This window comes from Polyangium fumosum (assembly GCF_005144585.1).
Classification (GTDB): domain Bacteria; phylum Myxococcota_A; class Polyangia; order Polyangiales; family Polyangiaceae; genus Polyangium; species Polyangium fumosum.
This window is the reverse complement of record NZ_SSMQ01000033.1, coordinates 1-115,343: the sequence shown is the minus strand read 5'-3', so window position 1 is coordinate 115,343 and position 115,343 is coordinate 1. Positions and strand designations below refer to the sequence as shown.

At 69.3% G+C, this 115,343-nt stretch carries 95 protein-coding genes and 1 pseudogene (1 of these 96 running past the window's edge); 52 read left to right on the top strand and 44 right to left on the bottom strand.

Translation table 11 applies throughout. From position 1 onward, the window contains the following. A protein-coding gene (locus E8A74_RS28260; RefSeq protein ID WP_136932193.1) for a DUF2961 domain-containing protein crosses the window boundary here: on the bottom strand, window positions 1-135 show its 5' portion. It extends 1,545 nt beyond the left edge of the window; the window shows 135 of its 1,680 coding nt (coding positions 1-135); the start codon lies at window positions 133-135; its stop codon lies off the left edge, out of view. A 96-nt stretch (window positions 136-231) separates the two neighbouring features. On the opposite strand from E8A74_RS28260, the gene E8A74_RS28255 reads away from it, so the two are divergent. The 4 genes from E8A74_RS28255 to E8A74_RS28240 are packed head-to-tail and all read left to right on the top strand — an operon-like array spanning window position 232 to window position 4,853. Further along, window positions 232-2,157 (top strand): serine/threonine-protein kinase, encoded by a 1,926-nt coding sequence (locus E8A74_RS28255; RefSeq protein WP_136932192.1) that lies wholly within the window; start codon window positions 232-234, stop codon window positions 2,155-2,157. Window positions 2,158-2,178: 21 nt separating this feature from the next. Beyond that, window positions 2,179-3,009, top strand: coding sequence for a metallophosphoesterase family protein (locus E8A74_RS28250; protein ID WP_136932191.1), 831 nt, complete (start codon window positions 2,179-2,181; stop codon window positions 3,007-3,009). Further along, a complete protein-coding gene (locus E8A74_RS28245; protein WP_136932190.1) occupies window positions 3,006-3,764 on the top strand; it encodes a 4'-phosphopantetheinyl transferase family protein in 759 nt (252 codons plus the stop codon). The genes E8A74_RS28250 and E8A74_RS28245 overlap by 4 nt, the downstream gene beginning before the upstream one ends. 57 nt (window positions 3,765-3,821) lie before the next feature. Beyond that, window positions 3,822-4,853 (top strand): hypothetical protein, encoded by a 1,032-nt coding sequence (locus E8A74_RS28240; RefSeq protein WP_136932189.1) that lies wholly within the window; start codon window positions 3,822-3,824, stop codon window positions 4,851-4,853. On the opposite strand, the gene E8A74_RS28235 is transcribed toward E8A74_RS28240, so the two are convergent. The 3 genes from E8A74_RS28235 to E8A74_RS28225 are packed head-to-tail and all read right to left on the bottom strand — an operon-like array spanning window position 4,834 to window position 7,477. Further along, window positions 4,834-5,766, bottom strand: coding sequence for an alpha/beta fold hydrolase (locus E8A74_RS28235; protein WP_136932188.1), 933 nt, complete (start codon window positions 5,764-5,766; stop codon window positions 4,834-4,836). The genes E8A74_RS28240 and E8A74_RS28235 overlap by 20 nt on opposite strands. A gap of 1 nt (window position 5,767) precedes the next feature. Beyond that, a complete protein-coding gene (locus tag E8A74_RS28230) occupies window positions 5,768-6,157 on the bottom strand; it encodes a PH domain-containing protein (protein ID WP_136932187.1) in 390 nt (129 codons plus the stop codon). 54 nt (window positions 6,158-6,211) lie between these two features. Beyond that, window positions 6,212-7,477: a L,D-transpeptidase gene (locus tag E8A74_RS28225; protein WP_170229438.1), complete on the bottom strand. Its 1,266-nt coding sequence runs from the start codon at window positions 7,475-7,477 to the stop codon at window positions 6,212-6,214. Between the two features lie 442 nt (window positions 7,478-7,919). Here E8A74_RS28225 and E8A74_RS28215 point away from each other — a divergent pair, with 442 nt between their 5' ends. Further along, window positions 7,920-10,157 (top strand): ATP-binding protein, encoded by a 2,238-nt coding sequence (locus E8A74_RS28215; protein ID WP_136932185.1) that lies wholly within the window; start codon window positions 7,920-7,922, stop codon window positions 10,155-10,157. 1 nt (window position 10,158) lies between these two features. On the opposite strand, the gene E8A74_RS28210 is transcribed toward E8A74_RS28215, so the two are convergent. The 3 genes from E8A74_RS28210 to E8A74_RS28200 are packed head-to-tail and all read right to left on the bottom strand — an operon-like array spanning window position 10,159 to window position 14,093. Beyond that, the gene (locus tag E8A74_RS28210; protein ID WP_136932184.1) at window positions 10,159-11,424 is read right to left on the bottom strand and encodes an outer membrane protein assembly factor BamB family protein; all 1,266 of its coding nucleotides are present in this window, start codon (window positions 11,422-11,424) and stop codon (window positions 10,159-10,161) included. Continuing rightward, the gene (locus E8A74_RS28205) at window positions 11,421-13,289 is read right to left on the bottom strand and encodes a zinc ribbon domain-containing protein (RefSeq protein ID WP_136932183.1); all 1,869 of its coding nucleotides are present in this window, start codon (window positions 13,287-13,289) and stop codon (window positions 11,421-11,423) included. The genes E8A74_RS28210 and E8A74_RS28205 overlap by 4 nt, the downstream gene beginning before the upstream one ends. A 60-nt stretch (window positions 13,290-13,349) precedes the next feature. After that, window positions 13,350-14,093, bottom strand: a complete 744-nt coding sequence (locus E8A74_RS28200) for an ABC transporter substrate-binding protein (protein WP_136932182.1) — start codon at window positions 14,091-14,093, stop codon at window positions 13,350-13,352. A gap of 121 nt (window positions 14,094-14,214) precedes the next feature. Between E8A74_RS28200 and E8A74_RS28195 the strand changes: the two genes are divergently transcribed. From E8A74_RS28195 to E8A74_RS55010, 4 genes are all read left to right on the top strand, one after another. After that, window positions 14,215-14,604: a DUF4280 domain-containing protein gene (locus E8A74_RS28195; RefSeq protein ID WP_136932181.1), complete on the top strand. Its 390-nt coding sequence runs from the start codon at window positions 14,215-14,217 to the stop codon at window positions 14,602-14,604. Continuing rightward, window positions 14,601-19,628 carry an nSTAND1 domain-containing NTPase gene (locus tag E8A74_RS28190; RefSeq protein WP_136932180.1) on the top strand — a complete coding sequence of 1,676 codons (5,028 nt, stop codon included), beginning with the start codon at window positions 14,601-14,603 and terminating at the stop codon, window positions 19,626-19,628. Before E8A74_RS28195 ends, E8A74_RS28190 begins: the two co-directional genes overlap by 4 nt. An 8-nt stretch (window positions 19,629-19,636) precedes the next feature. Further along, entirely contained in the window at window positions 19,637-21,373 is a 1,737-nt protein-coding gene (locus E8A74_RS28185) for a hypothetical protein (RefSeq protein WP_170229437.1), read from the top strand. A 462-nt stretch (window positions 21,374-21,835) separates the two neighbouring features. Further along, window positions 21,836-22,708, top strand: a complete 873-nt coding sequence (locus E8A74_RS55010; protein WP_136932178.1) for a hypothetical protein — start codon at window positions 21,836-21,838, stop codon at window positions 22,706-22,708. On the opposite strand, the gene E8A74_RS28170 is transcribed toward E8A74_RS55010, so the two are convergent. The 15 genes from E8A74_RS28170 to E8A74_RS28100 form a co-directional block, all read right to left on the bottom strand. Beyond that, window positions 22,613-23,068, bottom strand: coding sequence for a type VI secretion lipoprotein TssJ (locus tag E8A74_RS28170; RefSeq protein ID WP_170229436.1), 456 nt, complete (start codon window positions 23,066-23,068; stop codon window positions 22,613-22,615). The genes E8A74_RS55010 and E8A74_RS28170 overlap by 96 nt on opposite strands. Window positions 23,069-23,078: 10 nt before the next feature. After that, complete coding sequence (locus E8A74_RS28165; RefSeq protein ID WP_136932176.1) at window positions 23,079-26,627, bottom strand: type VI secretion system membrane subunit TssM; 3,549 nt, start codon at window positions 26,625-26,627, stop codon at window positions 23,079-23,081. Window positions 26,628-26,648: 21 nt separating this feature from the next. Further along, entirely contained in the window at window positions 26,649-27,008 is a 360-nt protein-coding gene (locus E8A74_RS28160) for a hypothetical protein (protein ID WP_136932175.1), read from the bottom strand. Window positions 27,009-27,020: 12 nt separating this feature from the next. Then, window positions 27,021-27,647 (bottom strand): DotU family type IV/VI secretion system protein, encoded by a 627-nt coding sequence (locus E8A74_RS28155; RefSeq protein ID WP_136932174.1) that lies wholly within the window; start codon window positions 27,645-27,647, stop codon window positions 27,021-27,023. Continuing rightward, window positions 27,644-29,263 (bottom strand): type VI secretion system baseplate subunit TssF, encoded by a 1,620-nt coding sequence (locus tag E8A74_RS28150; RefSeq protein WP_136932173.1) that lies wholly within the window; start codon window positions 29,261-29,263, stop codon window positions 27,644-27,646. The genes E8A74_RS28155 and E8A74_RS28150 overlap by 4 nt, the downstream gene beginning before the upstream one ends. 9 nt (window positions 29,264-29,272) lie before the next feature. After that, window positions 29,273-29,854, bottom strand: a complete 582-nt coding sequence (locus E8A74_RS28145) for a hypothetical protein (protein WP_136932172.1) — start codon at window positions 29,852-29,854, stop codon at window positions 29,273-29,275. Window positions 29,855-29,860: 6 nt separating this feature from the next. Then, window positions 29,861-31,495 (bottom strand): hypothetical protein, encoded by a 1,635-nt coding sequence (locus E8A74_RS28140; RefSeq protein WP_136932171.1) that lies wholly within the window; start codon window positions 31,493-31,495, stop codon window positions 29,861-29,863. Window positions 31,496-31,517: 22 nt separating this feature from the next. Then, the gene (locus E8A74_RS28135; protein WP_136932170.1) at window positions 31,518-31,877 is read right to left on the bottom strand and encodes a GPW/gp25 family protein; all 360 of its coding nucleotides are present in this window, start codon (window positions 31,875-31,877) and stop codon (window positions 31,518-31,520) included. Window positions 31,878-31,904: 27 nt separating this feature from the next. Further along, complete coding sequence (tssK, locus tag E8A74_RS28130; protein ID WP_136932169.1) at window positions 31,905-33,179, bottom strand: type VI secretion system baseplate subunit TssK; 1,275 nt, start codon at window positions 33,177-33,179, stop codon at window positions 31,905-31,907. A gap of 12 nt (window positions 33,180-33,191) precedes the next feature. Then, window positions 33,192-33,761 carry a hypothetical protein gene (locus E8A74_RS28125; RefSeq protein ID WP_136932168.1) on the bottom strand — a complete coding sequence of 190 codons (570 nt, stop codon included), beginning with the start codon at window positions 33,759-33,761 and terminating at the stop codon, window positions 33,192-33,194. Between the two features lie 34 nt (window positions 33,762-33,795). Continuing rightward, entirely contained in the window at window positions 33,796-35,454 is a 1,659-nt protein-coding gene (gene tssC, locus E8A74_RS28120) for a type VI secretion system contractile sheath large subunit (protein WP_136932167.1), read from the bottom strand. 15 nt (window positions 35,455-35,469) lie between these two features. Further along, a complete protein-coding gene (locus E8A74_RS28115) occupies window positions 35,470-36,405 on the bottom strand; it encodes a type VI secretion system contractile sheath small subunit (protein WP_136932166.1) in 936 nt (311 codons plus the stop codon). Between the two features lie 184 nt (window positions 36,406-36,589). Beyond that, window positions 36,590-37,456 carry a type VI secretion system baseplate subunit TssG gene (locus tag E8A74_RS28110; RefSeq protein ID WP_170229435.1) on the bottom strand — a complete coding sequence of 289 codons (867 nt, stop codon included), beginning with the start codon at window positions 37,454-37,456 and terminating at the stop codon, window positions 36,590-36,592. 33 nt (window positions 37,457-37,489) lie between these two features. Beyond that, window positions 37,490-38,485: a type VI secretion system protein IglI family protein gene (locus E8A74_RS28105; protein ID WP_136932164.1), complete on the bottom strand. Its 996-nt coding sequence runs from the start codon at window positions 38,483-38,485 to the stop codon at window positions 37,490-37,492. A gap of 40 nt (window positions 38,486-38,525) precedes the next feature. Beyond that, the gene (locus E8A74_RS28100) at window positions 38,526-40,175 is read right to left on the bottom strand and encodes an AMP-binding protein (protein WP_170229434.1); all 1,650 of its coding nucleotides are present in this window, start codon (window positions 40,173-40,175) and stop codon (window positions 38,526-38,528) included. Between the two features lie 149 nt (window positions 40,176-40,324). Between E8A74_RS28100 and E8A74_RS28095 the strand changes: the two genes are divergently transcribed. From E8A74_RS28095 to E8A74_RS28075, 6 genes are read left to right on the top strand one after another with little or no spacing between them, the layout of a single operon-like run. Further along, the gene (locus E8A74_RS28095; RefSeq protein WP_136932162.1) at window positions 40,325-40,717 is read left to right on the top strand and encodes a hypothetical protein; all 393 of its coding nucleotides are present in this window, start codon (window positions 40,325-40,327) and stop codon (window positions 40,715-40,717) included. A 4-nt stretch (window positions 40,718-40,721) separates the two neighbouring features. Continuing rightward, window positions 40,722-41,663 (top strand): hypothetical protein, encoded by a 942-nt coding sequence (locus E8A74_RS52790; protein WP_170229433.1) that lies wholly within the window; start codon window positions 40,722-40,724, stop codon window positions 41,661-41,663. Then, window positions 41,660-42,250 (top strand): 4Fe-4S single cluster domain-containing protein, encoded by a 591-nt coding sequence (locus tag E8A74_RS52785; protein ID WP_170229432.1) that lies wholly within the window; start codon window positions 41,660-41,662, stop codon window positions 42,248-42,250. The genes E8A74_RS52790 and E8A74_RS52785 overlap by 4 nt, the downstream gene beginning before the upstream one ends. Next, window positions 42,247-43,428, top strand: a complete 1,182-nt coding sequence (locus E8A74_RS28085; protein WP_136932161.1) for a hypothetical protein — start codon at window positions 42,247-42,249, stop codon at window positions 43,426-43,428. The genes E8A74_RS52785 and E8A74_RS28085 overlap by 4 nt, the downstream gene beginning before the upstream one ends. Then, a complete protein-coding gene (locus E8A74_RS28080; protein WP_211365464.1) occupies window positions 43,425-44,633 on the top strand; it encodes an eCIS core domain-containing protein in 1,209 nt (402 codons plus the stop codon). The genes E8A74_RS28085 and E8A74_RS28080 overlap by 4 nt, the downstream gene beginning before the upstream one ends. Before the next feature lie 34 nt (window positions 44,634-44,667). Then, the gene (locus E8A74_RS28075) at window positions 44,668-45,411 is read left to right on the top strand and encodes a hypothetical protein (RefSeq protein WP_136932160.1); all 744 of its coding nucleotides are present in this window, start codon (window positions 44,668-44,670) and stop codon (window positions 45,409-45,411) included. A gap of 14 nt (window positions 45,412-45,425) precedes the next feature. Here the strand turns inward: E8A74_RS28075 and E8A74_RS28070 are convergent, their stop codons facing one another. Then, window positions 45,426-47,216: an FAD-binding protein gene (locus E8A74_RS28070; RefSeq protein WP_136932159.1), complete on the bottom strand. Its 1,791-nt coding sequence runs from the start codon at window positions 47,214-47,216 to the stop codon at window positions 45,426-45,428. After that, window positions 47,213-47,623: a hypothetical protein gene (locus E8A74_RS28065; protein WP_136932158.1), complete on the bottom strand. Its 411-nt coding sequence runs from the start codon at window positions 47,621-47,623 to the stop codon at window positions 47,213-47,215. Before E8A74_RS28065 ends, E8A74_RS28070 begins: the two co-directional genes overlap by 4 nt. A gap of 757 nt (window positions 47,624-48,380) precedes the next feature. Here E8A74_RS28065 and E8A74_RS28060 point away from each other — a divergent pair. Continuing rightward, a complete protein-coding gene (locus E8A74_RS28060) occupies window positions 48,381-49,100 on the top strand; it encodes a hypothetical protein (RefSeq protein WP_136932157.1) in 720 nt (239 codons plus the stop codon). A 58-nt stretch (window positions 49,101-49,158) separates the two neighbouring features. Here the strand turns inward: E8A74_RS28060 and E8A74_RS28055 are convergent, their stop codons facing one another. Then, window positions 49,159-51,438: a M4 family metallopeptidase gene (locus E8A74_RS28055; protein ID WP_232379777.1), complete on the bottom strand. Its 2,280-nt coding sequence runs from the start codon at window positions 51,436-51,438 to the stop codon at window positions 49,159-49,161. Between the two features lie 718 nt (window positions 51,439-52,156). Between E8A74_RS28055 and E8A74_RS28050 the strand changes: the two genes are divergently transcribed. The 4 genes from E8A74_RS28050 to E8A74_RS28035 all read left to right on the top strand — a co-directional run bounded on the left by E8A74_RS28050 (window position 52,157) and on the right by E8A74_RS28035 (window position 56,106). Beyond that, the gene (locus tag E8A74_RS28050; RefSeq protein WP_136932156.1) at window positions 52,157-52,450 is read left to right on the top strand and encodes a hypothetical protein; all 294 of its coding nucleotides are present in this window, start codon (window positions 52,157-52,159) and stop codon (window positions 52,448-52,450) included. Further along, window positions 52,405-53,949, top strand: coding sequence for an ATPase domain-containing protein (locus tag E8A74_RS28045; RefSeq protein ID WP_211365463.1), 1,545 nt, complete (start codon window positions 52,405-52,407; stop codon window positions 53,947-53,949). Before E8A74_RS28050 ends, E8A74_RS28045 begins: the two co-directional genes overlap by 46 nt. 92 nt (window positions 53,950-54,041) lie before the next feature. Continuing rightward, window positions 54,042-55,193, top strand: coding sequence for a sensor histidine kinase (locus E8A74_RS28040; RefSeq protein ID WP_136932155.1), 1,152 nt, complete (start codon window positions 54,042-54,044; stop codon window positions 55,191-55,193). A 127-nt stretch (window positions 55,194-55,320) separates the two neighbouring features. After that, the gene (locus tag E8A74_RS28035) at window positions 55,321-56,106 is read left to right on the top strand and encodes a hypothetical protein (protein ID WP_136932154.1); all 786 of its coding nucleotides are present in this window, start codon (window positions 55,321-55,323) and stop codon (window positions 56,104-56,106) included. A 315-nt stretch (window positions 56,107-56,421) separates the two neighbouring features. Here the strand turns inward: E8A74_RS28035 and E8A74_RS28030 are convergent, their stop codons facing one another. Next, window positions 56,422-57,177 carry a sensor histidine kinase gene (locus E8A74_RS28030; protein WP_136932153.1) on the bottom strand — a complete coding sequence of 252 codons (756 nt, stop codon included), beginning with the start codon at window positions 57,175-57,177 and terminating at the stop codon, window positions 56,422-56,424. A gap of 177 nt (window positions 57,178-57,354) precedes the next feature. On the opposite strand from E8A74_RS28030, the gene hisF reads away from it, so the two are divergent. After that, complete coding sequence (gene hisF, locus E8A74_RS28025; RefSeq protein WP_136932152.1) at window positions 57,355-58,149, top strand: imidazole glycerol phosphate synthase subunit HisF; 795 nt, start codon at window positions 57,355-57,357, stop codon at window positions 58,147-58,149. Further along, window positions 58,146-60,098, top strand: coding sequence for a hypothetical protein (locus E8A74_RS52780; protein ID WP_170229421.1), 1,953 nt, complete (start codon window positions 58,146-58,148; stop codon window positions 60,096-60,098). Before hisF ends, E8A74_RS52780 begins: the two co-directional genes overlap by 4 nt. A gap of 19 nt (window positions 60,099-60,117) precedes the next feature. Here the strand turns inward: E8A74_RS52780 and E8A74_RS28015 are convergent, their stop codons facing one another. Next, window positions 60,118-61,074 carry a patatin-like phospholipase family protein gene (locus E8A74_RS28015; RefSeq protein WP_170229430.1) on the bottom strand — a complete coding sequence of 319 codons (957 nt, stop codon included), beginning with the start codon at window positions 61,072-61,074 and terminating at the stop codon, window positions 60,118-60,120. Between the two features lie 182 nt (window positions 61,075-61,256). Between E8A74_RS28015 and E8A74_RS28010 the strand changes: the two genes are divergently transcribed. Together E8A74_RS28010 and E8A74_RS55900 are read left to right on the top strand one after the other, a co-directional pair. Then, window positions 61,257-62,426: an AAA family ATPase gene (locus E8A74_RS28010; protein ID WP_170229429.1), complete on the top strand. Its 1,170-nt coding sequence runs from the start codon at window positions 61,257-61,259 to the stop codon at window positions 62,424-62,426. 368 nt (window positions 62,427-62,794) lie between these two features. Then, window positions 62,795-63,070: a hypothetical protein gene (locus tag E8A74_RS55900; RefSeq protein WP_338089491.1), complete on the top strand. Its 276-nt coding sequence runs from the start codon at window positions 62,795-62,797 to the stop codon at window positions 63,068-63,070. Between the two features lie 69 nt (window positions 63,071-63,139). Here E8A74_RS55900 and E8A74_RS28000 read toward each other — a convergent pair whose 3' ends face one another. The 5 genes from E8A74_RS28000 to modB form a co-directional block, all read right to left on the bottom strand. Next, window positions 63,140-64,303, bottom strand: coding sequence for a thiolase family protein (locus E8A74_RS28000; RefSeq protein ID WP_136932148.1), 1,164 nt, complete (start codon window positions 64,301-64,303; stop codon window positions 63,140-63,142). 14 nt (window positions 64,304-64,317) lie between these two features. Beyond that, entirely contained in the window at window positions 64,318-66,687 is a 2,370-nt protein-coding gene (locus E8A74_RS27995; RefSeq protein ID WP_136932147.1) for a 3-hydroxyacyl-CoA dehydrogenase/enoyl-CoA hydratase family protein, read from the bottom strand. 133 nt (window positions 66,688-66,820) lie between these two features. After that, entirely contained in the window at window positions 66,821-67,210 is a 390-nt protein-coding gene (locus E8A74_RS27990) for a hypothetical protein (protein ID WP_170229428.1), read from the bottom strand. After that, window positions 67,207-67,932, bottom strand: coding sequence for an ATP-binding cassette domain-containing protein (locus E8A74_RS27985; protein ID WP_136932145.1), 726 nt, complete (start codon window positions 67,930-67,932; stop codon window positions 67,207-67,209). Before E8A74_RS27985 ends, E8A74_RS27990 begins: the two co-directional genes overlap by 4 nt. Then, complete coding sequence (gene modB / locus E8A74_RS27980) at window positions 67,929-68,606, bottom strand: molybdate ABC transporter permease subunit (protein ID WP_211365462.1); 678 nt, start codon at window positions 68,604-68,606, stop codon at window positions 67,929-67,931. Before modB ends, E8A74_RS27985 begins: the two co-directional genes overlap by 4 nt. 88 nt (window positions 68,607-68,694) lie before the next feature. Between modB and E8A74_RS27975 the strand changes: the two genes are divergently transcribed. After that, on the top strand, window positions 68,695-69,711 hold the full coding sequence (locus E8A74_RS27975) for a peptidase associated/transthyretin-like domain-containing protein (protein WP_136932143.1): 1,017 nt from the start codon (window positions 68,695-68,697) through the stop codon (window positions 69,709-69,711). A gap of 13 nt (window positions 69,712-69,724) precedes the next feature. Further along, window positions 69,725-71,128 (top strand): hypothetical protein, encoded by a 1,404-nt coding sequence (locus E8A74_RS27970; protein ID WP_136932142.1) that lies wholly within the window; start codon window positions 69,725-69,727, stop codon window positions 71,126-71,128. On the opposite strand, the gene E8A74_RS55005 is transcribed toward E8A74_RS27970, so the two are convergent. Continuing rightward, on the bottom strand, window positions 71,085-72,944 hold the full coding sequence (locus E8A74_RS55005) for a thrombospondin type 3 repeat-containing protein (RefSeq protein WP_136932141.1): 1,860 nt from the start codon (window positions 72,942-72,944) through the stop codon (window positions 71,085-71,087). The two genes, E8A74_RS27970 and E8A74_RS55005, sit on opposite strands and share 44 nt — an antisense overlap. 101 nt (window positions 72,945-73,045) lie before the next feature. Between E8A74_RS55005 and E8A74_RS27960 the strand changes: the two genes are divergently transcribed. Then, the gene (locus E8A74_RS27960) at window positions 73,046-74,503 is read left to right on the top strand and encodes a serine/threonine protein kinase (RefSeq protein ID WP_170229427.1); all 1,458 of its coding nucleotides are present in this window, start codon (window positions 73,046-73,048) and stop codon (window positions 74,501-74,503) included. 70 nt (window positions 74,504-74,573) lie between these two features. Further along, window positions 74,574-75,617: a ParB N-terminal domain-containing protein gene (locus tag E8A74_RS27955; RefSeq protein ID WP_136932139.1), complete on the top strand. Its 1,044-nt coding sequence runs from the start codon at window positions 74,574-74,576 to the stop codon at window positions 75,615-75,617. 21 nt (window positions 75,618-75,638) lie between these two features. On the opposite strand, the gene E8A74_RS27950 is transcribed toward E8A74_RS27955, so the two are convergent. Together E8A74_RS27950 and E8A74_RS27945 are read right to left on the bottom strand one after the other, a co-directional pair. Next, a complete protein-coding gene (locus tag E8A74_RS27950) occupies window positions 75,639-76,334 on the bottom strand; it encodes a hypothetical protein (protein WP_136932138.1) in 696 nt (231 codons plus the stop codon). 12 nt (window positions 76,335-76,346) lie between these two features. Further along, window positions 76,347-78,740 (bottom strand): eCIS core domain-containing protein, encoded by a 2,394-nt coding sequence (locus E8A74_RS27945; protein ID WP_136932137.1) that lies wholly within the window; start codon window positions 78,738-78,740, stop codon window positions 76,347-76,349. A 392-nt stretch (window positions 78,741-79,132) separates the two neighbouring features. Between E8A74_RS27945 and E8A74_RS27940 the strand changes: the two genes are divergently transcribed. After that, window positions 79,133-79,723 (top strand): PDZ domain-containing protein, encoded by a 591-nt coding sequence (locus E8A74_RS27940; protein ID WP_136932136.1) that lies wholly within the window; start codon window positions 79,133-79,135, stop codon window positions 79,721-79,723. 18 nt (window positions 79,724-79,741) lie between these two features. On the opposite strand, the gene E8A74_RS27935 is transcribed toward E8A74_RS27940, so the two are convergent. Next, window positions 79,742-80,164 carry a hypothetical protein gene (locus E8A74_RS27935; RefSeq protein ID WP_136932135.1) on the bottom strand — a complete coding sequence of 141 codons (423 nt, stop codon included), beginning with the start codon at window positions 80,162-80,164 and terminating at the stop codon, window positions 79,742-79,744. A 96-nt stretch (window positions 80,165-80,260) separates the two neighbouring features. Then, entirely contained in the window at window positions 80,261-80,902 is a 642-nt protein-coding gene (locus tag E8A74_RS52775) for a hypothetical protein (RefSeq protein WP_170229420.1), read from the bottom strand. Between the two features lie 532 nt (window positions 80,903-81,434). Here E8A74_RS52775 and E8A74_RS27930 point away from each other — a divergent pair. From E8A74_RS27930 to E8A74_RS27920, 3 genes are read left to right on the top strand one after another with little or no spacing between them, the layout of a single operon-like run. Next, window positions 81,435-82,400 carry a LolA family protein gene (locus E8A74_RS27930; RefSeq protein WP_170229426.1) on the top strand — a complete coding sequence of 322 codons (966 nt, stop codon included), beginning with the start codon at window positions 81,435-81,437 and terminating at the stop codon, window positions 82,398-82,400. Window positions 82,401-82,404: 4 nt separating this feature from the next. Continuing rightward, window positions 82,405-84,096, top strand: a complete 1,692-nt coding sequence (locus E8A74_RS27925) for an RluA/RlmK domain-containing protein (RefSeq protein WP_136932133.1) — start codon at window positions 82,405-82,407, stop codon at window positions 84,094-84,096. Beyond that, window positions 84,097-85,299, top strand: coding sequence for a Bcr/CflA family multidrug efflux MFS transporter (locus tag E8A74_RS27920; protein ID WP_136932132.1), 1,203 nt, complete (start codon window positions 84,097-84,099; stop codon window positions 85,297-85,299). 3 nt (window positions 85,300-85,302) lie between these two features. Here E8A74_RS27920 and E8A74_RS27915 read toward each other — a convergent pair whose 3' ends face one another. Further along, window positions 85,303-89,148 carry an NACHT domain-containing protein gene (locus E8A74_RS27915; RefSeq protein ID WP_170229425.1) on the bottom strand — a complete coding sequence of 1,282 codons (3,846 nt, stop codon included), beginning with the start codon at window positions 89,146-89,148 and terminating at the stop codon, window positions 85,303-85,305. A 355-nt stretch (window positions 89,149-89,503) separates the two neighbouring features. Between E8A74_RS27915 and E8A74_RS27910 the strand changes: the two genes are divergently transcribed. The 3 genes from E8A74_RS27910 to E8A74_RS27900 are packed head-to-tail and all read left to right on the top strand — an operon-like array spanning window position 89,504 to window position 91,572. Further along, window positions 89,504-89,764, top strand: a complete 261-nt coding sequence (locus tag E8A74_RS27910) for a hypothetical protein (RefSeq protein ID WP_136932130.1) — start codon at window positions 89,504-89,506, stop codon at window positions 89,762-89,764. 10 nt (window positions 89,765-89,774) lie between these two features. After that, entirely contained in the window at window positions 89,775-90,332 is a 558-nt protein-coding gene (locus E8A74_RS27905; RefSeq protein ID WP_136932129.1) for a hypothetical protein, read from the top strand. Window positions 90,333-90,342: 10 nt separating this feature from the next. Next, the gene (locus tag E8A74_RS27900; protein WP_136932128.1) at window positions 90,343-91,572 is read left to right on the top strand and encodes a hypothetical protein; all 1,230 of its coding nucleotides are present in this window, start codon (window positions 90,343-90,345) and stop codon (window positions 91,570-91,572) included. Window positions 91,573-91,575: 3 nt separating this feature from the next. On the opposite strand, the gene E8A74_RS52770 is transcribed toward E8A74_RS27900, so the two are convergent. Then, window positions 91,576-92,556: a hypothetical protein gene (locus E8A74_RS52770; protein ID WP_170229424.1), complete on the bottom strand. Its 981-nt coding sequence runs from the start codon at window positions 92,554-92,556 to the stop codon at window positions 91,576-91,578. Window positions 92,557-92,681: 125 nt separating this feature from the next. Here E8A74_RS52770 and E8A74_RS27885 point away from each other — a divergent pair, with 125 nt between their 5' ends. The 8 genes from E8A74_RS27885 (at window position 92,682) to E8A74_RS27850 (ending at window position 98,333) form a co-directional block, all read left to right on the top strand. Next, a complete protein-coding gene (locus tag E8A74_RS27885) occupies window positions 92,682-93,731 on the top strand; it encodes an RNA polymerase sigma factor (RefSeq protein ID WP_136932126.1) in 1,050 nt (349 codons plus the stop codon). 16 nt (window positions 93,732-93,747) lie between these two features. After that, window positions 93,748-94,176 (top strand): hypothetical protein, encoded by a 429-nt coding sequence (locus tag E8A74_RS27880; RefSeq protein WP_136932125.1) that lies wholly within the window; start codon window positions 93,748-93,750, stop codon window positions 94,174-94,176. A gap of 33 nt (window positions 94,177-94,209) precedes the next feature. Beyond that, on the top strand, window positions 94,210-94,896 hold the full coding sequence (locus tag E8A74_RS27875; protein WP_136932124.1) for a hypothetical protein: 687 nt from the start codon (window positions 94,210-94,212) through the stop codon (window positions 94,894-94,896). 554 nt (window positions 94,897-95,450) lie between these two features. Beyond that, window positions 95,451-95,831 carry a hypothetical protein gene (locus tag E8A74_RS27870; RefSeq protein WP_136932123.1) on the top strand — a complete coding sequence of 127 codons (381 nt, stop codon included), beginning with the start codon at window positions 95,451-95,453 and terminating at the stop codon, window positions 95,829-95,831. A 23-nt stretch (window positions 95,832-95,854) separates the two neighbouring features. Then, window positions 95,855-96,238, top strand: a complete 384-nt coding sequence (locus tag E8A74_RS27865; RefSeq protein ID WP_136932122.1) for a hypothetical protein — start codon at window positions 95,855-95,857, stop codon at window positions 96,236-96,238. 468 nt (window positions 96,239-96,706) lie between these two features. Continuing rightward, complete coding sequence (locus E8A74_RS27860) at window positions 96,707-97,093, top strand: hypothetical protein (RefSeq protein ID WP_136932121.1); 387 nt, start codon at window positions 96,707-96,709, stop codon at window positions 97,091-97,093. A gap of 23 nt (window positions 97,094-97,116) precedes the next feature. Further along, window positions 97,117-97,488 carry a hypothetical protein gene (locus tag E8A74_RS27855; RefSeq protein WP_136932120.1) on the top strand — a complete coding sequence of 124 codons (372 nt, stop codon included), beginning with the start codon at window positions 97,117-97,119 and terminating at the stop codon, window positions 97,486-97,488. 473 nt (window positions 97,489-97,961) lie between these two features. Continuing rightward, window positions 97,962-98,333, top strand: coding sequence for a hypothetical protein (locus E8A74_RS27850; protein ID WP_136932119.1), 372 nt, complete (start codon window positions 97,962-97,964; stop codon window positions 98,331-98,333). A gap of 4 nt (window positions 98,334-98,337) precedes the next feature. On the opposite strand, the gene E8A74_RS52765 is transcribed toward E8A74_RS27850, so the two are convergent. Continuing rightward, window positions 98,338-98,883 (bottom strand): hypothetical protein, encoded by a 546-nt coding sequence (locus E8A74_RS52765; protein ID WP_170229423.1) that lies wholly within the window; start codon window positions 98,881-98,883, stop codon window positions 98,338-98,340. 60 nt (window positions 98,884-98,943) lie between these two features. Between E8A74_RS52765 and prs the strand changes: the two genes are divergently transcribed. From prs to E8A74_RS27820, 5 genes are all read left to right on the top strand, one after another. After that, window positions 98,944-99,870: a ribose-phosphate diphosphokinase gene (gene prs / locus E8A74_RS27840; protein ID WP_136932118.1), complete on the top strand. Its 927-nt coding sequence runs from the start codon at window positions 98,944-98,946 to the stop codon at window positions 99,868-99,870. 56 nt (window positions 99,871-99,926) lie between these two features. Further along, a complete protein-coding gene (locus E8A74_RS27835) occupies window positions 99,927-101,639 on the top strand; it encodes an ArnT family glycosyltransferase (protein ID WP_136932117.1) in 1,713 nt (570 codons plus the stop codon). Beyond that, window positions 101,636-102,442, top strand: a complete 807-nt coding sequence (locus tag E8A74_RS27830; protein ID WP_136932116.1) for an ABC transporter ATP-binding protein — start codon at window positions 101,636-101,638, stop codon at window positions 102,440-102,442. The genes E8A74_RS27835 and E8A74_RS27830 overlap by 4 nt, the downstream gene beginning before the upstream one ends. After that, window positions 102,439-103,215, top strand: a complete 777-nt coding sequence (locus E8A74_RS27825) for an ABC transporter permease (RefSeq protein ID WP_136932115.1) — start codon at window positions 102,439-102,441, stop codon at window positions 103,213-103,215. The genes E8A74_RS27830 and E8A74_RS27825 overlap by 4 nt, the downstream gene beginning before the upstream one ends. Window positions 103,216-103,369: 154 nt before the next feature. Further along, entirely contained in the window at window positions 103,370-103,657 is a 288-nt protein-coding gene (locus tag E8A74_RS27820) for an antibiotic biosynthesis monooxygenase family protein (protein WP_136932114.1), read from the top strand. Window positions 103,658-104,034: 377 nt separating this feature from the next. On the opposite strand, the gene E8A74_RS27815 is transcribed toward E8A74_RS27820, so the two are convergent. Further along, window positions 104,035-105,627: a tetratricopeptide repeat protein gene (locus E8A74_RS27815; protein WP_136932113.1), complete on the bottom strand. Its 1,593-nt coding sequence runs from the start codon at window positions 105,625-105,627 to the stop codon at window positions 104,035-104,037. A 142-nt stretch (window positions 105,628-105,769) separates the two neighbouring features. Between E8A74_RS27815 and E8A74_RS27810 the strand changes: the two genes are divergently transcribed. From E8A74_RS27810 to E8A74_RS27795, 4 genes are all read left to right on the top strand, one after another. Continuing rightward, window positions 105,770-106,951 carry a tetratricopeptide repeat protein gene (locus tag E8A74_RS27810; RefSeq protein WP_136932112.1) on the top strand — a complete coding sequence of 394 codons (1,182 nt, stop codon included), beginning with the start codon at window positions 105,770-105,772 and terminating at the stop codon, window positions 106,949-106,951. Between the two features lie 37 nt (window positions 106,952-106,988). Next, window positions 106,989-107,822 (top strand): SDR family NAD(P)-dependent oxidoreductase, encoded by an 834-nt coding sequence (locus E8A74_RS27805; RefSeq protein ID WP_136932111.1) that lies wholly within the window; start codon window positions 106,989-106,991, stop codon window positions 107,820-107,822. 140 nt (window positions 107,823-107,962) lie between these two features. Continuing rightward, complete coding sequence (locus E8A74_RS27800; RefSeq protein ID WP_136932110.1) at window positions 107,963-109,012, top strand: glycosyltransferase family 4 protein; 1,050 nt, start codon at window positions 107,963-107,965, stop codon at window positions 109,010-109,012. Between the two features lie 67 nt (window positions 109,013-109,079). Further along, a complete protein-coding gene (locus E8A74_RS27795) occupies window positions 109,080-109,571 on the top strand; it encodes an AgmX/PglI C-terminal domain-containing protein (RefSeq protein ID WP_136932109.1) in 492 nt (163 codons plus the stop codon). Window positions 109,572-110,122: 551 nt separating this feature from the next. Here the strand turns inward: E8A74_RS27795 and E8A74_RS27790 are convergent. From E8A74_RS27790 to E8A74_RS55000, 3 genes and pseudogenes are all read right to left on the bottom strand, one after another. After that, entirely contained in the window at window positions 110,123-111,880 is a 1,758-nt protein-coding gene (locus tag E8A74_RS27790; protein ID WP_170229422.1) for a tetratricopeptide repeat protein, read from the bottom strand. Between the two features lie 312 nt (window positions 111,881-112,192). Further along, window positions 112,193-114,355, bottom strand: coding sequence for an RHS repeat domain-containing protein (locus E8A74_RS27785; protein WP_232379776.1), 2,163 nt, complete (start codon window positions 114,353-114,355; stop codon window positions 112,193-112,195). Further along, window positions 114,276-115,343, bottom strand: a pseudogene (locus tag E8A74_RS55000) (SpvB/TcaC N-terminal domain-containing protein); the annotation flags it as partial. The pseudogene E8A74_RS55000 and the gene E8A74_RS27785, both read right to left, overlap by 80 nt.

Genomic DNA, 115,343 nt, shown 5'->3' with positions numbered 1-115,343 from the left:
CGGCGGCGGGGCCGGCACCAAGGGGCGCGGATCGTCGCTGCAACCGGCGACGGAAGCGACGGCAAGAACGAAAAGGAGGGTGCGTGCGCGGTGGATCGTGCGGCCCATCGTCCGTGCAATGTGTTCCGATGCCACGCCGGAGGCGAGCCTCTTTTTCGTGCGCGACACAGGTAAAAAGTCGGAACCCGCACTTCTCCGGGCGGCAGGGATGGGGCATCCTTCGAGCGCGCAATGGAATGGACCATCTCCGACACGATCCGCGTGGAAGACCTCCCGGCGGACGCCCTCGGCGCCACGACCGTGGGCGCAGCGCCGCCGCGGAGCCGGCCCGGGGACGCCGAGCCCCCGGTGCTGCCGCGCCTGTCGCTCTCGACCGGGGCGATCGAGGGCAAGCCGCCCGTGCTCTCCTCGCCGGGCGTCGACCTCACCCTCGTGCGGCAACTCGGGCAAGGCGGCATGGGGGCCGTCTACCTCGCCCATCAGCGCTCGCTCGATCGCCATGTCGCCGTAAAAATCCCGCACGACGACGCCCCCCGGAGCGCGTCGCTGGCGATCATTCGCGAAGGCCAGGTCGCCGGCGCGCTCGAACACCCGAACATCGTGCCGGTCCACGCGCTCGGGCTCGACGAGACCGGGCGGCCGATTCTGGTCATCAAGCGGATCGAGGGCGTCTCGTGGAGTGATCTGATCGCGGATCCGAGCCACGTGTTCTGGGAGCGCGCGAGCTTCGGCGCCGGAGCGCGCCTCGTCGCGCACCTCGACATCCTGATGCAGGTCTGCAATGCATTGCACTTCGCCCATACCCGCGGGATCGTCCACCGGGACATGAAGCCCGACAACGTGATGGTCGGCGAATTCGGCGAGGTGTACCTGCTCGATTGGGGCGTGGCGCGGAGGATCGATCCGACGCCGGGCCGGGAGGCCGAGCCGCTCGTCGGGACACCGGCCTACATGGCCCCGGAGATGGCCTGCGGCGAGCCCCACGAAATCGACGCGCGGACCGACGTCTACCTGCTCGGCGCGACGCTCCACGAGATCCTCACGGGCAGCCCGCCGCACGCGCGGCCGAGCCTCTACGACGCGCTCCTCTCGGCGAGCGCGGCGGCGCCGCAAGACTACCCGCCCGAGGCCCCGGACGAGCTCGTCGCGCTCTGCAATGCCGCCATGTCGCGCGCTCGGGACGAGCGCCCCCCGAGCGCCGCGGCGTTTCGCGAGCGCGTGGCCGACTTTTTACGTCATCGCTCCTCGCTCGGCATCACGAACGCGGCGCGCGAGCGCCTCGCGGCGCTGGAGGAGGCCATCCACAAGGGCGGGCCCGAGCTCGTGGCCAGCGCGGAGATCCTGGGCGGGCTCAGCGAATGCCGCTTTGGCTTCTTGCAGGCCCTGCGCGAATGGCCCGAGAGCACGCTCGCCAGGGAGGGCCTCACGCGGAGCCTCGCGCTCCTCGTCGAGCGCGAAATCGTCCTGGAGAACCCCGCGAATGCCCGCGCCCTGCTCGAGCGAATGGAAGGGGAGCACGCCACGCTCGAAGCGCGCGTCGCCGCGCTGGAGGGGAACCTCGAAGAGCGCCGGCGGCTCGCACGGAAGGCCGCGGAGATGGTCAAGGAGATGGATTCCAGCGTGGGCCGGGGCCCGCGGACGCTCTTCGTCAGCGCCGTGGTCGTGACCGGCGCGGTCGCGATGGGCGCCCTCTCGATCCGCGAGGCGAGCACACGTCGCCCCTCGCCCTGGGCCGACGTCCTCGTCTTCGATGCCGTGATCCTCTCGCTTTTCCTCGCTGGCCTGTTTTTCGGTCGCAAGCGGCTGCTCACGAACCTCTTCAACCGCCGGCTGCTCTTCACGGTCACGGCCTCCTTCGCCCTGAATGCCTTGCATGACGTGCTCTCCTACGTTCGTGGCGAGCACGTCTGGACCTCGGGCGCGATGGGGCAGCTCATCATCGGCTCCTGCCTCGTGGTCACCGCGATCAACAGCACGCTCGTGCTCCTCTGGCCCGCGGCGATCCAGCTCGCGGGTGGCCTGCTCTCGCTCTACGTCCCCTGGGCGACGGGCGCGATCAGCACGATCGGCACCCTCGTCACGGCCGCGCTCGTCCTCGGGGCCTCGAAGCCGAGCGGCGCGGCGGAGACGGCTGGCGCGCGGCGCGACCCCGTGTAGAGTGCGCGCGCGTCTGATCTCATGAAGCTCCTCGCCATCAGCGATTTGCACGTCGGATTTCCCGACAATCGAGCCGCCGTCGCGTCCCTCGGCGCGCGGCCCGACGATTGGCTCATCCTCGGCGGAGATCTCGGCGAGACGTTCGAGCACGTACGATTCGTGCTGGATACACTCGCGCCGCGGTTCCGCAAGCTCGTGTGGGTGCCGGGCAACCACGAGCTCTACGTCGATCCCCACGCGCCGCCGAGCGAGCCACGCGGCGCGGCGCGGTATACGCGGTACGTCGAGCTCTGCCGCGAGCGGGGCGTGCTCACGCCGGAGGATCCGTATCCCGTGTGGGAGGGCGAAGGCGGGCCGCACCTCCTCGTGCCCATGTTCCTGCTCTACGATTACACGTTCCGCCCGGATCACGTGCCCGTGCACGAGGCCGTCGACTGGGCCGCGGAGCAGGGCATCGCCGCAGCGGACGAGTTCTTCCTCGATCCCGCGCCGTTTCCGAGCCGCCCCGCGTGGTGCCACGCGCGCGTGGCCGAGACCGAGGCGCGCCTGCGCGCCGCGCCCGCGATGCCGAAGGTGCTCATCAACCATTTCCCGCTGCGCCAGGATCTCGTGTTCTTGCCGCGCGTGCCGCGCTTCTCGCCTTGGTGCGGCACGCGAAAAACCACGGATTGGCACGTCCGCTTCGACGCACGTGTCGTCGTGCAGGGGCATTTGCACGTCCGGAGGACGGTGCACGTCGACGGCGTCCGCTTCGAGGAGGTCTCGTTCGGATACCCGCGCGAGCGCCGGAGCGACCGCTTGATCGACACCTACGTGAAGCAGATCCTCCCGACGCCGGAGCCCACGCTTTGAGCCTCCTTTCCTTGCCGCCGGGCGCCGCGCACCTCTGGTACGTCGATCCCGACGCGGTCGACGACTGGTACCTGCGCGCGGCCTACCATTCTGTCATGTCCCCCGAGGAGGCCCGGCAGCAGGCGCGTTTTCGGTTCCTCGAGGGCCGGCACGAATACCTCGTCACGCGCGCGCTCGTCCGCGCCGTGCTCAGCGCATATTCGCCCGTCCTCCCGCGCGACTGGGTCTTCGTGCGCAACGGCCACGGCCGCCCGGAGGTCGCGGGGCCGAAGGGCGCGCCGCGGCTCCGCTTCAACCTCTCGAACACGCGTGGCCTCGTCGCTTGCCTCGTCGCGCAGGGCCGCGAGGTCGGCCTCGACGTCGAGGACACCCACCGGCGCGGCGAGACCGTGAGCATCGCCGACCGCTTCTTCTCCCCGTTCGAGTCCGCCTCGTTACGCCGGCTGCCCGCGCATCGTCAACGGGATCGATTCTTCGATTACTGGACGCTCAAGGAGGCCTACATCAAGGCGCGCGGCATGGGCCTCGCCATCCCGCTCGATCATTTTTCGTATCACCTCGACGAGGGCGGCCCCATTCGAATCAGCTTCGAGCCCGAGCTCCGGGACGACCCGTCGCGCTGGCAGTTCTCGCTCACCTCGCTCGGCGGACGGCACCGCGTGGCGACCGCGATCGAGCGCAGGCCGGGCGAGGGAACAATCGCCGTCGAGATGTTTCGGTGTCTTCCGTTCGAGGACGTGCCGCCGAAGGCCTGACGTTCGGCCCAAGGACGGCCGGGCCTCGCGCGTCCCCCTCGGGACAAGGAGGCTCCGATGGCCGACGGATCCCGTTTTCCGCAGCTCGCTCCCCCGTTCGCGATCGCCGGCGCCGCCGCCGGCTGGCTCTCCGCGGGCCTGCTCGCGAACCCGCTCGTCGGCGTCACGTACGACGAGGTCAAACCCCTCGCGGCCCTCGGCACCACGCTCATCGGCGCCGCCACCGGCGTGCTCCTGAAGAAGCTTTGCCTCGGGTGGCGGTATGGGTACGAGATCGAAGCCCCCGACCCGGAGACGCGCTCGCGGACGGACCGGATCGGGTACCACGTCTTCCTCGTGCTCCTCGCGGGCGCCGCGGCCGGCGCGCTCGTCGCGGGCCTCGACGGCGCGCAGGGCGGCACGCTCGGCGGCGCCGTGAGCGGGGCCGTTTCCGCGGTCCTCTTCTTGCCCGTTTGCCTGCTCGTCCTCGCGTCCGCGCGCCGCGCGCAGCGGGCCCGCCTCGGCTCGATCGTCGCGGGCAGCGATCGCCGCGCCGTGTGGGGGATCCTCGCGGCCGCCCTCTCCGCGGCCACGTTGCTCGCGGCCCTCGATTGGCCCGCGGCGCGGATGGACGAGGTCGAACCACCCTTCCCGGCGCTCTTCATCCTGCTCGCGACAGCCCTCGTGACGCTCGTCGTCCTCGCCGCCGACCTTCGCGCTTTGAAGCGGGCGCAAGTGGCGCTCGCGCCGGGGCTCCAGGCCGACGAGGAGGGCATCGCGCCGCTCGTGGATCCCTCGGTTCCACGTGTCGATCTCGGCCTCGGCGACGACATCGCTTCACGCCTCGCGCGGAGCGCCGCTGCGTATCGAGGCCGCGATCGCGCCGTCGAGCTCGTGCAGGGCAATCCCGCGCAGGCCCTCGGCGCGCTGCGCCGCGCGGTTCGGCGTGGGGTGACGAGTTTGGCGCTGATGGGCGTGATCCTGGGCGCGCACGGCCTCGCCCATGCGCGCTTCGTGACAGAGCTTTACGTGCAATTCCGGTGCGACACGATGTGGCCGGCGTACACCTGCCAGAACGACGCGTTCCAGGCTATCCAGCAGGCTCGGTAGCGGTCGCCGCCGCCCCGCCTTCACCCAGCCACGAGAGCAGCAGCGTGTTGAAGTGATCCGCCTGGGCGAGCGTGACATCGTGCCCCGCGTTCGGCACGAGCTCCGTCTGGATGTGCGGCGCGACGCGCTTCACCCGCGCAATCGCGTCCTTCGCCGAATAAATCGTCTCGTTTTCCCCCACGATCAGATACGTCGGCCGGGGCAACGCCTGGAGCTCCTCGTCACCGAGCACCGTCGGCTGCGTCATGGGCTTCCACGCAAAGGATCGCGCCGCCAGGTAGGAGTCTCCGCTCACCTCCTCGACGAGCTTCCGGCCCACCTCGCCCTGCGCCGCCGTGTCCGCGAGCATCCATTGCATGAAGCTCCGCGTGAGCCACGGGATGGGCAGGGCGGTCAAGATGGCGCGCGCCATCCATTTCCCTAGGATGGGCAGCACGGTGTTCGCCGGCGCGACGAGCACGAGGCCTCGCACCCGCTGGGGATATCGCAGCCCATACTGGCTCGCGATCCACCCGCCGTACGAGAGCCCCGCGAGCGCGAAATCCGACCGGATCCCGAGCCCCGTCGCGACCTCGTCGACCCATTTCGCGTAGTCGGCTCCATCCTTCGCGGGCCTCGAATAGACGCTCCGGCCGCAATCGTGAATGCCGTCGACGGCGAAGACCTCGAACCGCTCGGCGAGCCTCGCGATGTTCGGCCCCCATTGGAGCGAGCTGCCCGAGACCCCATGCAGGAGCACGAGCGGCGGGGCGCCCGCGCGTCCGCTCACCCGGACGAACGTGCGCCCGAGCGACGTATCGACCTCGCGGCCTTCGCAGGGGACGGGCCAGCGCGCGGCGCGCTCGTCGTAGCGGGCGAGGAACCGCGCGCGGGCCTCGGCGGAGCGGAACGGGTGAAACGCGGGGAAGCTCATCTCAGGACACCCGCGAGGCGATCCGGCGCCGCACCTCGGCGACGAACGCGTCCGGATCCTCGACCGAGACATACAACGTCTCGGCCGGCACGCGCAGGAGCACGCGCATCGGCAAGGCCGGCGCGAGGCGGATGCGCACCACGTCGTCGTACGACCCGACGACCGCGACGGTATCGACGAAATTGGTGCGCCAACCGAGCCCGCCGAGCAGCGGCCAGCGCGCGCGCTCGACCGAGGTGACGCGCGAGAGCGGGATCCGCTCGTCGAAGAGCCAGCCGAAACGAACGTGAATCTCGTCGCCTTTGATGTCGACGTACGATCGCTCGGCCGTTCCGCCGAATACGGAGAGGAGGGGCTTGACCCAGGTGCTACGTCGGATCTCGGTTCGCATGGGGCCTCACGATGGCCATCGATTCCACGCGACGCAAGGCGGCATGTGACGATTCTACCTCGAAATGACCACGGCCGTCGTGGGCCCGTTCTCGGGGGCACCTGCGCCCGCGGCGCCCTGCCAGCCGGGGGGCACGGGCGGGTCGGTCCAATGAAACAGCGTTTCGGCGTCGATCGGCGAGAGGTTCACGCAGCCGGCGCTCGTCGGCTCGCCGAAGCGCTCGTGCCAGTAGGCCGCGTGGAGCGCGAAGGGCGGGTGGAAGTACTGCGTGTGGGGGACGTCGGCGATCCAGAACGAGCGGTCCTCGCCCTTTTCGGGCGACATCGTGGCCGCCTTGTCCTTGAACGTCACGTAAAACGTCCCGGTCGGCGTCGTGCTCGCCTTCACGTTGTCGATCCCCTTCACCGGCACGCCGCCCGATCCCGGCGAAATGAGCGTGGCAAACACGGGCTTGAGCCCCTCGTACGCGACGAGCGTGCCTTGCGTGATCCGCACGTGCACCCATTTCGTCCCTTCGCGCACGCCGAACGGCAGCTTCGGCCGCGGCTCGACCACGGTCGCATCGGATTGCTCCACCCACACGGGCTGCCCGCCCTCGCGCTCCTTCGTTTCGAGGTACGTGGCCCCCGCGTGCTGCGTGGACTGGCCGGTGAGCATCACATACGAGCGCGCCGGGAACGACGTCCCCGTGCGCTCCAAGGCGCCGTCCGGGAGCTTGCGCCATTTCGCGCGCGGCGATTTGCGGAACCAGGCGAGGGGCAAGGAGACGTCGTCGCCGAGGCGGACGCCGTGGAAGGTGCTCGGGCGGAACGGGCGCACGCGGTCGGCGGGCACGACCGTGAGGTCCACCGAGAGCAGGAACGTGCGTCCCTCGGCGGCGAACGCCTTCGTGTACGAGAGCATGGATCCATGCGGAATGTTCTGCCGCACGAGATCGAATCGACCCGGACGCACCATTTTGCCGCCTTCGAGGAACACGGGCAGCGGGTCGGCGGGCGTGATCGGCTGGGGCGCGGCGAGGTCCTCGTGGGCGGAGAGGAACTTGGAGAGCGGCTCGAACTCGCCGGCGGGGCCGAGGAGCCGCTCGATGCGCGCCTGCTCGCGCGGCGTGGGCACGCGGTTGTACATGGGCGCGCCATTGGAGATGGCGTATTTGTAGGGGAAGGGCCCGGCCACGGGCAACGTCGCGTCGAACGCGGGGCGGACCTCGGGCGGAGGCTCGCGCGAGACGAGGGGGTCGTTGCAGACGTACCCGCGCGGCTCGATCGCCCAGAACCCCCGCGCGCACCCCGCGCCGCGCACGGGCTCCGGCTTTTTCAAGGCGACCGATTCACCGACCCGGATGTACCCGAGGTAGCGCTCGCCCTTTTTCTCGGGCGTGGGGAAAATCCAGGGAATGCCCTCGACGGCATACAGGCGCGGGCCGGGAGGAGCCGCCGGCGCGGGGTGGGCAATGGGAGCGGGAGCGGAAGCGGAAGCGGAAGCGGAAGCGGCAGCGGAAGCGGAAGCGGAAGCGGCAGCGGGAGCGGGAGCGGGAGCGGAAGCGGAAACGGCAGCGGAAACGGCAGCGGGCGCGGTTGCGGCCACGGCGACCGGCGCCTCCCGCGGCGGCGCGAGCGCGGGCTCCGCCGGACCACATCCGACCGCGAGCACGAACGGTGCGAGAAGGTAGCCGCGCATCCTGCCCCCCAGCTATGCCCCGGATTCGCCCGCCGGCGCAACTCCGCCGCGCCGAAAAACCCGTAGCATCGCTCCACGCTCCATGGCTCCGCAGCGCCGCACCCTCCCCCCGCCCTCCACCATCCGCCCCCCGAAGGCCCCGAGCCACCTGCAGGCCGAGCTGCTCGCCGCCGCCTGGGAAGCCTTCTCCGCGCTCCTCTTCGTCTGGACCGTCGTCCCCGACGCCCTCTCCGCGGCCCTGCCTTTCGCCATCACCATCGGCGTCGTCTCCCTCTCCCTCTCCGCCCTCGCCGGCCCGGCCCTCGTCCGCCGCGGCCCCCGGGGCCTCTTCGTCGCCGCCCTCGTCCGCACGCTCTCCTGGCCCCTCGCGGTCAGCCCCCTCGTCCCGCACATCGGCTCCCGCGTCCTCTTCGCCGCCGCCGGCTTCGGCCTCATGGCCGGCGGCATCCGTCGCGCCTTCTATCGCCGCCTGATCCCCGAGGAGACGACGACCGCCGCGCTCGGCCAAACCGCCCCCGCCGAAACCTCCACCGACATCGGCAACCTCCGCGACAAACTCGCCGAGTCCGCCATGGTCGCCGGCATCGTCGGCGGCCACACCCTCATGCTCTTTTGCGTCGCCTTCCTCCGCACGCAGAGCCCCGTCCTCTTCAAGGCCTGGCTCGAATTCGTCCCGGCGCTCGCCCTCGTCGGCACCATCGGCTTCACGTTCGCCATCCGCCCCGCCACCCGCCGCGTCGCCCGCGCCCTCGCCGCCGGCCCGACCGGCGACCGCGCCCTTCACGAGCGCGCCCTCGCCCAGGCCGAGGCCTTGCCGAGCACCCTCTCCTACCTGAACTTCACCGTCTGGTCGGCCTTCATCACCATCGGCGTCTTTTATGCCCGACCCGGCCGCGCCGCCTGGTCCCTCGCCGACGGCCTCACGCAGATCTGCCTCGGCATTCTCTTCGCGTTTGGCGTCTCTTTTTATCAGCGCGCCTGGGACCGCGACACCGTCGCGCCCATCCTCGAACGGCTGCGGGCCTGGACCGGCTCCGGCGTGGCCATGCTCGCCGAGCCCCTCAACCTGCGCCGCCGCATGCTGCGCGATTTCGGCCTGCCGCTCCTCTTCACCACCACGCTCTCCCTCTTCGCCTCCGTCGGCCTCTACCGGGCCCTCTCCGTCGGCAGCGACCTGCGCCAGGACGTCGACGCCATCGCCGCCCTCATCGCCGCGTTCGGCACCATGATCGTCGCCGCGCTCGGCGTCGTGGCCCGCGCCGCGCGTGAGCTCAGCCGCCCCCTCGCCGTGCTCGCCGGGGCCGCCGATCGCGTGGCCGGCGGCGCGCTCGACGCGGCGGCGCCGCCCGTCACTGGGCCCGTGGAGGTCGTCGGGCTCGGCGAGAGCATCGAGCGCATGCGCGTCCGCCTCGCCGGCACCATCGCCGAGCTCGAACGCGAGCGCGCCGGCCTCGAAGAAAACGTCGCCGCTCGTACGGCCGAGCTCACGAAGACCCTCGACGAGCTCCGCCGCGCCCAGGCCGCCCTCGTCCAGGGCGAGCGCCTCGCCTCGATCGGCGAGCTCTTCGCCGGTGTCGCGCACGAAATCTACAACCCGCTCACGGCCATCGCGGGCGCCGCTGCGCCCCTCGAGCGCCTCTCCTCCGAACTCGGCCAGACCCTCGCCGCCTTCCGCGCGGCCTTGCCCGAGCTCTCTGCGGCGCGCAGGCACGAACTCGAATGCACCATGAAGGAGCTCGACGTCGACGCCGCCCTCGAAGACCTCGTCGGCATCTCGCACCTGCTCCGCCGCGCCAGCGACCGCGCGGTCCGCATCGTCGGCAACCTGAAGAGTTTCTCCCGGTCGCCCGGCGAGGTCGTGCCCACGGACCTCGTCGCCGGCATCGAGGAGACCCTCGTCCTGCTCGGCCGGCGCCTGCGCGACGCCGGCATCGAGGTCGAAAAGCGGTACGGCGACGTGCCCGAGGTCCTCTGCCGCTCGGGCGAGATGAGCCAGGTGTGCATGAACCTGCTCGTCAATGCCATTCAGGCCCTCGAGACCGACCAGCGCCCCAACAAACCGACGCCTCGGATCCTCATCGAGGCCCGCCGCGACGGCGGGGCGGCCCTCGTCGCCGTCAGCGACAATGGCCCGGGCGTCCCCGACGACCTCGCGAGCCGCATCTTCGAGCCCTTCTTCACGACGAAGCCCCGCGGCCAGGGTACCGGCCTCGGTTTGTCCATCTCGGGGGACATCGCCCGGCGGCACGGCGGCGCGCTCACCCTGGAGCGCGCAGACAACGGCGGCGCGCGATTCGTGTGTCGGATCCCGCTGGCCTGAATCAGATCCCCAGCATCCAGACGCTGCCATCCCGGCAAACCACCACCAGCTTGTCGTCCCCTGCCGGCTGCATCGCCACCGGCGCCGGGCAAAGCCGCTCGCTCGCGAGCGCCACATTCCCATCCGGCCGCGCCACCCCCACCCGCCCATTGTGCCGCGCGAACGCCACGCGCCCCTCGGCATCCACGAGCAGCGCCGGGCTCGACCTCGCATCCGCCGGCGCATTGAAAAACCCCGTCGCCGCCGCGGTCCCCGGCGCCGCCGCCGGATCCGGCCCCGTCGGCTGCGCTCCTTTGTCCAGCACCATCCGCAGCCGCTCGTTGCCTGCCGCGTCGATCCCGAAGAGCAACCCCGTCGACGTCGTCACCATCGCGAACCCGCGCGGATGGATCGCCACCGGCTCGTCGTACGTCCCGAGCCCCACGTCCCCGGCCCGCACGTGCGTGAGCCCCGTCTTCAGGTCGAGCCCCACGAGGCTCTTCCCACCCACCACCGCGAGAAGCGTCCGCCCGCCTTCGAGCGCGGCCCCGCGCCGCAGCGGCCCGCCGAACGTCCCGACCTTCTTCGGCGGGTTCGGCGGCCGGAACACGTACACCCCGCCCGCCTCGCCCGTCGCGATCGTCCCTTCCGGCCCCTCGATCAGCGCCCCCACCGCGCGCTCCGGCAAGCTCGCCCGCGCCCGCACCGCGCCGCTCGGATCGAGCTCCACCAGCGCTCGCCCCCCGATGACCACGCTTCCATCCGAACGCGAAAGCGGCGCCACGTCGAGGTCGCGGCCTCGTTGCCCGAGCGGCGTCGCGAAGCGCACCCGACCGTCGCGCCCGAGGCCCACCGCCGTGCCTGCGCTCGTCACGAGCAGGAGCGTCCCGTCGCTCGTCAGCACCGGCGGCGCGATGGCCGGCGCGCTGCCGAGCCGCGTCCGGAAGATCTCCTTGCCATCGGGCGCGTACGCGACCACCTCCGGCAGGGTCATGGCCACGTAGATCCGCCCCGACTCGTCCACGACCGGCGGCACCTCGATCGTGCCCCCGGCGTGCCTGCGCCACTTGTCGACCGGCGCCGACGGCAGCCGCGACTTGCTCTGCCCCGTGCGCCGCGCGTCCACCCGCTCGCTCGGCGCAAACCCGCGCGGCGGACCTACGACCACCGTGTACGGCCGCGTCGTATCGATCCCCTCCGCGCGCGCGCTCTCGTGCGCGGGCTGCGCCAAGAGCCCTGCCACCACGGCGAGCGCCGTCCCCAGGCGCGACGGTGTCTTCTTGCTCATCTCCGCTCTCCGGGCATCGTGAACGCCACCTGAATCTCGGGCACCACGCTGCTGCCCGGCGCGCTCCACGGCTTGCCGAGCTGACCATACGCCGTGATCACCTCGCCCGCCTTCGCCGGATTCGGAAACCCGTGCACGAGCCGCACGCGGCAAGGACTTTGCCCCTTCGGGCAGCCCTCCTTCACCGGCACGTCGAGCAAGAAGATCGTCTGGTGGTTCTGCGTCCGCGCGTCGACGATCTCGCCCGACACCACCGCGGGCTTGCCCACGTCGCTCGCCTGCGCCGCCGCGAACGCCGCGTAGCCGAGCGGTTTGTCTGCCATGAACTCGTGCGCCGCGGCTGCGAGCTTCTCCACGCGCCGCACCGCGATCGGCACGATCCGCGGCGCCATCCCCGGCGCCTTCGCGCGCACCTCGATGTTCGTCGATCCCACCGACGACACGCTCATCCGCTGCGCGAACGATCCATCCGCCGACACCTGGATCGGCTTGCCCGCGGCGAGCACCTCCGCGCCCTTCATCGTGCGCCCCGCGAGCACGAACGTCTCGCCCTCCACGATCACGCGCGCGCCCGGCGCGTCGATGTGCAGCGGCACGATCCCCACCGCGACGTCGACCGCGCCTTCTTCCCGCGCGCCGCCTTCCGTCTTCACGACGTACGGCACGCGCCGCTTCAAGGTCGCGGGTTCGTCGGCGGGGCCCGTGCAGTCCGAGGCCACGTCGATCACGTGCACCGCGGGCCCGTCCTTCACCGCCGCGGGCTTGCCGTCGATCGTGATCTCCGTCCCGCCCACGGCCTCCACCGCCACGTGCACGGACGGTTTTTCGTTGGCGAGCCCCGTGAGATCGGGCCGGAGCCGATAACTCACGTGCACCGTCACGCCCACCGACTCGTCGCGCCCGCTGCCGGGCCTGTCGAGCGACACCTTGAGCCGGTTCTCCCCGAGCGCGAGCGGCGCGGGCAGCGTCACGAGCGCCACGTGTTTCTTCACGTCCGCGCTCGCCGCGTGGATCTGCACCTTCGTGCCGTCGGGGCAACTCGGGCACTCGATCTCCACGGCCTCGCGCCCTTCGGGTGTCGCTTGGACGCGCGCCGTGAGCGGCGGCGGGCTCGTGTAGAGCACCGCGAAGACCCCGGCGAACACCACGAGCAAGCCCGCCGTGAGGATCACCGGCAGCGCGCGCCTTCGGTTCTTGCGCACGCGCTCACGTGGAATCTCGCCGCGTGGCTGCACGGGCGGCAGGACGAGGCGCTTGCGCGCGAGCTTGTCCCTGTCGCGGTCGCGGGCGGGCGGCCGCGCGTGGTTGGCGCCGCGGAGCCGCTCCATCACCTCGGGCACGATCGTCGCGCCGAGCTCGTGCGGCATCTCGCGCGCGCGTCCGGCCCGCGCGGGCTCGGCGCTCGGATCCGTCGCGCGGAGCGGCGCGATCCCCGGCCGCGCCACGCCGAGCAACGTGCCCTCCGCCGGCGGCGGCGCCTTGACCGCAGGCGAAGCGCCGGCCGCCGCGGCCTTCGGGGCGGCGACGCCGAGCAGCGTCTGCGCGGGGGCTTGCGCGGGCGTGGGCTTCGCGCCGGTCGACGGCGCGAGCGCGGGCATGCCGACGATCGTGCGGTTCTCGGGCGGCGGCGGGACGACGGGCTTCGCCGGGTTCTTCGCGCCGGGCATGACCCGCGTGGGCGCGTCGGGATCGACCTCCTGGGCCGCGTTCGGACCTTTGGCGAGGTCCGAGAGCGACACGCCCATCATCGTGCGCGCGACGGCGGCGCCTTTCTGCGCCGGCTCGAGCGTGGCCAGCGCGAAGCCGCACGCGCCACAGGTGGCGGCGCCGGGGCTTCTCTTGGTCCCGCACTCGGGGCAATGCATCACCGGCGGATACTACCGGTTAAGCTCGCCAGGGGAAGCCCCCTGCGGTGAATGCGCGGATCAAATCAGCGTCGGCGGCGCGACGACCGCCTCGTTCTGGCCGCTGCGCTCGAGCGCCCTCGCGACGAAGCCGGACGCCTTCATCTCCTCGACGAACGCGCGGAGGGCGCGCACGCCTGCGTCGCGGCCCTTCGGCATGCCCATCGCCTGCTCGATCGCCATGAAGCGGCCGGGGATCAGGCGCGTCTCGGGATGCGCCTCGGCGAACTTGGTCATCGGCTGCTTCACGCCGGCGGCGACCTCCAGCTTGTCGCGCAGGAACATCTCGCAGGCCTCGGAGCCGGTCGGCTGAGTGACGACCTTGGCGCGCTCGAGTGTCCGCGTCAGATAAAGTTCATACGCGCTGCCCTTGGCGGCGGCGACACGGATATCGTCGCGGTCCACCTCGTCGGTGGTCTTGATGGGCGAGTCCTTCGGCACGACGTAGGCGCCCTCGATCAACACATAAGGCCCCGTGAAGTCGATCTCGGCCGCGCGCACCGGATCGATCGCCAGGAAGGCGATGTCCCATTCGCCGCGCTTCAACGCCTCGAATACCTTGCCAGCGGCGTCGAAGGTGACGAACGTGATCGGGATGCCGAGTCGTTTGGCGAATTCGCGCGCGAGCTCGCTGGAGACCCCGCGCGGCTCGCCGGTGACGGGGTCCCTCTGCGCCAGGACGGTATTTCCGAAGTTGATCGCCGCGCGGAGCTGTCCGGTCGGCGCCAGGGCTTGAACGACGTGGGACGGAATCGCGTCTGCCATGATGGCCGGAGACTATCCAGGCGCGGCCATCGGCACAATCGGCTCCTCCCGCCAAAAACTAGCGCCCTCCCCGCGCCCCCGGCTACGCTCCCCGCGCCCCTTCCTGGGCACGGGTGACCCCATGGCCGTTCAAATCGCTACCGGCGCCACCGCGATGTGCAGCTTCGGCATGGCGCCCTCCTCGATCATGGTCCTGCCTGCGAACATGGTGAATGCCACCACGTCCGCCGCGAACATCGCCGACATGGTGGCCGTGACCAACGTCTTGCCTTTCGGCGCTTGCACGTCGTTGGCGAATCCCACGGTCGCCTCGGCCACGGCCGCCGCCTTGGGCGTCCTCACCCCCATGCCCTGCGTCCCCGTCCCCGCCGGCACCTGGATCCCCGGCAGCACCAAGGTCCTGCTGAAAAGCCTGCCCACGCTCCACAATTCCTGCAAGCTCATGTGCTCGTATGGCGGCGTGATCCAGATCCTGAGCCCGGGCCAATTCAAGGTCATGGCCGGCGGATGAGCCCCCCGTCCCCCGCGCCGCCGCCCGGGAACCTGCTCCTCGAATTCACCCGCACCGCGCAGGCCGACGAATCGTTTGTCTTGCCAGAGGGCGAGGTCACGTACGTCCTGCACACCGAAGGCGGCGGCGCCGAGACCGTCACGATCGACTGGACCCCCGCGCTCTTCGCCGACCTCGACGCCGTCCGCCGCCCCGGCTGCGATCCTGCCATCGTCCAGCGCCTCGGCCGCGCCCTCCGGCGATTCCTCGCGCCCGCGGGCTGGGCCCGAACGGAAGAGAGCATCCTCGACGCGTCCTCGCGCGGCGATCCGGTGCGGATCACGTTCCGCTCGAATGCCGCCGAGCTGTATGCCTTGCCCTGGGAGCTCCTGACGCTCAAATCGAGCGGCCAGCACCTCGGCGAGCTGCCCCATGTCCTCGTTCGTTATGCGTGGCCCGAGAGCGCCACGCGCCCCGAGGACCCCTCGCCCTTGCCCGAGGGCGGCCGCATCCTCTTCGGCTGGTCCGCCGCGGCCGGCGCCGTGCCCCTCGCCGAGCAATCCAATGCCCTCCGCGCCGCCGCCGACCGAGGACATCACCCCTTCGATCCCGCCCGCGACGTGCTCGCTCACCTCTCCCTCGGCCGCCTCTCCAGCGCCCTCGAAAAGGCCGCCGCGTCGGGAGAAAGCATCCATCTCCTCCACCTCCTCTGCCACGGCACCCAGGTCGGACAAACCCACGGCCTCGCCTGGGATGCGGACGACGGCAGCGGCGAGCGTGTCTTGCTCGACGCGGGCAAGCTCCGGCAGCTCCTCGCCCCCCACGCGGGCCGCATTCGTCTCGTCGTGCTCTCGGCCTGTGACAGCGGCAATCCCGGACAGATCGGCAATCACCTCGGCAGCGTCGCCCAGAACCTCCACCAGGCCGGCATCCAGGCCGTCGTCGCTTCCCGCTTCCCCCTCTCCGCCGCCGGCTCGATCACCTTCACCGAAGTCTTTTACGACAAACTCCTCGTCGAGCCCACCTCCGTCGAAGCCGCGCTCCTCGCCGCCCGGCAGCGCCTCCTCCGCGAAGGCGCAGGACGGCTCGACTGGGCGAGCCTCACCCTGCACGCCCGCCCCGAGGACGAGGGCGACACCCGCCCGATCGTGTTTCGCCCTTATCGGGGCCTCCTCGCCTTCCACGCCGCGCATCGCCGGTTCTTCTTCGGTCGCGAAGCCGAGATCGAGGAGGCGCTCGCCGACCTCGCGGCCCTCGCGGCCTCGGGAAAACCTCGCTTTCTCGTGGTCGCGGGCGCCTCGGGCACCGGCAAATCCTCCATGGTCCTCGCCGGCGTCGTCCCGCGCCTGCTCGATCGCGGCGCCACGCGCGCCGATGCGGCGGACAACGACGACGTCAAACACGCGATCGAGCGACTCGCGCAGCTCCTCGGGCGCAGAAGCCCGGGCGCCGCCGCGCAGCAGGCGCTCTCCGTGCTCCACCGCGAAATCACCACGCTCGCCTCGTCCGCGGGCGGCGCGTGGGAAGCCGTCGTCATGCGCCCCGGCGCGTCTCCGCGCAGCGCCCTCGAAGCGGCGCTCGCCGCGCGCCGCGACGAGAACCTTCCTTTCCTCCTCGTCGTTGATCAATTCGAGGAGATCTTCACCCACGTGCAGGATCCGGCCGAGCGGCAGGCGTTCGTCGCCGAACTCTGGAAGCGCTGCTCCGGCGAGGGCAACCTCCATTGCATCACCAGCATGCGCGTCGATTTCGTGGGCGAATGCGGACAGCTCGTGCTCGACGCGGACACGGGCCTCCGGCTCGATCGCGTCGCCTACGACGAGGCGCACCGCGTCTTCGTCGCGCAGATGGGCCCGGCGCAGCTCCGCACCGTGATCGAGGAGCCCGCGCGCAAGGTCGGCCTCTCCCTCTCGCCAGGGCTCGCGAACCGCATCATCGCCGAGGTCGGCGCCGAGCCCACGGCCTTGCCGCTCGTCGAATACGTCCTCGACCTCCTCTGGCAGAAGCGACAAGGAAAGATCCTCGACGCGGCCCGGTACGAGGAGCTCGGCGGCGTGTTCGGCGCGCTCGAGCGCATGGCGGACGCCGTCGTCTCCGAGCTCGACGAGCCTTCGGAGAAACTCGCCCGCCGCCTCTTCTCGCGCCTCACCCATTTCGGCGAGGGCGGCGCCTCGAACACGCGCCGCCGCGTCCCCCTCGCGCGCATCCTCCCCGCGGATCCGGAGCGACGCGCGCGCTTCGAGGTCTTGCTCGAACGATTCGTCGCCGCGCGCCTCGTCTCGCGGCAGGACGAAGGCGGCCGCATCGTCGTCGAGGTCGCGCACGAGGCCCTGCTCCGACGGTGGAACCGCCTCGCGACCTGGCTCGCCGAGGATCGGGCGCGCGTCGTCGAAATCGCCAAACTCGAGCGCTGGGCCGCCGATTACAAGGCCCACGGCGCCCTCCTCCGCGGCGCCCAGCTCGGGTATGCCAAGCAGATCCGGGCGCACGCCGAGGAGGAGCTCGACGACGACACGCGCGCGATGATCGAGGCGAGCGAGCACGCGGAGCAAGCCGAAGCCGAACAAGCGCGCGACAAGCAGCGCGGCGAGCGGCGCAAGCTCGTCGTCGGCACCGCGGGCGCGGTGATCGTGGCCGTCGCCATGACGCTCCTGGCGCTCCGCACGACCCGGGCGAAGGCCGAGGCCGACGCCTCGTGGAGACGGGCGGAGCAGGATCGCATCAAGGCCGAAGAAGCGCACAAGCAGGCCGACGCGGAGCGCGACATCGCTGAAAAGCAACTGCGCATCGCCGGCGCCTTGAACCTCGTCGCGCGCCAGCAGCACGCCGCCGCCGCGTCCATCTTGTCCGAACGAAGCGGCCCGTTCCCCGACCTCCTCACGGATTCCAGACACCTCTCGCTGGCGCAAAGACTCCTCGCTTTGCCCATTCCGAAGGTCACGCTCTCCGGGCATCACGAGAAGTTGTGGCACGCCGCCTGGTCGCCGGACGGCCGCCGCTTCGTCACGGCCTCGGAGGACCAAGTGGCCTACCTTTGGGACGGCAATGGCCGGGGCAAACCCATCGCCTTGCGGCACGACGGACCCCTCTCCTCGGCCGTCTTCGACGCCCAGGGACGCCGCGTGCTCACCTCCTCCCTCAATGGCGTCGCGAAGATCTGGGACGTCTCCGGCCCGGCGCCCCGCGTCCTCTCCGAGCTCCGCGGAAAAGCGCACGGCTTGTGGACGGCCGCCTTCTCCCCCGACGGGACACGCGTCGCCGCGGCCACGGTCGACGGCACGATCGAGATGTGGAACCTCTCCGCGGTCACCGGCCCCGTCCGTGAACCTAGTTTGACCGGACACACGCACGTGGTCTCGTGGCTCGAATTCGATCCCTCGGGCGAGAAGCTCGTGAGCTCCTCCTGGGACCGAACGGCGTGCATCTGGGACATCCGGAGAGGGACACGCGCCTGCCTCGAAGCGCACACGGGCCCCGTCACGTCGGCCGCGTTTTCCCCCGACGGCAAGGCCGTCGTCACCGCTTCTTCCGACGGCACCGCGCGCATCTGGGATGTCGCGACCCGCAAGGAGGTCGCGACCCTGCGGGGCCACATGGGTCCGCTCAACCAGGCGGTCTTTCATCCGAAGAGCAGCCGCGTCCTCGCCACGGCGAGCGACGACAACACGGTCCGATTCTGGACGAAAGAGGACGGGGAGCCGGGCGCGCGCCCCGCCGAGGTCGCCTCCTACACGGAGCTCGCCGCCCTGGATGGCCACGAGGCCGACGTCACCACCGTCGCCTATTCGCCGAACGGAGAGCGGCTCCTGACAGCCTCTTGGGACGAGACGGCGCGCATCTGGGACCTCGCACGCCTGCCGCGGCGCGTCCTGCCGCGGATCCGCGGGCATTACGTGACGGGCGCGAGCGAGAGCCCGACCCAGGACCACCTGCTCCAGATCACGCCCGAGGGCGAACTCGTCCTGTACCTCCTGCCTCCGAATCCCGAGATCTACGAGGGCGTCCACCGGCTCGGCCTCATCTCCCACGGAAAGAGGCGAATCCTCTCGGGTGCGTGGAGCCACGACGGGAGGCGCCTGGTCACCGGCGACGAAAGGGGCGGCGTGGCCCTCACGCCCATCGAGCCTCCCCCCGCCTCCGCCTCGCCCCCGTCCTCCCCCGCCCTGCACACGCGGATGCTCCCCACGCATCACCAGGCGCCCATCCTCGCGCTCGCCTGGAACGCGGACGGGGATCGATTCGTCAGTGTCGCCGACGAACACGCGCCGCTCGTCTGGGACGCGGACCACCCCGAACGCCCCCCCATCCCCGTCGCGACGTCGGCCGAGAAATGCGAGGACACCGGCGCCTCCACGGCGCGCACGCTCGTCCCTGCAGATGCGGGCGGTTTCACGTCCGTCGCGTGGAGCGGCAAAGCGGGCGCGCGCCATCTCGTCCTCGGTCGCCACGACGGCTGCGCCTGGTGGTTCGACCTCGATGGCCGGGAAAAACCCTTGGTGCTCGGCCGCCACCGCGCCACCATCACCGCCGTCGCCGTCTCGCCCGACGGGGAACGGGTCGCCACTGCCTCGCAGGACAGGACCGTTCGCGTCTGGAAGCGCGACGGGAGCTACGCCGAGCTCGCGCATCCGGCGCCCCTCCTCTCCGTCGCCTTCGATACGCGCGGCGAGCGCGTCATTACGCGGGCGCGGGACAATACCGTCAACGTGTGGAGGGTCGATGGCTCTGGCCCTGGCCAGGTATTCGCCCTCGTGAACACCGCGTCCACCTTCCCCATTGCGGCATTCGACGTGAAGGGCAATGGCATCCTCACCGTGGACGCGCGGGGCTTTCTCCAGCGCTGGGACGCGGAGCCCGACGCCATCGTCGCGAGCCTCGAGCGCGCCAACGACGACTGCGCCACCGCAGCGCTCCGCCAGCGCTACCTGGCCGAGGACGCGGCGGAGGCGGAAAAAGGCTGCCGCGCGTGCGCCGAAAAGCAAGGCCTCGACCCCGACACTTGCACGCGCGACCAGAAGACCGGGTCGCTGAGCCCCAAGAAATGATAGCGTCCGTGGGAATCGAGGACGCCATGCCCGCGAATGCCCTCCACCTCCTCCTCAGCCACGACGACGACGGCAGCGCCTACCTCGAAGGCGGCTTGCCCACGGACGCGGCCGCGGAGCACGAAGAGCGCCCCGAGGCGCGCCCCGGCCCGACGCACCTCTGGGACGAGGGCGACGACCCGGACGACCTCACGGCCCAGCGCTGGGGCGTGATCGTACCGGAAGGCAAAACGGGCGATCGATTGCTGGAGCTCGCGCGCCCTCTCCTCGAAGCGCGCCGCGCCGCCCAGGGAGGGCACGAGATCAAGGTCTTCCGCGCGCCTTCGCGCCTCGACATGGCGGGCGCCGCGCGCTGGCGCAAGGAGGTCTTCGATCGGGGCGCCGACCTCGCCATCGATTTGCCCCGTTATCAGCTCCTCCTCGGCGATCTCGATCAGGTCCCCTTCGCGCTCCAGCAGGTCCAGCAATCGGACGGGTTCGTCGGACGGCTCGCGTTTCCGGACGAACGTGGCTACGAGGCCTACATCCACAAGATCCTCGCCGCCGAGCGCGCGGCCGCGCGCGACGCGCCCCCCCACGCCACGTTTTATACCGTGCACGACGGCACGGCGGCCACGGCGGCCACGTACCGCGCGCTCGTGCGTCCGGGCCTCGATCTCGTGCGCCAGCGCCTCGACGCCGGGCACTTCCCCGCGAGCACCCTCGAAGAGCGCGGGCGCGTGGACGCGCCTTCCCCCGACGAGCTCGTCGAGGTCGCCTCCCGCCCCGATCCGGGCGTGCTCTTCAGCGTCAGCCACGGCGCAGGCGCCCCGCGCGAGGGCTGGAAGAGCTCCGCCGATCAACGCGCGCGCCAGGGGGCCATGCGATTCGGCCGCGAGGGCACGTTCGCCGCGAGCGACCTCGGCGAGCGCCCCTTCGTGCCGGACGGCATCTGGTTCATGGTCGCCTGTTATGGCGGCGGCACGCCGGATCGGAGCGCCTATCGCCACTGGCTCGAACGATTGCAGAAGCTCGGCCATTACGGCGGCGAGGCCGAAGAGGTGCTCAAGGCCCTCCCTCGCCATGCGCCCCCCTTCATCGCCTCGCTCCCCCGCGCCGCGCTGGCGAGCCCGAAGGGCCCCCTCGCCTTCCTCGGCCACATCGATCTCGCCTGGACCTACAGCTTCGAGGAGCGCGACGCGGGCACGCCGATCGCCCGCCCGGCCCGCTTCATGTCGGTCGTGCGTTCCCTCGTGCGCGGCGACCGCGTCGGCCTCGCGTTCCGCGAGCTCGTGCGATTCTTCGAGCAGGCGAACACCGAGCTCACGAGCCTTTACGATCAGGAGGCGAGCGGGGGCCGACGCGACGAGGTGCGGCTCGGGCATCTCTGGATGCTCCGGCAGGACCTCTCCGGCTACATCCTCCTCGGCGATCCCGCGGTGCGCCTCCATGTCAAACGGCCGTCGAAGGCTGCTCCGGCCGCGACGCCCGCCCCCACGGCGGCGAACGTCCTCGGGTTTGGCCCGGCCCCACAAGCGCCCGCGCCCGTCCCCGCACAAGCGCCCGCGCCCGCGCCGATGGCGCAGGTCGAGCCCGCGGCGCTCCCCATGGAGCTCGAGCGCCTCGAAGAGGCCTTCGGCCACATGCTCGTGGGCGAGCGCGGGCACAAGGAGATCGCCAAGGAATACGGCATCGAGCTCGGCGAGCTACGCAAGCTCTTCGACCGGTACAAGAAGGGCGGGCGCGGGTCGCTCGGGCATGGGTGACGCCGAGGAGGCGGCGCTGCTCGAACCCTACCGGGGATTGTCCTCTTGCGTGATCTCGTCTTCGACACGGGCCGGTCCGCGCGTGCCCAAGTCCGGTCCGCGCGTGCCCAAGTCCGGTCCGCGCGTCTCCAAGTCCGGTCCGCGCATCTCCAAGCCTGGTCCGCGCATCTCCAAGCCTGGTCCGCGCGTCTCCAAGCCCGGTCCGCGCGTCTCCAAGCCCGGTCCGCGCGTCTCCAAGCCCGGTCCGCGCGTCTCCAAGCCCGGTCCGCGCGTCTCCAAGCCCGGTCCGCGCATCTCCAAGCCCGGTCCGCGCATCTCCAAGCCCGGTCCGCGCGTCTCCAAGCCTGGTCCGCGCGTCTCCAAGCCCGGTCCGCGCATCTCCAAGCCCGGTCCGCGCGTCTCCAAGCCCGGTCCGCGCGTCTCCGGGTGAAACCGGCTGCGGTCGACGGGCGTACCCTTGGAATGCGCCCGCCTCTTTCCAGCCGCTTTCCCTTCACCCACCTCCTCTTGCTCGCCGCCTCCTGCGCGGGCGCGACCGCGTGCCTCTCCGCAGGGGACGGCGACGCCGTGTTCATCGGCGACGCCCCCGAAAGCGACCTCCAGGGCATCACCATCGTGCCCACGAACCCCACGTCGCCGCCCCCGCCCCCTCCACCTCCGCCGCCCCCGTGCGTCGCGAACGTGAATTCGAACCCGGCCTTCGGCTGCCTCACCGCGGCCTGGATCTACGGCCCAGGCGTGGGGCTCGAATCCATGCTGAGCTCGGCCGTGGGGTGCGGCTGCGAGGCCGAGATCGTCACGACCGGCGTGGTGCCCGCCGCGTGCAACGTGCAACGCGTCGCCGTGAGCTGCAGCAGCGGCACGCCTCCGTTCAACGCCGTCTCGCCCATTCCCCCGGGCGAGTATCCGTGTGAAGGCCTCACGAACGACGACGGAACCCCGCAGGTCGTCGAAGTCAACACGAACGAGATCCCGTTCATGGGCATCCACATCGATCCGGACAACAACGGCCAGCTCTGCGACGTCACCCTCGACCCCTTCGTCGGGCCCATCGATCGCGAGATCAGGGAAAAGTGCTCCAGTTGCCACACGGACAACGAGCCCAATTGGTGGCCCGAGGTGGACGACACGGAAGAAGAGAGCTGCCCCTACTGCCACACGAACGACGAGCCCCAAAGGTGGCCCGAGGCGGCCGCCAGGGCCTACGTCGCGTCCCTCGCAGGAGGCCCCCGCCCCGCGTCAGCGCGATTCCGGCACGCAAACCTCGTCCGATTTCGAGACACGGCAAAGCCTGCTCCGCTCGATCCGCATCTCGAGCTTCTCCGGCGGCGGTGACGACAGGAGCACCCGCCACGCGTCTCGGTCGGGCCGTTCGAGGAGCGCGTAAATCGCGAGCGTCCCCTTCTCCGGCACCGGCACCTTTATCACCTTCGTCTGCCCGGGCAGCACCACCACCGAGGTCTGCACCGATTCGTCGGGCGTGGTCACCCGTGCCGCCACGGACTCGTACGACTCCACGCCGAACGTCTTCTCGTCGATCGCGCGGGCGAGCACGTACACGGAGCGCGCGCCATTCGCGTCGGCCGCCGGGCGCAGCACGAGATCCACGTGGGAGGCCTTCGACGACGCGCAGCCGGCCCCGAGCGCCGAGACGAGAAGCGCGGTCAGGCCGCAGAGGGACGCGTGGCCTCGCACGAGGGCAGTATCAACGAGGCGTCGAGGCTTGTCCACTTAGCGTCGTGGAGGGCGGCGGCCGCGACGGGCAACGAGCGCCGTGGTTCGGCGGCGGGAGTAGCACGTCCCACGGATCCGAGCCGAGATCGAAGGCCACACGCGCGCCGAGCATCCACGACACCGCCGAGCCCCGCCACGCCGACGCCTCACAAACGAGCCGGAGCGTCTGCCACGCGTCGCCCGTCCCCTCTTGCGACCGCGACGTCTTGCCGCCGCTCGAAAGGTCGGTGAGCTCCGCGCTCACGGTCGCCGGCGTCGACGTCGACCAGGGCACGGGCAGCGATTTCCACGCCGGCACCTGATTGAACCCTGCGACCGTCGTCTCCCCCGCGCTGAGCGAGGACATCGTCACGGCCACGCGATCGTCCCGCTCCACCTTCGGCAGCGCATGCGGCCGCACCAAAAGCGCGATCGCCTTGGGTTTGCCCGCCTCGTCCCAGAGCAGGCCCGAAAGACCATCGAACCAGCCGCCGACCTCGAGCGCCTCTTTCGGGAGCGCGACGGCGCGATAATCGAGCGGCCGCTTCGCCACCCACGCCCCGCCGTCGCTCCGCCGCGCGGCCGGCGCCACGCCGTCGTTGAACGCGAGGCGCATCGTGCCCTTCACGCCGAAGACCGAATCGACCTCGCTCGGCGGCGCCTCGACCCGCGCCGTCGGCAGGAAGGGAAACCGCGCCCAGAGCGGCTCGCCGAGCGGGCGAATCTCGCTCTTGTAGATCTTCTCGACGGCCTTCTCGACGTTCGTCAGGGCATACTCGTAGACCTGGTTCATCGGCAGGAAGAACGGCCTCCGCATGTCCCCGCCGGGGATCCGCGCCGCGTCGAGCCATGCTTTGACCTGCGGCATCGGCTGCTTCGGGTCGGGGTCGAGCAGGGACAAACCGAGCTTTCCCACGAGCGGCAAACGATCCCCGAGCGGCGCGCCCGCGGCCTGGAGCGGCCCGTCTTCCAGCGAGGCGAGGAGCGGCGTCAGGATCGCGTAATACTTGTCGAGGTTGACGGGTTTGCCCTTCTCGGGCTGGAGCGCCACGATCGCATCGAACGAGCGGAGCGCATTGCGCAAGATGGCGAGATTCGGATCACTCCCCGGGTCGATCGCTGCATTCTCCGCCACCGTGGTCCAGAACTGACCAAACCACGAGCTCGGCGTGGCCATGTCCTGCAGATCGGTCCGGAGCGACGCGAGCGAGCCCGCCGAGAACCCGAAGCCCTGCACGTAGGAAAACAGCGCGGTCTGGTAGGCCGTCGCGTACGAGTCCATCCCGTCGCGCACGAGCCGCGTGAGCTCGTCGCGCGCCGACTGCTGCACACACGCCCCCGTGAGCGCCGCGTCGAGCTTCGTGAATGCGGGCACGAGCTCGTCATGGACGGCCCGCGCCGTGTAAAGCCCCGGGAGCGGCCGGCTCGGACCACGCCCCGGCATGTCGCTCGCGCCCACCGCGGGGAACGTCTGGTTTGGCCCGAAGAAGGGCGAGCGCTGCTTGGCGCGGACATCGTCGACGAACCCCAACACGTACGCCGACGACTTGCTCGAAGCGACGAGCCGGTCCCAATCCTCCGCGCGATAGACGCGGTTCTTGTCGATCGAAAACGTCTCCTTCGAGGCCGTGTCCCCCGTGGGGCACTTCATCCCCTCGAGATCCCCCACGATCTGCCGCAGCGTCCGGTTCTCCGCGCTCGGCACGTCGATCTTCGAGCTGTCGACCTCGCCGAACAGCCCTTCGAGCTCCTTGCTCTTTTGCTGCGCCCAGTCCGGGATCTGGTGGCTGCCTCCGGGGCCGAGCAGTTTGTCTGCGTCCTCCGGGCTCTCCGTGCGGAGCAGCGACTCGAGCTCCTTCTGCGAGGGCGCTTCCTCCACGCCGCGCAGCGCATCCGCGAGCCTGCGCGCGCTCTCCGAGAGCGCGCCGATCTCGCCCGGCGGGACCGCGCCCTTCTTCAAGGATTCGTCGAGCGAGCCCAAGAACCCTTCCCAATCGCCTCGCGGAATGCCCTGATCGAGCCCCTCGATCGCGCCCCGCCACGGCGAATACGAGAACGTCACGTAATCGCCCACCACGCGCTCCGGCACCTCGAGCACCCGCGCGAACGTCTCCTCGTCGCGCAGCGCGAGCTCCCCGAGATCGTTATCCTCCGAGGCCCGAAGCAGCGCCACCGCATAAAGCCGCACCGGCAGCGAGGACGCCCTCGCCGCCGGCAGGAGATACACTTCGCGGATCTTCCCGAGGAACTGCTCGCGTTCCCCGCCTCCGTCGCGTTCGGTCCGCGGCCGGTCGATCTCCTCTTTCGCGTTCGGATACGCGTACCGCAAAGGCCACCAGCGTGGCCGCAGCGCCGCTCGAAGCGCCTTCGCCGCTTTTCCTTCGGCTCGATCCATCTCCACGTTGCGCGGCGGGCGCAGCGTGGTGAAGGCCGCGACCTGCGCGGGCACGGCCTTCACGTCCTGCCAGTACCACAAGTACAGCCCGCCGATGAGCCCCGCAATGGCGGCCCCGACGACCAGCGCTCCCAGCGTCCGCCGCTGCTCGTGCGCATGGAAGTCGGATTGCACCGCCTGCGCATCGAGGCCGAGCGGCTCGCCCACCATCCCCGCGTCCGCGCCCTCGGGCAACCCCGCCACCACGATCCCGTCGAGCGCGGGCGTGGCGACCTGCGTCGCATTCCCCAGGAACGCATCGAGGAACGGTTCGAGCGCCACGAACACGTTGCCCCCGCCGCCCGCGAGCAGCTTCGTCACCGCCGCCGTCTGCGCGGCCGGCAGCGTTTTGACCGCGGAAGACAAACAGGGGTCGAGCGGCGCGAGGAGCCCCTCGAGGTCCGCCGCGCGCCGGCCCGCGGGCTTCAAGGTCTGCGTCGCGTGTCCCTCCTCCTCCGCCACGCGCGCGAGCGGGACGAACCCTTCGAGTCGCTCGTCGAGGTGCGAAAGAACGACGCGCACCCGCGGCGCGCGCCCGCGCCGGAGCGACGTGAGGCGATCGACCACGTCCCGCCCGAGCGCGCCGAGGCGCCGGAGGCCCGCGGGCGTGAACGAGGGCGCGCGCGCGTCGATCACGAACACCACGACCGGCACCCGGAGCGCGATGGGCTTCCAGAGGTCGGCGAGCGAAGCGCGCGCCTCGGGCCGCGTGTCTTCGAGCAGCTCGCCGCTGATCTCCTGCACGAGCGCGTGCTGGCCCGCGAACATCGAGAGCCGCGCATCCGACGTGTCACTCGGCGCGACCTGCGACGCCGCACCCGAACGCGCGAGCCCTGTCTGGATCACGCTCGTCTTGCCGGCCCGACGCTCGCCGAGCACGACGAGGATCGGCGCGCCCTGCACGCTCTCCGGCAGGCGGCGCACGAAATCATCCCACGTCCGGTCGAGCGAACGCGGCGAGGGCACCTTGGGCGCCTCCTCGCCGGCTTTCTTGCGAGACCGCACGAACAAATAAATGCCGAGGACGAGCAGCAAGACGCCCACGAGGGCGATCGCGGCGATCACCCAGGGGTTCAAGGACGCTCCCAGCGCTGCGGCCTGCTGCATCGCGCGCGCCTCCTCGCCGCCCTACCCCCCCGCCGCGGGCCTACGTGGCCCGGCGAAGAGAAAGGCCTCGAGCAGCTCCTCCACCCGATCGAACGCCAGCGCGAGCGCCTTCGGATCCCGCGCCTCGGGCGGGAGCGCGAGCGCGTCGCGAATGGGCTTCACGAAGGGCGCGAGCACGTGCGGAGGCACGACGCCCGCAGCGCCCGCCTCGACGGCCGCGAGCAAGGCTGCCGCGTCCGGCGGAGGCGGCGAACGGGGCGCGGCCTCGACCTCGACCTCGATCCGGGGAGGCGGCGGGGGCGCGGACGGACGCCGCCCGCTCGCTCGCCATCGTGCGAGCAGCGAGGACTGCGGATCACTCTCCTTGCCTCCGGCCGCCATTCCCTCGGCACTTCACCACAGAAGGCTGACGAGGGCAAAAACCGCGTGAAAACCTGCCGCGACGCCCAGGGCGAGCAGCCCGTACCGCAGCGCGGGCCGGGCCCGGACCGTGGGGGCCGCCCCTGTCTTCGCCGGGGCCTCGCTCCGCGGCAGGCACCGCGCGAGCTTCTCCTTCCAGGCGCGGATCTCCTGGGGTTCGTCGAAATGACGGCCCACGAAACCACACGCCAGGCAATACAAGTACGTCGCGACCACGAGCGGCTCGGGCTTGCTCTCCGGCGTGAGGAGCGCCGCGCGCTCGAAGAACTCGTCGCCGCCCTCCGTCTCGCCGAGCAGATCCCATTGAAGCAGCGGCCACGGCGGGCTCTCGGGATCTCCCTCGCGCGCGAGCCGCGTCTGCACACGCTCGTCGAGAAAAACGACGAGCGGGACGAGGACCCCCTCCAGGGTGCTCGGCGAGACCACCTTGTCGAGCTTCGCGTCGAGATCGTCGAGCCTCTTCCGGAGCTTCGCCCGGAGCGCCTCGACGTCGCGTGTCTTGTTGGTTCGCACGGCCGTGTCGAGGATCCGCCCGGTATCCTCGATACAGGCGACGATCTCCGCGAAGGCGCGGGGTTCGAGCGTGCCCGTCGCGCTCATGCCTTCGTCCCTCCGGAGAGCGCGCGCTGGCCCGCCATCGGGCGCGTCGTGATCTCCACGTCCACGGGCTCCTCCGTCCACGCGTCGAGGAGCGCGGCGATCTGCGCCGAGAGCCGACGCACGAGCGGCGCCTCTTCGGGCGTCCTTTGCCGCACCGCGAGCCGATACACGCGCCGAATGCCTCCCGCGCGCCGGGCCGGATCCGGCGCCTCGCGCGAATCGAGCTCGTCGACGAGCGTGGCAAACCCTCGATACGCCCCCTCCCCGCTCGCGCCGAGGATCTCCAGCATTCCCACGAGATCCCGCCGCCCGAGCGCCGGTCGCATGCGGAGCGACAGCACGTCGAGGCACCGCGCCGGATCCTGCGCGAGCGGGCTCTCCGCGGGCGCGCGCATGCTGCCCACGAGCCGGAACGAGACCCCCGGCAAATGCCGCGTCTGCAAGCCGAGCGCGAGCTTGCCCGGCGACGCCGACCAGAGCACCGGCTGCGAAAAACGGGCCTCCGCGAGCACCTTGCAGGGCTTCTCGAAGGCGCCGTCGATCGAGAGCTTGAGCTCCGTCACCCCGTCGCCTTCTTCGATCTCGTACGTATCGCCGTCCTGCGCGAGCGCCGCCGGCATCAGCGGCACGAGCCCACGATCCGTCGCCTTGTAGACCCCGCGCACCCCCGCGGGCTCGACGCCTTCGAGCAGCGGCGAGGGCGAACGCACGGGCGCCGTCGTCCGCGTGCCGTCCCAGAGGATCGGCTCGGCGAAATCGACCCACGCGTTCTCCACGGGAACGACGTGCAGGCGAAACGTATCATTCGAGATCGACAAACTCGTGGGGAACTCCTCGTCGAGCTCCAGGAAGAGGTCGAGCGTGTCCCACGGGGCGCGGGTCTGCGGCACCTCGATCTGCACGAAGAGCTCTTGCTCGGGCAGGTGGAAAAACGAGCGAATGCGGGCGAGCGAGCCGCGGTCGTCGCCGTCTTCGAGGGCGCTCGCGCGCGGGGCGCCGAACGAGGCGCGACAGGGGATCTCGGGCCCGTCCGTGCCGGCGACGGCGAAGGCGCGCGTGAGGTGGCGGCAGAGCGCGTCGTGCAGCGCCAGGGACGCGCGGTAATCGTCGAGGCGCCGCACGTAAAACGAGAGCGTGGCCGCGTGTTTCCAGGAGCGCCGCGCGCGGAGGCGGATCCGCACGAAGAGCCGTCGGTTCTGCTCGACGAGCCGCGCGCCCGCGACGTCGATCGGCAGGATCGCGAGCGGACGCATCATCGCAAAGAGCCCGACCTTGCCCTCGGCCGACATCGCGCGGAGCAGCGTGCCTCGCGGCAGGACCGCGGGCTCGACGCGCTCCTCGCCGACCACGCATTCGACCATCATCGACGCGGGCGCCGGCACGAGCAGCTCGTCGAGCGTGCCGGCGGCGATACGACGGACGGCCGCGGCCGTCGCGCGCTGGGCGGCGGCGCGTGTCCTCGCCGAAAAAAACGCCTGGGCTTCGAGGATCCGGCGCACGTCGGGATCTTCGGCCCCGAGCGAGAGCGCGCCTTCGGCCTCGCGGCGCGCGGCGAACGCGTCGAGCGCGGAGAGCTCCTCCAGGAAGAGCGAATTCAAGGTCTCGGCCTCTGCCATCGTCCCCTCCTATCCGAGATTCACCAGGCTTCCCTGCACGTTCGTCATGCTGCCCTTGAGCGTCGCAATGCCCGACGCTTCGAGGTTCATCATGCCATCGGCCTTGGCCTCGATCATCGCGCCCTTGGCCGAGATCTGGCTCGTCCCTTCGAGCGTGAGCGTCGCCGCCGTGGACAACGTCGCGCCCGCGCTTTCGAGCGTCAACGTATTCGTGCTCGCGCCCGTGAGCCCCACCTTCGATGTCCCCTCGACCGTGACGTTCTGCGCCCCCGAGATCGACACGTTCGCGTCCGAGGAGATCGTCGCGTCCTTCGTGCTCTGCACGGAAAACGTATCCTGGCTCGTCCAGCTCGACGCCTTCGTGGAGGTCATGGTGATCGTCTCGTCGGCCGTGACCTCGAATTGCTTGCAGGCGATCGCGATCTTCTCCGACGTCTGCGTGATCGTGCTCGTCGCCGAATCACCGGCGACCTTGATCTCGATCTTCGTCCCGTCCATCACGATGGTCTGCGTGATGCTCGCGTCGGCGTTGACCACGGTCACGGTGATCCCCGCGGTCTTGTCCATCTCGATGGTGCAGACCAGCGGCATGACCGATTACCCCCCCGTCTCCTCGACCTTGAGGGTCATCTTGCCCTCCTCCAGCCGGAGGAGCACGGTGTCCTTGTCGTTCGTGCGCAAGACACGCAGGACCGGCTTTTCGTCCTGGTAATCGTGGAGCACGGAGGTGTTGTTCGTCGAGGTTTTCCCGAGGAAGAGGTGCTGCCCCTGCCCGTCCTTGGCCACGCGCGCCTCACTGCGCCAATCGACCATCCGGATGACCGTGGCCTTGCTGAAATCGAGCGCCACGAGCACGCGCTGATTCTTGTACAGCGGCAGATAGAGGTTCCCCGCCCCGCTCTCCGGCTCGTACGGCGCGGTGATCTCCTTGTTCTCGAAGAGCGGGATCTTGACCGTGTACTGATCGATCGAGGTGTCCTCGTCCGTCGCGAAGTCGTACGTGATGTCGGTGTCTTCCCCGACGGCGCTCACCACCTTGCCTTCGAGGTGACCGGGGAAGCGCGGATCGACGGTGAACGGCAGGCGAACACGCGCCTCACTCTTCTCTTCGAGGCGCGCCGTGCATTCGACGGAAAAGCTCGCCGCGGCGTCGCCGTAGGTCGGCTCGGACCCATCGTCGAGGGCGCGCGCTTCGAGCGAAAGGAAAACCACGCGGAAAGGTTCGGTCGCCGCGATCAGGCTCGTGCTGTGGCCGCCCGTCGTGGAGATGTCGAGCAAGCTGCCCGGCGAAACGGCCACCGTGGGAAAACGCCGGAACGAGAGCTCGACTTCACGCTTGGGCAGGAGGGGCCGCGCGGTCTCCAGGGTGACGCGATCGTCGACATCTTGCGCGATCGGCGTGCGGAGGAGCGTGTCGCGATAGATGCCCGTGGCCGCATTCGTATTGTCGACGAGCTCCGTCGCCGTGCTCTCCGTGTACGAGTTCAAGACGCGGGGCTTGTGGCGCGGGACCTCGGGGAAAAACGAGGTCATGGAGGAGAGATCGTCGAGCAAGAGCTCCGAAGCCTCCCCGCTCGTGTCCTTCGCCCCCTTGATCGAATACGTGCCCTCGGCGTGGTCGTACGTGACGACGCCGTTCCGGGAGCGCACGTACCAGATCACGAGATCGTAAAAGCTCGCTCGCGCGGCCGGATCGAGGTGGAAGAAGATCTGCGACGCCGTCGTGGTGATGACGTCCCAATCGTAGGTCAGGCTGATCTTATCGCCTTTGTGCGCCTCGATGACGTCCTTGAACGTCGTCTCGGTGTAGAGCGCGCAGGGGAAATGCTGCCGCCAGAGCGCCTGCGCCGGGTCCACGAATGTCACGCGGTAGCGCCGGACGAGCACCGCCGGCGCATCCATCACCCGCTGCATCGTCTCCTCGCGCACCGACTTTTCGAGCACGAGGCCGCTCGTCTTGATCTCCGCGTCGTCCGCCTCGGTGTCGGTCTCGAGGTGCCCCGGCTTGATCGAAAGGGAGACCTCGCCGAGATCGGCCTTCACGAAATCCGCGAGCAGCTCGTCGGTGTATTTCCCGCCCCAGGACGCGTCGTCCTGCAGGACGAACTCGACGGAGCCCGAGACGCCCCACGCTTCCAAACGCAAGGAGAAACCCCGCACGTTGCCGCCCGGGATCGTGTGCTCCGTCCCCCCGACCGTGAGCGCCAGCGTGATTTCGAGTTTTTCCTTCAAGGCCCGCCTCCGCCGGCCGAGCCTACCCGCGGCGCACGGAGACGTTCCGGAAGACGCTGTGCAAGAACACGTGGTACGTCACCGGCTGCCCGCCCACGAGCCCCGTGAGCGTGAATCGCACCCAGAGGCCCTGGTCGCGGCCGATCAGGGTGAGCTTCGGTTCGCGCAGCCGCGGCTCGTAGGCCCGCACGACGCCGAGCATCTCGGCGCAGAGCTCGTCGAGCAAGGGCTTCGTCGCGAAATGGCCGTCGTACCGGCCGAGCCCGTACACCTCGACGGCCGAGGCATAACCGCCCTTCGCGTTGAGCGACACCTCGAGGTTGCGCGCGATGCTCTCCAGACGGGGCTCGTGATCGCCCCTGAGCTTGCCGTAGAACGACAACGACGGCCTCCTCCGCGGTCCCTTCTATCACGACCGCCTCCAGGAGAGCAGCACCTGCAAGCCCTCGAGCTCCTTGGGCATCAAGAAACAGATCGCCCGCTCCCGGAGCACGGCCCCCCACTCGCGCGCGTCGTCGCCCGCCGACGAGCCCGCCCCCACGATCCGATAGAAATCCACCGGCCCGCCGAACCGATGCCGGAACGGCGGGTTCGGCGAAGACACGAGGCGCATGCCACGGAGCGCATGCTCGCGCACGAGGCGGAGCCGCCCCGGGCTCGAAAGCACCGTCCCTTCGAGCGACAGTTTGTCCGCGGTCCGATGCTTGAGGACCACCACGTAAAGCTCGGTCGCGCCGAGCGCCTCCGGCGGGAGATCCCCCGCGACGAGGCGCCCACTTTCGGAGACGAACGAGATCGCCGGCTCCTCGGGCGTGGGGACGCGGGCGCGCGCCGAGATCTCGTCGCATACGACGCCGAAGATACGGGCGACATCGTGGTGGTCGTACGGAGGCGCCGAGAACGGCGCGGCCCGCTCGTCGAGCAGGCCGAGCTCGAGTGCGAAATTGCGCAAGGCTGAATAGACCGGATACGGGTGCAGGTGCACGCCGCGGTCCATGTCGCCGAGCAGCCCCCCGAGCTTGCGGGCCTCGACACGCACGCGAAAGAGAGGCGCCGCGGAGTCCCCGCGCGCCACGGCCTCGAGCGCGAGATCGTCGAGCGCGCCTTCGATTTCGGCGAGCTCGCCGCGCAGGCGCGTGAGGCGCGGCGCGAGGTAAGGCGTGGGGCCGATCCGCACGAGCGGCGGGATGAAATCGGTCGAGAGGCGGAATGGCCCCCCGGTCGTCAGCTCGAAGTGGCCGAGCTCCGCCCGGCCGATGCTGCCTTCGATGCTCGCCTCGGCCGAGAGCACGACGCGGAGCAAGACGCGCGGGATTTCTTTGGGCGAGGGCGGTTCGAGCGCCCCCTCCGCGCTCGCTTCGTCGTCCGGCGGCAAGACGTGGGCGAACACCTCGACGCGGCGCCGCCCGACAGCCTTGAGATCGAGCGGCGCGCTGAGGCGGGCATTGCCGGGCACGTCCACGAGCGCCCCGTCCGGCAGGACGGCCGTGAGGCCCGACACCCAGAGCACGCCATTCTTGGGATCGTCACCGTTCCATTCGAGCCGCGCGATCCCCGTGAGGGGCAAACCGACGAGGCTCGCCCGCAGCGCGGCTTCGGCCGAGAGCGCCTCCTCGAGACCGAGGAAATGCGTTGGGAGCAGGACCTGCCCGATCCGCCATTTCGGCCGTGCCAGCGCCGCCACGGTTGTCCCCGGCTAGCTCTGCGCCAAGCCCCAGAGCTTGGCGAAGTTCTTCCCCTTGCCGACGGCGACCTGCAGCGATTGCGCCGAGGGCTGGGGCTTGATGCCGGTGTTGAACGAGAAGTTGATGGGCGACTGCACCTCGGTCGACGCGTCGTCCGACACCGAGAGGTTCAGCTCATCGCCCCGCTTCTCCAGGATCCCGTTCATGTCGGTCGAGTTCGAATGGAAGCAGAGGTAATACTCCTTCTGCACCGGATCGTACTCGTAGACCGAGAACTGGAACGTGACCAGCACGTTCGTCATGGAGGTGTAAATCAGGAGGGCGATGTTTTGCTTGTTCGTCGCGGAGACCTGCCCGGTCAGATAGACCGCGTCGGTGACGCCCGTCTCCCAGAGGATGTCGCGCAGGACCGCGACGACCTTCAGATCCTCCGTCGGGTTCATGGGGTTCTTGCAGGTGAGATCGGCCGTCAGCGACGTATCCCCGACCTTCAAGGACGTGATGAAACCAACCGCGGTCTGCTTGTCCTTCTTGTAGTTGAAGCCCTGATAAACGTCGAGGACTTTACGAAATTCCGGCATGGCCGTTCATCCTTTCCTAATGCTCGATCCCGTATCAGGGCCCGCCCAGGGCCGCTTCGAGCCGAAGCTCGACGTCCATTCCTTCGAATTGCGCGTGCGGCAGGACCGAGATGATCGACTTGTACCAGCCGAACGCGCCCGGCTTGTCCTCCACGGTCACGCTCACGGCCTTGAACGGATAGAACCGCAAGGTCAGGTCGTCGGGATTGACGACCGTCGTGACGTACCCGCCGAGCCAGTTCGCCAGCACCTGCTGGATGTACGGGCCGTCGGCCGTGCTGCCGATGTACTCGCGCATCATGCGCTTGACGAAATGCGCGATGCGCGTGATCGAGAACGAGTACGCGAGGTTCGTGACGAGATGCGCGTTCTTCGTGTTGAGATCCTCGACGAACGAGCGCGGCTTCTTGAGCGACTGCGCGCTGAAGAACGTGGCCACGGCCTCGTTCTTCTTGTGCACGAGCGGAATGAAGCCGTTCGAGGCGAACTGCAGCTCGCGGTAATCGGGGATCGCGATCTCCACGGGCGGCTGCTGCTGTTCGTAGCCGTTCTTCTCGTACGTGTAGACCGTGAGCCCCTCGACGATGCCGCCGCCGCGCGGCCCGCGAATGTGCTGGGCCCAGCCCGATCCCTCGAAGGAGCGGACCATGTTCTTCGCGAAGAGAATGGCCGCGTTGCCCCAGAGGAAGTTGCTGGCGTCGTCCGTGCGGCCCGGCAGGACCGTCTCGTTGTAGCCGACGACATTGCCCGGCTCGAGCTTGGACGAATGGCCGAAGGGACGGCGCAGGAGGTACCGCGGCAGGACGAGCCCGAGGTACGCGGCGTAATCGGTGTCGCGCAGCTCGTTGTACTTGCCGAAAAGCGGGTGCGTGAGCACCGCGTCGAGGTCGCCGATCTCCGCGACCTCCTGCATCGTCTTGCAGGGCGCGAAGAACGTGGGCGCGACCGATGCGACGAACGGGCAATGCGAGGCGTTCGCGACGCGGCCCATGGCGCGCAGCCAGTCGACGTCCTCCTCCGACGAGTCGAACTCGTAGAGGCCGATCATCGTGGCGAAGGGCTTGCCGCCGTACCGATCGTACTCCTGGATGTAGACCTTGTTGAAGAGGCTACCGCCGAAGATGTCGGTGTCGTGATCGATGACGTCGGCGCCGATCTCGGCCTTGCTGCCGTCGAGGAAATCGATGATGACGTCCTCGCTCTCGACGCCCGACGCGAGGTGGTGGAGCCCGCGCCAGACCGCTTCGGTCGCCTGGAAGTCGTCGTCGTGGAAGACGTCGTCGAGGTGCTTGCCGAGCTTCTCGTCGACCTTCTGCGCGGCGAGCGCGATCGCCTCCACGACGTTCGAGTAACTCGCGAAGACGTGCAGCGGTCCGGCGTCGTCGCCGCGCGAGAGCGTGAGCTCGTCCGTGCAATTGACGAGCAGCGCCGCGAGGTCGTTCATGAACCGCGCGCCGTCGTTGATGTTGACGTTGCGGTCGTCGAACTTGAGCGGGGCCGTCGCGCCGGAATCGTCGGCGAGGGCGAGCGCGCCGTCCGTCCCGCCGCTCGGCTGCGCCGGCGGCTTGACTTCGCTGATGAGGAGCTTGAGCGCGTCACCTTCTTTGAGGTCGCCCGCGGTCTCGCCGAACGCCCCGAGAAGATCCGCTTTGAGTTCGTCGGCGGTTTTGGGAGTTGTATTGGTGGCAGGCATGATCGCTCCTCGACCTCAGATCTCGAGCACCTTGTAATTGTCTTTCGCCCACTTCTGGAGCTCCTTGAGCCCCTCGGGCGAGGCGAGCGCGCGCTTGATCTGGGCGCGAAGCTCGGGGCGATTGCGCAGCATGGACTGGAGCTCGAGCAGCATCAGCTTGATGACGCGGAGCCGCTGGAGCTCGGGGATGCTGCTGGCCACGGCGTCCGGCGTGAAATCCTTCATCGACGCGAAGGGCACCGTGCGCTCCGCGCTGACCTTGAGCGGCGTGGTGAGAGGCAGGACGTACACCCGGCCCTTCGACACGTCGTCGTCGTCGCTGTCCTCGGCCTCGGGCTTCGGCACCGCGTCCAGCGCCACCACGCGATTGCGCAAAAGGCCCGTCACGAGGCCGACCTTCTTGCGGGTCGAGGGATCGATCGTATCGCCGGCGACCTCGCCGGAGAACGTGATCGTCGCGCCCTGGACCTCGAGGTTGCCCGCGTCGTCGATCGATTTCACGTCGAGCGTGCCGCCCACGAGGATCTCGCCGTCGACGCGGCTCAGACCGTTCTGCTCCGGCGTGCTCTCGAAATGCGCCTTGCCGGTGAGCGGATACTTGCCGGCTTCCTTGCGGGCGATGGCGCCGCTCGGGACCGTGCAGACGATCCGGTCGAGGGTCACGGTGCCGGGCAGGCTCGATTTGAGGTGCGAGAGCGCCTTCGGCAAATGCCAGGTGGGGACGATCTCGGTGAGGTGATCGTCCACCGTGGCCCCGCGCTTGATCGAGCGAACGTTCCGCTCGGAGAGGGCGGGCAAGAGCCCTGCGGCGCGCTTGGAGCGGCCCTCGAACTCACCCAGGACCAGAACCCGGTAGGGCAGCTTCTCCTGCTGCGGCGTGCCGGTGATGTTGGTCCGGTAGGTGATGGTGAGCCTGGACTTGAAAATCTGGTCCTGGATATACTTGCTCAAGATCGGTTCTCCTTCCCCACCACCTCGTCCGAACGAGGCAAGCGTGCGTTCGCTGTGAATGCGTCGCGCGCCTTTGCCCCCCTCGTGCAGAAAACCCGAGGACCGAACCGTGGGGGCTCGGGGCTTTTACGGTTCCAATCGCGCATAGCGTTCCACGGGCGCGCTCCCCGGGACAAATTTGCCGTCACGTCGGGCGCTCGGGCGGTCGCCCTTCGAAGAGCGTGTGGATCTCGGAAGGCCGCGATTTCGCGAGCGGATCCCAGCCGAGCTCGCCCGGCCCGCGGACGATGAGCTTGCCCGACGCCTCGTGATCGACGAGCAGCACCCGCAGGTGCACGGCCGCGCCGGAGAGCGCGGGCAGGACATGATCCAAAAGACGAGCGCGCGCCTCGCGTGTCCACGGCTCATTCGTCCAGGTCCGCGACGCGTCGGTCACCAGAATGGCATCGATCCCGGGCACCGAGACCTCGGCCTCGCCGCCGAGCGCGGAGATGCCGAGCGTCGCCTGCCCAATCCGCGCGTCGGGCGCGGGCAAGCGACGCTCGTGTCCAGCGCGGCGCACCGAGACTTCGAGCTCGGGATAGACCTTGCGAAAGAGCCAGCCGAGCGTGATCGGCGAGGAGGGGCGGGCGAGCGTGAATGCCGAGCTGCGCAGGGAACGAGGGCACGGGACGAGGCGCTCCTGTTCCACGGGCGCGCGCGAATCGGCGTGATCGGTGAGGAGTCGGTGGTCGGCGAGCGCGAGGATGCCTTCGAGCGCGGGACCGGCTTGTGGATGCGCGAAGAGCTCCTGGAAATACGAGGGCAGCGGGGTCGTGACCGCGCGCAGGCCGAGGTTCAGGGTGACGGTGACATGATCGCCGAAAAACTCGACCGCGCGCACGAGCGTGGGTTCGAACGCGAGCGAGGGGTGGCTGCGAAATCGCAAGGTGCGGTCGGGGAAACGCGCGCGGAGCAAGGCCACGAGGGCCGGGAGCTCGAAGGCAGGGGCGGCGCGCGAAATGGCCTCCTCCAGCGCGACGCGGCCTGCGCCGGGCGGGGCGGGGGGCATTTCGGAGGACAGCGGCGCCGGCCCGTCCATACGTCAGGTCCCGACGAACGCGTCGAGGTCGACCTGATAAAGCTGCTCGAGCGCCTGCCACGCCGGGCCCCCTTCGGCCTCCCAGTGGGGCGCGATGTCGCCGATGTTCGACGAAAGGAGGCGGAAATGAGGGGCGAGCAGGGCGGGCAGGTACACGCGCGGATCGAATCGATCGAGGACGCGGCGCACGTCCTGGGCCACGATCGCGGCCTTGCCCATGTCGCCGCGGCTCACGAGGAGCTCGAAAGCTTCGAGCTTGCGGATGAACTGCTCGAGCGCGGCCGAGACCTCGATCGTACGGGCAGGCGGCGCGCTGGGGTGGAGTTTTTCCGACTCGAACAATGGCTCGGGATCGGAGGGCGCGTTCTCCTCGGGCTCGTCCACGGCTTGCTCCTCGATGTTCTCCGGCTCCGCGGGCGTGGGCTCCGCCGGGGGCGGCGGCGGGGGCGGCGGGGGCGGCGGCACGCGCTGGAAGACGCTCTCGCTGCGGGCGCGAAGCGCGGAGAGCTCACGCACGGATTGCGGGGATTCGATCACGGCCGTGATGGCCTTGGTGAGCGCCTCGGCCTCGGCGACGGTCTTCGCCGTCAAATCGCGCGGGATCGACGCGGCCCAGGTCTTCCACGTCGCGTCGCGCTTGGTTTCGTGGAAGTCGATGGACGCTCGAATCCCGCGGAACAGGAGCGTCCAGGCGGAGTCGGCCACGCGCGCCTTGCGCTGGAAGGGCCGGAGCGCGCGGAAGCCTCCTTCGAGGGCGAAACGTGCGGTCGCGAGGATGTCGGGCAATGCCACCGGGCCCCGCTCGGCGAAGACCCCGAGCAGGAAGGACGCGATGAGCCGGGCGTCGGTCGCGCCGTCCTCGAGGGAGAGCGAGGCACGCTCGGCGGCGGCGCGGAGCTCGCCGCTTTGGGCGAGGCGCAACGCATCGTCCACGGCCGCGGTGGTCGCATCCATGCCGGGGCCGGAGAGGGCGTGCGTGACGAGGTTCGGATCGAACATGACGAAGACCTCGGACCGATCGTATGCCGGGACAGACCCGTCAGGTCCCGAGCATCTGCGCCCGGAGGGCGGTCAGATCACGGAAGACGGGGCTTTCCGCCTTCCGCAGGAGGATGCCCGAGGAGTATTGCCGATGGCACCAGTCGAGGTCCAATTCCTTGCCGACGCGCCGGGGGAAGAGGGGGAAGACGAAGACCCTGTCCGGGAGGAAGTCGTCGCCGAGATCCTCGCGGATCGTGCGGGAGACGAGGGCGGAGACGTCCTTTTCGGGGACGTCGCTCGCGCCGGTGAAGACGACCAGGAGGAAGGCCCAGCGGGCGCCTGGTTCTCCGGTCGGCGCGGGCACGACGGCGGCGCCCACGACGCCGGGCAGCGTGGAGACGCGGGCTGTGACCTCGCTCGCGGGATACACACGCGCGGCGCGGCGCGGCGGGAGGGTCGAGCCATACAGGGACTCGGCGCCGAGGCTCGCCAGAATGAAAAACCCTTCTTTGCCGGGCAGGGGGACGAAGACGCCGGTCGCGCCGACGGCGGGTTCACCGCTGCCGCCGGCGTCGAGCAGGAGGTACGGACGGCCGGGCGCGGGCAAAGCGCGGGCATTGCTGCTGCCGGGACGGCGGGTGGAAAAGAGCAGGCAGCCGCCGCTGGCCGCGTCGACGAGGACGTTGCTCACCGGGACGCGTGCAAGATCGTTTTTCTTGACGAATTCGTTGTGACCTATCCAGTCGAGCGGCTCGTCGACGCTGCGGAAGACGTGGCGGAGGCGCGCGAGGCGGGCGGGTTTGCGGCGAAGATGGGCCGCGACCGCCGGGGCCACGCCGAACACGGTGATCGGCGATGGTTCGAGGAGGGTCGGGTCTTCTTCGAGGTCGGTCTTTCGCAGGTGGACGAACGTCGCGCCCGCGAGCCAGGTCGAGAGGAGCAAGGCCGGCATGTGTTGCTGCATCGGGAAATCCGGCGCCGCGAGGGCGTCGCCGGGGCCGATGCGATAAGCGAATACGGCGTCCCGCAAGGCATCTTCGAGGGCACGCGCGGCGGGAAGATCAACGGGAACGAGCAAGGGCGCGCGCAGCGGAGAGAAGAGCCGGGCGCAGGGTTCGTCGGGCGCGTACCCATACGGCGGCGCGCGCAGGGCCGGGCCATTCTCGACGAGGGGCAACACGAGCGCGTCGAAATCGCCGAGCGGCGGCGGATCCTCGGGATCGACGACGACGTGCGCGGGCCCGAGCGCTTCGAGGCGCGCGGCGAGCGCGTGGGGGCCCGCGGGTTCGAGGACGGAGACGCAAAGGCCGAGGCGTAGCGCCGCGGCGAGGGCCACGACGAAGGCGGGTCCAAGGGGCAGGACGAGGGCGATCGGCGCGCCGGCTTTGGCGCCGCGTTGCGCCCAGGCAGCCGCGCACGCGGAGGCGCGGGCGTCGAGCGCGGCGTACGAAAGCGAGCGCGCCGTGGAACGTTCATACCAGACAAGCGCCGGCCGGTTCGTTGCGACGTGGCGCAGGACGGCATCGTGATAGAGGTCCTGCGGTTTTCCTGGGCGGCTCCGGAGCGGCGGGCCTCTTTCGCGGACGAATTCGAAGAGGGCGGACCAGAAGGAATCCGGGGCCTCCGCGCTCGCGGCGAGCCAGTCGAGCGAGGGGACGTCGTCCTCGCGCGAGAGGTCGAGGCTCTGGACGAGGGCAGGGATCTCCATGACGCGCCCGGGGCAGACGAGCAGGGCGCATGCGGCGGGGCAAGTTTTCCGCATCGCCGGGGTGCGCTTTCGCCAGCGATTTGGCCCTGCCCTCGGGACGCCTGGTACCCTCGTCCCGCCGGCGGGGGAAACCCGCCCGGCAAGGCCCGATGCTGGTCACCATTCGCATTCGAACCACGCGCGACGAGGGAAGGACCGCGCTCTGCGAGCTCACGCTGGACCGCCGGCAGAGCTTCTCGGCGCTCGCCGAATCCCTCTTCGCGCAATGGGAGATCGAGACCGCCGGGCCGCGGCTCGACCCGGAAGATCGCACGGGCCTTTTGCGCAAGCTCGAGAGCTGGCTCGTCACGCACCGGCACGATCTGCGCTTCGGACAGGCGCCGGTCTTCGAATACACGTGCCTGCGCCCGCCCGCGCCCCCGAAGCGGCCACGCCCCCTGCCCCGCCCCGCCGGGGCGCCCCCTTCCCCGCCCGTCGACGAGAGCGGCGAGGACGGGGCCCTGAAGCGCATCGAGGCGCAGATCGATTGGCAAGGGGGTTAGGGCCATGAGCGGGGTCAAGTCGCTGCGCATTCGGCCGAGCAAGAGGGACGAAGAAGCCCTGCGGCGGGCTGCGGCCGAACGAGCGAACCAGGCGCGTGAGGAGGCCCCGAAGCTCCCGGCGTCGAAGGCTTTGCCGCCGGCCCTTTCGCCGAGAACGGCGCCCGTGGAGGCGTGCCTCGGGCGCGTCGAGCGGGCGCTCGTGCTCTTGTCGGCGTGTGTGGCGCTCGGCATCACGCTCGATCGCGAGGCGGAGCAGGCGCGCGCCGCGCTCGTCGAATTCACGCGCCAGCCGGACGGGGCGCGGATCGGGGCCGTGGATGCGCACGTGGCGCGGGTCTCGCCGCGCACGCTGGAAGAGGCCCTCGCAGCCCGGCAGGAGGCGCTCGCGCGGGCGCTCGCCGTGCTGGAGGCGCCTGCGTGGCAGCGGCAGCTCGAAGCGTTTCGCCCCGGGCTCGCGGCCGATCTCCGAGGGTTGGCAGGACGAAGGGTGCAAGAAGGCCCGGCGCATGTCGCGGCGCTGCTCGGCGAGCTCGACGCGCTGCTCGTGGCGCGGGCACGGGCGCGGGTCGTGTCGCTCTGCGAGGGCGGCGTCGCGGCGGGGCTCCGGGCCTCGGAGGTTCGCTTCGAGACACGCGAAGGCGCGTTCGTCACCGAGCTTTCCGACGATCACGGCGTCTTCGCGCGAATCGCCGAGCACCTCGTGTCGTGGGCCGCGCTCCCGGAGATCGACGCGATCGAAATGCGCGGGCCCACCGAGTGGGACGGCCCGGCGTGTGTACACGGCGGTTATGCGAACGTGCTCGGGGCGCTGCGCGCGCAAGGCGTCGAGGCGGAGCTCTACGGCGAGGACGGGCGCGCGTTGTGGCCCGCGGGCGGCGACGGGGCAGGCGGCGCGGAGGTGGTCCTGCAAAACACGGCGGCGATGGGGAGGTTCCGTTCGTCGTGACGGACCTCCTGCTCAACCTCGCCGACGCCGTCGCGCCGTCCCACGCGAACGGGCCCGGCGCGCGCGCGGTCCTCTGGGCGCAGGGCTGCTCGCTCCAGTGCCGGGGGTGTCACAACCCGCAAACGTGGGCCCCGGCGCCACGGCGGGTTTGCACGGCCCACGCGGCGGCGTCCTGGGTGCGCTCCTTTCGAGGCTTGCGCGGGGTGACGTTGAGCGGCGGTGAGCCTTTCGAGCAAGCGCTCGGCTTCGCGGCGCTCTGCCGCGTGCTCCGGGCCGAGGGGGCGGACGTCATCGCCTTTTCGGGTTTTTCTCGCGAAGAGATCGAAGGAGGCGTGCGACCTCACGCCCGGGAGCTGCTCGCCGAGGTCGATCTGCTGATCGACGGCCGCTACGAGGCCGACCTCGCGGCGCGGCTGCCCTTGCGGGGCTCGTCAAACCAGCGTTTGCATTTCCTGACGAACCGGATTCGACCCGCCGACATCGAGGGGTTGCCCGCGGTGGAGTGGATCGGCAAGGGCGAGCGGGCGCGCGTGACGGGGTTCGCCCTCCGCGCCCTCGGACCACGAACCGCCGAGGGGCGCGCATGAGCGGGAGCCCTGCGCCGGATCGGGAGCGCGAGCCGGCGATCCTGCTGCTCGGCTGGCGTCGGTCCGGAAAGACCCGGACGCGGATGCGGTGGAGCCAGTACGCCCGCATGGCGGCCGTGACGCCCGAGGGGATCGGGCCCCCGCGCGTGGAGACGGGGGCCCATCCAGCGCCGACGGCGGCGGTGACGGAGCATCGGATCGAAATCGGCGAGCGCGCGGTGCGGGTGATCGACGTGCCGGGAGCGATCGTGGACGCGGCGCGGGACGAGGCCGGCGCGCTGCGGGATGCGCTGGAGCCGCGGGTCGGTCGAATCGGAGGCATCGTCCTTTGCGTGGCTCCGCCCGTGCCACCACGAAGAAAAGGTTTGGTCCCGGGGCACGTGCACCCCTCGCTCGTGCCTGCCTATGGCGATCTGTTCCCGGCCGGTGAAACGATGGCCGAGCCCGCGGCCGCGCAGGTCGAGGAGGTGCGCGCGCGGATCGACGCCGTGATGGCGTTCGTGGAGCAATTCGCGGGACGAATGGGCAAGGACGCGCGCGACGTGCCCATTGACGTGCAGATCAATTTCGCCGATCTCGTCGCGCTCGGGAGCACGGACGACGAGGACGCGGCGGCGCGGGATCGGCTCTTCGCGCGGTATGGTCGTATGCTGCCGGCCGATCGGGGGGCCTTCACGAACCCCGCGCACATCGAGGCGCGGCGCGCGGAAGCGGCGGCGGTGGACGCCGACGTGTCCGCCCTCGCGACGGACATCGCGGACTTCATGCGGGCGCGATGGCCCGGACACGATCTCTGGTTTTCGGTGGCCGCGAACGTGGAGGATCCCCTCGGACACCGGAGCGCGGCGGCGGGGCTCGTGTATCTCGTCGACCGGACGCTCGGGGAAGAGGCGCTCGCGGAGGCGCGCGCAAAACGCGAGGAGGCGCGGCGCGTGGAATGGGCGCGGCGCATGGAGGCGCGGCGAGCGCTGCTCCGGCGGTTTCGACCCGCGCTCGTGGGCGTGCCCGTGCTGATCCTCCTCCTGCTGGCCGCGAGCACGGTGACCTGGGGAAGCCGCACGGAAACAGCCGCGCCTTTGCTGGTTCGCCGCGTGCGGTGGTACGCTCAATCCCATCTAGCCCCGGAGGGTCCTGGGCATGGCCCCAGCCCCCGCGCAGCTCGGACGCGATCGCCATGAGCCCGAAACAACGCGTCATCCAGGCGTGTTATCCCGCCAATCGTATCCCGGCGCCGATGCTGGCGCAGGCCTTCTTCCGGCCGCACGCGACGAAACCGCCGCACGCGGCCAAGGCCGTCCAGCGCAGCACGACCTCCCTGCCCCCGCACCCGGCCACGGTGGCGCAACGAAAACACGCGGCCTCTCGACCCGTCGAACGACCGCCGCACGCCGCGACGCGCGGCGCCCCGTTGCAAAGGCGTGCCGCGGACGAACCCGCTGCCATCGGCCCGGCGCAGCCCTCGGGCGTGCACGCCTTCCAGCCGCCGGCGGGCTTCCTCGAAAACAAACCGGCGCGTGATGGGCAGCCGCTCCCGCCGTCGGTGCTGCGAAAAATGGAGACCTTCTTCGAATCGGACTTCTCCGACGTGCGGGTCCACGTGGGCGGAGAGGCGGCGTCGATCGGGGCGATCGCGTTCACGCTGGGCACCGACATCCATTTCGCGCCCGGCTTTTACGAGCCACACACCTCGCGAGGGCAGGAGCTGCTCGGGCACGAGCTGACGCACGTGGTGCAGCAGCGCGAGGGGCGGGTGGCGAACCCGCTGGGCGACGGGATCGCGGTGGTGCAGGATTTCGAGCTGGAGGCGGAGGCGGATCGGATGGGCCGGGCGGTGGCCACGGGGCAAGCGAAGATGGCCGCGCATGCGCGCCCGTTGCCCGCCTTCGGGCCACCGGCGCACCACGTCGGGCCGCTGCAAATGCGGGCGGCGCAGGCGAAGGGCGCGGGATACCGGCTCATCTTCGGGACGTACATGCACGAGAACACAAGCCTCCCGGAGCCGCTCGCCGGCCATAGCTTCGTCGCGCTCGAAGAACCGACGGGAGAGCGGCACGCCTGGGGTTTTTCCCCCGAGAATTACGGCGCTTATGATCCACACCAGGACCTCGGCAAGCTCATGTCGGGTGTCCCCGGCGTGGTGCACGACGACAGGACGGCCTTCGAGAAGCCCGGGGTGCGGCTCAAGGAGTATCCCATCGACGCGGGGCAGGCGCAGGCGGCGATGGCGAAGGTCGCCGAGTATCAGTCGGGGCGACACCGGTTCAACCTGCAATCGAAGCAATGCTCGGCCTTCGCGCTCGACGTGCTCCGCGCGGCCGACGTGAAGACGCCGGTGAGCGGATCCGTGCGCGGACCACGCGACGTGTACGAGAAGCTGCGGTAACGTTCTCCGAGGGAACGACGCGGAGGAGGCGGCGATGGCGAACGGCGAGGGCGAGGGGAAAAAGCAGCGGGCGCCGCATCCGGCGACGGTGCAGCGGAAAACGACGACGGCGCAGCCCGGAAAACGGCCGAGCAGGCCGCCGCATGCGGCCACGGCGCAACGAAAGGCGTCCACGCCCGGCGGCGCGCGCAAGGAGCGGCCGCCGCACGCGGCCACGGTGCAACGAAAGGCGTCCACGCCCGGCGGCGCGCGCAAGGAGCGGCCGCCGCATGCGGCCACGGTGGCTCGGACGAGCGGCGCCGGCGCCGCGCAACGGCTGGCAGCGCCCGGAAAGACCGGCGCGGTCACGCTGGCGTCCGGCTCTGCGCTTTATCACACGACGAATTATGCCGGGCTCAACGTCCTTTTGCGCGCGGGGATCGGGGCCGGCGTGAACGGGCGGACGGGCTCGGTGTTCCCTACGTCGACCGCGCTCGACGCCGGGCGCGCGGGCTCGGGCGGGCCGGCGGCGGTGCTGGAGCTGCGGACGACGCGCGCCTTGCAAGGCGGTCGTGACGCGCCGGCGCAGCCGAAGACCGCGGCCCGGGCCGAGCCCGCGGAGGACGACACGCCGCCCGATTTCGCCGTGGATCGCCGCGGCTCGCGCGGGGTGCAATGCAAGCTGCATCCTCGGGCGCTCGACGCCCTCGAACCCGTGGCCGTGCACCTGCGCGACGCGCGTGGCGCCTGGGCGCGCTTCACGGTCGCGCAGTACCGCGAGATGTCGGGCGGGGGCTGAACCGAGCAGCATCTTCACGCGCAGGTCGGGGGGTCCATCAGACCCAGGCTCTCGATCATCGGATTCGAGAACATCCACCGCGCTTCGGCTGTGGTGAGGAATGCCCTGCGCGCAGCGAGCCAGCGATCGAGGCGCGGGCCGAACGCCTGCCGCACCCACGCGCCGTTCACCGGCAGCCCCTGGCCCCAGTGGTAGGCGTGAGGAATGTTCGACCGCGCAAACAAATCGAAAATCATCGCGTGCGCTTCGCTCGCCGTCCTCGAGCCGAGCCCCGGCAGCTCGAGGGTGCAGGTGATGTCTTCGAATCGCGTGAACGCCAGCAGGGCGCTCGATGCCTTCACGTACCGCAGCGCGATCGGCGCGCCGAAGGCCTTCCGCGCCGTGACTTGCAGGATCAAATCGACGGCGTCCGCGGCCCGCGCGCGCGGCACGCCGATCTCGAGGCTGATGCCGCGGCCGGTGCGCTCGGTGTCACCGAAATGCTGGCTGCACGTGCCGAGAACCCCCCGGCCGTGGGTGGGCGCGACGATCGACTCCATCTGATGCTGAAGCGCCGCGCCCATGATCTGCGCCGAGAAACCTTCGGAGATCACGCTGATGCATCCGATGAGCTCCCCGGAGTTCAGCGTCGTCCCGTCGGGCCTGCTGCTGTGCGGCAGCGCGCCGGAGGGCGGGACGGGGCGCTGGTAAAGGACACGCACGAACGCGCCCTTCTGGCCTGCGCCGAGGCGATAGGGATTCAGCACGATCTCGAAGTGGTAGGGTCTCTCCGTCGAGGGGAGACCAAGCGCCGTCGCCGTCGTCTCCCAATCCTCGAGGGGCAGCGTCAGGGCCGCCTTGATGGCGGCGTCGAAATCGCGCTGGTACACGAACCTCTCGAGGAGGTACATCGGCACCGCCTCGAGCAGAACGCCGTGTATCAGGCCGAAGCAGCCAAACCCGACGAGGGCCGCGTCGAACAGATCGTCGTCGCGCCGGAGGGTCGAGCTGAGCGACGCGCAAAACGTCTGCGAGACGATCGGCGGACCGCTCTCGCGCTCGATCCAGAACGACTTGCCGTCCTGGCCGATGACGTGGAGCCCCCTGACATAGTCTTGCATGGCGCCCACGCCGTACGCGGACCCGTGGGTGCCCGTGGAGATGGCGCCAATGATCGTCTGACCATTGCTGGCACCACACGTCGGGAGGGACAAGCGACGCGACTCCAGCCAGCCGTGAAGCGTGCTGATCCGGGTGCCCGCCTGCGCGAGGACGAGCCGGCCTGGATCGACCGTCGCATGCGGGTCGAGCATCCACGGAATCGTCCTGCGGTTCTCATCCACGAACCAGAGGCCGTCCAGGAGATTGGCGGTGTTGACGAGGTCTTCGTCGATGAACGCGACGTTGTTCAGCGACCAGCCGCCGCCGAAGGCGCGCACGCGCTTCTTCCTGTCCCTGGCCTCGATCACGATCCCCTGCAAAGCCTTCATGCCAATGAGACCGATCCACCAGGGCACCTGGACGCTCGCCTTCGTCCACGCGTTCGAGGGCGTGAGTTGTCGCTCCACCCTGCCGCCCACGTCCAGCGAGTTGTGCCAGTTGCTCCACGGACTGTCGTAACGGACGTCGACCTTCGGCACCCCGCGGACGCGCGCAGCGGGCTCGTCCTCGCCCGAGGGGCCCGAGGCCAGGGGCTCGAACTCGTCTGGCAAGCCGGGCACGTTCCGCTTCCGCATCGTCGGCTTCACGTCGAGCGGTAGCTCCAGCAGGTTCGCCGGCGCCTCGGCCGGCGGAAATGCGGGCTGATGGATAGGTGCTGTTGTCATCGTCTTCTCTCTTCCGGCGGAGGAGGCGGAGGAGGCTTGACGGGCGGCACCGAGATGGTCCCCGCCGTACTGCAATAGATCGTCACGTGCTCGGGGACGGCCATTCCCAGCGTCAAGAACATCAACAATGCAGAGCCGACGCTGAAGGCCGTGTCGACGCGACCGACGGGACGACCGCCGCAGATCGGGATCTGGTTGCTACACGGTCCAGCCGTCCTGTCGCCCGCACAATCCGTCGGGGCCCATTTGTCCTGGAGCAGCCCCCATACGTAGGACCAGCGCGTCGCGGAGCGCGGATTGTACGCATCGACGGGGACGTCGGTCAGCCCCGGATCGCCGCGGGCCTGCCACGAGTAGCGGTAACACCCCGACGAGCCTCCGAGGAGCGAGCCCAGCACGACGCTCACGATGACCGCTCTCGCTCCCTTCATAGGTCTCCCCGATGCCCGGCGGCACGCTCGAGTTCGATCGGCGCCTCCTCGACGTTCGTGCCGTCCTTGGGTGCATCGGCCTGAACACGAGCCGTGCTGCTGCTTTCGCTCACGCCGGGGCCAACCAAGCATCATGCATGCCTCGACGCACACGGCTGTCTTCCGCAAAGGCGAGCCAGTGTTCCGCAAGGGCGGGTCGGCGTTCCGCAAGGGCGGATCGACGTTCCATGACGGCGGATCGACGTTCCGCGACGGCGGGGCGGCGTTCCACGACGGCGGGTCGACGTTCCATGACGGCGGATCGACGTTCCGCGACGGCGGGGCGGCGTTCCACGACGGCGGGTCGACGTTCCGCGACGGCGGGTCGACGTTCCGCGACGGCGGGGCGGTGTTCCGCGACGGCGGGGCGGTGTTCCGCGACGGCGGGTCGACGTTCCGCGACGGCGGGTCGACGTTCCGCGACGGCGGGGCGGTGTTCCGCGACGGCGGGGCGGTGTTCCGCCAGGGCGCCCCAAGTGTCCGGACAATTCCGGACAATTCTGGACAATTCTGGACATGTTCCCCGTTCCGCCGGTGCGTCTCCCCGGCCCGCGCGTCGCTGCGATCCGTCTTTCCCGCTGGATTTCAAGCGGTTCGCGCTTACGCGTGGAGAACCTCGAAGCTTGGCATTCTTCGTGCACACCCTCGCGCCCGACGCGACGTCGTAACCCCCTATCGCGTCGAGGGAGGAATCATGCCTGCCACCTTGATCGTGACGAGCTCTTATCCCCGGAAGGGTTTCACCACCATCACGCAACTCGGCCTCAAGGCTTTGCATCTGGCACTCACGCACGCCGCCGTGATCTCGCCGCGGCTGCCGGAGGGCCTGGTCGAGGGCCTCATGAGCGACATCGAGAGCTTCGGAGACGTCGTCCCCGGCGCGAAGCAGGCCCGGAGCGAGTCGGTCGCCGCGACGAGCGAGCAATTCGCCGCGCTCGCCGACGGACACGAGCGCGCGCGGCAGGTTCGCGCCGCCCTCCACCGCCTCAAGGCGCCCGTCGATGTGAAACGTGCCTATGGCGTGGGCAGGAGAACGAGAAAGGACAGCGTTTCCGACGTGAAAGCCGCGCTCCAGCAGATCCTCGATCGCGCCAAGGAAAAACCGGCCGAGGCCGCGTCGCTCGGCATCGTTCAAAAAGACGTCGACGGCTTCGCGCTCGCGCTCGCCGCGATCACGGATGCCGATGCGAAGCAGGAGCAGAGACGCGCGAGCGCTCCGCTCACGACGCAGGAGCGGAATCGGGTCGGGAATCGGATCCTCGCCGCGGTCGCGCGGATCGAGGGCGCCGGAAGGCTGGAGTTCGCGAACGACCCTGTGAAACGCGGGAGCTTCGAGGCGCTCGGCGCAGGGCCGAAGGGAAGGAGGAGCGCGGGCGCAGCGGGCAGCACGACGGAGGAGGTGGCGTCGGGGTGACGTCGTGAACGGCGTCCCCGCCTCGCTCGCAAAACCGCCGTGACCGCCCGCCGGTCCTTCAGTTGGGAGCGCCCGGGGTGAGGCTCGCGCAGGTGCCCCAGTCGACCGAGGCGTTGTCCGTATCAGCGCCGTTCGGCAGGCGGCAAAGCGAGCGGGTCACGGTGTTGCTATCCGCGGTGACGAACGCCGTCCCCTCCACCAGGCTCACGGTGCCCACGCCCGGAAGGGTCGCCGCGGTGACGCTGCCCTCGTAGGAGAGCTTGTCGACGACGGCGGCGCCGCACACCAGCGCCACGCCCTCCGTGTCGTTCTGAAGGATGTTCGTCGACGTGGGGACATCGATCCTCTTCGCGCCGGCGGGCACCACCACCGCGCTCGACCCGACCACGAGGTATTGCCCGGCGGCGAGGGAGCCGGCCGGGCTCAGGTCCACTGTGCTGTAAGCAGCGCCATTCGCGCCGTTGACGAGGACCAGCGCGCACCCGGAGAGGCTGACGGCGCCGCCGGCCGGGTTGTAGATCTCGACGTATTCGCTGCTATCGGTGCCGACGTTGTCATAGTCGATCTCGTTGATCACGAGATCGGCGGTGGTGGCCGCCGGCGCGGTGAACGAGCCCTTCAGGGTGACACCCGAATAGGGGGGGAAGCCGAAGAGCGCCACGTAATAGGTCCCCGCCTGGACGTTGGAAACGGCGCAGGTCAGCGAGGTTCCGCTGCCGGTCGACACGCAAGCCTGGCCCAACGAAGGCCAGCCGAGCTGGACGTCCATGAAGAGGCCGCCGGTGCCGCCGCTGGTCTTGAAGACCAGGTTGGTGGCGCCCGCGGGGACGTCGAGCGTGTAATACTTGAAGCCTTCGAGGCCCCCGCTCTGGTTGGTCAGCGGCACGTTGTTCTGGAGCGACGTTGCCGGGGGCGGCGGCGGCGGGACGACGCCGACGGCGTCCCAGGCCTTCGCGACCGCGTCGATCTCCGCCTGGGTGAACCCGAGTTGCGTCGCCGCCTGCACCGTCGCGGTCTTGGCGTCGAGGAAGCTCGCGCTCGAGGTCAGGATGTCGACGTTCGCCTTGTAGAAGACGCGGGCCGCCTTGAGGATGCCGATGCCGGTCACGTGGACGGAAGACTTGCCCTGCGGGTGGGTGCCGCCCTGCGAGAGGAGGTAAAACGCCAGATTGGCGATGCCCGAGCTGAGCTGGACGTCGGCGGAGCCGGCGTTCGTGTTGTAGAAATCGAGGGATTCACCGTCCTGGGCAGGGTTCGCCATGTAGCGCAGGCCGTCGCCCGGGATCGCCGGCGTCCATACTTCATCGCCCACGATCCACGTCTTTCCGCTCACGACCTGGCCATCGCGGTACCACTCGCAGACCGCGCCGAAGATGTCGCTCATCGCCTCGTTCAGGCCGCCGGACTCGCCCGAGGAGGTGAGGTTCGACTCGCTGCCGGTGACCGCGTGGGTGAACTCGTGGGCCGTCACATCCAGGGAGAGGGCCAGGCTCGAGGAGGTCACGCCGTCCCCGTCGCCGAACACCATTTGCGTCCCGTCCCAGTACGCGTTGACGTAGTCGATGCTGTAATGAACGGAGCTGACGATCGCAGCGCCGGCGTTGTTGTAGGAGTCGCGGCCGAACAGGTTCTTGTAACAGTCGTACGTCTTGCCGAGCCAGTCATAGTGGACGTTGACGGTGGTATCGCTGCTCGCGGCCTGCCCCTCGCTCCGCACGAGCGTGCCCGGGAGGACGGGGAACCCCGGGAACTCGGGGAGATTGCCGGCCGAATACACCTTCCGGTTCTTGGCGGTGTGGATATGCGGGATCCGGAGCGCGATCGAGCCATCCGTCGCGTCCACGAGCACGGTGTCCCGCATCGGGGTGCCGTCCTCGAGCCGGCCGCGGACGTCGACTTGATACACGAGCGCGAGCCGCTTTCCAGCAGCGTAATAGGCGAGCGGCGCCTCGCCGCCCACGACGACGTCCGCCGCCTCGGTGCCGTCCCGGGCCGCGCCGAGCGCTTCCGAAAGCTCGAGGGTGGGCACCTCGTCCGCCGGTAGGTCGCTCCGCGCGCCGCCGTTTGCCGCGATGATCACCCCGTCCCGCACATGAAGCACGAGCTCCGCGCCGAGGACGGGCAAGCCGTTCTTGGTCTGCGAGAAGCGGACGTGCTGGTCTCCCTGCTCGTCGGTGCGAGCACGCCGGAGCGAGAGCTCGCTCGCGTCCGCGCGGAACACCGGGGCGATGTCCGAGAGGACCGCGCCGAAATCGGTCTTTTCGACGGGATCCGCCGTCGCGAGGCGGCCGAGGTTCCCTATCACGAACCGCGGGATCGCGTCGTCGTCGAGCTGCACCACCTCCGCAGCCGGCAGTGCTGCCAGATGCGCTGGGATGTTTGAGCTGGGCCTGTCGCGCCCATCGTCCACCCCCGCGTCCGTACCTTGGCATGCCGCCGCGGCGAGGATCGCCGTTGTCACACCCAGACCCCGCATGAGCTTCTTGCGAATCAATGCAGTCTCCTTTGCATCCGTCGAGCCGCGCTCGATGGTCGCATCCTTGTCGTGGCCTCCGCGCAGGGCAGTATACATTGAGGCGAGGAGCGCCGCTGGTTACAAGCGGTTACATCACACGTACGCGAAGGCGCCGAGCCTAACGGGCGCGCCGCCAAGGTGTCAGAGACGAGCTTCGCGAGGGCCCGTGGGGTCCCGGGGTCCGACATGAAGCGCATGATCGCCAATTCTCCGGCCGGTTGGAATGCGATTCATGCTCCGTCCAGAACCGCCCTGAGCGGCATCCAGTTCGCTTGGATCAAGCAGAGACAGCGAGGTGGTGGAGGGGGTCGTCGGGACCGACCCTTTGCACCCGATACGATCACGACGGTTGCTTCCGCGCCATGAACAGGGCAGAGATGAGGGCGAGAGGTCCCATGCTCGAGGCGGATCCTTGAACCGACCAACCCCGGCGCAGCTTGAGACAGCCAGGCGATTGCTGGTGCACGAGGGTGCGGCCGGCGTCGCGGACGAGCGTACTGCGACGGCCGCCGGCCGAGTCTACGAGAAGCTCCATACTCACATGGTCCCTCTCGTGAGCGCCGAGGGCGTCCGGTTGTTGTTCGCGCGTAGCGCGAAGCTGACGCAAGGTGAATTCGCTTGCCTCGCTGCGTCCTCCCGCCTCGAAGGCTCGACGGAGCTCTGCGCGTGTTTACAGGCACAAGATCCCGCCGTCGCCATGGCGGCGGCCACGGCCCTGTTTGGAACCTTCATCGCGTTGCTCACGACCTTCATCGGAGAGCGACTCACGACCCAGGTGCTACGCAGCGCTTGGCCGACGCTCGAAGAGATGCCGCCCACGGAGAACGAAACATGATCGACCGCGTTCCGATTCGACACTTGTCCTCCGGGGTGCCGGGCCTCGACGAAGTATTGGGCGGTGGGGTTCCGGAGTTCTCGTTGAATCTGATCGCCGGTGGCCCAGGGTGCGGCAAGACGACCTTGGGGCATCAGATCATGTTCGCGAACGCAAGCCCCGAGCGGAGGGCCGTGTACTTCACCGTCATCGGCGAACCTCCCATCAAGATGCTTCGCTATCAGCAGCAGTACACTTTCTTCGACGCTACCAAAGTGGGCGACGGCTCGGTTCGTTTCATCCACCTCGGCAAGCAGGCGCTCGACGGCGGGATGGCGAAGGTGCTGGAGGCCATCGTGCAGGAGATCGAAGCGTCGAATCCGGGAATCGTCGTCGTGGACTCTTTTCGCTCCATGGTGCGAGGCGCGCTCGCCTCCGGGCCGACCGGCGAGCGGGAGCTGACGGACTTCATGCAGCGCCTCGCGCTGGCGCTCACGGGCTACGAGGCCACCTCCTTCCTCATCGGGGAGTATGCAGAAGGCGAGCACGACAGCGCCGTATTCACGGTGGCCGACGGGCTCATCTGGCTCTACCAGGCTGTCGAGCGCAACTCCGTCGTGCGCAAGGTGCAGGTGATGAAGTCGCGCGGCCAGGCGCAGATCCCCGGACTCCACACGGCCCGCATCACGGACGCGGGCTACAGCGTCTTCCCGCGGCTCCTCAAGCCGATGGAAGTCCTCATCGAGCGCCCTCTCGAAGTTCGCCTCTCGACCGGCGTAGAGGGCCTCGACGAGATGATGGGAGGCGGCATCCCGCGCGGGTACTCCGCGCTGATCGCCGGTCCTTCCGGCTCGGGGAAGACGGTGCTCTCCAATCAATTCATCCTCGAGGGAGCCACGCGTGGCGAACATGGCATCGTGGCCATCTTCGAAAAGCGGCCCAACGATTATCTGCAGACCACGCCGCACGGGGAGGATTTCGAGAAGCTGGTCCGCCAGAAAAAGTTGGAAGTCCTTTACCTGCGCCCGCTGGATCTCTCGATCGACGAGACATTGCTGGAGATTCAAAATGCCGTGAAGCGCCTCGGCGCGAAGCGGGCGGTGATCGATTCGTTGTCCGGTTTGGAGCTGGCGCTCGCTCCCACGTTCCGAGAGGACTTCCGCGAATCGTTGTACCGAATGATGGGAGCGCTGACGGGGCTCGGCGTCACGGTCATGGCGACGGTCGAGCTCGCAGACTCCTACAACGATCTTCGATTCAGCCCACAGGGCATCGCGTTCCTGACGGACGCCATCATCATGCAGCGCTACGTCGAGATTGACGGGCAGCTCAAGCGAGCGATGGCGGTCGTGAAGGTGCGCTCCAGCCAGCACAGCAAAGACCTGAGAGAGTACGAAATCTCGTCGGATGGCGAGGTCATCGTCGGCCAAGCGCTCAAGGGATACGAGGGGCTTCTCACGGGGCGTCCGAGCGGCGGGGAGAGGGGCAAAGGAGGACGAAAGAGGCGCAGGACGCGCTGAGAACCGCCTGCCCACGAGGGATTTCGTGAAGGGCGGTGCACCTGACGCGCGAACCGAGTAATGTAGATGTCGGCGCACGAGGGGCGCGAGTCATGGCGAAGCAAAGCATCGTCGTCGAGCTGGACGACGAGACGATCCGTTCCTTGGCCGTGCTCGGCCAGCCGAACGAAGTGCTCGCGCGGCTGGCCGATTCCGCGATCGAATCCGTGCACCGCCCCGACCACCAGCGACGCGCCCGTACGGACGAGAGCCTGCGGATCGAACGGGACAAGGCCGACGACCGCGACGCGGAGGCGCTCGGGCCCTTGGACGAGCGAGCCGCCGTGGATGCGATGCTCGCGCACGAGCGCGTGGAGCGGAGGCGGCGTAACCTGGCCGGCATTCTGGCGCACGAACGCCAAGCCACCGACGAGGATCTGACCGGCGAACGGGCTCACGTCGATTCGCTGCTCGTCGACCAGCGTGAAGCGAACGCGCGGATGGTCCGCGCGACGATTCGTGCGCACGAACTGGCGGACGCGGCGGACGCGGCCATGGAGCGCGCAGAGGAGAGCGCGCGCGAGCTCCGTAGGGTCGCGGAGTTCCGGGAGCTGTTCATGGGGATCCTCGGGCACGACCTGCGTAACCCGCTCGCGTCGATCGTCACGTCCGCCGCCGCGCTGCTTCGGCGCGGCCACGTCGACGAGCACGACGCCAAGACGGCCGCGCGTATCATCCGCAGCAGCCAACGCATGAGCCGAATGATCAGCGAGATGCTCGATTTCACGCGCGCTCGTCTTGGCGGCGGGTTCCCGATCGACCCGCAGCCGACCGATATGGGTGATGTCTGCCGAAACGTCGTCGAGGAATTCGAGGCGACCATCCAACTGGAGGTGGAAGGCGACGTGACAGGCGTATGGGACCAGGATCGCTTGGCGGAAGTCCTCTCGAACCTCGCGGGCAACGCGATCGAGCACGCCGCGTGGGGAACGATCGCGCGCATCAAGGCCTATGCCGAAGGAGCGGAGGTCATCGTCGAGGTCAGCAATCAGGGCGATGACATTCCCGCGGACGTGCACCCGTTCATTTTTGAGCCCTTTCGCCGAGCAAAGCAGCACGAGAAGTCAGCGACCGGGAATCTCGGCCTCGGCCTCTACATCGCGCACGAGATCGTGCTCTCGCACGGCGGTACGCTCGAGGCGCACTCTGCCGGCGGCACGACAACCTTTGTGATGCGTCTGCCACGCCGTTCCCCCTCCTGCTGACCCGCAAGGACATCCAACGGATCCCCCGTTTCAGGCCCCGCTCCCGCTCCCGCAACCTCTCCGCTGTTGACAGCCCCCGCCAAAAGGACACCATCATGCACGCATCCTTGACGGCAGGAGGCTCACTTTGCTGAAGCACCTCAACATCGACGAGATGGTCGCGATCCTCGCGCCCTGGGTGGACGAGACGAAGCGCAAGGGCGTGTTCCTGGCCATCCCGGAGATCGCGCCGCTGCACGGAAAGGTGTTGAAGGTCTACGAGGCCGTGATCACCCTCCCGCAGACGAAGGCGACGCCGGCGGCGCTCGCGTCGATCCTCGAAGAGGAGACCCTCGTCGACGCGCGGCACGATCACCTCGCGCGGGCGATCTCGCTCTCGCTCGACGCGCGGGCCGAGCTCTACCTCGCGGGGCACCCGCCCGACTTCGCGCGCGCGGCGCGGGCCCGGGACATCTCGCGCAAGTTGTTCCCGACGGGCCTCGCGATCGTGAATGCGTCGCTGCTCGCGGAGTCGGGCAACACGGCGCGGGTCGCGCGGCTCATCCGGGACGAGGAGCCGTGGATGGTCGAGTTCCTCGGGGAGATCCCGGCGGGCGCGCCGCCGCACACGCTGCGCGACGTGGTGGACGCGTGGATCGCGGCGGGCGCGCGGCTGGCCGAGCTGGAGAACGCGCGCACGGAGCTGCTCGCGAAGGAGGCGGCGAAGCCCGAGGGCGCGCTGTCGCCGCAAGCCGCGCGCAGCTTGTGGCTGCGGGTGGTGACGCAGGTGCTCTCGAACCTGGAGCTGTCGGAGGCGCCGGCCGAGTACATCGAGGCAATCCGGAGGCCGGTGATGCGCGCGTCGGAGCGGGCGGAGCGGCGGTACGCGGGGGAGAGGGGCGGCGACGAGGACGACGCGCCGGTCGATACCTGACCCGAGCGCCGCGGAGCTGTTCGTCTCGCTAGAACATCGATCGGTTCAAGAACCGCTCGATGTTCTAGGCTTCTTTCGTCCCGAGGGGGACGCCTCGCGTCCCCCTCTCGCCCGGGCCAAGCCCGGTCGATTCACCCCCCGAGGCGAGCTCGCTTCGCGATCTCGCAGAGCATCGAACCGTTCGATGCTCTAGCAGCCTGTGGAATGATCGTCGCGAGCGCCCCGAAGCTAGGGCGACGGAGCGAGGAATCCTCAAGGATTTCGAGCGATGTCGACCGACGATTCGGGGCGCGCAGCAGATAAGTCCACAGGCTGCTAGGCCCGGGCGTGGCCCCGCGGGATACGCACGGTGAAACGGCTCCCTTCGCCGACGCGGCTCGCGACGTCGATCGAGCCGTGATGCGCGACGACGACGTCCTTCACCATGAGGAGCGCGAGGCCGGCGGAGCGCCCCGTGCGTGGATCCCGCTCGAAGAGCCATCGCCGCGTGGATTCGGGCATGCCGGGGCCATTGTCGGAGACGATGAAGACGAACTCGTTCGTCGCGCGATCGAAGCTCGCCGCGAGGTCGACACGAGGCGCGGCGGCGTCCGGACAAGCGGCGAGGCGGACCGCATTTCCGAGGAGCGTCGCGAGGAGCCACGCGAGCTTCTCTTCGTCCCCGTAAAGGACGGGCGGCAGGCTCGGATCCTTGTGCAGCGCGAGCTCCACGTCCGCCGCTCGCGCCTGCGAGAGGAAGCGGTCGAGGGTGGTCATGAGCAGGTCCGGGACGCGGACGAGCGAGCGGCGCATGGGGAGCGCGTCCACCGAGACGAGGAGCAACGTTCGGAGCTGCCCATCGACCTCCGCGACGACGCGGCGGAAGGCGACCACGCCCGCGCCCGCGTCGCTGCACGTGTCCTCGCAGGCCTTCGCCACGGCCTCGCTCACGGCGGGCCCGTCGGGGCGGCGTTCGAGCCACGTCGTGGGCACGCCGCCGGCGCCTCCCAGCACGGTTCCATTCGGACGAAGGAGGATCAGGAGATCCGGAGGCGCAGCGCGGGGCTCGTCGGGTTGCGTGTCGTGTTCCATGGCTCGATGGCGAAAAGCTAGGCGCGCTCGCATCAAGGGGACGTCAAGGCGCCAGGCGAACGCATCAAGAAATCATCCAGGTGCGCGGCGACGCCCCCGGACGAGGACGGGTCCGCCTGCCTGCGCGGGGCGGCCGGGAAGTTGGCCCTCGGGCCTCACGGGCGCTAAGCGCGCTGTGTGCTGGCCAAGCGCATCATCCCGTGCCTGGACGTGAAGGACGGACGCGTCGTCAAGGGCGTCCAGTTCGTCGGGCTCAGGGACGCGGGCGACCCCGTCGAGGCCGCCCGGCGTTACGACGAGGCCGGCGCGGACGAGATCACCTTCCTCGACATCACGGCCTCGCACGAGAAGCGCGGGACGCTGCTCGACATGGTGCGCGCGGCGGCGGACCAGATCTTCGTGCCGCTGACGGTGGGCGGCGGCGTGGGGAGCGAGCGCGACATCGAGGCGCTGCTCGACGCGGGCGCCGACAAGATCGCGATCAACACGGCCGCGGTGCGCGAGCCCGAGCTCGTGGAGCGGGCGGCGGCGCGCTGGGGCGCGCAGGCGATCGTGGTGGCGATCGACGCGCGGAGGGTTGGGACCGAAGAAACCCCGGCACGCTGGACCGTCGTGACGCACGGGGGCCGGCGGGAGACGGGGCTCGACGTGGTGGCGTGGTCGAAGCGGATCACGGAGCTCGGGGCGGGGGAGATCCTGCTGACGAGCATGGACCGGGACGGGACGAAGGCGGGCTACGATCTCGCGCTGACGCGGGCCGTGGCGGACGCGGTGCGCGTGCCGGTGATCGCGTCAGGGGGCGTGGGGACGCTCGCGCATCTGTACGAGGGGCTCGTCGAGGGAGGGGCGGACGCGGCGCTGTGCGCGTCGATCTTCCACGACGGGACGTACTCCGTGGCGGAGGCGAAGGCGTACCTCGCGGGACGCGGGGTACCTGTGCGGCTTGGGGAACCGAGGAGAGGTGGGTCGTGAATCGGGCGAACGTGACGCTGACGGAGGTCCTCGGGGCCGCATCCGCGCGGGCCGCGGCGATGGTGCCGGAGAGCGCGGGTTACCTCGTGCTTTCGCTCTGTGACGCGCTCGGGAATCTGCCGATCCGGGTGGACCCGAAAGCCGTGACGCTCTCGGCCGAGGGCATGGTTCTGGTGGACCGACAAGGCGAGGTGCTGTCGGGTCCGGAGGCCGCGCGTGGGCTGCGGGAGCTTCTGGCGAGGCTGCTCGCGGTGACGGCGGGCGGAGCGCCGGGGCTCTCTGCGGTGGCAAGGCCGCGAACGCAGGCCGCCGAGCGAGGTCCGGGCATGGTGGCGGCGGAGATCGAGGCCGCGCTGGTGCCCTTGAATCGAGGTGCTGCGAAGCGGACGCTGGCAAGGCTGGCGAAGGAGACGGCGCGCGCGGTGGAAGCAGGGCTTTGTGTGGAGCCTGCGCCGCTGCCGGCGCCGGTCGTGGTGGAGGCGCCGGTGGCCGTGGTCGCGCCTGCGCCCGTGGCCGCGCCCGCTCCCGCTCCCGCTCCCGCTCCCGCTCCCGCTCCCGCTCCCGCTCCCGCTCCCGCTCCCGCTCCCGCTCCCGCTCCCGCTCCCGCTCCCGCTCCCGCTCCCGCTCCCGCTCCCGCTTCCGCTCCCGCTCCCGCTCCCGTGGCCGTATCGAAACGACCCGTTTCGATCGCAGAGATCCCTTCCCTATCGCCGGATCTGCTCTTCACCGCGCCGCCCTCGGGCCCGCTGCGCGAGGCGACGCCCACGCTCCAGGACCCGATGTCCCTCGAAACGACGGACGCGACGCCGCTTTGCAGCGTCAATCTCGCGTTGCTGGAAGCGCCGGCCGAGAGTGAACCGTCGAGCCCGGCGGCCGCGGTGTTGCCCGCTTCGGAGCCGGTCGTCGCGCAAGCCGCGGCACCCGTGGCGCCCACGATGTCCGATTCGACGTTGCTTTCGGCGCGGGAAGCGGCGGTCGAGCTCGTGCCGCCGCCCTCGGCGTCGCCCGCGGCCGCGCCGGTGTCCGTGAAGGACGCTGGGGGACGCGTGACCCACGAGTCGACATTGCCCTGGCCGGTCGGGCTCGGGATGCGGCCGCCGACGCCGCCGCCGGCATCGGCGCGGCCGATGGTGGCGCCGTCGGTACGCGTCGAGGCAGCGCGCGTCGAGGAAGCGCCGGCTGTTGTGCATGGGGTGCCGTCGGAGCTGCCGCCTTCGGCCGAGGAGTTGCTCAGCTTCGAGTTCGAGGTGCTCACGCCCTTGCCTTCGCCCGCCGTGGAAAAGGGCGTGGAAGCGCTGTCGCTGTCGGGATTCTCGAGCATGGTGGAGGCGCTCGAACCCCCCGCGACGGAGCCGCCCGCGTCGGTGGAGCCGTCGGTGTCGGTGGCGCCTTCGGTATCCGTGAAGGCTGCGATCGTGGTGGAGCCCGTGGTGGCTGCGGAGCCTGTGGCGTCTGCGGCGCCGCCGATTGCAATCGTGGAGGAGGCTCCGGCGGAGGCGGCCGTGGCAGCGGCGCCCGTGAAGGCGGGGCCGGACCGCGTGGATGAGCTTCTCAAGCGATTCGCGCTGCCGGAGGGCGGCGAGGACGCGATGTTCCGGGCGACGGCGTCGAGCTTGAAGGAGCTCGCGGGGCTCGTGCCGACGCCTTATGCCCCGGAGGTGGTGCCGGCGATCCGGATCGCGGCGCGGCCCGAGGGAAAAAGCCCGGAATGGCTGCCCCAGGCGCCCAAGGAGCCGGCGGAGATCCTGCCGGCGCCGCTGGTGCCGGTGCAACGCAGAATGGGGGCGCGGGTGCTCGTGCCGCTCGCGCTCCTTTTGGTGGTGCTGGCGGGGACGGGCGCGCTCGCCTGGGCCAAGCCGGGGATTTTTGCGCGCGTGCCAGAGCTCTGGAAGGCGGCGCCGAGCGACGCCGCCGCGAAGCCCGTGGCCGCGACGGACGAGGGGGAGTAACGCGCGATTCGGCGCGGCGTTACCCGCGATCGAACCATGCCTTCGTCGCCGCCGCGCCATTGGCGACGAGCATGTCCTGCGTCGCCTTCGGCAGCTTGAATTCGGTCGTGGAGACGCCCGCGTCGTCGATGAAAATCGTCCGCGCGAGCGCGGCCTCGTCGAGGTGCAAGAGGGTCGACGAGGTCAGGATGAACGAGACCAGCGCCTTGGCGTAGTCCTTGAACTCGTGGATCTCCATCCGCGGGAGACGCCAATCCTTGCTGGCGGCCTCGTTCTCCGCCTTCGTCCCGAGGCAAAAGCCGAGCGTCCCCTCCTCGACCGCCGGCCCACGCGGCTGGTCGCCGAGGACCGGGGTTTTGCGGAGGCGGTCGAAGAGGTCGATCGGGTAATTCCACGAGACGCCGCCGTCGACGTAGAGGTCCCCGTTGAAGGGATACGCCTCGAAGAAGAGCGGAATGCTCATTGATATGCGCACGGCCTTGTACAAAGGGACGTCGGGATGGGACGCGGCCGAGAAGACCTCGGTCATGCGTTGCGAGAGGTTCGTCGTGACGACGTACAGGCCGCGCGCGCGGCCAGGGTACGCAGCGACGAGGCCCGCGAGTTCGGCGAAGGTAAGGTCGGGCTGGGGACGGCCGGTCAGGCGCTCGGTGAGGTGCGCGATCTGGTTGCGGATCCAATCCTCGGCGGTCTTGCCCGGGTTCACGCCATAGCTGTCGAGGAGGCGCTTCGCGTCCCCGATGAGCCAGCCCCTGCCGTCGATGAAATCGGAGAAGTCCGTCTCGCGTAAGATCTTTTCGAGCTCCGCGGCGTCGACGCCGACGGCCAGGAACGCCGCCGTAATCGCGCCCGCCGAGGCGCCGGCGACCTGCGTGACGCCCCCGAGCAGCCCCCGCCGCTCGAGCTCCGCGATCGCCCCGGCATACGCGATCCCCTTCATCCCCCCACCCTCGAACACGAGATTCCGGATCTCCATGACACGAGCCCTCCATCGGACAGGGTATCCGGGGTGGGGGGTGGGCGTCATCCATGAAGCGACCGGGGTCGAGGGATGGAAGGGCTGGAGAGGGAATTCTGGGCCCTGGCGGTACATCCGTCTCCCCTCGAAAGCGCATGGGATCGGATGGCTGGCGTACAGCGACGTGGTACGCTACCGGCATGATCACGCGGTTCGAGGTCGATGGGTTCAAATCGCTGCGGGATTTCGCGGTGGATCTGGAGCCGCTCACCGTGTTCGTCGGCCCGAACGGCGCAGGGAAGTCGAACCTGCTGGAGGCAATGGCGCTGCTTGGACGGCTGGCCTCGATGCCCGTGGAGGAAGCGTTCAAGAAGGGACGCGGACGGGTCCTCGATCAGTTCAGCCGGTTCGGGGGAGAGACGAGTCGGACGATTCGATTTGCGGTCGAGGTGTCGCTGGGCACGCCCATTCCAGCACCCGAGGAGGCAGCGCCGCCGTTCCCCACACGATATCGATACGAGCTCACCATCGAGCGCCGCGCGCAGGGATCGGGAGTCGACAGGTTCGTGATCGAGCATGAGAGTCTGCGGGGGAAGCTCGACGGCGGCGAGACGGCCCCTTTCCTCCAGCAAACCGGAGAGGCTTCATTCACGACTACTCTTAGGACCGTGGTTGCGCACCAATTTGGGAGTGCTCCGGATGTCTTCAGCGCCCTCGTGGGAGAGCTCGGCGCATTCCGTATCCTCCACCTCGATGCCGCCCGCCTCCGCGAGCCCAGTGAAAAGATCAGCTCCGGCATCCTCGCCCCCGACGCATCCAACCTCGCTGCCATTCTCGCGGATCTCCCCGCGCCCGCCCTCGGTGCGATTCGCGCCGATCTCGCCTCGCTCGTGCCGGGCCTCTCCGGCTTCGACGTCGTTCCCGAAGGAGACGCTCTGCGCCTCGACTTCAAGCTCTCCGGCGGGGAGCATCTCCCGGCGCGCCTCGCCTCGGATGGCACGCTGCGCGCCCTCGCGCTCCTCACGGTGCTCACGGTCGAACCGCATCCGTCCGTCCTCGGCATCGAAGAGCCCGAGAACGGAATTTATCCCGGACGACTGCGTAGGCTCCTGTCGATCCTGCGTGATACGGCCGTCTCGGCCGACAAGACGCAGATCCTCCTCACCACACACTCGCCCGTCGTCGTCGCGGCATTTCGCGACCAGCCCCAAATGCTCCGCGTCGTGGACGTCGTGGTTCGCGACGGCAAGCGCGAGACCCGAGCCCGCCCCGTGGGCAAGCCCAAAAAGCCGAGCGACAGCGCGTTCGTTGCGTCGCTGCGCGAGGTCGACATGCTGCTCCACGCCGCGGACGCCGAGGCGGCCGAATGACACGGAGGCGCGTGTACCTGTGCGCTGCCCTTTATGCAGAGGGGCCGAGCGACTACGATTTTCTTTCGCCTCTCATCAATCGCCTGCTCGATACGCTTGGAAATGAGCTGGAACCGGGCCGCGTCGAGGTCGGGGAGACCCTTGGCATCGACGCTCCCAGGCCATACCCGCCGAAGCGAGTCGATCGCATCGCAGCCGCAGTAGCCGAGTATTGGGACTCTTTCACATTGCTGGTCATTCACGCCGATGGTGGAGGCGATCCGGACGAGGCGCGAAAGACCTGCGTTGCTCCCGGTATTGGTCTGGCCAGCAGCGCTTTCCCTCTCGTCGCAGTCCCCTGTGTCCCGGTGCGCGAGATCGAGGCTTGGATGCTCGCAGATGTGGAGGTCTTTCGGACGATCCTGGGTCGCGGGGCCGAGCCCTCTCTACCGGCAGCCCCCGAGCGCGAAGTGGATCCAAAGCAGTCCCTCCGACACATCCTCCAGCAGGGAGGGTTCCGTCGCGGAGCCGAGAGCGTTCATCGTCTCTTCGGCGAAGAGGTGCGTTTCGAGGCCCTGCGGAAGCTATCGGCCTTCCAGCGCCTCGAAGACGATCTCCGCGAGGCCATCCGAGCCATTGCGCGCGCCTCGGACGGCGGAGACTGAGGCCGCCCGCAAAAACAAGGGCCCCCGCGCATCCGCGCAGGGGCCCTCTTCAGCGAAGGAGCGTGTCGATCAGGCCCGCTCGAACAGGCCCGCCGCGCCCATGCCGCCGCCGATGCACATCGTCACGATCGCATACCGCCCGCCGCGGCGGCGCAGCTCGTAGAGCGCCGTCGCCGTGAGCTTCGCGCCCGTGCAGCCGAGCGGGTGGCCGAGCGCGATCGCGCCGCCGTTCACGTTGAGCTTCTCGTCCGGGATGCCGAGCTCGCGCTGGCAATAGACCGATTGGCTCGCGAACGCCTCGTTCATCTCGACGAGGTCGATGTCGGCGATCGAGAGCCCCGTCTTCTTGAGGAGCTTGCGAACCGCCGGCACCGGGCCGATGCCCATGATCGACGGATCCACGCCCGCCGTGACGAACATGCGCAGGTAGCCGAGGGGCTTCACGCCGAGCGCGTCCGCCTTCGCCTTCGTCGTCACGATCGCCGCCGCCGCGCCGTCCGAGAGCGGCGAGCTGTTGCCCGGCGTGACCGAGCCGACGGTCGCGAACGCGGGCTTCAGCGCCGAGAGGCCCTCCAGCGTCGTGTCCGGGCGCGGCAGCTCGTCGCGCGTGAACTCGAACGCGACGCGCTCGTTGCCCTTGTAGCGCACGCCCGTGACGGCCACGATCTCGTCCTTGAAGCGGCCCGCCTCGATCGCCGCCGAGGCCTTCTTCTGGCTCGCCAGCGCGAACGTGTCCTGATCGGCGCGCGCCACGTTGAAGCGCTTGGCCACGTTCTCGGCCGTGATCCCCATCGGCGTGTAGACCGTCGGGTACCGATCCATCGCCTCGGGCGAGACCGAGATCTTGTTGCCCGTCATGGGCACCATCGACATGCTCTCGACGCCGCCCGCGATGACGATGTCCGCGTACCCGGCCTCGATGCTGCCCGCCGCGAGCGCGATCGCCTGCAGGCCGCTCGAGCAGAACCGGTTGATGGTCATCGCCGAGACCTCTTCGGGCAGGCCGCCGAGCAAGCCGACGGGCCGCGCCACGTTGAGCCCCTGCTCGCCTTCCGGCATCGCACAGCCGAGGATCAGGTCGTCGACCTCCGACGGCTTGATCTGCGGCACGCGCGCGAGCAGGCCCCGAATGACCTCACCCGCGAGCTCGTCGGGGCGCTTCTGCGCGAGCGCTCCCTTGTGGGCACGGCCCACGGCCGAACGAACGGCCTCCACGATCACGATGTCTGCCATGGTCGTCGCCTCGCCTAGTTCCGCAGGGGTTTGTTGGTCATCAGGATGGACTGCATACGCGCCTGGCTCTTCTCTTCGCCGCACAGGCTCACGAAGGCCTCACGCTCGAGCTCGAGGATCTCGTCCTCGGTCACGTCGTGCGCGTTGCCGCTCGCGCCGCCGCAGAGCACGACCGCGAGCTTGTTCGCGATCTTGGCGTCGTGCTCGGTGGCATAACCACCGGCGACGAGCGTGTCGACCATCATCCGGAGCGTCGCGATGCCGCTCTCGCCCGGCAGCCGGTACGCCTTCGGCGCCGCCGGGTGGTAGCCCGACTCCGCCAGCCCGATCGCCTTCGCCTTCGCCTCGGTCAAGAGGCGCGCCTTGTCGAACGAGACGCCGTCCGTCTTGCGGAAGTAGCCGAGCGCCTTCGCCTCGTCCGCGCTCGTCGCGACCTTCGCGAGCGCGATGTTCTTGAAGACCTGGGCCACGATCTCCAGCGTGTTGATGCTCGCGCCCTCGGGGATGCCTTCGAGCGCGCGCCAGAGCATGTTCAGCGTGCCCGCGCCGCCCGGGATCAGGCCCACGCCGACCTCGACGAGGCCCGCGTACGTCTCGGCCGCCGCCTGCACCACGTCCGCGCCGAAGCAGAGCTCGAGGCCGCCGCCGAGCGTCATGCCCCACGGCGCCGCGACCACCGGCACGCGCGCGTACTTCAAGCGCTGCGTCGCGTACTGGTAGTTCTTCACCATCGAGCGGATCGACTCCCAGTCCTTGTTGCCGGCCGCCATCACGACCATGAACAGGTTCGCGCCGACGCAGAAGTGATCGCCGTCGTTGGAGATGACGAGCCCGCGGAAGCTCTCCTCGGCCTTCTCGGCCGCCTGCGAGAGCATCGAGATCACGTCCGGATCGATGCTGTTCGCCTTCGTCTTGAAGGTGAGGCCGAGGATGCCGTCGCCGAGATCCCACGCCTCGGCGCCGTCGTTCTTGAGCACCGGCGCCTCGCCCTTCTTCAGGATCGAGAACGTCGCGTTCCGCGGATCGACAGCGCGCTTCACGTAGGCGCCCTTCACGAGGTCGTACACCTCGTCGCCCTTGTAGAAGCCCGTCGCGCCCGAGGCGCGCATCTTCTCGATCGAGGCCGGCAGCGCGATGCCCTCGGCCTTCATGCGGTCCGTGGTCTCGGCGAAGCCGAGCGCGTCCCACGTCTCGAAGGGCCCGAGCTCCCAGTTGTAGCCCCACTTCATCGCGTCATCGACCGCGGTCACGTCGTCCGTGATCTCGCCGATCCGCCGCGCGGAGTACGCGAGCGACTTCGAGAGCACCTTCCACGCGAACGCGCCGGCCTTGCCTTGATCGGCGACGAGCTTGCGCACGCGCTCCGCGGGCGAATCGATCTTCTCGATCGACTTCGTCGCCTTGCGGATCGCCTCGTCGCCGCCCTTCGCCCGGTACTCGAGCGTGGCGACGTCGAGCGTCTGGATCTGCCCGTCCTTGCCCTTCTTGTAGAAGCCGCCCTTCGTCTTGTCGCCGAGGATCTTCTTCTCCAGCATCGCGCGGGCGAACGCCGGGGCCTTGAAGACCTCACGGTCCTCGTCCGCGGTGAGCGACGCATAGCAGTTGTCGGCGACGTGCACGAACGTGTCGACACCGACGAGATCCGCCGTCCGGAAGGTCGCGCTCTTCGGGTGGCCCATCGCCGGGCCCGTGATCGCGTCGACGTCCTCGGGCTGGAGGCCGAGCTCGATCATGCCGTTGAGCGTCGCCAGCATCGCGTGCACGCCGATGCGGTTGCCCACGAAGTTCGGCGTGTCCTTGCCGACGACGATGCCCTTGCCGAGCACGTCCTCGCCGAAGCGGACGACGCGCTCGAAGACAGCGGGGTCCGTGTCGGGGCCGGCCACGAGCTCGAGGAGCTTCATGTAGCGGACCGGGTTGAAGAAGTGCATGACGAGGAAGTTCTTCCGGAACGCCTCGCCGCGGCCCGCCATCATCTCCGCGATGCGCAGGCCCGAGGTGTTCGACGCGACGATCGCGCCCGGCTTGACCAGCGCTTCGAGGCGCGCGAAGAGGCTCTGCTTCGGCTCGAGCTTCTCGATGATCGCCTCGATCACGAGATCACAATCCTTCACGCGCTCGAGATCGTCCTCCACGTTGCCGACCTCGACGAGGCGGGCGAAGGAGGGGTGGAAAAAGGCGGCCGGCCTGGCCTTCACGGCCTTGTCGAGCCCGCCCTGCGCCCACGCGTTGCGGGCGCTGCGGTCGTTTTTTTTCGTCTCGTCGAGATTCGGCGGGACCATGTCGAGCAGGACCACGTGGATCCCGGCATTCGCGAGGTGGGCGGCGATGCCGCTGCCCATGACCCCGGCGCCGATGACGGCTGCACGGTGGATTGGCTTCATCCGAGAAGGCTCCCTGGTTGTCGTTGCCGGCGGAGGGGTACCGCGGAGGCCGGCCGGTGTCTACGGACAGGTGCCGCGACGCGGCAGGTACGGCAGGTAGGGGAAACGGAGCGTCATGTCCACCCTGGCCCGCTCACGCGCCGCGGAACGTCCGGCGCATGTCGGCGAGCCAGGCGCGTGCCGGGGCTTCGTCGGGGAAGAAACGGAAAGCGAGCTTCCTGTGCGCAAAGACGCGGGCCGCGTTCGCGATGAGCTCCGCGACGACCCGGAAGCGGAAGCTGCCGCCGACGAACGCGGTCGCCTGCGCGCGTTCGTCCCGGATGGCCGCGATGCTGCGGCGGCACGCGGGCTCGACGTCCTCGACGCGGCGCAGGTCCGCGAGGGTCAGGAGGTAGCGCTGATCGGAGAGCAGATCGGCGCGCAGCGCGGCGTACTCCGCGACGTGGGGCGCGCGGATCACGCCGCGGAAGGAGAGGATGAGCAGATCCGGCGGCTCGATCGTCGCGACGTGCTCGCCGATCACGGCTTGCCGCAATGGGGGCATGGTCCTTTTTCACCGAGCACGACCTCCCGCGGCAACTCCCGGGCCGGTTTTCCACGCTCGAATTGAACGAACACGTCCCCGAACGCCGCCGCCTCCTCCGCGTCGTGCGTGACGAGCACCGCCGGGAGCGACCGCCGCGCGAGCGCCTCCCTGAGCGATCGGCCGATCGAGAACCGCGCCGCGCGATCCAGCGCCGAGAGCGGCTCGTCGAGCAAAAGCAGCCTCGGCTCGGCGGCGAGCGCCCGCGCGAGCGCCACCCGCTGCCGCTCCCCGCCGGAGAGCGCGTCCACGCGCGCCCCGCGCAGCGCCGAGAGCCCGAGCTCGTCGAGCAGCGCGAGCGTCGCGGGGCCCGGCTTCTTGCGCTCGGCGCGGGGCAGGCCAAAGACCACGTTGCCGAGCACGTCGAGGTGCGGAAAGAGCGCCTGATCCTGCGGCACGTACCCGATCCGCCGCCGCTCGGCCGGCACGTGGACGCCGCGCATCCCGTCGTCGAGGGCCTCCCCCGCGAGGCGCACGGAGCCACGCTTCGGCCGGATCAGGCCGGCGATCGCGCGCAGCGTGACGGTCTTGCCCGCGCCCGAGGGGCCGAACAGGACGAGCACGCCCGCAGGCAACGAGAAGCGCGCCTCGACGGTGAACACCGACGCGCCGCGCCCCACGGTGACCTGCAAATCGACCTCCAGCGCGGGCGCGCCGCTCATGCCGGTGCCCGCCCTTCTTTGGGCCCGAGCAAGCCGGCCACGAGCACGACCACGACCGAGATCCCCGAGAGCACGATCACGTAGAGCCCGGCGCGCGCGTCGTCGCCCTCCTGGAAGGCCGAAAAAATCTCCACCGGCATCGTGTTCGTGCGGCCCGGGATGTTGCCCGCGAGCATCAACGTCGCCCCGAACTCGCCGATCGCCCGCGCGAAGCCGAGCACGAGCGCCGCGAGCACCCCACGCCACGCGAGGGGCAGGGTCACCCGAAACACGACCTCCCACGGCCGGAGCCCGAGCGTCCGCGCCACGTCTTCGAGCCGCGACGGGACCGCCTCGATCGACGGTTGCGCCGTCTTCACGAGGATCGGCAGCGCCACGACGGCCGACGCGAGCGCCGCGCCGGCCGGCGAGAACACGAGCCGCACGCCGAGCCCCTCCTCCAGCATCCGCCCGAGGAGCCCCCGCCGCCCAAACACCACGACGAGGAAGTACCCGACGACCGAGGGCGGCAGGACGAGCGGCAAGAGCACGAGCGCGTCGACGAGCCCACGCAGCCTGTACCGGACACGCGCCTGCAAGAGCGCGATCGCGAGCCCGATCGGCCCGACGAAGAGCAGCGCCAGGCCGGCGACACGGAGCGAGAGCAGGATGGGGAACGACGTGGACGACTCCACCGGCGGCGATGCTAGACGCCGCGGCGCGCGTGGGCCAGCGATGCGCGCGCGGCTTGACGCCTCGCTTGGCCCAACGATACCGTCTCTCATGTCCGGCGTTTGGAAGCCCCTCTGGGGTTTCGCGTGGCCTCTGGCCGGCGCGGCCGCGCTCTTCGGGGCGACCCCGGCGCACGCGCAGCAGGAGGCGGCGGCCGAGGCCCTCTTCGACCGCGGTTTGGCCGAGATGCAGGCCCGCCATTTCGACGTGGCTTGCCCCGCGTTCGCCGAGAGCCAGCGCCTCGACCCGCGGGCGGGGACCTTGTTCACCCTCGCCGAATGCGAGCGCCTCTGGGGCAAGATCGCCTCGGCCTCCGCCCATTACGCGGAATATCTGCGACTCGTCGACGCCATGCCGGCGACGCTCCGGCCCAAACACGGGGCGCGCGCGGCCATCGCCCGGAAAGAAAAAGCTGCGATCGAGCCCTCGATCCCCAAGCTCAGCCTCGTCCTCCGCGGAAAAACCTCGTCCGGAGTCCGCGTCACGCGGGACGGGTTCGAGCTCGGGGCGGCCTCGCTCGGCACGGCGCTGCCCGTGGATCCGGGTGAGCACGTCCTCACGACGCAGATGCTCGGCGCTCCGCCGATCGAGACGCGCGTGACGGTGGCCAAAGGCGAGTCGAAGACCGTGGAGCTCGACGTGCAGGCGGCGCCCGCGGAGCCGACCCTCCCTCCCCTCTCCTCGACCGACCTTCGCTCCCCCGAGCCCCCCGATCATGCGCATCGCGTGGTCCCGACCTGGGCCTGGATCGCTGGGATCGGGGGCCTCGCCGCGATCGGCGGGAGCATCGCGTTCACCGTCGCGCACATGAACGTCCGGAACGCCGTGGCGGAGCGCTGCCCCGACGGCACGTGCGACGAACCCGGGCTCGCCGACGCGTACCGCGCGTCGTGGAACCGCGACCTCGCCCTTTCGCTCACGTTCGGCGCGCTCGGCGCGGCCGGCGTCGGTCTCGCTGCCGTGGGGTTCGTCCGGACGTACGGTGCGCCGAAGGCGACCGAGGCCGTGACCTTCGTTCCGTGGGCCACGAAGGGCGCCGGCGGCGCTGTCGTCCTTGGCCATTTTTGAAAGGACGCGTTTCATGCGAAGGGCCCCGCCGTCCGCGCTCGCACTCCTCGTGGCGCTCCCGCTCCTGCCGGCTTGCGCGCCGGCGCTCCAGGATCCGCTCCCGACGTGGCAGGAGGGTCCGATCGGCACGTTCGAGGCCGCGGCCGTCGTGAAGGTCGGCGGCACGGGCGCGCGCGCGCTCACGGGCGTCGCGGCACGGAGCGCGGGTGAATCCGTCGTCGTGGGCCATTGCAGCGGCGAGCTGCTCCTCGGCATGACCCCCAGGCCGTGTGCGGCCGAGGAAAACCTCTTTCTCCTCGAGCTCGCCCCGGCAGGCGGGCTGATTGCGTCCGTCGTCACCGGGGATCTCGGCTCCGTGCGCCCCCGCGCGACGGCCGCGCGCGCGGACGGCGACATCGTCCTCGTCGGAGATCTCGCAGGCGCCTTCGATTTCGGGCCGAGCCGGGTCGAGAGCGTGGGCGGGCGGGATGCTTTTCTCGCGAACCTCGACGGATTCAACCCGGGAGGCGAGGTCCTCGGCGAAGCAAAACGTTTCGGGGACGTCGGAGAGCAACGCGCGACGAGCGTGGCGACCACCACGGACGGCGGGACGATCCTCGCGGGCATGTTTTCGGGCACGCTCGACCTCGGCGACGGCCCGCTCGCGAGCGAGGGGGATTACGACGTTTTCGTCGCCTCGCTGAACGCCGCGGGAGATGCCCGGTTCGCCGCGCAGATCGGTGGTCCGCTCGCGCAACGAGCGGCGGCGATCGCGGCGGGCCCGGACGGCGGGGCCGTCGTGGTCGGCGATTTCGAGGGCTCGCTCGATCCGGCCAACGCGGCCGTCGTGAGCGCGGGCGGCAGCGACGTCTTTGTGGCCGCGCTCGATGGCGCGGGCGAGGCGCGATGGATGCTCGCGCTGGGGGACACAGGCGACGAGGAGGCGGCCGGCGTGATCGTGGATCCCACGGGACAGACGTTCGTGCTCGGGAGCTTCTCCGGCCGCGTGGGACGCGGCGCCACGCTCGCGGCGACGTCGGCGGAGCGCGCGGCGTTCGTCGCGACGATCGATTCCAAGGGCGCGCTCGTCAAGGTCCGGAGCTTCGGCGAGACCGGCGTCACGCGCGCCAGGGCGATGGCGCGGACGCCGGACGGAGGCGCCGTGGTCGCGCTCGATTACACGGGCCGGGTCGAGGTGGGAGATCGTGTCTTCGAGAGCCAAGGCGCCGAGGACATGCTCGTCCTCGAGATCGACGCGTCCCTGAGGACGCGGCGCGCCGGCACCTTCGGGGGCAAGTATGCGCAGCGCGCGACGGGCATTTCCGTGAGCGAGGAGGGGCGCGTCTTTTTGGTGGGTGATTTCGAGGGAACCCTGACCGCCGGGGACGACATGGTCAGCGCCGAGTCGTTCGAGCCGTTCTGGATGCGGATCGATTGACGGAGCGGCGACCGGCGAGGACGGCGAGGCCCGCGAGGATCGAGGCCCAAAGCTCGGGGCCCGCGCCGACGGCGCTCCCGACCCGGCAGGCGCACCCGGACACGTCGACCACGGGGTTCGGGCAGGAGAGACGCGGATCCAGGGGACACGAATCCGCGAAATTGGCGACGCCATCCCCGTCGATGTCGGCGTCACACGCATCCCCCGCGCCGTCGCCGTCCATGTCGCTCTGCTCCGCATCGGGGACGCCGGGACAAACGTCGTTCGTATCGGCGACCCCGTCCCCGTCGTCGTCGACGGCGTCGTCCGCGTCGCACGCGTCGCCGACCCCATCCTCGTCGCGGTCCTCCTGCCCGACGTTCGGCGTCATCGGGCAGTTGTCGCCCATTTCCGTGGGAATCCCGTCGCCGTCGGGATCGGCGTCACACGCGTCGCCCACGCCGTCGCCGTCCTGGTCCCCTTGGTCGAGATTGGCGACGTCCGGGCAATCGTCGTACGCGTCGGGCACGCCGTCCCCGTCTGCGTCGGCGCTGCACCCATTGCTCGGTGCCCCGTCGCAATCGCTGTCGATCGCGTCGCCGCACACCTCGGCCGTGGGCTCTCCGGGCGTGGCGTTGCACGCGGTCGCGCCATTGCCGTCACACACCAGCATGCCCGTGCTCATGCAGGCGCCGATGCCCGCGCTGCACGCGTCCCCCTTCCCGAACCCCTCGTCCGTGCAGCCATTGCAATCGTTGTCGGTCTCGTCGCAGGTCTCGCCGACGAGCGAGCCGTCGAGAATGCTCGCGAGGGCCGCCGTCAGCGCGGCCTCGTCGGCCGCCGCGATCGCCTTGCCGGTCCCTCCCGCGCCCGCAATGGCGTCGTTGACGGCGATGCTCCCGAAATCGACGACGTGCGTCTTCACGCTCCAGGAGATCCCTCCCTTGGAGAACCCCGTGAGCAGATCCGCTGCGGCGTCCGCCGCGTCCGCCGCGTCGTCGCAGGCCTCCGTGCCGGCGGTCAGAAGAATCACCCGCAGCGGCCGACAAGGCCGTTCTCCCGCGTCGGACAATGGTGACGGAAACGACCGGCCTCCGTTCGGGCTGCTCCAGCCGACCGAAAAGTATCGATACGCGTCGCGCAACACCCCGTTGAGCGGCCTGCCGCCGGTCGCCCACACCTCCTTGGGGATCCCGCCGGACGGCGCGCAGGCGTGATCGACCCATAACAAGAGCTCCGAGACGTTCGAGGGGTCGAGCGGCGGCGCATAGAAGTTGTCGCGCTGCACCGGCACCAGGATCTCGGCCCCGCGCCGGTCCGAAGAGCTCGGCAGCGAGCTCGGCTCCGGCCCGCACCCGGACTGCGGCGAGCCCCCTCCGCCATAATCGAGCCAAATGCACGACCCGTTTCCGTCGTTGCCGCACGACGACGAGCAGGTCAGGACCGTCCCGCGGGCAAACGCGGCGAGGCCGATGCTCACCTTGTCGCCATACGCCTGGACCGTCTTCTTCACCGCGCACTTCGTGTGCCCGATACGCGTGGTCGGGTAGCCGCAGGAGTTCGCCACCGCGGCCCCGCCCTGCATGACGCTCGCCGTCATCGCGCTCGACGAATCGACGGCAATCAGGAAATACGGCTTCGCGCGCGCGGGCCACATCGCCGGCTCGAGGGCACACACGGCCGGATCGGCGCGCGTGACGTTCGGGAAAAAACTCGCCGCCGCGAACGCGGAGACGACCACGCAGGCGCCCGCGCCGCGCGACCCGCGCCGCTTGGCGCTCCGAGCGTCCCCCGAACTCATCGTGATCGTGGCCTCCTTGCTCGCGGATGCTCGCATGTCGGATCGGTTACTTGCAAGGACACGGCCGGATCTCCACGCCGCATCCGGGTTCGGCCCGACGCTTCTCTTCGAACCGGCGCCGCGCTATGGTCCCCGCCATGTCGGCAGGGCCGCTCTCTCCAGGCAGTGTATTCGCGGACCGCTACGAGGTGGTCCGCTGCATTGCCACCGGCGGGATGGGCGCGGTCTACGAGGTCGTCCACGCCGAGACCCAGCGGCACTGCGCCCTCAAGGTGATGCTGCCGCATTGCATCCAGAGCGACCAGCTCCGGGGCCGCTTCCGCCAAGAAGCGCGCGTCGCGGCGAACGTGCAGAGCCAGCACATCGTCGACGTGCTCGACGCGGGCATCGACGCGCCGAGCGGCATGCCTTTCCTCGTGATGGAGCTGCTCCGCGGCGAGGACCTCGGCAAACGCGTGCGTCGCCTCGGGCCGCTCAGCCCGACCGAGGTGATCGAGCACCTCCGCCAAACGGCGCTCGCGCTCGACAAAACCCACCGCGCCGGCATCGTGCACCGCGACCTCAAGCCCGACAACCTCTTTTTGTGCGCGCCCGACGAGGGCCCCCCGCGCATCAAGGTGCTCGATTTCGGTATCGCCAAGATCTTGGCGGCAAGCGCCTCCCAAGCGGGCACCACGCGCTCGATGGGCACCCCTCTTTACATGGCGCCCGAGCAGTTCGACGAGGATTCGTCCGTCTCCCCCGCGACCGACGTGTTTGCCCTGGGCATGATCGCCTACACGCTCCTCTGCGGTGTGGCCTATTGGTACAAGGAAACCGAATCGGGGCTGAATGTATTTGCATTCGCCACGCGGGTGTGCCGGGGCCCGCAGGAGCCGGCGAGCGCGCGCGCCGAGCAGGCGGGCGTCGAACTCCCGCCTGCGTTCGACGCCTGGTTCGCGAGGACCACCGCATTCGCACCCGACGACCGTTTTCCCTCCGCCGCCGAGGCCGTCCGGGCCCTCGCCGAGGTGCTCGGCCAGCCGGCGCCGTCGTTCCCCACGACGACCGGCGCAGGTGAAACGCCGCTCCCGGCCCAGGCGCCCCTCGGCCCTGCGCGGCTCCGCCTCGTGCCGAGCGATCGCCCCGCCCTCTCGAAGACCGGCCGCGAGGCCGTCACGCTGACAGCGCCCCCCGTGGCCCCCCGGGCGGCCTCGGGAGGCACGGCTGCGCCCCCGGACAAACCCCCCCGCCGCATCCGCAACACCACGCTCCTCGCCCTGGGCCTGCTCGGCGTGGGCGCCCTGGCCACGGGCGTCTTCCTCGCCGCGCCCCCCACGCCGCCGCCCGCCCCGACCACGGAGGACACGCCGCCCCGAAGCTCCGCGAGCCCCCCCATCGTCGACGTCTCCCCGCTCCCGGCTCCCGCCCCCTCGCCGCTCCTCCCCACGACCGCCGAGGCGCCCCCCACCTCGTCCGCGGTCGCCGCGCCCTCCCCGACGCCCGCCCCGTCGTCCACGCCCCGCGCCTCCTCCACGAAGGCGTCCGCGCGCCCGCCTGCCACCTCCACGGCGACGCCGACGCCTCGTTCAACCTCGATTTACGTGCGGGATTGAGCCCAACCGAAGGGTGGATCCCCTTCGAACCAGTTGCCGGGACGAACGTCGCGCCGAACGAACGTGGTGCATGGCCACGACCAAACGCGCCGCACCCCGCCCCAAAAGAGCGCCCGAGACGGCCGCCGCCGCGACGAAGCCCGAGGCTGCCGCGCCGCCGGTGAAACGCGCCCGCCGCAAGAAAGGCCCCGCCGAGGGATCCCGCGGTTTGCCCGCCGGCGTCCTGCTCGCCGGCCCCGTCCCGCCCGAGATCGACGCCCTCACGCGCGCCATCCAGGAGGACGGCGGCTCGGTCCTCGCCGTCTACCGCGACCCGCTCGGCGCCCACCCCACCGTCCTCGCGGGCCTGCCCCTCGAACGCGTCGAGCCCACGCCCTTCCAGCGTGATCTCTCCGAGGCCCACGCGAACAAACTCGCCGCCGTGATCGACAAGATCGGCTCCTTCCTCGACCCGATCATCGCCTTCCGCAGGCCCGACGGCCGTTACTGGACCCCGAACGGCCGCCACCGCCTCGAAGCGATGAAACGCCTCGGCGGCCGCGCCCTCGTCGCCCTCGTCGTGCCGGACGAGCGCGTCGCCTACCAGATCCTCGCCCTCAACACCGAAAAGGCCCACAACGTCCACGAGCGCGCGCTCGAGGTCATCCGCATGGCCCGCTCCCTCGCCGAGGCCGGCGCAGACCGCACCGAGGCGGATTTTTCCTTCGAGTTCGAAGAACCCGCGCTGCTCACGCTCGGCCTCTGCTACGAGGCCCGGCCGCGCTTCTCGGGCGGCTCGTACCATGGCCTGCTCCGGGCCACGGACGCCTTCCTCGACCTCCCGCTCGAAGACGCGCTCGCCCGCCGCGAGGCGCAGGCGCAGAAGCTCCTCGCGCTCGACGACCGGGTCACCACGATCGCCGCCGCGCTCAAGGCCCGCGGCTTCGAGAGCCCCTTCCTCAAGCCCTTCGTCGTCGCGCGGCTGAACCCGCTCCGCTTCCGCAGGGGCGCCACGATGGCCGTGGACGAGCTCCTCGACCGCATGCTCGACGCCGCCCGCTCGTTCGACGTCGGCCGGGTGCGGCACGAGCAGATCGCCCGCACCGGCGGCCCGCCGCTGGAAGAGGCGGCCTAGGTCCGCGCGAGACGATGCGGCTCAGGACGAAGCGTCCGGATCGCCGCCCACGACGACCAGGATCGCAGGCGACATCCCGATCGGCCGGGTACGGCCGAGGAGCACCTCCGGCGTGATCGCTTCCGACGGCCGTGCCTCCGGCATCTCCTCGAGCTCCCCGCCCATCGTGATCAGCACCAGGTCGGAAGGCTCGAGGACGACCTCGGCCAGCCGCGCCTGGTCGAGCGATTCGATACTCCCGAGCGAAGCCAGCATGCCGACGCTCGCTCCGGGGCTCGGGTTCGCGGGCCGGATGTTCGGCTCGATCAGGACGTCGTAACGGCCGCCGCGCAGCCTCCACGCGCGGACGTACCCGATGGCAGCGATCCGCACCTGCCTACCCGCCACGACGGCGGCGCATCCGGAGAAGAAATCCTGCGTGGACGCGGCCACCGCCTGCGCCGCCCGGAGCGCTTCCGGGGCCGTGGAGGTGGCGAGCGCGCCCTCCAGCGCCGCGTGCACGCGCGCCGTGTTGCTCCGCGACGTCTCCGGGGTCGTCTCCTCGTCGGCCCAGTCCACCGTACGTACGAGCAACGCGATTCGCAGCGGATCGGCCGTCGTTCCTGCGCCCACGGCGCTCATCGACGAGCAGTACCCCGAGTCGGGGATCGACGCGGCGGATGCCACGAGCCGCCCGAGGTGCGTCTCTTTGCGCTCGATCGTTTCAGGCTCTTCCACGGAACCTCGTCCTCAAGGAATCAGGCAGAAAATCGGGATCTCGTCCTTGAGTACCATGATCATGCCCGATGAATAGTACCTCGTCGTCACGCCGCCGTTGTTTCGCCAGAGCTGGTAGCCCCCCTCCTCGGGAACCCATTTCACCAAATTTCCGAGCCTCACCGGCTTCTCGCGGGTGCTGAGCCTGTCCGTGACCCTCGTGGCGAGATCCGCGGCTCCGTCGGCGGTCTTCGGCGCTGCCTTGGCGAACTCGGCCTCGATGCCCCGGAGGATTCGCTCCAAAAGTCCTCCCGGCTTGACGTTTCCGGCCCGGATGGCTTGGTCCACCGAGATCCGGCTCGGCTTGAGCGGGCCGGCCGATGGACGCGGCGCGGGCTGCTTGCCGGGGGGCTCCTTGGCCGCCTCCGGGGAGAGCGGCTTCGATCCGCCGCCGCTCCCCGATTGATTGGCCATGTGCAGGATGAAGACGCCGCCCGGGCCGCCGCTCATCGCGGTCGCCATCGCCCCGACGGGCACGGAGACCGTCGACACGGCGAGCGTCCCATTCTCGCCGAGCGTGAGGGCCTTGATCGAGATCGACCCGATATCCGCCGTCGCCGCGGAGAGCCGCGTCGTCGTCCCCGCGGCGCTGCCGTACAGGGTCACGAGCGTGGTGACGATCCGCGACACCTCGCGCACCTGGTCGCCGAGAGGCATGGCCTTGAAGCGATCCCAGTAGATGGGCGCGCTCATGATCAAGAAGACCACGGCCGAAGGGAGATGCTTCAGGTCCTCGATGCTCTGGATCGGGTGCCGAAGCAGCTTGTAAAGGCCCGACGCCATGGCCACCCCGGCGTCGGCGACCCCATCGAGCACCTTGTTCGGCAGGTCGTGATCGAGGCCGAGCTCGCCGACGGGCGAGCCGGTGCGCTGGAGCATCTCGTCCATCTGGTAAAGGACGCCTTGATCGCTGTAATAGAAGGCGCCGACGTCCAGATACCCCGCCGTGAGCCGTCCGTCGTTGAACTCCACGTCGCCGAAGCGCTGGAGCGCCGCGCCGTCGATCACCCGCGCCAGATAACCGTCGGGCCGCATCACGGTGATCGACTTGTAATCGCGTATCCATGCCGCCAGCGTGGTGACGGAGACGCTGCCGCCGCCGCTCACGATCTGGCCCAGCAGCCGCAACGCGAGGAGGCGCGGACCATAGGCCGACAGGGTCGCCTGTGTCTTCGTGATCGCCGTGACGAGGCGCTCTGCCTCGCCGACGCTCATCTCCGTGCCCTGGAAGGTTTGATTCGAATGGGCGAGCAGGGCCTGGATCTCGGCGAGCGCGGCGGCGTTGTCCTCCGGCGTCGCCTGCGCTGCCTTGGGTCCCTCCGCGGTGGAATGCGTAGGCACCGCCTCGGCCACCGGGCCACCTCTGGACGACACCGGAAATAGATACCTCCGGTGCACGAAGCCCGTGCGTCGCTGACGTATCCCGTCGCCGATATCGACCTCCCCCGTGACCTGGTACCAGCCGAGGTCGTTCTTCTTCGCGACGACCTCCACGACCGTGCCGCTCGCGAGATTGCCGACGGTGTTCGGTCTCCCGCCGGAGAGCTTCGTCGGCTCATCGGCAACCAAACGGAGCAGCAGGTTGCCGCGTTCGGGCGTCTTCACCTCCCACAGGCTGCTCGGCGTGGGGCCGCTGCTCGTCTCGGCCGCGGGGTCCGGCTTGCGCTGCACGACCGCGCGCTGCGCCCTCCCAGTGCCTCTGCTCTGCTGCACGACGTGCGCGAGCTCGTGCGCGACCAGGCGCCTCCCCTCGACCTGGGCGGGCGCGTATGCACCCGCTCCGAACACGATATCGTGCCCCAGGGTGTATGCCCGCGCCTGCACCGCACGCGCGGCGTGCGCGGCCTCGCGATCGGCATGAACCCGGACGCGCCCGAAGTCGAACCCGAAACGCGGCTCGAAGTAGGACCGCAGCTCGCGCGGCAGGGGCTCTCCGCCGCGCTCGGCGCCACGCAAGGCCGCGCCCACGTCGAGCGCTCCTCCGGCGTCGCGCTCCGATGCTCGCGGCGAGAGCGCGAGCGCGGCGCCGCTCGGCGTCGATTCGGCCATCCGCAGGACCGCGTCGGCTGCCGCGTCGGCTTCCCGCTCGTGAGCGTCCCCCGGAGAATCGATGGTGGACTTGCGCTGGAGCGGCACCGCATGCCGTGGGTACAGAGGCACCTCGAGGAGGGACCGTCGCCACGTCGCGGCCGGCAGCGTATCGCCCGGCGCGGCGTGCGCCGATTCTTCGGAGCCGCGTCGAGCCCCGGAGAGCCCGTCAGGGATCCGCGCGTTCACGTTCGGGGCGACGAGGGGCGGCCGTCGCGCCGGCTTGGGCGCCGCGAGCCGGGGGTCGGAAGGGCGCCGTGCGCGCTCGAACATGACCATGAACGTGCCTCCTCTCCTCAATTCATCCAGGCTTCCACCGCAGCCACATTCTTGAGTCGTGATTGCACGCCAGGGGTTCCCATGCGTGGAGATCTCAATCGATAGCACAAGGAAACATTGCTTCCCTGTCAAGTCGATTCACGCGACCGAAACAAAAATCGAACCAGGGGGCGCCGCTCGAGGAGCGGGCGCAGGAGGCGCAATGACCTGCACGACACCGCCGCTCCGGCATCGCACGTTGCGACCTCTTGGCGGGCTGCTCACCACGCGAGCGGGGAAGCCCGGCCATTTTCCCCCCCGAGGCGAGCCCGCCCCGGGGTCTCGCAGAGCATCGAACGGTTCGATGCTCTAGATAGTTGGCAAGCGGGGCGCCGCTCTCCCATAGTCCCGGTATGCTCCCGCGCGACGCGTACCTCTTCGGCCTGCTCTCCCTGGCCCTGCACGGTTGTGGCGCGGGGAGCGAGACGTCCCCTCCGCCGGCCGCGCCCAAGGCCCCGGCGAGCGCGGCCGCGCAAGGCGCCTCGACGGGCCCGGCGAAGGCCCCGGACAAGCTCGAACGGGACGCCTTGAAGACCGTCCTGCCGATGGGCCTGCCGTGGCTGCTCCGCCGCGTCTGGCCCGAGGAGGTCTTCCGGGAGGGCAAGTTCGTCGGCTGGCGCCTCGTGGCCATCCCGGAGGAGTGGACCGGGCTCGACGTCCGCCCCGACGACGTCGTCACGCGCGTCAATGGCAAGACCGTCGAGACCCCCGAGCAGCTTTGGGACGCGTGGACCTCGCTCGCGACGGCGCCCGAGCTCCGCGTCACCTACGAGCGCGGCGCCGAGACCAAGGAGATCGTGCTACCCATCGCCGGCGCCCCCGCGCCCGAGCTCCTGGCGTCGCTCACGAGCCCTTCCCCGCCGCCGCGCAAGGCCCCCGGGAAACGTGGCACGATCGTCATCGAGAGCCGCGAACCGGCCGGCGACGATCCCGACGCGAAGTAACGCCCCCGCCCGAACGCTCTACATCACGCTCTTGCGGTTGCGCACCCGCCGCCGCTCGGCGAGCCACGCGCGCGCGCTCACCTCGTTGTCGAAGACCTTGCCGTGCATGTTCACCCCGAACGCACGGATCATGCGCGTGAGGAACTCCATCGACGTGCGGTGGAAGAACCGGCGCGCCACGTACGCTGCGGTGCGCGGGGGCGACGTGCGGAAGAGCTTCGCCGTCTCGGTGATCGCGCCCGGCGAGATGGCAAGCTCCTCGCCGAGCACGACCAGGTTGTAGACGTGCGGCGCGCCTTCGTCCCAGAGGGGCCGTTCGAGCTTGCTCAGCTCTTCGACGTGCGCGCCGGTCGCCGTTCCGTGGGGGAAACGATAGACGAAAAGATCGCGCTCTTCGCGCTCGATCCAGTGCTCGCCTGCGATGTGTGTCTCGGGAGTCATGGTCCCTCCGTCGGGCGGGGGTTTTCCGTTTTCCGGAGGCACGATCATGCAGGGATATGGAGCATCCCGCAAGGCGCACGCGCGCCCAAAGCAGGATCAGGACTTCCGCTTGAAGACGAGCGTCATCTTTTTCTTGGGGTCCTTCAACTCGATCGTTTTGTCATCCTTGAAAGTAACGGCGATTTCGAGGTCCTTGGGCATCTCCTTCTTCGAGATCTCGTCCTTGCCCGAGGGCTTCATGACAATCGCCCCGTTTTCGTCCTTCGCGACCTCGTATTTCACCTTGAGGATGACCTTGTCCTTGCCCTTCTCGGTGATGTGCGAGACGTACATCGAATCGGCGGTGAACTCGATCCACTCACCGGCGGCGGCGTCTTCGGTCTCCTTGATCAGCGCGGCGTATTTCTTCTCGTCCTTGCCGGCCTTCTTCTTGGCCTCGGCCTCGGCGGCCGCGCGCGGCTCCCCCGAAAGATCGAACTGCCACTGCCCGACGATTCGCTCCTTGCCGGGCTTCGGGGCGGGCGCGGGCTCGGGCGCGGGGGCCGGGGCTGCCTCCGGGGCGGGCGCTGCGGCCGTCGGCGCGGGCGGCGGCGTGGTCTCGGCCGGCGGCGGCGTGGTCTCGGCCGGCGGCGGCGGCGGCGGCGTGTCGGCCTGCGGTATTTCGCCTCCCCCACAAGCGACGCCGAGCAGGGCCATTGTGGACACGAGCACCAGAGCGAGCTGCCTCTTCACCATCATTTTCCATTCTCCTCGTGAATCGGGGCCATCTGCCGGGCCGATACGCGTGATTACGCGCCAAACCCAAGGACGCCCGAGCGAAGGAAAACGGCTCACGTGCCCGTCGCTTGTTCTTGTGCCTCGACGGCTTTCCCGCCGTCCCGGGCGATTTGCTCGAAGAACGGCGCGAGGTTCTGGAACACGCGTTCGCGCGAAAGTGAGCTTGAGGGCGCGTGGCACGTTGCCGGCCTCGATGAGCTTCCGGACCACGGAGGCGAACACCTCCGCGTCGATGTGCCGGCTGTGGGCCAGCGAGACCCAGTACATCCCCAAGGCGGCGCCCGCGAAGAGCACCCGCCCGTGCATGCGGAGCCACCAGGAAAGGTCGAAGAGCTGCTCCATCGCGGCGATCCTACGCGATCTCGCCCTGCGGAATGGTCTCCTCGGCTCGCATGTAACCTCCGGGCCCCCCACGCCGTTCCTCCGGGGCCGCGTCGCCGAAAGATCCCGACGACGCCCCTCCTGTCCTTTGCTACAAGCCGAGACGATCGACATGCCGAAGCGCCCGCTCCTCGCCACCTCCGCCTTGCTCCTCGCCCTCGCCGCCTGCCAGGACGACCCGGCCCCGAGCACGCTCCCGGCCTCGTCCAACGTGGGGGGCGCTGCCCCCCACACCCCCGCCCCGAGCGCTGCCGCCCCCGCCCCCACCGCGGAGCCCGCGCCCGCGTCCGCTTCCGCTTCCGCTTCCGCCGCCGCGCCCGCTTCCGCCGCCGCGCCCGCTTCCGCGTCCGCTTCCGCCTCTCCGCGCGCGACTGCGACCGCGACCGCCTCCGCCGCCGCGCCCCCGATGGCCACCGCTTCCGCTGCCGCCCCGCCCGCGAGCGCCTCCGCCGCCGCGCCCGCGCCCACGGCGGCGCCTGCGCCTGGCTCGGCCGACGCCGTGGCCGTGGCGATCGACCAGGTCTTCCTCGACAAGAAGACCTTTTTCGCGAAGTTCAAGCAGGAGCACACGCAGAAGGTCGCCGGCACGACGAAGAAATCGACCGGCGTCTTCTATTTCGAGCGCCCGAACAAGATCTCCTTCCGGTACGACGCGCCGAGCAAGAATCGTATCGTCTCCGATGGCACGACGCTCAAGGTCTACATCGGCGACGACAACCAGATGTTCGTGCAGTCCGTGGACAAGACCGAGTACCCCGGCGCCCTCGCCTTCCTCATGGGCAAGGGGCTCGGGCCCTCGTTCACGTTCGCGTTCCACGACAAATCCAAGTTCGAGGGCGGCCCCGTCCTCCTCGGAAAACCACGGCAAGCGACGCCCCATTACGACTCCGTGTATTTTTATGTCGACAAGGCGTTCCTGGAGAAGAAGGATCCCGGCGTGATCCGCCGCGTCATGCTCGTCGACGCCCAGGGCAACCGGAACCGCTTCGATTTCGAGGGCTCGACCCAGCCGGACGCGATCGACCCCGCCGAGTTCACCTTCACCCCTCCGCCGGGCACCAACGTGACCCAGAATTGAAGCCGTGCCGCTCGACCTCTGGCCGCTCTCCCCGCCGGGCCGTCTGATCCACGAGGACCCCGACCTCGTCGCCGTCGACAAGCCCGCGTTCGTCCCGACACACGCGCCCGAGCGCAGCGACGACGTCCATCGCCGCCTCACGGCCTATTACGAGGCGACCCAGCCGGGCGCGCCCCTCTATCTCGGCGTCCACCAGCGCCTCGAACGGGACGCCTCGGGCGTGCTCGTCTTCACGCGCCGGAAGGAGGCGAACCGCTCCATCGCCGAGCAAATCGAGCGCCGCCGCGCGCGCCGCACCTATGTCGCGCTCGTCCGCGGCACGCCGGGCATGCTCGGCCGCGGCAAGGGGCCGGACAAGGGCGTCTTGCGCCATCGCCTCGCGCCGGGCGAGGGCGGCCATCGTGTCCTGCCGCCCTCGGCGCGGGCGGGCCAGGACTCCACCGTGCACTTCCGTGTCCTCGACCGGCGCGGCGATCGCACCCTCCTCGCGCTCACGCCCGAGCTGGGTTGTCCCGTGGATCTGCCGGCCCAGCTCGGCGCCGAACAAGCGCCGCTCGTCGGCGACGTCGCCCGCGGCGGGGATTCGGCCCCTCGGCTCGCCTTGCACCTCGAAGAGCTCGTCCTCGACCACCCGCGGGACGGCCGCCCGCTCACGCTCCGCGCGCCCGTGCCGGCCTTCTTTTCCGATTACCTGGCCGGCAAAGAAGGGCTCTCCGACGTGGACGCCATCGAGCGCCGCTTGCGCGAGGCCGCCGAGCGCCGCGCGGGCATCGCGCGCCTCCCGGGCACGGACGCGTTCCGGCTGGTGAATGCCGCGGGCGACGGGTTGCCCGGCGTCACCGTGGATCGATATGGGGATTTCCTCGTCGTCTCGCTTTACGACGAGGACGCGGAGGCCGCGCGGGAGCGGATCCTCGACGCGGCCTTCCGGCTCGGCGCGACAGGCATCTACCTCAAGATCCGCCCGAAACACGCGAGCCGCATCGTCGACGCCCGGGAGGCGCAGTTCGCCCCCAAAGACCCGGTCCGCGGCGCGCCCGCGCCCGACCCGATGATCGTCCACGAGCTCGGCTTGCCCTACGAGGTGCGGCTCGGCGACGGTTTGTCCACGGGGATCTTCCTCGACCAAAGGGAAAACCGTCGCCGCGTGCGGGAAATGGCCCCTGGGTTGTCCATCGCAAACCTCTTTGCTTACACGTGCCCCTTCACGGTCGCGGCGGCCGCGGGCGGCGCGCGGCGGACGGTGAGCGTCGACGTCTCGCGCGGGGCGCTCGAATGGGCGCGGCGGAACCTCGACCGGCTCGGCGTGGAGCCGGCGGCGCACGTGCTCGTCGAGGCGGACGCGATCAAATGGCTGGAGAAGAGCGCGCAGAAGGAGGGTCCGTTCGACCTCGTGATCCTCGACCCGCCGAGCTTCGCCACCACGAAGCAGACGCGTTTCTCCGCGGAGAGTGATTACAAGAAGCTCGCGGCGAGCGTGCTCCGTGTCCTTTCGCCGGGCGGCCGCCTGCTCGCGTGCACGAATCACAAGGGGATCGCGCGCGCCAAGTTCAAGCGCGTCTTGCAGGACGCCGCGCGCGACGCGGGGCGGGGCGCGGCGCAGGTGAAAGAGTGGCCGGAGCCGGAGGACTTCCCGCCGGAGCCGGGCGGGGAGGCCCATTTGAAGACGGTGCTCGTGACGCTCGAAAAGGGTTGAATGACGATCCCCCTCACCTCCGACGCTCGCCTCCCGTATCGTGATCGGCCCGGCTTGCTCGCGCTCATCCTCGGCGCGCTCGCGGCGCTCGGTCCGCTCACGATCGACATGTACCTGCCGAGCTTGCCCTCGATCGAGCGCGATCTCGGCACCACCGCGTCGATGACGCAGCTCACGCTCGCGGCGTATTTCGCGGGCCTCGGGATCGGCCAGCTCGCCTATGGCCCCGTCACGGACCGCTTCGGCCGCAAGCGCCCGCTCTACTTCGGCCTCACGCTCTACGTCCTCGCGTCCGCCGGATGCGCGATCGCACCGAATGTCGAGACGCTCATCGCGCTCCGATTCCTCCAAGCGCTCGGCGGCGCCGCCGGGCCCGTGGTCATGCGCGCCGTCGTCCGGGATCTTTATGTCGGCCCGGCGGCGGCCCGGCTGCTCTCGATGCTCATCCTGGTCATGGGCGCGGCGCCGATCCTGGCGCCGCTGCTCGGCGGCTTCACGCTGGCCCTCGCGGGCTGGAGGACCATTTTCGCCGTCCTCACCGTCCTCGGCGCCGCCTGCCTTGCGCTCATGGCCACGGCCCTGCCCGAGACCTCGACCACGCGGATCACGATCGAGCTCGGCACCCTCGCCCGCAACGTCCGCGCGCTCCTCGGCCACCGCGCGTTCGTCGCGCACACGCTCACGGGCGCCTTCTCGCAGGCGGGCATGTTCGCGTACATCTCGGGCTCGCCCTTCGTCCTGATCGACCTCTTCCACGTCTCGCCCCAGCGCTACGGCTGGTTTTTCGGGGCGAACGCGCTCGGATTCATCGCCTCGTCCCAGGTGAACCACCGGCTCCTCGCGCGGTCCACGCCGGGGCACTTGCTCGCGCGCGGGACGGTCCTCTTGGCGGTGATGGGCGCGGTCCTGGTCGCCATCGCGCTGACCGGCGCCGGCGGTTTGCCCGCGGTGGCCGTGTCCCTCTTTGGGTACATGTCGTGCCTCGGCTACATCGGGCCGAATGCGACCGCGCTCGCGATGGAGGAGCAAGGCAGCCGCGCGGGGATCGCCTCCGCCGTGCTCGGCTCGATTCAATTCGGGATCGCGGCCTTCGCGTCGTCCCTCGTGGGCCTCTTGAACGACGGCTCGATGCGCCCGATGGCGGGCGTCATGGCCGCCTGCGGCGTGGCCTGCTTCCTCGCGGGCCGCGTCGCGCGGCCATGACCTTCAATCGAACTCGACCTCCAGCTCGTCCGGCATGGCCGTGAGCCACGGCAGACGCGCGATCCCCGCCTCGTCGCAGAGCTCGTCGAGCCGCACCTCCGTCCCGTCATCGAGCACGAGGTCCCCCCGCACGTAATACCGCAGGCCCCAGGAGAGCGGCTTTCCGCGGCTCTCCGGGTGCTCGGCGAGGTCGCACAAAAGCCTCTCGTCCTCGGGCGTGGAGAGGCGCGCCACGTGCCGCGCGAGCGCGGGCCAGAGCGGATCGATGCCTTCGGGCGTCTCGGCGAGCACGCGGCGAAACGGTTCCGACGCCGCGCGCGGGCGCAACGAAAGACGACAAGCCTCGTGGAAGAGCCGCATGAGGGGATCCTTCGGCTCCGAGAAGGCGAGCACCGCGCGCGTCCCGGCCCGGCCGGTGCCCGCGAGCTCCACGGCCACGAAATCGAGCGTCCACGGCTCCTCCGGCAAGGCGAGCTCGTCCGCCCATACCACGGCCATGTCGAACACCCAATCCTTCTCCCAGTCCCGGGCCCAGTAGCGCGAGAGATCAAACGCCCAGTCCCGCGCCAGATCCCGCGTCCAGTACCGCGCCAGATAACGCGCCCATTCCCGCGCCAGATCGAGCGCGTGATCCCGCGCCCATTCCCGCGCCCACGAGCGCGACAGATCCATTGCCCAGTCCCGCGCCAGATCGAGCGCCCACGTCCGCACCCAGTCGTCGTGCGCCGCCTCCCGCGCCCACAACCGCGCGAGCGACCGCGCCATTTGCCGCGCCAGATCCCGCTCCTCCCGCTCCGGCACGAGCACCCGCCGCGCCGCCCGCCCGAGGTGCTCACGCCGGCCCCCGAGCGAAATCAACGTTTGCAGCCGCGCCGCCGCGGGCCCGCGCGGACCGGGCCACAAATGCAGCAAGGAGAGCTCCGGAGGATCGCCCGGCCAAACCGGGCTCGAACCACCGAGCGCCCGGCCGCGCGCCACGCCTTGCCCCTCCCCCGCCGCCAACAGGAGCCGCGACATCGCCGGCGGCTCCGCCTCCTCCCGCCCGAGCCGCGCCTCCTGCCACCAGCGCGCCGCGATCACCCCGGGAAGCCAGCGCGTCCGCGACGCGATCTCGGGCCACGCCGCCGCGAGCCGCTGCCGCCGCTCCTCCTGCTGGCTCGTCGCCCAGGCCCGCGCCGCCGCGGACGCGCGCACCTGCTCGTGCACGTGGAACCGCTCGGGCAAAAGCGCGCACCACGCCTCGAATTGCTCCTTGCCGAGCCCGTCGGCGAACATGACCCCCGCGAGCCAGAACCCGTCGGCTGCCCTCCCGCCCATCAGGTCCGCGAGCAGGGCCGAAAGGTGCTCCGGGTTCCGGTCCTCCACGATGGCCGCCCAGAGCCGCAGCGTCTCCCAAAACGCGAGCTCCCGCAGATACGTCTGACAAAGCTCGAGCCGCGCGCGGTGCCCCTCCAGCACCGCGGCCCAATGATGGGCTGCGAGGTATTCCTGGAAGCTCAGGTGCGCAAAGGAGAACGTCCCGTCCGCCCGATCCACGAGCACGCCCGCCGCCGAGACGAGCCACGCGAGAAACCCGCGGCGCTCCTCACGCGTGAACCGCCGCGGCAAGAGGTCGCAAAGCGCCTCCTCCGTGAGCACGATCGCGCGGAGGCCCTGCGCCTGGAATCCGTTCTGCTGCATCCCGTGCGCGAGCTCGGCGACCGCGCGCATCCGCTCCGCCGCGTCGTCGGGCCGGAACATGGCCGAAGGCGCCCGCGCCCCCTCCACCTCCTTCGCCCGCGGCCGCGCCGAAAGCAGGTTGTCGAGGCACACACGGTAGAGCTCGTGCCGTTTGTCCGGCAGCGGCCTCGACCGGTGCACGAAGAGCATCATCACGAGCAGGAGCGCCGTCCGCGCGAGCGCCTGGGCCTCGGCGCTCGCCGCGACGGCCCCTGAAAAGCGCTCGCTCGCCGCGCGGGCCGCCGCCTCGTCCTCGCCGTGCACGCGCCGGTGGAACCGCGCCGCGAACGCCGCGATTTCCTCGTCCGAGAGCGGCTGCACGTCGAGCACGTCGAACCCCTCGGCGCTCGAAGGCCGGCTCTCGCCATAAGGCCGGCTCGTCACGACCGCGAGGACCCGCGGCGACGTATGGAGCAGCCCCATCAACTTCTCGCGCACCTCATTGCCGAGATCCCCGAGCTCGTCCCAGCCGTCGACGAGCAGAATCGGCCGCGGCCCCGTGGGCGCGTCGAAGAGCGCCGCGAGCGTCTTTCGTTCGTCTTGCCCCCGCACCTCGGCGAGGCGCGCCGCGAGGTAGGCTTCGAGCGTCCGCTCGCTCGGCGTGGCCCGCTCCCACGCGCGCCCGAGCTCGCGCAGCTCGATCAGGAACGGGACACAGGCCTTGCCGCCCTCGGCGAGCAGCTTGCGAAACCAATGGCGCAGGATCGTGGTCTTTCCGCAGCCGGCCGGCCCACGAATCACGAGCGGCGCCGCCCGCGTGACGAGCGCGAACGGATCGAGCGGCGCGCCGTCGTCGAGCCGCCCCGGATCCGTATTCGTCCCGAGCCGCGGCGGCACGAACATCTCGTCGAGCCGCGCCTCCACGGGCGGCCCGCCCCCGCTCGGCTGCGTCACGCCCACGCCGCCGAGGTCCCAGCGCACGTAGCGCGCCCCGAACCGCCGTCGATAGGCTTCGACGAACGCCGCGACCTCGGCCCCCTCGAACGCAGCCGCGGCCTGTTTTTCTTCGCCAAACCCTTTCGGCACGTACAGATCGAGCGTGGCGCCGCGCGGGCTCGCCGGATCCACCGCGAACGTCCCCGGCTCGACCTGCCCCTCGGCGCGGGCGCGGGGCGCGTAGATCCGCAGGATCGACCGCGCTTGCCGCCGCGCCGGATCGAGCTCCAGGAGGTGCACCATGGCGGGCTGGCTCTCGGGCAGCTTCTCGGGCGAGAGCCCCCAGCTCCCGGACGAGAGCACCAGCGTGTGCCCCTTTTCTCCGCGCCGGAAGGGGAACGCGTGGGCATCGGCGCCGTGGTGATGCCCGTGCAGCACCACCGAGACGCGCGCGTCCTCGGTCACGGCGCGCAGGCGCTCCTTGCCTTCGAAGCCGGCCGCGTCGGCGGCGAAATGCTCGATCGTCTCGGGCTTGAGCGGCCCGGGGTGGCCCCGCAGCCATTCCACCCAGCTCGCCACGGCCTCGGGCACGGGCGTGATCGGGTTGTGGTGCACGGCGAGGATCGACATCCACGACGGAGGCAACCCGCGCAGGTGATCGAGCAAGCGCTGGGCCTGCGCCTCTCCGAACGAGCCGCCCTGGCGGGCGTGGGACTCGCGCTCGCACGAGTTCAAGGCGGCCACGGCGATCCCGCCGTCCGGCAGGGCGAAATGGTGCACGACGGCGCCGTGACCGATCGAGGTCACGTTCGGGAGCCCTTCGCGCGGGCGGCCGTGGAACGCCGCGACGAACGCCTCGAAGCGCGCGAGGCGCACGAGGTCGAGGCGGCGCTCGAGCTCGGCCTCGTCGAAGCCCTCGTCGTCCTGCTCGATCTGCACCTTGCGTGTCTCGGCCCAGGAGACGTCGTGATTTCCGGGGACGAACACGAAGCGATCCCGCGGGACGCCGAGCGCCGCGTCGAGGTGCCCGAAGAACCCGAGCGCGGCCTCGTATTCGTTCTTGCGCGCGGCCTCGGCGATGTCGCCCGTGACCACGACGAGCCCCACGCCCTGCCGAATGCCCTGTTCTTGCCGCGCGGCGTCGATCGCCGCGGCGAAGCGCGAAGCGAGCCGCTCGCCGTCCTGGCCCCCGAAGCGACCATGCGGGCCGAAATGCAGGTCCGAGAGGTGGAGGACGAGGAGCGGAGAGGACACCGTGGCGGCGAGTTTAGCGGAAGTGGGGCGCGGCATGAAGGCCCCGCGCGTGGCGGGCGGGAGAGCGCTGCCGGGGTGGGAGGCGCGAGGGGTTCCGGGCGGGCAGCGGGCGCACGGCGGGGCAGCGGGTGATGTGGGAGTTTGTCGGAGGGTCCGGGACAAATGCGCCCCGCATCAGAAACGGATTGCGGAGGCGGGTTTTTCCGGGTACGGGTTTGACCTGGAACATGGTTCATCAGTACTCTCCACGAGGTTGTTTCCGTGTCTCATCCCTCTCTTCTTCGTCGCGCCGCTCCTCGGGTGCGCGCCAAGCCGCGAAGAAGAAGCGATCCTCCGCGCACCGCGGAAGGTCGCGGTGACCTTCGGTCCTCACCTACGGCTGCCGGACGAGGCGCTCCAGTGCGTGCGGCGGCCCGGCGTCCACGCTTGTCCGAAGGGATGGCCCCTCCGCGGGCTCATTCCCGTCGCGCCGAAGCGGAATGCGTCATGTACGTACGAGCCAAACGGTCCGCCGACGGCGGAGCTCGACGAGAACGGCGTGCCGCAGAGCGAGATCACACTGTGTTGTATCCTGACGTATTTCGAGGCGGACAGGCGGAACGCCTGCACGCGCTGAGGGGGTCGTGATGAAAGAGCAGCAACAGCAGCGACAACCACATGTACACGTGCAGGTCACCGGACGTTCCTGGTTCGTCTTCTGGGTCGAGTTCTTCCTCGGAGGGCTCTTCTTCACGGCGAGCATCCTCGGGATCGTGAACGTGTTCGCCTCGACCATCGAGGTCGACCGTTTGGCCAGCGAAACCGCCTGCATGGGGCAACCTCGCGGGTGCGAGGCGATGCCGATGAAGTGGGAGCGTGTGCCGTGGGCACACACGCTCCAGGTCAACACGACCGGCGGCACCATCAACGTCCGTTGCAGCCGCGCGCATGTGCTCCTCGGCGCGTGGTCGTGTGACGCGCTGAACGCGTTGCCGGAGCCTGTCGTGCCGAGCGTGAGTGCGAGCGCGAGCGCGAGCTCCGCGCCTTCCGCCTTGCCGGTGAAGACCCCACCTCGATCCGGCAAGCCCATCGTCATCCGGATTCCGTCGGCTCCTTCCGCATCGGCAGCGCCGCGCGTGGGGCCGTCGGAGCTCCAGGTGGTCCGGGATCTCGGGGGAAAACCTCCCGCAGAGTCAACACAATAGGAGAACGCACATGCGATCTATTTTTCGTTTCAGCTTGCTCCTTGCGCTTGGGGGGACGATCGCGGAGATCGGCTTCCTCGGCTGCGGGGGCCCGCCGTGGGAGGAGCGTGTGGATGGCTGCCCCCAGGAGTTGGCCTTCGACCCGTATTGCTGCCCGTGCCCTATCCCCGAGGCGTGCCAGGACCCGGACAACCCGGGGTACGGCAAGCCCAAGCCGATCCCGTGGGAGTGCCCGAACGCGTGCGACGGCCCGCCACCCCTGCCGCCGAGGTGCTCGGACGGAGGCGCGGACGGAGGTGAAGAGGACGGCGGCATGTCCCTCTGCGCGGACGGCGTCTGCGTTCCAGAGTCCCCCGACGACTGGAGGCATGGGGCCTTTTTCTCCGACTGGCGCGAACCGCCGTCGTGCCCGGACAACATGCCGATCGTCGCGTTCGAAGGCACGCCCGCGCCGCCTCCTCCTTTATGTGGCGAGTGCTCGTGTGACGAGCCCGAGGGGACGTGCATGCTGCCGGAGACGTGGACGGTTAGCTCGGCGGCCTGCGCAGATCCCGGAGGTGGTGTCAAGACAAACTTCGATCCCTCTGTTGGCTGGGATGGCACCTGCAACCAGGAGAAGGCAATCCTGTCCTCCACTCTCTGCGGCGGCGCGCCGTGCGTCCGGTCGATCACCATCTCGCCTCCGGTGATCGAGGAGCAGCCGTGCAAGGCGCACGCGAAGGGAGATCCCATCGAGCCCCCCGCCAAGCTCTGGAACGGCGGACCGGAAACACCCTTCGGTCGGGTGTGTACAAGCGCCGAGCCCTGGCCGGCTTGTTCGGGGCAAAACGGGAAGTTCTGCGGGCCGGCCGGGGACGACTACGCCTCTTGTATCTTCCAGGAGGGGGAGCACCTCTGCCCCGAGGGGTGGACCGGGGAACGGCACGTCCTCTACGGCGTGGTGAACGACAAGCGCGATTGCTCGGCTTGTACGTGCGGAGCGCCGACCGGCGGAACGTGTGAGGTGTTGTGGTCCGCCTTCGGCGCACCTGCCTGCACCGACTATCAGACAGGCGGTCAGGTCACCGCAGGGATGACGGCGCCGTGCAACGACGTCATGCCCGGGGCCCCCCTCAGCGGGAAGACGGCCGAACTCCTCAACTACACGAAGGGCGCGTGCCCCCCGAGCGGGGGGGAGGTTGTCGGTGAACTGTCCCTTGACAAACCTATCACGGTATGCTGCCCGGCGGCCACGACCTGACGGTCACTTGATCGCGTACACGAGAGATGCTCCGCCACTCACGTGGAGCGGTAGCAACGCCGGGGTGCCGTACCAGCTTGGATCGAGGCGGATGGGGCGTGGTGTCCACACGCCCTCCGCATCGATGCGAACTGTGATCGACGTCGTCAGTGGCGCCTCGACAGCTCCGCGGACGCCCACGCCGAAAAACCCGCTGTACACCGGCACGTAGTCTTCGCGGTGCCACACCTGGACGCGCGCGGCACCGCCCATCAGGATGCCGCAGCCGAGCAGCCAGTCCCGCTTCAGGCACCCCGCAACCGAGAGGGACATCGTGTGAACGTCGAGCACGGTGTAGCCAGCCGTCCGCGTCTCCAGCAGCGGCAACCACCTCGCATCCACCTCCCCAACGAACGCCCCGCGTTCGATCCCGAACAACAACCGTGGCCCCACCACGATCTCCGGCGCGAGGTTGTACACAACCGAGGCCCCGCCCCCCAGGAAGTACCGCCGCGGGGCGACGCTCGGCACCGGAGTCGATTTCTCGGGCTCGCGGGCAGGCTTGGGTGGTGGCTCCGGCGGGGGCGGCGGACGCGGGGGAGGCGCTGGCGGCTCCGGCGGGGCCGGTGGTTCCTCCGGCGCCGCCACCGTCCCGGCCGCGCGCATGAGCTTCGCCGCGTCGATCGCCGTCCAGTAGAGCATCTCGAAGCACTCGAACGCAGGATCGTACACGTGGAGATCCGTGGCGAGCACCTGCCCGGCCTCGTCCTTGACGGAGACCTCCGCCGTCTTGTCGCCGTTCGGCGCGCGCCGCACCCGCACGACGAGCGTGCGGGGCGTCGGCGGGTCGAAGACCGTGAACGGCACCCGCTCGACGAGGAGCGCCTTGAACTTGAGCGCCTGGTCACACAGCGGCAGCGACCGATCCCCCTCGAACACCAGGCGGTGGTGGAGCAGCTCGTCGGCCCGGGCGGGAGACGTGGTGAGCCAGGAAACGACCCCCATCGCCCCGCACGCAACACGTCGCCCGATCCTGTGAGCCACGTCCCGAAACCGGTGGTCCGGAGAAACGATCTGGACCCCTCGTCGAATTTTTTCGGACAAAAGCCCTTCTCCTGGGATTTACAAACATGCAGGCAGCGCCCCGCCCCCCCGTGCCCCCGACGACCTCGGCCGACGCCGCCCCTGCGTCCAGGGAGGAGCTCGGCATCTCGGCGGCGGACCTCGCGCACCACATCACGCAGATGCGGCGTGTGGTGCGTCGATTGGGTGCGAATCGTGATCATGTCGCCGACCTCGTCAATGATGCATTCGTGGTCGCCTGTCGCAAGCCCAAATCGAAGCGCCCGGATCCAGCCGATCGCGAGGGGATGAGCCAATGGCTTTGTTCCATCGCGAAAAACATCACGCTCCGCCACCTGCGCAAACAGCAGAACGCGCCCGATATCGTCTTCGAGCAGGAGGCCCTGGAGAACACGCCCGACGCGTCGGACACGACCTTCGTCCTGGAGGAACAAACGAGGCTCGCGATTGCGTTCGGAGGGCTCGACGACATGCAACGTCACCTGCTCGTCGAGCACCTGATCCACGATCGAGGCATTCGCGATCTCGCAGCCGAGCAGGCCATGGCCCCGAGCACAATCTTTTCGCGTATCTCGGCGACGCGGCGGCTCCTGCGCAAACGGCTCGCGCAGCTCGACGAGGTGCGGCCCGGCCGCCGGACCTTTGCTCTCGTGCCCTTCCTGCTCGTCGCCCTGTTCGCACGTGAGGCGCGCGCGAGGCTCGAGGCCGCGTGGCGACGGCTCACCCGATCGGCCCATCGCGCGCCGATGCGGGCGCTCCTCGGCATGGGTGCGGCGGCTCTCGTGCTCTCGTCCACGCCCTCCCCCCATCCCCATGCGATGCCCGGATCGCCCGGCGCGCGCGCATGCGGCCCCGCGGCAAGTCCCCTTCCGCCGGTGCACGACGGCGAGGCCGTCGAAATCGCGCGTGTCCCGGCGCTCGTCCCTTCGGCGCGCCCCGTTCCGCCGAGGGTGCCCGAGGTCCACGAGAACCACGAAATGCCGGCGCCGCGCAAGGGGCGCTCGGCGCTGGCTCTTTATGCGGAGAACGCCACGAAACCGGCGGTGCCCGCGGCGCCGGGGGCGACGCTCTCACGCCCGGGATCGTCGCCCAAGTGAGGGGAATCGAAACACCATGAGCAACGAGCGAATTGCGAGACCGGATCCCCGGTGCACCGCGGCGTACGCCCGACGGAGCGACGGCGTCTTCTATGTGGGCTCGTCTTTCTGGACCGAAGCGGAGAGCGGGGCGAACGCGACCCCCTGGTTTGCCTTGACGCATCGTGAAACCGAGCGATTCCACGTCGATCCTGCGGTGCGGGAGCGGATCGGGCTTTACCTCGTCGGGAGCGACCATCGCCTCTATGTCACCGCGGACAAGATCAAGAGCACGCACGGCCGAAGGACCTTCCACGGCGTGCCGGCCGGCGAGCCGCTCACGGCGCTCCTCATCGCGGAAGCCCACAAGCACGCTGCCGAAATCGTGACCCTGGCGTTGATCGAGCTACGCGCTTCCATGCCACGCGTGAAGCGGCCGAGACGAGGGGGCCCCCTTTCCCCTTGACACCTCCCCCGCCGCACCCGTTACCTTCCGCACATGGCTACCCATCTACGCACGAACACCTCTGCCCAGCTCGCGGCCGACATTTGCGCCTCCATCGCCGACGGCCTGTCCAGCGACGAAACCACGAAGCACCTCGCGCCTTTATGGGAATCGCTCACGGCCAGGGGCGACACGCTCTCGGCGGAGCGCCGCAAGCTGGAGCGCGCGCTCGGCCGGGCGCGGGCGCGGCTCGCGGTGGCGGATGCGCAATGGGATCCGGAGGTCGCGGCGTTTGGCAGGGACGTCGTGGACAAGACGGGGGGCCGGCGGGATGCGCCCCCCTATACGCGATTTTTCAAGGACGTCTCGCCGTCGGCGGCGCAGGCATTCGGGATCGAGCGGGAGGTAAAGCAGGGGCGCGCGTGGCTCGACGAGCTCGGGCGGAACCCGGACGAGCCGCTCGCATTGCAATGGACGCTGCGGCTCGGGTCGGTGACGAACAAGCTCGACGGGAGCGCGACGGAGCGCGCGGACCGGCTGCGCGCGCTGGCCTTGCAGAGCACGTCGGAGGAGCTTTACGTGGAGGACATCAACCTGGAGCTCGACCGGCTCGAAGGGGACCTGAAGAAGCTCTTCCCGGGGCAACCGAAGCGCGTCGCGGCCTTCCTGGAGCCGACGCGGCCGAAGCGGAAGCGTGAGGTGGGTTCCACGGACGAGGGTTTGGAGGGTGAGGATTCGTGAGGGAGCCTGCGCAACTGGGTGGATCGAGGTCTTGATCGACCCGGTTGCGTGACGCGCGGGGGTGGTTCGAGGGGGGGAGCGCGGTGGTTGCGCGGGGTGCGGGGGGCGATCGAGGTCGCGAGGGAGGCGGTCGCGGGAGGCGCGGGGGGCGATCGAGGTTGGGCGTGCACCGGTTGCGCGGAGCGACGGGGTGGATCGAGGTCGCGATCCGCATGGTTGTACGGGGTGCGAGGGGCGATCCAGGCGGGGAATGAGGTTGACGCGTCGGGAGAGGGCCGGCAGGCTGCGGGGCATGCGGGTGGGTCCGGTGATGTTCCTGCTGGCGAGCTTGCTGACGGCCTGTGGTGGGTCCAGCGTGACGGCGACCCAGTGCAAGGCCCCGGAGTGGTGTGAGGAGCAGACAAATCTGTGTTGGAACAGTTGCGGCAACCCGGGGGCAAGACCGAGTTGTGGCAAGTGTTGCGAACAGACACGTCAGAAATGCCTCGACTGCGCGCCCAAGGAAGAGATCAAGTTCGACCGCTGTGACTGATAACGTTTTCAAGGAATCAAATATGCGAACTTCACTCCTCATGATTGTCTCCGTGGCCCTCGCCGCGTGCGCACGCGGCGAGCCCTCCGAAGTCACACTCGAAGTCGGCAAAGCGACGCGCGTGCACGGCTGTAACGTCTTCGTGCACGATGCGACTCCTGGGGATCCTCCTGGCTCCTTCATGACGTCCGCCTGCGACGTGCCGGAATCGTTTGTGAATGAAAAGAACTGGTGGGGCGAGGGAACCCAAAGGCCAGCCACCACGATGATGATGGGAGACTGCATGCGCCTGGGTGACCGGTTCTACTGTCTCGTCGAAATGGAACCCGGGGAGTCGGTTACGCTCAAGGCGACCTACGAGGTCACGCACCGGAGAGTCGATCACCTCCGGCCGATCCGCTGACGTCCTGCCGCAGTCGAGAAGCCATGCGAGGTTTCTTCTGCATGTTCGCGGCCCTCGCGCTCGCTTCCTGCGCACGCGGCGAGCCCTCCGAGATCACGCTCGAAGTGGACCAGGTATCGCACGTGGACGGCTGCAACGTATTCCTGCATGAGGCGCTGGGAGGGGAGCCCGTCCTGGCGTTCGTGGGGCATGTGTGTGACGTGCCCGAATCGTTCGCGAAGGAGAAGAACTGGTGGGGTGAAGGCCAGCGCCCCCTATGCACCGGCATGTCGGTGGGAGACTGCCTGCGCTTCGGTAAGAAGGTCTACTGTATGGTCGAGATGGATCCCGGGAAATCGGTCACCCTCAAGGCGACCTACGAGAACCTCCATGACCGCAGGTTCGATCATCTCCGCCCCATCCGCTGACCCCTCAAAACGCCCCCCTCACCACCACCCCGCCATACTCTGTCGAGACCACCGGCACCACCGCCCCCCGCTGGTCTCGAAGGAGGCGGTTGTGCGGGGTGACGGAGCGGCTCGCGGCGTGGATCGGGGCGGTTGCGCGGGGGGCGAGGGGTGATCCAGGCGGGGAAAGAGGTTGACGCGTGGGGAGAGGGCCGGCAGGCTTCGGGGCATGCGGGTGGGTCCGGTGATGTTCCTGCTGGCGAGCTTGATCACGGCCTGTGGTGGGTCGACGGTGACGGCGACCCAGTGTAGGGCTCCAGAGTGGTGTGAGGAGCAGACCACCTCCTGTCATAACAGTTGTGACCACAAGTGGGCATTGCCGAGCTGTAACGATTGCTGCAACGAGACGCGCCGAAAGTGCCTCGACTGCGTGAACGAAGGGACCCACTTTGGCAGGTGCGATTGATGAATTCTCTCAGGAAGCCGACCATGAAAAGCCATGCCCTCGCCATCGCCGCTCTACTTCTCGTTCTCGCTGGATGCGAACGGACCGAGCCGACCGAGATCGAGCTCCAGGTGGGCAAAGCCTCCCACGTGAACGGCTGCAACGTGTTCTTGCACCATGCGCTCGCGCAGGATCCCTTTGTCGCGGACTTGGCGTACATCTGCGACGTGCCAGAGTCCTTCGTAGCCGAAAAGAACTGGTGGGGACCGGGCAGCCAACCTCCTGCATCCAGCATCTACGTAGGCGAATGCCAGCGCTTCGGTATGAAATTTTATTGCGTGGAGAACATCAACCCCGGGGTCTCGGTGAAGATACGGGCGACCTACGAGGCCACGCACCGGCGAATCGACCATATCCGCCCGATCCGATGACTCCCTGCCGCGATCGAGGATCCATGCGAAGCTCCGTTCTTCTCATCCTGGCCCTCGCGCTCGCCTCCTGCGCACGCGGCGAGCCCTCCGAGATCACGGTCGAGCTCGACAAGCCAACACGCGTGAAGGACTGCAATGTCTGGCTACGTAGCGTCACCATCAAGCCGGACTCCGCGTTCATGGCGTGGAAATGCAATGTGCCCGAATCGGCACCGAACTGGTGGGGCGAGGGGTTCGAGCCTCCGGCTGCCACGATCCTGGAAGGTGACTGCGTTCGCTTCGACCTTGTGTACTACTGCGTGAAGGACATCAACCCGGAGAACATGTCGGCCACGCTCGTGGCAACCTACAAGCCCCTCGACAGCAGCTACGACCAGCTCCGCCCCATCCGCTGACCCCTCAAAACCCCCCGCTCACCACCACCACCCCCATACCCTGCCGAAACCACCGGCACCACCGCCACCCCGCTGGTCTCGAAGGAGGCGGTTGTGCGGGGTGACGGAGCAGCTCGCGGCGTGGATCGGGGCGGTTGCGCGGGGGGCGAGGGGTGATCCAGGCGGGGAAAGAGGTTGACGCGTCGGGACACCGCCGGCAGGCTGGGGGGCATGCGGGTGGGTCCGGTGATGTTCCTCCTGGCGAGCTTGCTCACGGCCTGTGGTGGGTCCAGCGTGACGGCGATCCAGTGCTCGGACCCGTTGAAGTGCAACGAGGCGACCTCTCTTTGTCAAAACAGTTGCGACCACAAGAGTGCCCGCCCAGGTTGTTACGATTGTTGCAACGAAATGCGCCGAAAATGCCTCGATTGCAAGCCCAGAGAAGAAATAAGCTTCAAAACCTGTGACAAACACCTCGGTTCCGGTGATTGACCATGCGATTTTCAGTCTTCATCGTTGTTGCCCTCGTCCTCTCCGCATGCAGCCGCGCCGAGCCCTCCGAGATCACGGTCGAGCTCGACAAGCCAACACGCGTGAAGGATTGCAATGTCTGGCTACGCGAAGTCACCATCAAGCCGGACTCCGCGTTCATGGCGTGGAAATGCAATGTGCCCGAATCGGCACCGAACTGGTGGGGCGAAGGCTTCGAGCCCCCGCCCGCCACGATCCTGGAAGGTGACTGCGTTCGCTTCGACCTTGTGTACTACTGCGTGAAGGACATCAACCCGGAGAACATGTCGGCCACGCTCGTGGCAACCTACAAGCCCCTCGACAGCAGCTACGACCACCTCCGCCCCATCCGCTGACCCCTCAAAACCCCCCGCTCACCACCACCCCCCCATACCCCGCCGAAACCACCGGCACCACCGCCACCCCGCTCCCCGCCGCCGCCTTCTTCTCCCCCGCGAGAATGCTCGTCACGATCAGATACGTCCCCGCGAATGCCGCCCCCACGTGCAGCCCGTACATCACGTGCTGAAGCGTATTGTACGTATTCCCCCGCGCGCACGTCTCCCGGATGAACGCCGCCCCCGGATCCGCCGACGCCTCCGCCGCGATGCACGCGTTTTGCTGGTGCGTGAACTGCGACGCGAACACGCTCGTTCGGATGGCCTCGTTCGCCTCGGAGACCTGATACGTCGACAGAATCCCGAGCCCCAGCGACACCGCCGACACCCCGAACGCGCTCATCCCCGCGACGAACCGGCCATCCCATCCGCCTCGCTCCTCCGCCTTCCCCTCCGCAGGCGGCGCAGCCTCGTCCGCCCGCGCGACGCCCGGGACGCCCAGCGCCGCGAGCGGCAGGAGCACGGCGAGGGTGGACACGAGCGGGCCGGGGGACACGATTTTTCGCATGGGTTCCTCCTTCCAGACGTGACAACGGCGCCAAGATGGGCGAGGAGAACCCGCGCTGCCATGGCCAGAAAGCTCCTCTTCACGATCTCCTCGTACGCCTACCTCGAGCCCCGTTTCCTCGCGGCCGGCGAACTCGATCGCGGCGAGATCGTGCACAAGACCTTCCCCGACGGCGAGCGGTATCTCCGCGTCGCCGAGGACCCGTGGGGCCGCGACGTCGTGCTGCTCGGCGGCACCCCCACCGACCTCGACTGGCTCGAGCTCTACGACCTCGGCTGCGCCATCAGCACCGGCGGCGCCCGCTCCCTCTCCATCGTCATGCCGTATTTCGGCTACGCCACCATGGAGCGCGCCGTCCTGCCCGGCGAGGTCGTCACCGCGAAGACCCGCGCGCGCCTCGTCTCGGCCATCCCGCCCTGCGAGGGCGGCACGCGCGTCTACCTCTTCGACCTCCACACCGACGGCATCCCCTACTACTTTGGCGACAGCCACGTCACCCACCACCTCTACGGCGCGTCGCTCGTCACGAAGCTCATCCAGCGCACGATGGACGGCCGCTCGTACCTGCTCGGCGCCACCGACGCCGGCCGCGCCAAGTGGGTCCAGAGCCTCGCGCGTGACCTCGATGTCGAGCCCGCGTTCGTCTACAAGCGCCGTGATCCCGACACGGGCAAGCTCGCCGTCACCGGCGTCAACGCCGACGTCCGCGGCCGCGAGGTCGTCATCTACGACGACATGATCCGCACGGGATCCTCGCTCATCCAGGCCGCCGCGGCCTACCTCGCCGCGGGCGCGACGCGCTGCCACGCCGTCGCGAGCCACCTCGTCCTGCCCCCCGGCGCCCTCGAAAAACTCCGCGCGAGCGGCATGTTCGAGCACATCCTCGGCACCGACTCGCACCCCGGCAGCCAGCAGCTCGCGACGAGCGCCATCGAGTCCGCAGCGCCGCTCTTCGTGGCCGCGATCGAACGGACGTACCGCATCTGACGGACGGGCCCAAATTGGTTGGAGCCTCCGCCGATCCCGACTAGAACGTCGCCCCGGTGACTCTCGCCGCCGACGACCCGTCCTCCGCCCCCGAGCGTGAAACGCCGCCCCCGGCGCCCGTGATCCCGGGCCAGCTCGACCTCCTCGCCGAACGCGCGCTCGTCGCCACGTGCCTCGCCGCGCTCGTCTTCCTGTTCGGCCAGATCCTCCTGTTCGGCCACGGCCGCGACCAGGGCATCTACACGGTCGTCGCGCGCACCGTGCTCGAAGGCGGGATGCCCTATCGCGACGCCTGGGACTTCAAGCCCCCCGGGATTTTCCTGATCTACGCCCTCGCCCGGCTCCTCTTCGGCTCCGCGCAGGTGGGCATCCGCGTCCTCGAGGTCTTTGGCCTCGCGCTCATGACGCTCGGCATGACGCGCCTCACGCTTCGCTTCTGGGGCAGCCGCACGCTCGGGCTCCTCGCCGCCACGATCAGCGTCCTCGTCCACGCGCAGCTCGACTTCTGGCACACGTCCCAGCCCGAGTCCTTCGGCGGCATGATCACGATCGCCGCCCTGCTCTGCGCCCCACGGAGAGGCCCGTCCGGCCTGCCCTCCGCCGCGGCGACGAAGGCGCGGGATTGGCTCGTCGCGGGCTTCCTCTTCGGATTCGCCGGTCTCCTCAAGCCGCCGCTCGTGGGCGGCGCCGCGTTCGTCGCGCTCCTGCCCGCGTGGTGGGATACGGATCCCACGCGCCCGACGATCGAGCGCCTGCGCGCCGCCGCCCGTGGCCTCCTTCGCCCCTCGCTGCTCCTCGCGGCGGGCGGGGCGATTCCCATTGTGCTCTGCGCGGCCTGGTTCGCCGCGCGGGGCGCGCTCGGGGACCTGCACCGCGTCCTGTTCGTCTTCACGCCCTATTACACGGCGCTCGGCTGGCACGGCGCGGCCCCGACGGCGATGTTTTATTGGGCCTTCACCGAGTGGTTCCAGCAATACGGGAGTGTCCCCACGGTGGGCCTGCTCCTCGCGCTCGGCTTCGGCCTGGGCGCGCGCGAGCGGCCGCTCGCCTTGCTCGCGCTCGGCATTGCATTCATCCACCTCGTCGGCGTGGCCATGCAGGGGAAGTTTTTCCCCTACCATTACGGCGCGACCTGGCCGCTCACCGGGCTCGTCGCCGCGCTCGGGTATCACGCCCTCTCCCAGCGGGCGCGGGCGCGCGGGGCGCTCGGCATGGCCGGTTTTTTCCTGGTGCTCCTGATCGTGCCCTTCGGCCGGACGGCCACGAAGGACGTCCCGGGCTCGTTCCTCGTGCGCACGCAAAAACGCCTGGCCCTCGTGGCCGACGGGCTCGGCAATCAGCGGGGCCTCGACGAGCTCGCCAGCGTGGCCGACGTGAATACCGTGACGAACCGCGCCGTGGCCGATCTGCTCCGGAGCGTGGTCCCCGCGAACCGCCCCATTTTCGTGTGGGGCTTCGAGCCGTCGATCTACGACATGGCCGAGCGCGCCGCGGCGACCCGGTACATCTACAACGTCCCGCAGCGCGTCTCCTGGGCCAAGGAGGAGCACCGGAAGGTCCTGCTCGCCGATCTCGAAAAGGCGCCCCCCGCGGCGATCGTGGTCGAGCATTACGACGTCTTCCCGCACGTGACGGGCGACGCCTTCGACTCGGCGGACTCGATGCGCGATTTCCCGGAGATGCAGCGGCTGCTCGACGAGAAATACGTGCACCACACGTCGATCGGCCAGATGGACGTGTACCTGGAGGCGACCCAAGGGACGCCATGACCTCCCTGGTCCTCGCACCCGGCCTCGCAGCGGACGCGCCTCGCCCGGGCGGGGTGCGGGTCCTCGTCGAGCGCGCGCGGCGTGTCTTTGCCGGCAGCGGCGTCGTGCTCGACGGCCTCGACCTCGACGTCGCCGCCGGCACCTTCGTCGCCCTGCTCGGCCCCTCCGGCTGCGGCAAATCCACGCTCCTCCGGCTCGTCGCCGGGCTCGACCAGGCCGACGGCGGCTCCGTCAAGCTCCTCGCCCCGGAGGGCGCCGAGCGGCCCCGCATCGCCTACGTGTTCCAGGACGCCCACCTCTTGCCCTGGCGCAACGTGCTCGACAACGCCGCCTTGCCGCTCGAGCTCGCGGGCGTCGGCCGGGACGAGCGGCGCGCGCAGGCCCTCGTCGCGCTCCAGCAGGTCGGCCTCGGCGACGCGGCGGCGCGGCATCCGGCAGAACTCTCGGGCGGCATGAAGATGCGCGTCTCCTTGGCCCGCGCCCTCGTCACGCGCCCGAGCATCCTCCTGCTCGACGAGCCCTTCGCCGCCCTCGACGAGCTCACACGCCAAAGGCTCGACGATCAGCTCCGCGCGCTCTGGCTCGACCTCGGCATGACCGTCCTCTTCGTCACGCATTCGAACGCAGAGGCCGCCTACCTCGCCGAGCGATGCATCGTGTTCTCCCGGCGCCCGGCGCGGATCCTGCTCGATACGCCGATCGATCTCCCGCGCGAGCGCGCCGCCTCCCTGCGCAGCGATCCTCACTTCGCGCGCGCGCTCGGTCCGCTGCAGGACGCGCTCCTCGCGGGGGAGGCGCCGTGAAGACGTCCCTCGCCGCCGCGGCCCCGCCCCTGCTCTCGCTCGTGCTCTTGCTCGGCGCCTGGGAGGCGCTCGTGCGCGTGCTCGCAGTGCCCGCGTATCTGCTGCCGCCGCCGAGCCAGATCGCCGCCGCGTTCGCCGCCGACGCGACCACGCTCGGGCTCGCGACCTGGACGACGGCCAAGAGCGCGCTGCTCGGTTTCGCGCTCTCCGGGGTGATCGGCGTGCTCGTGGCCGTGGCGCTCTCGGCCTCGCGCCTGCTCGAGCGTGCCTTTTACCCCTACGCCGTCTTCCTGCAGACCGTGCCGATCGTGGCCATCGCGCCGCTGCTCGTGCTCTGGTTCGGGCCAGGCGAGCGCGCCGTGAGCGTGTCGGCCTTCATCGTGAGCGTGTTCCCGGTCGTGGCGAACGCGCTCTCGGGGCTACGATCCGTGGAGCCCGCGCTGCGCGACCTCTTCCGCCTGTACGGCGCGGGCAAGCTGCGCACGCTCCTGCTCCTGAGCCTGCCTTCGTCCCTGCCGAGCATCGTGACAGGCCTGCGCATCGCCGGCGGGCTCGCAGTGATCGGGGCCATCGTCGGAGAATTCGTGGCAGGCTTCGCCGAGGGGACGCCCGGGCTCGGCATCCTCATCATGAGCGCGCCGCGGCAGCTCCGAACCGACCTGCTCTTCGCGGCCGTGCTCTGCGCCTCGGCGCTCGGGCTCGGCTTGTTCGGCGCGACGAACCTCGGCGGCTGGCTCCTGCTCCGGCGGTGGCATCCCTCGGAGAAGAGCTGATCCCACGAGCGCTCAGCGCGCGTACTTCGCGCGCGCCGGTGGTCATGGCAAACGCTCCGGCCCCCATGCTACAGGCTTTTCCACGTCGGGGGTGGAACACGGTTTGCCCCGAACGTGCACGCGCCACGCGCGCTCTGTCTCGAAGGAGTCACGCATGTACGTCGTGGTCAACACCATCCAGGCCCCCGAGCCCGAGCTTGCACGGATCAGGCGGGCCTTCCGCGACACGGCGCACGACCTCGACCAGTTCGAAGGATTCCTAGGCATCGAGCTCTGGCAAGACGAAGGCGCATTGCTCGCCGTCTCCCGCTGGTCCACACGCGAAGCCTTCCTCGCCTACCCACGCTCCGAGCTGTTCCGCAAACACCACAAAGGCCTCCGCGGCGAAGAAGCGATGACAAAGGCGCAGATCAAAATGTACGAGGCCGAGTCGATCGCCTGACGCGGGTGGAGACGACGCCGCCGCGCCGGGGCGCTGCCCCGGACCCCGCGGGGGGCTGTCCGCCCCCTCGACCCCGGACCAGGCACGGCCTGGACCGAGGTGGAAGAACTGCGCGATGCGCAGTTCTTCCAACGGGCCGGTGGCAAGACCACGGAGGTGGGTGTCAAGCCGGCGAGGTGTGCGTTGCCCGTTGAACCAGCAGCGCCGCGCTTTGCGTTGGCAACGTCGTCGCCGGTCTTGCCACCGGCTGTTCGATGAACTGCGCATCGCGCAGTTCATCGACCCCGGGTCCAGCGCCTCGCTGGTCCGGGTCCAGGGGTGGACAACCCCTGGTCGGGGCCCGGGGTGAAACCCCGGCGCAACGCCTTCGAGAGAGTTCACTCCCGCGGTGCTGGCGGTAGTGACTTCAGCGCGAGTCGACGGATTTGTTCGACCACGATCGGATCTTGCGGGCGCACCTCGCGTGCTCGTTCGAAGAGCAGACGCGCGCGTGCGGGTTTCTCTGCTTCGCCTTCCCAGCGTGAGGCGAACTCGATGAGTCGTTCGAAGCGGAGCGTGTCGCTTGGCAGCGCTGCGAGCAGACGCTCTTCGGCGCTCATCACGCCGCGCCAGTCGCGCGTGGACACGCAGAGCAGGAGGAGCGATTCGAGCGCGGGGATGTGGCCGGGGCGCAGCGCGAGTGCCTTCTCGAAGTCCGAGATCGCGTCGTCTGGTTCGCCGTGCCGTGACCGGAGCTCGCCGATGCGCACGTACATCTCGGCGCGCGCGTGTGGATCGCCGCTGGGGCCGAGCACGGAGAGCGCCTTGCGGAAGGCGGCGATTGCGCCGTTGGGATCGCCTTGGGATGCGAGCAGCTCGCCTTCGACGGTGTACCGCGCGAAGGGAGAGATCTCGCGGCCGGAGATGGGGCTCGAGATCGGCCCGTCCGTCCCGAGGATTGAGGTGCTTCCGCTGCTCGTCGCCATCGGCGGTGGTGGGAGCGAGGCGCCGGGTGGCGCGGCGAGTGGGCGTGCCAGCGGGATCACGCGCGGCATGCTGCCCCAGTCTTCGTTTTCCTCGGCCCACGTGAGATCCACGTCGTCCGGCGGCGGCGGCGGATGGAACGTGCGCGGCGGGCGTGGCAACGCGAACGAGACTTCGGGCTCGCGCGGCGCCGGGCGCGGCTCCTCGGCAGGCGGAGGCACGAGCTGCGCTGCGGGTGGCGGCGGCGGCAGCACGGCCTGCGCTGCGGGTGGCGGCGGCGTCGCGCTCCGCGGCAGCACGTCGAGGCGTGGCGCGGGCATCGTGGAGGTCGAGTCGCGCCGCCCTGGCTTGCCTACGACGAGTTCGAAGCTCACCTTCGCGCGTGCGTGGTGGAGGCAGGGCACGGACTCGCGCAGCTTGCTCATGAGCCGATCGAAGAGGCCTCGTGAGGTCAAGGTCCGCCCGCTCGGCAGCGCGTCGAGCTCGGCGACCATCGCTTGCGCGAGCGGCAAGCTTGCGGCGTCGGCTGTGCGCGGGCGCGCGCCGAGGATCAGCTCGATGCCGCTCGTGGCCGGATCGGTCGCTGCTTCTGCTGCGCGCACGAGCACCTCGGCGCGCGTCGGATCGAGCCCGAGCTTCGCGTCCGCGAGCTCGAGCACGATGAGCTTTGGCCCGGGCGCGCCGTCACGTAGCACGGCCGCGACGTCTGCGAGCGCGTCGCCGACGGTGGGGTTCCTTGGATCGAGGGACAGGAAGAGCTCGCCGTCGATCGACAGGAGCGCGGGGCACGCCACGTAGAGCATCACGGGGTCGCGGAAGCTCGGCCCGCGCTCGGCGAGCAGAGCCTCGATCTGCTCGGCCAGGTCGCGGCCGGGATCGGCCTCCGCGACCTGGAACGCGGCGTCTTCGCGACCGAGGCGGCTCTTGAGCTGCCCTGCGCCCGTGGCCGCAAGGGGCGCGCTCGTGACGCCGTCCTGCGCTGAAATCGCGGTGATCAAGAGTCGCATCAGGCCCGTGTCCTCAGGGGTTGGTCCCTATCAAGGGGCGAATTTACCAGGGATCGGCTCGGATCTCTCGATTTCAAAGAGAGCACGGGAACGGCAGCCTCGGGAGGCGCGGGGCTGGTAAGATGGGACGCGAGTCGCCGTCATGCACCACGCCGTCGAGCTCTTCGTGTCCTCCGCCCCCGGGGATCAGGTGATCCGCGAGGAGCTCTGCGCGCGGCTCGCGACCTTCGTCGAAGCCGGGATCGTACGGGAATCCGTGCAGGCGGCCCCCCCGCAGGACACGCGCTCCCGCCTCCGCACCGCCGACGTGATCGTGGTGCTCGCGAGCCCCGAGGCCCTCGCGTCCGGCTCGGCCGTGGAGACGACGTTGCGCGAGGGCCTCGCGATGGAGCGTGACAAGCGGGCCGTGGTGATCCCGCTCCGCGCCCGCGCCGGCGCGCCGGAGCAAGCCGGCCTGCTTTCGGATCGCACCCTCTACCCGCGGGATGGTCGCTCCCTCGACGACGCCGAACACCAAGAGGAGCTCTTCCGCGAGGCCATCGCCGGCGTGCTCACGGGCGTCACCCTCTGCCACGTCATGGTCGGCGACTACTTGCTCGAAGACGAGCGCGAGGCCGCGGCGGCGGCCGCTTTCCAGCGCGGCATGACGCTCGCCGAGCGCCTCGCCGAGGGCGCGCCCGACGATCAGGATCATCGCTCCCTCGTCGCGCTCACGCGCGACCGGTACGCCGACGCGCTCCTCGCCGCCGGAGACGGCCCGGGTGCGCTCGCGGCGTACAGGGAGGCGCTCGTCGTGCGGGATCGGCTCGCGCGTGACGCGCCCGACGACATCTACCGCCGCCGCGCGCTCGCGCGTTGCCACGAGAGCATCGGCGAGGTGCTGCGCGCGATGGGCGAGAAACCAGAGGCGCTCGCGGCCTACCGCGCTTGCCTCGTGCTCCGCGAGGACCTCGCCGAGTCCACGTACGACGACGAGGCGCGGCGTGACCTTTACGGCACGTACGGCCGCATCGGCCACGTCCTCCGCGCGATGGCGGATCCACGTGGCGCGCTCGAAGCGTTCCGGACGGGCCTCGCGCTCGCGGCGCGGCTCGCGTCGGAGCAGCCGGACGTGCCTGAGATTCAGGGGGATCACGCGCTCTTTTGCTTCCGCGCGGCCACGGTGCTCGCGGAGGGGACGTCGTCCGAGCGGCTGGAGGCGCGCTCTCTCTTGCGCCGCGCGCTCGCGATTTACCGGGTCCTCGAAGAGCGCGGCATGCTCACGGAGCCGCAGGCGATCTGGCCTCCGGCGGTCGAAGCGCTCCTCGTCACGCTCGGCACCTGACTTGACGCCCGCCCGGCGGGGCGCTTCCGTCGCTTCCATGAGCAGCGGGCGTTTTGCGGGCAAGGTTGTCCTCGTGACGGGGGCGGGCAGCGGCATCGGGCGGGCGACGGCGCTCGCGTTCGCCAAGGAGGGCGCGGATCTCGTCGTCTGCGACGTCGACGAGGCGAAGCTCGACGACGTTTCCTCCGCGGCGCGCGCGCAGGGCCGGCGTGTGCTCGCGCGCAAGGTCGACGTGTCGAGCGCTGCAGCCATGCAGAGCTTCGCGGACGAGGTGCACGCCGCGTTTCCTGCGATCGACGTGCTCGTCAACAACGCCGGCGTCGCGGTCACGGGCGGCCTGCGCGACACCACGCTCGAGGACTGGAACTGGGTGATGGGCATCAACGTGATGGGCGTCGTGCACGGCTGTCACTTCTTCGTGCCGCGCATGATCGATCGAGGCCGCGGCGGCCACGTCGTCAACATCGCCTCGGCCGCGGGCTTCGCGGGCAGCCGCCTGCTCCTCGCGTACTCGACGACGAAGTTTGCCGTCGTCGGCTTCTCCGAGGCGCTGCGCGCGGACCTGCGCCGCCACCGCATCGGCGTCACGGCCATCTGCCCCGGGTTCATTCGGACGAACATCAACGAGGCGAGCCGCCGCCACGGCCGTTTTGCCGAGCCCGCGGCGCTGGAGCGCTCGCGCCGCCTCATGGAGCGCGGCGCCTCGCCGGATCTCGTGGCCGAGAAGATCATGAACGCCGTCGAGCACGATCAGGGCCTCGTCCCCGTGACGGCCGAGGCGCACCTGATCTATGCGCTCAAACGTTCGGCGCCGGATCTGCTCGCCACGATCTGGCGTCGCCTCGAAGCCTGGCAAGCACCCGAGCTGTGACGTTTCCTCTCGTCTCCCCTCTCCCGCGCGGGAGAGGGGTTGGGGGTGAGGGATTCGTTCCTCCCGCGATGGCACGCCACGTGTAGCTCCTCTGCTCTGCGCGCAAAGGGGGCGGACGCGCGCGGGAGGCACGGTGAGCCATGCGCATCGCGATGATCTCGACCCCATTCATCCGCATGCCGCCCATCGGCTACGGCGGGACCGAGCTCTTCTGTTACGAGCTCGCCGAGGAGCTCGACACGCGCGGCCACGCCGTGACGGTGTTCACCACAGGCGACTCCATCACGAGCTGCCGCAAACGCGCGCTCTACCACCGCCCCGTCTGGCCCCCCACGGCTGCCGACGAGGTCAACCACGTCGCGTGGGCGCTCGCGGAAATCGCGCGTGGCACCTTCGACGTGGTCCACCTGAACAGCCCGCTCGGCCTCCCGGTCTCCGCCTTTTTGCGTGTGCCGATCGTGTACACGTTGCACCACCACCGCGAGGAATCGTTCTCGCGGATCTACGCGTCGCACCCGCAGGTCTACTACGTGGCAATCAGCCAACGTCAGCTCGACCTCGAGGTCCCGCTGGGGCGCGCGCGCGTCATCCATCACGGCCTCTCGCCGAACCGATACCCGCCGAGCCTCCACGACGACGGCTACCTCGCGCACATCGGGCGGTACTGCGAGGAGAAGGGCACGCACCTCGCGCTCGACCTCGCGCGCCTCGTGGACATGCCCATCCACCTCGGCGGCCGCACACACCCGCAGGATCGAGCGTTTTACGAGGAGCACATCGCGCCGCGGCTCGATCTGCCGGGCGTCCTCGACCACGGCGAGGTCGATCACGAGCAGAAGGTCCGCATCCTCTCGGGCGCGCGTGCGCTCGTGTGTCCCCTCCTGTGGGAGGAGCCGTTTGGCCTCGTCGCGGTCGAGGCCATGCTCTGCGGCACGCCCGTGATCGGCTTCGCGCGCGGGTCCTTCCCGGAGATCGTCGACGAGGGCGTGACCGGCTTCCTGGTCCCCCCGGACGACCTCGACGCCCTCGCCCGCGTCGCCTGCTCGCCCGAGCTCGCGCACTTCGACCGGCTCCAGTGCGCGCACCGCGCCCGCGACCGCTTCAGCACGTCGGTCATGGCGACGGCGTACGAGTCGGTCTACCGCCGCGCCGTCGCGCTCGGGCACGCGGCCCGCGCGCGTGTCGCGTGAGCGGTAAGGTTCCAACGGTAACGTTCCCGGTGGACAACGCGCCGCATCTCGACTGAAGTCGCACGCCATGCGTTGGTTTGTCACTCCCATCGTTTGCGTCGTCCTCGCGGGCTGCGGGGCGACGCCACCTGCGGGCGGCTCGGGACCCAAGGAGCCCGTTGGGCCTACCGCGACAGGCGAGCAAGGGTCCTCCCCCGAGGGAACGCCTGCCGAGGGCACCCCCAAGGACCCGGACACGTTGCCGCTCTCGGGCACGCTCACCGACGAGCAGATCCAGGCGGCGGTCAACGAGAACGTGAAGGCGTTCGACAGTTGTTACACGCTCGGCGCGGACAAGGACGGCAAGCTCGCGGGCACGGTGACGTTGCAAGCGACGGTCGGTCCGCTCGGCGTGGTGAACGAGGCGAGCGTGAAGAAGTCGACGGTGGGAAACCCGAAGGTCGACGACTGCGTGCGCAAGGCGTTCAAGACGATCAAGTTCCCGAGGCCGGCGGGTGGTGGGACGGTGATGATCACGTACCCGATGACGTTTGGTGGCGAGGTCGTGATCAAGAAGTGACGAGGGCCGCGCGGAGGAGTGCGGAGCAGCGCGGGCAGGACCTCCTCGGCGCGGCTGCCGAGGAGGTCGTCGTGGGCACGCGAGGGGGTTCGAACGGTTGAAGGGTCGTCGGAGAACGTGACGCGTGGGTGTTCGAACGGTCGAACGGGCGCGCGTCACGGTGACGCGGAGGGGTTGGAACGTTTGGAGACCCGCGGGAGACGGTGACGCGGGGGGGATCGAACGGTCGAAGGGGCGCGGGCGACCGTGACGCGAGGGGGTTGGAACGGTCGGAGACCCGGACGACACGGTGACGCGTGGGTGTTCGAAGGCTCGAACGGGCGCGCGTCACGGTGACGCGAGGGGGTTGGGACGTTCGGAGAGGCTGAGACCGCTGCGGACGGGGGGGCGGTCTGCCATGGGGAGGCCGTGTTCTGGCTGGATCGCGTGGTTAGGGTTGCGTGTGGTGACGGCGGGGCGCGAGGGTGAGGAGGAGTCTGGCCGTGGGAAGGGGGACGGCGGCCATGCCCGCGGAGGTGAATTACCTGCCGTCGAACACCTGAGCCGCCCTCTTACTGTCGCTGCGCTTGAACTTGTAGGCGTGCTTGGTCGACAAGGCGTTGCAATTCTTGGTCAGTGCATAGCTCCTGGAAGCGCTCGTCGAGGAACACGGCACTGTACCAATCCGGGGAGAGATTGAGGGCATACCTCAAATCAGCGACAGCCTCGTCACGATGACCGAGAAGAGCGAGCAACGCAGCACGATTGTACCAGGGGCTCGCAAAACCACGCGCGAGGATCGGCTCGTCGGGAGGGACTCCCTTGCTTTGCTGGATCGCCCTGTCATACACCTTGAGCGCATCTTCATAGCGGTAGAGAGCAGTCAATACAGTACCCAGCATCTCCCATGACAACGATTGGTCGGGGTACGTGTTGACGAGGCGCTCGGCTGACGCTAATGCTTCGTCTAGTCGGCCGGCTTCACGAAGGGCGACGGTGCGTTCGCGAAGGAGATCAGCTAATTCCCAATCTGCTCTCAAGGACGAGTGATTGAGATCCCGGATGCACCGCTCGATGGGCAGCGTCCCCCTGATGTCCAGAAGCGCAAGCGCGCGCTCGAAAGCTTCGATGACCTTGTCGAATCGACTGCGCAGAGGCGGAGTCTCCTCGAGCCGTACCTCGGCCAGCCGGACAGCGCCGAGATGGTACCATGTAGTCGCTGAGTTCGGCTCGATCACAACGGAACGCTGCAATGCCTCGACTGCACCTGCATAGTTGTTGGAGTCGATTGCAAATGCGGCGCGTAGAAACAGAAGGGCTGCCTGTTCGGATGAACCTGGCGCGACCAGGCCATCGAGCACCTCCGCTGCTTCGTCGCGCCAATAGAGGCGATAGAGGGTGACAACCGTATCGATGATCGCATACGGCGCCGCCTCCCCAGCAAATTTTCCGCCTGGCGAGAGGGCATGACGAAGTTCGTCCACGAGTGCGTCGAGTTCCGCGTTTCTGTCCCCCTCCTGCTTGAAACGAGCCTGCACTGTGAGCGCATTGGCATAAGTCACCCACACGCTGCCCGCCCGACGTCGGGCGAGTCTACGAACCGGGCGGATGCGTTCGCCTTCATTCGTAATAGACTCAAGAAGCGCGTTTGCCGCCCGCTCGAGAACGGCAATACTGCTCCGCTCGAGCGCAGAGCGTCCAAATCGCGCGAGCGTAAGCGGATCCAGAATCCAAACGTGCTCACCCGATTCGGACTCGATGGATTCGATATTATGAGGACCCACGACTGCGCTATATCCTGGCGGCAATGCGAGCATCTTACTGAACCAGGGGCACACGCGGTAAATCTCCGCCACCGTCGTGATGAATTCTGCGGATTCAGCGGCCTTGTCCGTTGTACCTCCGATGCTCCATCCAGAGTCGCGCGGCTCACTCGGCGCCATTCTCTGTAGACGCGAGCGAGGCACCTTGAGGCTGCTCCTATCGAGTTTCAGCGAGGCATCATAGCGTGGATACGCCGGCTCGGCGCCGGCACGCCTCGCGACCGCCTCCTGATCGTAGACGATGCGAAGGGATTGTTCGGCGCCGGCGGCGGTATCAGGTGCCCCCTTGTTCGCAAACTCTAGCCCATGCAAAACGAGCTCCCCGCGCATTTGGCGCATCGTGAAAGGGATCCCCGCAAATTCCACGACCACCCTGTCGCACAGCGCTACGCCTCCCCGGTGGTAGCTGTCTACGGCGTCGAGAAGTCCTTCGGCTTGATGATCGAGATCGGCTGCGCAGCGGACGACCACCGCAGAAGCGCCGATCATGCGGCGGAACTCGTTCATGACTGGCTTGCTCCTATTCATAATAGATTCACCTAACATGGGGGGCTGATTCCTGCGTTACTCGTGCTGGTGGTCTTGTGGGGTTTGGCAAGCCGAGCCTCCGCTCGGCCCGACGCACCTTTACGGCGTTTTACCGCCTCAGGGCGAGAGTTCTCGCGCGACTGGATGTTCGACCGTGATGTCGGTTTTGGGCCTTCGATTCGGAGTCAGAAGAGCCCCTCCTTGAATCGCTCTCAACCGGGCGCGCGATTTCGCCCCCACAGCCGCTCGGACCGTGGTGACACGCATCAAAGCGGCATGCGTCGGGTACGGCTACGCTTCGATTCTAGTGGGCGCTGGTGCAGGGCGACCACTCCTCCGAATCGGATCAAAAGGATTAAACAGGAACAATAGCATGTCCCGAAGTCTCAGATCATATCCAGGCTTGTAGTCCCAGACCGGTTTTCCACCGCCATCCAGTTTCCCGGAGAACTCCCAACCTGCGTCTCGTTGTCGCTTGATCTGATCGGACGTCGGAGTGCCCACATAACCGTCACGCTGTCGGGCAGCATCATCGTAATTCCTTTGAGCAAAGTACTGGAATCCGCCGACGACAATCATTGGAGCGAACGCTTTAAGACCAGTCTTGCCAGTTTCTGTCGCGCTCCGCAAAATTCCTTTGGCGGAAAGCGGAGCCTCGCCAACAACTGGAGCCGAAGGCTCTGCAGCTGACGGTTCGACCACTGCACCTTTCTGCCCACCCTGCGGATTGAATGGCTCTTCGACAGCGCTTACTCCCTGACGCGGGTTTCCCTCCAACGCTGACTCCGTTGCTAGTCCTTTGTTCCGCGTATTCCCGCTCGATTCCACCGACTTTGCACGCGCCCTCGCCGCCATCGATTCCTCGAAGCTAAGCGGGTCCATTTCACCGTTCACGACGCCTGCAACCTCTCGCGCACGGGAAAGATCAATCTGATGTCTTATCAATTCTCCCTCTAGGACAACAATCCGCTCATTAATCGCCCTAGCCTCTTTCACAAAGCGGGCCAATTGTTTTTTGGGATCTGAAATAGCTCGATTGTCTTCGCTGAATGGGTTCATTCTTTCCCACCAGCTTCTGGAGCTGGCTGACATGTGAGTCTCAAGGCGGTGCACAGTCACCTCCTGCTTAGCTATGAGTTCGGTTAGGGACTCTGCTCGACCTTTGAGGATGTACAGCTCACTCTCGGCCGCGTTGACAGTCTTCTCGAGCTCGGCAACTGTCGGAACCATCCCGCTTGGATCAGAGAACAGGATCGGGTTGTCTTGAGAGTACCGGTAAAGGTTGGGACCATCCACCAACCCGGCTGGATCCGCACTCGTCCACCGCCCCAACCATGGCGCATAATATCTCGCCCCGTGGTAGTAGAGCCCCGTCTCCTCGTCCCGCTCCTTCCCCGTATACCTGTACCTCTTCGCGCTGACCTCGACCCCATTCGCCACGGCGTGGTAGGCGCTCGTCCCATATGGATGGTACTCCTCGTAGCTGATGACGAGCCCTGCCTGATCCAGCTCCAGCGCTGCCGACCCCAGATGATTCCCAAGCTGATACCGCACGCGTGACGCCACCACGAGATCCGGATCCGACGCGTCAACCGTCTTGGTCTCCACCATCGCAATCCGCCGCGCATCATCCATCACATGGAGCGTCTCTCGCTCCAGCACGACATTCCCGAGCTCGTGCCGTCGGTAGACCTCGAAGCCCCCGAGGTAGATCCGCTCCTCGACAATGCCGCTATGCTCCCACACCTTCCGCACCCGCTGCCCGCCAGCGTCGTACGTGAAGTAGACCGTCCCCCCGCCGCCCTTGTCGACCTCGCGCTTCTGATCCTTGAAATCCCACTCGATGCCATCCAGATGCGGCATCGTGGTCATGCTCCCGTGCTCGTCGTAGGTATACGTCGCCGAGAACTCGGTCTCGTCGTCGCCCGGCAAGCTCGTTCCGAGGAGCCGATTGCTCATCTCCGCGATGTCGTACCGCCGCGTCCAGCTCCCCGTGCTGCCCTGCGCGGCATGAATCATCTTCAAGATGTTGCCGACCGCATCGTACTCGAAGCTCTCGACGTAGTTCCGCATGGCCTGCGGATCGTTCGGGTTCGCCGCACTCACCAGCGGAAACCCACTTGCATCCTGCTGGATGTCCGCATTCTGCCCCGAATGTTCCCGCCCCGTCGCCTCGATCAGCCGGTAGATCGCATCGTACTCGTACTTCCAGACCGGCTCGACCAACTCGCTGTTGTGGTAGAGCTCCTCCTGCGCCAGGTCGGCGATCTCGACGATGTTACCTACCGGATCGTACGTGTATCGCAAGTCCTGCAGCAGCTCACTGTCCGAGGTCCGCGTCGTCTTGAGACGCTTCAGCCGGTAGGTCAGCGGGTCATAACTGTACTCCGTGACCACCCCATTCCCGTAGACAATCTTCTCCCGCTGCCCCTTCACATCCGTAATCGATGTCATCGACGAACGTCGTCCAGCCACTCGCACCCCGAATCCGCGCTTCCACCTTCTCGAGCAGACTCGCCTCGTTGTACGTCGGCTTGATCTCGCTCTGGTCCGGCGTGGTCAGGCTCGTCGGCCGATTCAGCGCATCGAACGCCGTCGTCTGCGTGAACACCTCCGTCTCGAGCGCCACCGTGCCCGACCAATCGAGCTGCGTCGAATAGTTCTGCGCGAGCTGCCGCTGGCTCTCCAGCAAATTCCCCTTGAAGTCGTACTCGACCGAGGTCACCACCCCGGCCCCATCCTTCACCTGAACCACCTTCCCACGCAGATTCGCGTCCTCCGGATCCGTATGCCCCTCGCCGTACACCGTCACCTCGGCGAGCACCTCCGGATCCGCCCCCTTCTGCACCCACAGCCCCGTCCGCCGATTCAGCGCATCGTACACCGAGCGCACCACATGCCCCCGGCCATCCCACCCCCGAATCGGGTTCCCGAGCACATTCGCCAGCGTCCACCGCTCTCCAGAATCGCAGCTCTTCTGGTACAGCGTCCGCCCGAGCATGTCGAAGACATACTCCATCGCGGTATTCCCACGGGCATCGATGATTGCCCGCGGATTCCCCTCAATATCGAGCACCGCCTTCGTCGTGTACACCCCTGCGGTCTTGTTGTCCTCGACCCCGCGCACCGACCTGCCCAGCACATCGAAATGCACCAGCGCCGGCGTCTCCGCATGCTCCTCGGTCAGCTCCGCCGCCCGCTGCTCCTGCGCGGAAGGCGTCGGCGTCGCGCTCGGCTGCCTCGCGGCATACCAGGGATTGCCCGCCTCCAGCACCGTATCGTTCCCATCCCAGCTCGCCTGCTCCCAGGGCGTGAACGTCACACGCGAATGCGTCCCGTTCGGCAGGTCCGTTCGGATGAGCCGGCCGAGCGGGTCGTAACGCAGGATCGGCGTCACGCCCCATTCGACCAGCTCCTGTTCGTCCTCGTATTCGTGGGTGGC

What these genes read in the sequence shown, in the direction of transcription:
- E8A74_RS27940 (WP_136932136.1), top strand. Translation starts at nt 79,133, where the DNA reads ATGCTCCCGCGCGACGCGTACCTCTTCGGCCTGCTCTCCCTGGCCCTG.
- E8A74_RS27790 (WP_170229422.1), bottom strand. Translation starts at nt 111,880, where the DNA reads ATGAACGAGTTCCGCCGCATGATCGGCGCTTCTGCGGTGGTCGTCCGC.
- tssC (WP_136932167.1), bottom strand. Translation starts at nt 35,454, where the DNA reads ATGCCTGCCACCAATACAACTCCCAAAACCGCCGACGAACTCAAAGCG.
- E8A74_RS28205 (WP_136932183.1), bottom strand. Translation starts at nt 13,289, where the DNA reads ATGCATTGCCCCGAGTGCGGGACCAAGAGAAGCCCCGGCGCCGCCACC.
- E8A74_RS28235 (WP_136932188.1), bottom strand. Translation starts at nt 5,766, where the DNA reads ATGAGCTTCCCCGCGTTTCACCCGTTCCGCTCCGCCGAGGCCCGCGCG.
- E8A74_RS52775 (WP_170229420.1), bottom strand. Translation starts at nt 80,902, where the DNA reads ATGATGGTGAAGAGGCAGCTCGCTCTGGTGCTCGTGTCCACAATGGCC.
- E8A74_RS55900 (WP_338089491.1), top strand. Translation starts at nt 62,795, where the DNA reads ATGCTCGCAGATGTGGAGGTCTTTCGGACGATCCTGGGTCGCGGGGCC.
- E8A74_RS28150 (WP_136932173.1), bottom strand. Translation starts at nt 29,263, where the DNA reads ATGGCAGAGGCCGAGACCTTGAATTCGCTCTTCCTGGAGGAGCTCTCC.
- E8A74_RS28160 (WP_136932175.1), bottom strand. Translation starts at nt 27,008, where the DNA reads ATGGCGGCCGGAGGCAAGGAGAGTGATCCGCAGTCCTCGCTGCTCGCA.
- E8A74_RS27875 (WP_136932124.1), top strand. Translation starts at nt 94,210, where the DNA reads ATGGCTACCCATCTACGCACGAACACCTCTGCCCAGCTCGCGGCCGAC.
- E8A74_RS28195 (WP_136932181.1), top strand. Translation starts at nt 14,215, where the DNA reads ATGGCCGTTCAAATCGCTACCGGCGCCACCGCGATGTGCAGCTTCGGC.
- E8A74_RS28155 (WP_136932174.1), bottom strand. Translation starts at nt 27,647, where the DNA reads ATGAGCGCGACGGGCACGCTCGAACCCCGCGCCTTCGCGGAGATCGTC.
- E8A74_RS27905 (WP_136932129.1), top strand. Translation starts at nt 89,775, where the DNA reads ATGAAAGAGCAGCAACAGCAGCGACAACCACATGTACACGTGCAGGTC.
- E8A74_RS27920 (WP_136932132.1), top strand. Translation starts at nt 84,097, where the DNA reads ATGACGATCCCCCTCACCTCCGACGCTCGCCTCCCGTATCGTGATCGG.
- E8A74_RS28060 (WP_136932157.1), top strand. Translation starts at nt 48,381, where the DNA reads ATGCCTGCCACCTTGATCGTGACGAGCTCTTATCCCCGGAAGGGTTTC.
- E8A74_RS28125 (WP_136932168.1), bottom strand. Translation starts at nt 33,761, where the DNA reads ATGCCGGAATTTCGTAAAGTCCTCGACGTTTATCAGGGCTTCAACTAC.
- E8A74_RS28165 (WP_136932176.1), bottom strand. Translation starts at nt 26,627, where the DNA reads ATGCAGCAGGCCGCAGCGCTGGGAGCGTCCTTGAACCCCTGGGTGATC.
- E8A74_RS28085 (WP_136932161.1), top strand. Translation starts at nt 42,247, where the DNA reads ATGAGCGGGAGCCCTGCGCCGGATCGGGAGCGCGAGCCGGCGATCCTG.
- E8A74_RS27985 (WP_136932145.1), bottom strand. Translation starts at nt 67,932, where the DNA reads ATGAGCGGCGCGCCCGCGCTGGAGGTCGATTTGCAGGTCACCGTGGGG.
- E8A74_RS28040 (WP_136932155.1), top strand. Translation starts at nt 54,042, where the DNA reads ATGGCGAAGCAAAGCATCGTCGTCGAGCTGGACGACGAGACGATCCGT.
- E8A74_RS55005 (WP_136932141.1), bottom strand. Translation starts at nt 72,944, where the DNA reads ATGCGAGCATCCGCGAGCAAGGAGGCCACGATCACGATGAGTTCGGGG.
- E8A74_RS27935 (WP_136932135.1), bottom strand. Translation starts at nt 80,164, where the DNA reads ATGACTCCCGAGACACACATCGCAGGCGAGCACTGGATCGAGCGCGAA.
- E8A74_RS28215 (WP_136932185.1), top strand. Translation starts at nt 7,920, where the DNA reads ATGGCTCCGCAGCGCCGCACCCTCCCCCCGCCCTCCACCATCCGCCCC.
- E8A74_RS28105 (WP_136932164.1), bottom strand. Translation starts at nt 38,485, where the DNA reads ATGTTCGATCCGAACCTCGTCACGCACGCCCTCTCCGGCCCCGGCATG.
- E8A74_RS28000 (WP_136932148.1), bottom strand. Translation starts at nt 64,303, where the DNA reads ATGGCAGACATCGTGATCGTGGAGGCCGTTCGTTCGGCCGTGGGCCGT.
- E8A74_RS28100 (WP_170229434.1), bottom strand. Translation starts at nt 40,175, where the DNA reads ATGGAGATCCCTGCCCTCGTCCAGAGCCTCGACCTCTCGCGCGAGGAC.
- E8A74_RS27805 (WP_136932111.1), top strand. Translation starts at nt 106,989, where the DNA reads ATGAGCAGCGGGCGTTTTGCGGGCAAGGTTGTCCTCGTGACGGGGGCG.
- E8A74_RS28240 (WP_136932189.1), top strand. Translation starts at nt 3,822, where the DNA reads ATGGCCGACGGATCCCGTTTTCCGCAGCTCGCTCCCCCGTTCGCGATC.
- prs (WP_136932118.1), top strand. Translation starts at nt 98,944, where the DNA reads ATGGCCAGAAAGCTCCTCTTCACGATCTCCTCGTACGCCTACCTCGAG.
- E8A74_RS27880 (WP_136932125.1), top strand. Translation starts at nt 93,748, where the DNA reads ATGAGCAACGAGCGAATTGCGAGACCGGATCCCCGGTGCACCGCGGCG.
- E8A74_RS27795 (WP_136932109.1), top strand. Translation starts at nt 109,080, where the DNA reads ATGCGTTGGTTTGTCACTCCCATCGTTTGCGTCGTCCTCGCGGGCTGC.
- E8A74_RS27785 (WP_232379776.1), bottom strand. Translation starts at nt 114,355, where the DNA reads ATGACATCGATTACGGATGTGAAGGGGCAGCGGGAGAAGATTGTCTAC.
- E8A74_RS28210 (WP_136932184.1), bottom strand. Translation starts at nt 11,424, where the DNA reads ATGAGCAAGAAGACACCGTCGCGCCTGGGGACGGCGCTCGCCGTGGTG.
- E8A74_RS28230 (WP_136932187.1), bottom strand. Translation starts at nt 6,157, where the DNA reads ATGCGAACCGAGATCCGACGTAGCACCTGGGTCAAGCCCCTCCTCTCC.
- E8A74_RS27970 (WP_136932142.1), top strand. Translation starts at nt 69,725, where the DNA reads ATGCGAAGGGCCCCGCCGTCCGCGCTCGCACTCCTCGTGGCGCTCCCG.
- E8A74_RS28145 (WP_136932172.1), bottom strand. Translation starts at nt 29,854, where the DNA reads ATGCCGCTGGTCTGCACCATCGAGATGGACAAGACCGCGGGGATCACC.
- E8A74_RS52765 (WP_170229423.1), bottom strand. Translation starts at nt 98,883, where the DNA reads ATGCGAAAAATCGTGTCCCCCGGCCCGCTCGTGTCCACCCTCGCCGTG.
- E8A74_RS28190 (WP_136932180.1), top strand. Translation starts at nt 14,601, where the DNA reads ATGAGCCCCCCGTCCCCCGCGCCGCCGCCCGGGAACCTGCTCCTCGAA.
- E8A74_RS28255 (WP_136932192.1), top strand. Translation starts at nt 232, where the DNA reads ATGGAATGGACCATCTCCGACACGATCCGCGTGGAAGACCTCCCGGCG.
- E8A74_RS27800 (WP_136932110.1), top strand. Translation starts at nt 107,963, where the DNA reads ATGCGCATCGCGATGATCTCGACCCCATTCATCCGCATGCCGCCCATC.
- E8A74_RS52770 (WP_170229424.1), bottom strand. Translation starts at nt 92,556, where the DNA reads ATGGGGGTCGTTTCCTGGCTCACCACGTCTCCCGCCCGGGCCGACGAG.
- E8A74_RS27815 (WP_136932113.1), bottom strand. Translation starts at nt 105,627, where the DNA reads ATGCGACTCTTGATCACCGCGATTTCAGCGCAGGACGGCGTCACGAGC.
- E8A74_RS27860 (WP_136932121.1), top strand. Translation starts at nt 96,707, where the DNA reads ATGAAAAGCCATGCCCTCGCCATCGCCGCTCTACTTCTCGTTCTCGCT.
- E8A74_RS27955 (WP_136932139.1), top strand. Translation starts at nt 74,574, where the DNA reads ATGGCCACGACCAAACGCGCCGCACCCCGCCCCAAAAGAGCGCCCGAG.
- E8A74_RS28250 (WP_136932191.1), top strand. Translation starts at nt 2,179, where the DNA reads ATGAAGCTCCTCGCCATCAGCGATTTGCACGTCGGATTTCCCGACAAT.
- E8A74_RS27855 (WP_136932120.1), top strand. Translation starts at nt 97,117, where the DNA reads ATGCGAAGCTCCGTTCTTCTCATCCTGGCCCTCGCGCTCGCCTCCTGC.
- E8A74_RS28075 (WP_136932160.1), top strand. Translation starts at nt 44,668, where the DNA reads ATGGCGAACGGCGAGGGCGAGGGGAAAAAGCAGCGGGCGCCGCATCCG.
- E8A74_RS27885 (WP_136932126.1), top strand. Translation starts at nt 92,682, where the DNA reads ATGCAGGCAGCGCCCCGCCCCCCCGTGCCCCCGACGACCTCGGCCGAC.
- E8A74_RS28070 (WP_136932159.1), bottom strand. Translation starts at nt 47,216, where the DNA reads ATGACAACAGCACCTATCCATCAGCCCGCATTTCCGCCGGCCGAGGCG.
- E8A74_RS27930 (WP_170229426.1), top strand. Translation starts at nt 81,435, where the DNA reads ATGCCGAAGCGCCCGCTCCTCGCCACCTCCGCCTTGCTCCTCGCCCTC.
- E8A74_RS28110 (WP_170229435.1), bottom strand. Translation starts at nt 37,456, where the DNA reads ATGCCCCCCGCCCCGCCCGGCGCAGGCCGCGTCGCGCTGGAGGAGGCC.
- E8A74_RS27865 (WP_136932122.1), top strand. Translation starts at nt 95,855, where the DNA reads ATGCGAGGTTTCTTCTGCATGTTCGCGGCCCTCGCGCTCGCTTCCTGC.
- E8A74_RS28010 (WP_170229429.1), top strand. Translation starts at nt 61,257, where the DNA reads ATGATCACGCGGTTCGAGGTCGATGGGTTCAAATCGCTGCGGGATTTC.
- E8A74_RS28015 (WP_170229430.1), bottom strand. Translation starts at nt 61,074, where the DNA reads ATGGAGATCCGGAATCTCGTGTTCGAGGGTGGGGGGATGAAGGGGATC.
- E8A74_RS27900 (WP_136932128.1), top strand. Translation starts at nt 90,343, where the DNA reads ATGCGATCTATTTTTCGTTTCAGCTTGCTCCTTGCGCTTGGGGGGACG.
- E8A74_RS27945 (WP_136932137.1), bottom strand. Translation starts at nt 78,740, where the DNA reads ATGGTCATGTTCGAGCGCGCACGGCGCCCTTCCGACCCCCGGCTCGCG.
- E8A74_RS27830 (WP_136932116.1), top strand. Translation starts at nt 101,636, where the DNA reads ATGACCTCCCTGGTCCTCGCACCCGGCCTCGCAGCGGACGCGCCTCGC.
- E8A74_RS28050 (WP_136932156.1), top strand. Translation starts at nt 52,157, where the DNA reads ATGGTCCCTCTCGTGAGCGCCGAGGGCGTCCGGTTGTTGTTCGCGCGT.
- E8A74_RS28080 (WP_211365464.1), top strand. Translation starts at nt 43,425, where the DNA reads ATGAGCCCGAAACAACGCGTCATCCAGGCGTGTTATCCCGCCAATCGT.
- E8A74_RS28095 (WP_136932162.1), top strand. Translation starts at nt 40,325, where the DNA reads ATGCTGGTCACCATTCGCATTCGAACCACGCGCGACGAGGGAAGGACC.
- E8A74_RS27975 (WP_136932143.1), top strand. Translation starts at nt 68,695, where the DNA reads ATGTCCGGCGTTTGGAAGCCCCTCTGGGGTTTCGCGTGGCCTCTGGCC.
- E8A74_RS27960 (WP_170229427.1), top strand. Translation starts at nt 73,046, where the DNA reads ATGTCGGCAGGGCCGCTCTCTCCAGGCAGTGTATTCGCGGACCGCTAC.
- E8A74_RS52790 (WP_170229433.1), top strand. Translation starts at nt 40,722, where the DNA reads ATGAGCGGGGTCAAGTCGCTGCGCATTCGGCCGAGCAAGAGGGACGAA.
- E8A74_RS27810 (WP_136932112.1), top strand. Translation starts at nt 105,770, where the DNA reads ATGCACCACGCCGTCGAGCTCTTCGTGTCCTCCGCCCCCGGGGATCAG.
- E8A74_RS27820 (WP_136932114.1), top strand. Translation starts at nt 103,370, where the DNA reads ATGTACGTCGTGGTCAACACCATCCAGGCCCCCGAGCCCGAGCTTGCA.
- E8A74_RS28030 (WP_136932153.1), bottom strand. Translation starts at nt 57,177, where the DNA reads ATGGAACACGACACGCAACCCGACGAGCCCCGCGCTGCGCCTCCGGAT.
- E8A74_RS28200 (WP_136932182.1), bottom strand. Translation starts at nt 14,093, where the DNA reads ATGGCAGACGCGATTCCGTCCCACGTCGTTCAAGCCCTGGCGCCGACC.
- E8A74_RS27850 (WP_136932119.1), top strand. Translation starts at nt 97,962, where the DNA reads ATGCGATTTTCAGTCTTCATCGTTGTTGCCCTCGTCCTCTCCGCATGC.
- E8A74_RS27995 (WP_136932147.1), bottom strand. Translation starts at nt 66,687, where the DNA reads ATGAAGCCAATCCACCGTGCAGCCGTCATCGGCGCCGGGGTCATGGGC.
- E8A74_RS27870 (WP_136932123.1), top strand. Translation starts at nt 95,451, where the DNA reads ATGCGAACTTCACTCCTCATGATTGTCTCCGTGGCCCTCGCCGCGTGC.
- E8A74_RS55010 (WP_136932178.1), top strand. Translation starts at nt 21,836, where the DNA reads ATGCGCCCGCCTCTTTCCAGCCGCTTTCCCTTCACCCACCTCCTCTTG.